The sequence below is a fragment of the Ornithinimicrobium avium genome (assembly GCF_003351765.1).
Classification (GTDB): Bacteria; Actinomycetota; Actinomycetes; order Actinomycetales; family Dermatophilaceae; genus Ornithinicoccus; species Ornithinicoccus avius.
In genome coordinates this window covers 3419766-3535108 of the sequence record NZ_CP031229.1, presented here as the reverse complement: position 1 = coordinate 3535108, position 115343 = coordinate 3419766, and the positions used below count along the sequence as shown (strand labels likewise).

Here is a 115343-nt window from a genome sequence, read left to right as displayed (position 1 = left end):
GGATCAGCTCGACCGCGGCTGGCGGCGGCTCATCAGCGAGGTGGGGGTGGAGTTCTCCTCCGAGCGCGCCCTGGAGATCTTTCGCAGGGCCGGCCAGCGGGTCGAGGGCGAGACGGTCTTCTTCGACCCGGAGTTCGTCCTGGAGCAGGTGGCGCTGGCACCCCGGGAGTTCGACGTGCAGGCGCGCAACCCGGAGCGCTCGGTGCACATCGGCGGCGACCACATGACCTTCGCCGCGGTCTACGGCCCGCCGTTCGTGCGCCAGGGGGACGTGCGCCGGGACGGGACGCTGGACGACTTCGTCAACTTCGCGCGGCTGTCCCAGTCCTTCGACGTCCTCGACTCCGCCGGCGGCGTCGTCCTGGAGCCCAACGACCGGCCGCTGGACAGCCGCCACCTCGACATGGTCTTCGCGCTGCTGACCGAGACCGACAAGTTCTTCATGGGCAACGTCATCTCCGGCCAGAACGCCCGCGACACGATCGCGATGAGCGAGATCGTCTTCGGCGGTCGCGAGTCGATCGAGAGGACCCCGTCCTCGATCTCGATCATCAGCGTCAACTCGCCGATGCGCTGGGACGAGCGGATGCTGGAGGCGATGTTCGAGTACTGCGAGGCCAACCAGGCCGTGGTGCTCACCCCCTTCCTGCTGATGGGGGCCATGTCTCCGGTCACCATCCCCGCCACGCTGGTCCAGCAGATCGCCGAGACCCTCTCCGGGGTGGCCCTGGCCCAGCTGATCCGGCCCGGCTGCCCCGTGATCTTCGGCTCCTTCCTGTCCACGATCGACATGCAGAGCGGCTCGCCCACCTTCGGCACGCCGGAGTCGGCGATCGGGCTGCTCGCGACCGGCCAGATCGCCCGGCACCTCGGCCTGCCCTTCCGCACCGGCGGCGGCCTGACCTCCTCCCAGGTGGCCGACGGCCAGGCCGGCTACGAGGCGATGATGACGATGATGCCGACCTTCCTGGCAGGCACCAACTTCGTCATGCACAGCGCCGGATGGCTCGAGGGCGGGCTGGTCGCCGGTTACGAGAAGTTCGTCATGGACGTGCAGATCCAGGAGATGCTCCAGGCCCAGTTCGCGCCGCTGGAGATCGACGAGGCCTCGCTGGCCTTCGACGCCCACGTCGAGGTCGGTCACGGCGGCCACTTCCTCGGCGCGGCCCACACCCTGGAGCGCTTCCGCACCTGCTTCTACCGCCCGTTCCTGTCGTCCTCGGACAACTTCGAGCGGTGGACGGGCAAGGGCGCGCCCGACACGTCCGCGCGCGCCTCGACGATCTGCGCCGAGCGGCTGGAGTCCTTCGAGGCGCCACCGATGGACGACGCGGTCCGGGCCGAGCTGCAGGACTTCGTGACCCGTCGGCGCCGCGAGCTCGGCGACTGACCTGCACCCCGGGCCCGGGACGGCCCCGCACCGCCCCCGGGTTATCGTTGCACCATGCGCAACGGTGTCGCTCGTAGTCATCCCCGCCCCCCGTCGCCGACCGGTGCGGTGCAGTCGGTGGACCGTGCGATGGCCGTCCTCGAACTGCTCGCCCGCCACGGGACGCTCGGGGTCACCGAGCTCGCGGCGGAGATCGGGGTGCACAAGAGCACCGTGAGCCGGTTGGTGTCGACGCTGGAGGGTCGCGACCTGGTCACGCCGGACCGGACCGGCAGGCTCCAGCTCGGCCCCGGGCTGATGCGCCTCGCCGGCGCCGCCGGCGCCCGGCTCGACGTCGTGCAGGAGGCCAGGCCCGCCGCCCGCCTCCTCGCCACCCGCACGCAGGAGACGGTCAACCTCGTCGTCCTGGGCCGCGACGCAGCGCTCTATGTCGACCAGGTGGTGGCGCCCGGTGCGGCCTCGCCCAACTACAACTGGGTCGGGCAGCACGCCCCGCTCCACGCCACCTCCAACGGCAAGATGCTGCTCTGCGAGCTCTCCGACGCCGAGCTGGTCGGCCTGGTGGGAGAGCCGGCGCGGTTCACGCCGCGGACCGTCACGGACCTGGACGCGCTGCGGGCGGACCTCGCGCTGGCCCGCAGCCGCGGCTACACGGTCGTCACCGACGAGCTCGACGTCGGCCTGACCGCCGTTGCCGCGCCCGTCCGCAACCTGCACGGGGTGATCTGCGCCTCGCTCAGCGTCTCCGGACCGACCTACCGGATGGGCGAGGAGCGCGTCGCCGAGATCCTGCCCCTGCTGCTGGAGGCCGCGGAGGACGTCTCGGCCCGGATGGGGTGGCGCCAGGTGGACACGGCCCCGGCCTGACCCACCGGCCCCGGCGCGTCCGACCGGCTGCACCCGCCCGGGCGCGGGTCCGCGCGTGCGCCCCACCACCACCACGGTGCCCTCCAGCACCTGTCTTCGGCCGACCCCTTGCGCTTTCCGGGAAACTCCGCCATCATCGTCAGTGTTGCGTCATGCGCACACAGGTTGCGTTTCACGCAACATCAGTCTTCACCGCAGAAGAGAAGGAGCGTTCAATGGCTGAGCTGCCCGAGCGTGCATCGGTCGTCGTGATCGGTGCCGGAATCGTGGGGAACTCCCTCGTCCACCACCTGGCGGAACTGGGCTGGACCGACATCGTCCAGCTCGACAAGGGCCCGCTGCCCAACCCGGGCGGCTCCACGGGCCACGCCTCCAACTTCATCTTCCCCGTCGACCACACCCGCGAGATCGCGGACATCACCCTGGACTCGGTGCGGCAGTACAAGGAGATGGGCGTCTTCACCGAGTCGGGCGGCATCGAGGTCGCCCGGACCGAGGAGCGGATGGAGGAGCTGCGGCGCCGCATGTCCTCCTCCCGGGCCCTGGGGGTCGAGTCCCGGCTCGTCACGCCGGAGGAGGTGGCCGAGCTCGTGCCCTTCCTCGACCCCTCGGTCATCATCGGCGGCTTCTACACACCCTCGGTCGGCGTGGTGGACTCCCTGCGTGCCGGCACGATCATGCGGGAGCGCGCCATGGAGAAGGACGCGCTCACCGTCGTCGCCGGCGTCGAGGTCACGGACCTGACCGTCGTGGACGGTCACGTCCGCGGGGTCGAGACCACCGCCGGCTCGATCGCGGCCGACACGGTCGTCATCGCCTGCGGCGTGTGGAGCCCCAAGCTGGCGCAGATGGCCGGCGCGAAGATCCCGCTCACCCCGGCCGTGCACCAGATGATCTCGGTCGGCCCCTGCGCCCCGCTGGCGGAGAAGCCCGGCGAGATCTCCTTCCCCATCGTCCGCGACATGGACACCTTCTGCTACGAGCGTCAGCACGGCTCGGACATGGAGGTCGGGTCCTACGGCCACCGCGCGATCCTGCACGACGTGGACGAGATCCCCTCCAACGAGCAGGCCAAGCTCTCCCCCACCGAGATGCCCTTCACCCAGGAGGACTTCGACCTCCAGCTCGAGCAGGCCCTGGAGCTGATGCCCGAGCTGCTGGGCGACGAGAAGGCCGAGATGCGCTACGCCATCAACGGGCTGCTCTCGCTCACCCCCGACGGCTTCCCGGTCGTCGGCGAGACCCCCGAGGTCAAGGGGCTGTGGTCCGCCGCCGCCGTCTGGATCAAGGAGGGCCCCGGCATGGGCCGCGCGGTCGCCGAGTGGATGACCCACGGCACGCCGGAGATCGACCTGCACCACTCCGACATCGCGCGCTTCTACCCCCACCAGCGCACGCGTGCCCACGTGAGGTCGCGCACCGGCGAGGGCTTCATCAAGACCTACGGCATCGTCCACCCCTCCGAGCAGTGGACCGGCTCCCGGCCCGCCCGGCTCGCCCCCATGCACGCCTCCCAGAAGGAGCTCGGTGCGGTCTTCTTCGAGGCGGCCGGCTGGGAGCGCCCGCAGTGGTACGAGTCCAACGCACCGCTGGTGGAGAAGTTCGGCGACGCGGTGATGCCGCGCGAGCACGAGTGGGACGCCCGCTGGTGGTCGCCGATCATCAACGCCGAGCACCTGCAGATGCGCGAGGCCGGCGCGATCATCGACCTCACGGCCTTCGCCATGTTCGACGTCATCGGCCCCCGCGCCCTGGAGGGCGTGGAGCGGGTCGTCGTCGCCAAGGTCGACGTGCCGGTCGGCAAGGTCGTCTACACCCCGGTGCTCGACGAGCGCGGCGTCTTCCGCTCCGACCTCACCGTCATGCGTCTGGCCCACGACCGCTTCCGCGTGGTCACCGGCGGCGCGCACGGCATGCTCGACCTGAAGTGGTTCGGGGACCGTATGCCGGAGGGCGCGGTCTGCGTCGACCTCACCTCCGCGGTGAGCACCATCGGCCTGTGGGGCCCGCAGGCCGCCGCCGTGCTGGGGTCCCTCACCCGGACCGACGTCTCCCCCGGGGCCTTCCGCTTCGGCACCTGCCAGGAGATCGAGGTCGGCAACCTCCCTGTCCTGGCCTCCCGGATCTCCTACGTCGGCGAGCACGGCTGGGAGCTGCACGTGCCGATGGAGCTGGGCGCCGCCCTGTGGGACACGCTGCTCGAGGCCGGCAGGCCGCTCGGGGTCGTCCCCGCCGGCATCGGCGTCTACACCGCCAGCGGCCGGGTCGAGAAGGGCTACCGGGCCTTCGGCACCGAGCTCGACACCGAGCGCACCCCCGCCGAGGCCGGCATGTCCCGCGCCCGGCTCAAGGACGCCGACTTCATCGGCAAGGAGGCGCTGCAGGCGCAGGCCGGGGAGGAGCCCAGGACCGTCCTGTGCACGCTCACCGTCGACGACCACACCTCGGCCAGCGGCGTCAAGCGCTACATGCTCGGTGGCGAGCCCATCCTGACCCTGGACGGCGGCACCCTGACCGACGGTCACGGGCGCCACCCCTACGTCACGACCGCCGCCTCGGCTCCCAGCCTGGGCAAGCACGTCCTGATGGCCTACCTCCCGCCGGACCAGGCGCAGGTGGGCAACCAGCTCGCCGTGTCCTACATGGAGGAGCTCTACCCGGTGACGGTGGGGTCCGTGGACGCGACCCCGCTGTTCGACCCCGAGAACGCACGCCTGAAGGGAATGTACTGAAGATGGCCAGCATCAACGTCCTGGTCTGCGTCAAGCGCGCGGCCGACGTGACCGGAGAGGTGGTGCTCAACGCCGACGGCACCGGCCTGGACGGCCGCTACTCCGGCTACGCGATGAGCCCCCACGAGACCGCCGCGGTCGAGATCGCGGTGAGCCTGGTGGAGGAGTCCGGCGGCTCGGTCACCGTCCTGACCCTCGGCGACGACGACGCCGTCGAGCAGCTGCGCGACGCCCTCGCCGTCGGCGCTGACGACGCCGTGCACGTCGAGGCCGACTCCTCGGCCTTCGGGCCCACCGACGTCGCGGCCGCCATCGCCGAGGTGGTCCGCGCACGGGCGGCCAGCGGCACCGCATACGACCTCGTCCTCGTCGGCAACGACGCGGCCGACACGGGCAGCTTCCAGGTCGGCATCCGGCTCGCCTACCTGCTGGACCGACCGGTGGTCGCCGGCGTCCAGCAGATCGCGGTGAGCGACGGCGTGGCCACCCTGCACGTCGGCTCGGCCGCGGGCACCGAGACCTACGAGGTCGGGCTGCCTGCGGTGGCGACGGTGCTGGAGGGCGGCGTCGACCCGCGCTACCCCAGCATCAGGGGGCGCATGCGCGCCAAGAAGGCCCCGGTCGAGGCGGTGACCCCGGAGGTCACGCCGCGGGGCAGCGGGACGCTGGGGCTGAGCCTGCCTCCCCCGACGCCCAACAAGGTCACCGTGCTCGGCGAGGGACCCGGTGCCGCACCGGCCGTCGTCGAGGTCCTGCGCAAGATCGGAGTGCTGTCATGAGCAACGTGGTGCTGGTGCTGATCGAGCCCGACGAGGGCCGGGTGCACCTGGTGTCCAGGGAGGCGCTGACCTTCGCCCGGCCGCTGGCCGGGCAGGTGCAGGCCCTGATGCTGGGCCGGGTCGACGAGGCCGTCCTCGCCGACTGTCGCGAGCAGGGTGTGGCGGTCGTCCACGAGGCGACCGACGCCGAGCTGGAGAGCTATGCCGCGGCCGCCTGGGCCACCGCCCTCGAGCGCAGCCTGGAGGCGTCCGGCGCGGGTATCGTGCTCGCCGGCGGAACCGAGCGGGGCACCGAGGTGCTCGCCCACCTCGCCGCGCGGCGCGACCTGCCGATGGCGGCGAACGTCCTCTCGGTCACCTCCACCGACCCGTTGGAGGTCGAGCGGCAGGTCGCCGGGGGCGCCGTCCGCGAGCAGATGCGCCTGGACGCCAGCCCCGCAGTGCTGACGATGGCCGGCCACGCGGTCGAGGCCTCGGCGGCCGCGGCCCCGGGCGCGGCCGAGCACCGCCCGTTCACGGCCGGGGTCTCGGCCGCCGACCTGCGGGCCCAGGTCAAGCAGGTCCAGGCGCGCGGGGGCGGCGACTCCTCCGCCGACCTGTCCGCGGCCCGGGTCGTCGTCGGCGCCGGCCGAGGCGCCGGCAGCGCGGACGGCTTCTCCGACGTGGACGCCCTGGCCCAGCGGCTCGGCGGTGCCGTGGGCGTCTCGCGGGCGGTCACCAGCCTGGGCTGGCGCCCGCACCACGAGCAGGTGGGCCAGACGGGCAGCCGGATCGCCCCGGACGTCTACATCGCGTGCGGGATCAGCGGCGCCATCCAGCACTGGGCGGGCTGCTCCTCGTCGAAGACGATCATCGCGATCAACACCGACGCCGAGGCCCCGATGATGACCAAGGCCGACTACGCGGTCGTGGGCGACATGCACGAGGTGCTGCCGGCGCTGCTCGAGGCGCTCGGCTAGAGCCCGCGGAGGAGACCCGCGAGAGACGCCTGCGCCCGGCACGACCATCTGGTCGTGCCGGGCGCAGGCTCGCCGCACGATCACCGCGCGGGACGAGGAAGCTAGAAGATCCGCACCCGCTCCTCGGGCGCCAGCCACAGGCCGTCGCCCTCGACGGTGCCGAACGCCTCGTGGAAGGCGTCGACGTTGCGCACGGTGTTGGCCCGCAGGTCGGCCGGGGCGTGCGGGTCGACCGAGAGCAGCCGGCGGGCCTCCTCCTCGCGGGAGACCGTGCGCCAGACCGCGCCCCAGCCCAGGAAGAAGCGCTGCTCGCCGGTCCAGCCCTCCAGCTCCGGGGCGGCGCCGTCGGTGGCGATCGCGTAGGCCAGGTGCGCCAGCTCCAGGCCGCACAGGTCGCCGATGTTCTCGCCGACGGTCAGGCCGCCGTTGACCCTGGCCTGCCCGCCGGGGATGTCCCGGGGCGAGAGGGTGCCGAACTGCTCGACCAGCCGGTTGCTGCGCTCGTCGAAGCGCGCGCGGTCCTCCTCCGTCCACCAGTCGGTCAGCGACCCGTCGCCGGCGTAGCGGCTGCCCTGGTCGTCGAAGCCGTGCCCGATCTCGTGCGCGATGACCGCCCCGATCCCGCCGTAGTTGACGGCGTCGTCGGCGTCCACCGTGAAGAACGGCGGCTGGAGGATCGCGGCCGGGAAGACGATCTCGTTGAGCATCGGGTGGTAGTAGGCGTTGACCGTCTGCGGCGTCATCAGCCACTCGTCGCGGTCGATCGGCGTGCCGACCTTGGCCAGCTGCCGGTCGGTCTCGAAGGCCGACCCGCGCCGCACGTTGCCGACCAGGTCCTGCGGGTCGAGCCGGTATGCCGTGTAGTCCCGGAAGGTGGGCGGGTGGCCGATCTTGGGCCGGAAGGCGGCCAGCTTCTCCAGCGCGCGCGCCCGGGTCTCCGGGCCCATCCACTCCAGCTCGCCGATCCGCCGCCGGAACGCCTCGGTGACGTTGGCGACGAGCTCGGCCATCCGCTCCTCCGCCTGCGGCGGGAAGTGCTCCTCGACGTACATCTGGCCGGCGGCCTCGCCGAGCAGCTGCTCGACCAGGGCCACGCCGCGCTTCCACCGTTCCTTGTTCGTCGGGGTGCCGCTGAGCGTGCGGCCGTGGAAGTCGAAGTGCGCCTCGACCAGGTCGTCGGTCAGGTAGGGCGCCAGCCCGTCGAGCAGGCGGACGGTCAGCCAGGTGCGCCAGTCCGCCACCGGCACCTCGGCCAGCGCGGCACCGACGGCGGTCAGGACGTCCGGCTGGCGGGCGACGACGGCGGCCCGGGCGGCATCGGGCACCTGCAGCCCCTCGGCCCAGGCGTCCCAGTCCCACCCTGGGGTGCGCGCGGCCAGCTCCTCGCGGGTCAGCCGGGTGTAGGAGGCGACGGCGTCGCGCGCGGCGACCCGGTCCCAGTGCGCGGCGGCGATCCGCTCCTCGAGGGCGTAGAGCCGCCCGACCGCGTCCTCGCCCAGGTCCAGGCCCGCCTCGGCCAGGGCCGGCTGCGCGAGCTCGAGCAGCCGGCCGAGGTAGGCGCGGTAGGCCTCGCGGACGCCGGCGTGCTCCTCGTCGGTGTAGTAGGCCTCGTCGGGCAGGCCGATGCCGCCCTGGTGCAGGTAGACGATGTAGTCCTCCGGGCTGCCCGCGTCCGCGGTGATCCAGGCGTGCACCAGCCCGTCGACGCCCTCGCGCTCCTGCTCCGCCGCGACCCGCACGACGTCGGAGCTGGTGCTTGCTCCCCCGACCCGCCGCAGCGGCTCGACGAGCGGCGTGAGGCCGGCCGCCGCGACGCGCTCGGTGTCCGTGAAGCTGGCGTAGAGCGCCCCGACCTTGCCGGCGGGGGTCTCGAGGGCCGGCTGCTGCTCGGCGGCCCGCTCGATCAGGGCACGCACGGCCGCCTCGGCGTTCTCGCGCAGCATGTCGAAGGACCCGTAGCGGGCCCGGTCCGGCGGGATCTGCGCGGTCGCCAGCCAGGTCCCGTTGACGTGGGCGAAGAGGTCGTCCTGGGGCCGCACGGACGTGTCGAGATGGGCTCGGTCGATACCGGTCTGCATGAGCGACAGCGTATGTCGCACCGCGCTCCTGCTCGTGACCGCCCTCGGGCGGCGCCGGGACGCGGTCAGGAGCCGGCGAGCGCGCGGACGACGCGGGAGGGTGCCGGCCGGCCGAGCTGCTCGGCCATCCAGCTGCTCGTCTGGACGAGAGCCGTCAGGTCGACGCCGTGCTCGACCCCCAGCCCGTCGAGGGCCCACACGAGGTCCTCGGTCGCCAGGTTGCCGGTGGCCGACCTGGCGAACGGGCAGCCGCCCAGGCCGCCGGTCGAGGCGTCGACGACCCGGACACCGTGCTGCAGCGCGGTGAGCGTGTTGGAGAGCGCCTGCCCGTAGGTGTCGTGGAAGTGCACGGCGCACTGGTCGGGTCCGATGCCGGCCTCGTCGAGCGCCTCGAGCAGCTGCACCACGTGCCCGGCGGTCGCGACCCCGATCGTGTCGCCGATGGAGAGCTGGTCGCAGCCCAGGTCCATCAGCCGCAGGGAGGTGTCGACGACCTGCCGCACCGGGACCGGCCCCTCCCAGGGGTCGCCGAAGCTCATCGACACGTAGGCGCGCACCCACGCTCCTGCGTCGAGGGCCCGCTTGACGACCGCCGAGAACATCTCGACCGTCTCGGCCACCGACCGGTTGAGGTTGGCGCGGGCGAAGCTCTCGGTCGCGCTGCCGAAGATCGCGACCGCCGAGACCCCCTTGTCCAGAGCCCGGTCCAGACCCCGTTCGTTGGGCACCAGGACCGGGCGGTTGCGACCGGTGCCCAGCGGCCCGAGCAGGTCGAGCAGGTCCTCCGCGTCCCCCAGCTGGGGCACCCAGTCGCGCGCCACGAAGCTGGTCAGCTCCACGGTGTCCAGGCCGGCGTCCAGCAGCCGCCGGACGAACTGCGCCTTGACCTCGACGGGGACGACGGTCTTCTCGTTCTGCAGACCGTCGCGCGGCCCGACCTCGTAGATCGTCACGCGCTCGGGCATCCCGGGCAGCGGGACGGTCATCGGCAGGGGCGGGGACGACGTCGTCATGACCCCATCCTCGCGCATGACCGACCTGCTTGACCAACGCGTCAGGCTGGCCGGGTCGGGGCACCGGTGCACCGGGAGGAATGCCCGCGACACCCCATACCGTTGACCCCACGATGAATGGCCCGCTGATCGTCCAGTCCGACAAGACCCTGCTGCTCGAGGTCGACCACCCCGACGCCGAGGCGGCGAGGCGCGACATCGCGCCCTTCGCCGAGCTCGAGCGTGCCCCCGAGCACATCCACACCTACCGCGTGACCCCGCTCGGGCTGTGGAACGCCCGCGCCGCCGGGCACGACGCCGAGCAGGTCGTGCACGCCCTGATCACGCACAGCCGCTACCCCGTGCCGCAGTCGTTGCTCGTGGACGTCGCCGAGACGATGGACCGCTACGGGCGGCTGACGCTGCTCAAGGAGCCCGTCGAGGATCAGAGCACCGGGAACGGCTCCGCAGATGGACAGCCGGTCACCCGGCTGGTGCTGCGCAGCACCGACCGGGCGGTCCTGGCCGAGGTGCTGCGGCACAAGAGGATCACGCCGCTGGTGGGCGACCGGCTCGACGAGGACACGGTGCTCGTGCACCCCTCCGAGCGCGGGCACCTCAAGCAGGAGCTGCTCAAGGTCGGCTGGCCCGCGGAGGACCTCGCCGGCTACGTCGACGGGGAGAAGCACCCGATCGCGCTGCAGACCGCGGGGTTCCCCGCCGCGGGGGTCGCACCGTGGGAGCTGCGGCCCTACCAGCAGCAGGCGGTCGACGGCTTCTGGGACGGCGGCTCCGGGGTCGTCGTGCTCCCCTGCGGGGCCGGCAAGACCCTCGTCGGTGCCGGTGCGATGGCCCGCTCGGGCACCACGACGCTGATCCTGGTGACCAACACGGTCAGCGCGCGCCAGTGGCGAGACGAGCTGCTGCACCGCACGAGCCTGACCGAGGACGAGATCGGTGAGTACTCCGGCTCCCGCAAGGAGATCCGCCCGGTCACGATCGCGACCTACCAGGTGCTCACCACCAGGCGCAAGGGCGTCTACCCGCACCTGGACCTGCTCGACGCGCGAGACTGGGGCCTGGTCCTCTACGACGAGGTGCACCTGCTGCCCGCCCCGATCTTCCGGATGACCGCCGACCTGCAGGCCCGCCGCCGGCTCGGCCTGACGGCGACGCTGGTGCGCGAGGACGGCCGCGAGTCCGACGTCTTCTCCCTCATCGGTCCCAAGCGCTACGACGCCCCGTGGAAGGACATCGAGGCGCAGGGCTGGATCGCCCCCGCGGACTGCGTCGAGGTCCGGGTCACGCTGCCGGAGTCGATGCGGATGGCGTATGCCGTGGCCGAGCCTGAGGAGCGCTACCGCTTCGCCGCGTGCGCTCCGGCCAAGGACGAGGTCGTGCGCCAGCTCGTCGAGCGCCACCGCGGCGAGCCCACCCTGGTGATCGGGCAGTACCTCGACCAGCTCGAGCAGCTGTCGGACTCGCTGGAGGCCCCGCTCATCACCGGAGAGACGACGGTGAAGCAGCGCCAGGAGCTGTTCCGGCAGTTCCGCGAGGGCGAGATCGACCTGCTCGTGGTGAGCAAGGTCGCCAACTTCTCCATCGACCTGCCCGAGGCCTCGGTGGCGATCCAGGTCTCGGGCACCTTCGGCTCCCGGCAGGAGGAGGCCCAGCGCCTGGGCCGGGTGCTGCGGCCCAAGGGCGACGGGCGCACCGCGCACTTCTTCACCGTGGTCGCGCGGGACACGGTCGACGCGGACTTCGCCGCGCACCGCCAGCGCTTCCTGGCCGAGCAGGGCTACGCCTACCGGATCGTGGACGCCGAGGAGCTCGGCACGCTGGACGCGACACCGCCGGTGCACTGAGGTGGGATGGTGCCCATGAGCAACCAGGACACCGTGATCCTCGACGTCGACGGCACCCTCGCGGACAGCGCCTACCACCACACCGTGGCCTGGACCCGGGCGTTCGACCGGGTGGGTCTGCGTCCGCCCGCGTGGCGGATCCAACGGGCGATCGGGCTGGGCGGCGACAAGCTGGTGGCCGCGGTCTCCGGCGACCGTGCCGAGCACGAGCACGGCGACGCGGTCCGGAAGGGGTGGGAGGAGGCGTACGCCGACCTCCTGCCCGAGGTCCACCTGCTCCCTGGGGCTCGAGAGCTCATCCTCGCCCTGGCCGACCGCGGGCTCACCGTGGTCCTGGCCACCTCGGGCAAGGAGGAGTTCACCCGTCACGTGCTCGACCTGCTGGACCTCCCGGCGGGCACCCTGGGCGGTCGCGCCAGCAGCGAGGAGGCGCAGGAGTCCAAGCCCGCGCCGGATGTCCTCGAGGTTGCGCTGGGCAAGGTCGGCGGCGGCTCGGCGCTCGTCGTCGGCGACACGCCCTACGACGTGGCCGCCGCCGCCCGGGTCGGCTCGCCGTGCGTGACGGTGCGCACCGGCGGCTTCGGGGTGGCCGAGCTGCGCACAGCCGGTTCCGTCCTGGTCGTCGACGGTCTTCCCGACCTGCTCGAGGCCGACTGGGACCGTCTGCTCGAGGCGGAGCCGCCAGGGGGCTCCGTGGACCCCGACTCCCCGCTCCCGCCGGCATGACCGGCGACCCGGGTCGCAGCGTACGGCCCAGCGGATACCCAGCAGCCTCCCAGCCGCAGGGGTGAGGATAGGTCCATGGCTACCCCCGCCGCCGACCCGGAGGCCACCCTGCTGGTGGTCGAGGACGAGACCAACATCCGTGAGCTGCTCACCACGAGCCTGCGCTTCGCCGGCTTCGAGGTGCACGCGGCCCCCGACGGCCGCACCGCCCTGGAGCTGGCGGCCCGGCACGACATCGACCTGGCCGTGCTGGACGTCATGCTGCCCGACATCGACGGCTTCCAGATCACCCGCACGCTGCGCGACAGCGGGCAGGACATGCCGATCCTGTTCCTCACCGCCCGCGACTCCCTCGACGACAAGATCAAGGGGCTGACCGTCGGCGGCGACGACTACGTCACCAAGCCGTTCAGCCTCGAGGAGGTCGTGGCCCGCATCCGCGCGGTGCTGCGGCGCACCCGCGCGCTGGACGAGGAGGACGACCACGTGCTGCGGGTCGCCGACCTGGAGCTGGACGACGACAGTCACGAGGTGCGCCGGGCGGGCAAGGTCATCGAGGTCTCCCCCACCGAGTTCAAGCTGCTGCGCTACCTGATGCTCAACCCCGGCCGCGTGCTGTCCAAGAGCCAGATCCTGGACCACGTGTGGGACTACGACTTCCGCGGCGAGATGAACATCGTGGAGTCCTACATCTCCTACCTGCGCCGCAAGATCGACGTCGTCGGCGAGCCGCTGATCCACACCAAGCGCGGGGTCGGCTACGTGCTGCGGGCCCCGCGCGACTGAGCACCGGCGCCCCGTGAGCTCCGGCGGCGGTCTGCGGGCACGGGCCTACCGGTGGCTGCACAACCTGTCGCTGACCCGACGGCTGGTCGCCGTGGTCGTGCTGCTCGTGCTCGCCGCCTACGTGCTCACCACCTCGGTGACGATCACGATGCTGCGCGGCTACCTGATCGAGCGGGCCGACGCCGACCTGTCCGCCTACATCGCGCCGCTGGCCGAACGCTCCTACAGCCAGATCATCCAGGGCCGCGACGAGCTGCAGCAGCAGGTCTTCGTGCCGCCCAACCCCTACTACGTGATCATCACGCCGGCCAACCGCGCGCTGCCGCCGCAGGACCTGGTCTTCCAGCGGCTCGAGGTCAGCCGTCCCGACCTGACCCGGATCGAGATGGACGACCCCCGGCTGGGACGGCACTTCACCGTGGAGGGCGTGGGCCACGACGGCTCCTGGCGGGTGCTGGCGGCCGCGGTCACGGGGGCCGACGGACGGGTCGACTGGACGGTCGCGGTGGCGATGCCGCTGACGACCGTCGACAACACCGTGCGCCAGCTCGTCGTGCTGACCGTCGTCATCGGGCTGACCACGCTGGTCGTCGTCGGCGTGCTCGGCTGGTTCGCGGTGCGCCGTGCCTTCCGTCCGTTGACCCGGATCGAGGACACCGCGGCAGCCATCGCCGCGGGCGACCTCACCCGCCGCGTCCCCCCGCGCGCCGCCCGGGACGAGGTCGGGTCGCTGGCCCACTCGATCAACCGGATGCTCGCCCAGGTCGAGCAGTCCTTCGCCGCCAGGGAGGCCTCCGAGCAGCGGGTGCGCGACTTCGTCGCCGACGCCTCGCACGAGCTGCGCACCCCGCTCGCCACGGTCAAGGGGTATGCCGAGCTCTACCGTGTCGGCGCGGTCGACCCGGAGGACGTGCCCGGCGCCATGCGCCGGATCGAGGACGAGGCCAGCCGGATGGCCAAGCTGGTCGAGGACCTGCTGACCCTGACCCGGCTGGACTCCCACGTGCCGATGTCGCCGACCCGCGTCGACCTCACCGTGCTGGCCAGCGACGTCGTGCAGGACGCACAGGTGCGCGCCCCGCAGCGTCAGGTCCGGCTGGTGAGCCTGGGCGGGGCGGAGCACGGGACCGTGCCGGAGGTCCTCGGCGAGGACGGCGCGCTGCGGCAGGTCCTGACCAACCTGATCGCCAACGCACTGACCCACACCCCCGAGGACACCCCCGTCGAGGTGGCCCTGGGCCGGGTGGACGGCAGGGCGATCGTCGAGGTCCGCGACCACGGCCCCGGGCTGGAGGGCGAGGCGGCCGACCGCGTCTTCGAGCGCTTCTACCGCGCGGACAAGTCGCGCAGCCGCGCCTCCGGCGGCACCGGGCTCGGGCTGGCGATCGTGGCCGGCATCGTGGCCAGGCACGGCGGCACGGTGGAGCACCGCCCGACGCGCGGGGGCGGCGCCACCTTCCGGGTCGAGCTGCCGGCCGCACCACCGAAGGGACAGCGCGCCGGCGGCTGACGCCTCTGCACGCACCGGGGCGGGCTGGCCCTCCGGCCGGTGCCCGGCGGCCGCGCGGGCCGCGGGCCCGCGTCAGACGACGGCCTCCAGGAACTTCTGCGTCCGCTCGTGGTGCGGGTCGGAGAAGATCTGCGCCGGCGGACCCTCCTCGAGGATCTTGCCGCCGTCGAACATCATCACCCGCTGGGAGACGTCCTTGGCGAACTGCATCTCGTGGGTGACGATCAGCATCGTGATGTCCGTGCTCGCCGCGACCTCCTCCAGGACCCGCAGCACGTCGCCGACGAGCTCGGGGTCCAGCGCGGAGGTGACCTCGTCCAGGAGCAGGATCTCCGGGTCCATCGCCAGCGCCCGGGCGATCGCGACGCGCTGCTGCTGACCGCCGGAGAGCTCGGTGGGGTGCGCGTCGGCGCGGTGCCGCAGCCCGACCCGGTCCAGCAGGGACAGCGCGTTCTCGCTCGCCTCGTCCTGGCTCTGACCGAGGACGTGGACCGGTGCCTCGACGATGTTCTGCAGCACCGACATGTTGGGGAAGAGGTTGAACTGCTGGAACACCATGCCGATCCGCTTGCGCACCTGCACGACCTGCCGGGGCTTGAGCTCGACCCGCCTGCCGTCCCGCCGGTCGTGGGTGAGCGGGTCGCCGTCCACCCAGATGTAGCCGCCGGTCAGCCGTTCCAGGGTCATGAGCAGGCGCAGGATGGTCGTCTTGCCGGACCCCGAGGGTCCGATGAGGGTGACGCGCTCGCCGCGGCCGACCGAGAAGTTGAGGTCCTGCAGGACCGTGGTGCGCCCGAACTTCTTCTTCACGTCCTCGAACCGGATGCGCGGCGTCCCGTCCTCCGGGGTATGCGGTGTGGTCTGGTCAGTAGGCAAGTTTCTTCTCCAGCTTTCGCATCAGCACGGCGGTCGGGTAGCTGGCCAGCAGGAAGAGCAGGCCGGCGACGGTCATCGCCTCGACGTAGGAGAAGTGGCGGCCACCGAACTCCCGGGCGGCGGTGACCATCTCCGGCACCGAGATGAAGATGAGGAACGGGGTGTCCTTGAACATGGCGATCGCCCAGTTGCCCAGCGACGGCAGCGTGTTGCGCACCGCCTGGGGCAGGATCACCGCGCGCCACGTGCGGCTCGCGGGCAGCGAGAGCGCCTTGGCCGCCTCCCACTGCCCCCTGCGGATCGAGTCGATCCCGGCCCGGTAGGACTCGGACATGTAGGTGGAGTAGTGGATCCCGAAGACGATGATCCCGACGGTCAGCCCGCTGAGCTGGGTGAAGGCGTAGTAGACGACCAGCAGGTGCACCGGCAGCGGGGTCATCCGGATGAAGTCCAGGACGAAGCCCAGCGGGCGGGCCGCCACGGCCGGCAGCTCCCGCAGGGCTATCGCCCAGACCAGGCCCAGGGCCGCGGCCAGGGCGGCACCCGCGATCGTCACCACGAGGGTGATCTGCACGAACGCCTTGATCAGGACCGGCAGGGTGTCGAGGAACAGCTGGTTGTCCCACATCAGCCATCACCTCCGGCCGTCGCCCCGGCCAGCACCTGGTCGGCGTCCGCGCGGGCCTTGCGGACCTCGAAGTCGCCCAGGCCGAGCCGGCGCTGGGCGCGCCGCTCCATCCACCGCATCACGATCGAGACGACCAGCGCGATGACGTAGTAGACGAGCAGCGCGGCGATGAACGCCGGCCAGGTGCCGACCTGCCGCCGCAGCTGGTCGGCCTCGAAGGTGAGGTCGGCCATGAGCACCAGGCTGATGACCGCCGTCCCCTTGACGAGCATGACCATGAGGTTGTTGAAGCCGGGCAGCATCAGCGCCCAGGCCTGCGGCCAGATCACCCGGCGCATCTTCGTCGGCCACGGCATGGACAACGCGGTGGCCGTCTCCCACTGACCCTTCGGGACGGCGTTGAGGGAGCCGCGGACCACCTCCGCGCCGTACGCCCCGTAGTTGAGGCCGAGCGCGACGATCGCGGTCCAGGTCGACCCGAGGTCGACGCCGGTCAGCGTCGGGATCACGTAGAAGAGGAAGAACAGCTGGACGACCAGCGAGGTGCCGCGGAAGAACTCCACGACGAACCGTGCGACGCCGCGCGCCCAGGGCGGTCCCTGGTGCTCGGCGACACCGAGCACGACGGCGACGACGACCATCAGCACGGCCCCGCCGACGAAGCTGATCAGGGTGGCCGACAGGCCGTCCTGGACCAGTCGGGGCAGGGCCGTGGCGAGGCCCTCGAGAAAATCGCTCACCGACCGGGGCTCAGCCGTCGGTCGAGTCCGCAGAGCCGGCCGCGGCCGCGTCGGCGGCCTCGTTGGCCGCCTCCAGGTCGCCGTCGCAGAGCATCTGCGCGGTCAGGCCCTCCGGCGGACGCTCGGCGTCGGTGAAGCCGAACGGGCCGACGATCTCCTCGAAGCGCTCCGGGTCGCCGACGATCTTGGCCAGCTCCTCGTTGTAGGCCTCGAGCAGCTTGGTGTCCTCGGGCCGGAAGACGGCCGAGCCGGCGCTGATCTGCTTCAGCCCGTCGACCTCGGCCACGAATCCGCCGGTGGTCTCCACCCCCGCGTCCGGGTTCTCCTCGGCCAGCTTGGACAGGGTGATGTTGGTCAGCGCGAAGGCGTCGGCCCGGCCGTTGCTCACCGCGTCCATGCCGTCCAGCGAGGAGTTGACCGTCATCGTGTTCGTCAGGCCGATGTCCTCGGCGAAGCCCTGCTCGATGGCGCCGGACTGCACCGCGAGCGTGAGGTCGGTGCCCTCGAAGCTGGTGAAGTCCGTCAGGCCCTCGGGGTTGCCCTCGGGCACCATCAGGGTCGAGGTGTACATGATCGTGGGCTCGGCGAAGGCGCCCTTGGCGCAGCGGTCCGGCAGGATCGACATCCCGGCGGAGACCGAGTCGTACTCTCCCTTGTTCAGGCCCGGGATGAGGGCGTCCCACTCCACGAGCTGGCCCTCGACGTCGTCGATGCCGAGCTCGCCGTAGATCTCCCTGGCGAGGGCGATCGTGGCGCCGGTCAGCTCGCCGCTGTCGTCCTCGTAGCTGTAGGGGATCTCGCCGGCGAAGGCGACCTTGATGGTGCCCTCGTCCTGGATCCGCTCCAGGGTGGAGCCGGCGTCGCCGGAGCCGCCGGAGGCGGTGTCACCGCCGTCGCTGCCGCAGGCGGACAGGCCGAGGGCGGCCGCGCAGGCGACCGCCAGGAGAGAGAAACGGGTGCTGGTCATGGGACCACAGTCCTTTCGGTTGGACGAGGCACATGCCTCCCGGTACGCACGCGAGAACGCGGCGGGCAACACGTCGCCCCGATTGGACAGGAATTCACGGAAGATGACCATCGACCATAACGAGAGGCGCCGGAGCCCTCAACCTCCTTGGGACACATGCGGGAATCGAGCACTCATCGTTACCACGTCGTGATCCCACCGATACCAATATGTGATCTTCCTGTCGTCATCGGCGGCCCAGGTCTTCGCCCGCACGAGGTCCGGCGACATACCCAGCAAGTCCACAGTCGGTTCCCAGCCAGACTTCACCCGCCGGTGCTTCAGTGGAGTCATGACGACGACCCCAGACCAGCCAGGACCAGCGCAGCCAGACCCGACCCGACCGGTGCCGCAGGGTCCAGGAGCGGCAGGTCCCGCGCCGGCTCCGCAGCCCCGAACGCAGCACGGTGCAGGCCGCCGGTGGGGCGACATCGGCATCGCCGCTCTGCTCGCGGCGGTGCTCGCCAGCGGCGGCACCTGGGCGGTCACCCAGGGCTCCGGCGGGGGCGGCGTGGACGCGGTGGGCACCACGCAGAGCCCGACCGCGGACACCGCCCCCTCCGGGCCCGCCACCACCGGCTCGCCCGCCTCGCTGGGCGTCCCGCAGGACTGGAGCACCGTCGCCGCCGAGGTGAGCCCGAGCGTGGTCTCGATCGAGGTCGCCAACCAGCAGGGCGTCGCCGCCGGCTCCGGGGTGGTCTGGGACACCAAGGGCCACGTCGTGACCAACGCCCACGTCGTCGAGGGGGCCCAGCAGGTGCGGGTCGTCTTCGCCGACGGCCGCACCTACGCCGCGACCGTCGCCGGCACCGACCCGTCCAGCGACCTCGCGGTCCTGACCGTGACCGACGGTCCCTCCGACCTCACGCCGATCCGGGTGGGCGACGACAGCGCGCTGAAGGTCGGCGACCCGGTCATGGCGATCGGCAACCCCCTCGGCCTCTCCGGGACGGTGACCACCGGCATCGTCAGCGCCCTGGACCGCCCGGTCACCACCCGCAACCCCCAGAGCGGCAGCCCGTTCGGACAGGGCTCCAGCACACCGCAGGAGGTCGTCACCAACGCGATCCAGACCTCGGCGGCGATCAACCCCGGCAACTCCGGCGGCGCGCTGGTCAACGCCTCGGGCGAGCTGGTCGGGATCAACTCCTCCATCGCCTCCCTCCCCTCGGGCGGGCAGTCCCAGCCCGGGTCGATCGGCATCGGGTTCGCGATCCCGGCCCGCGAGGTGCAGCTCATCGCCGACCAGCTCATCAGGAGCGGCAAGGCCGAGCACGCCTTCCTGGGCATCTATCTCGACAACGGGTCGACGCAGGTGGACGGGGCCACGATGACCGGCGCACTCGTCAAGCAGGTCGAGCCGGACAGCCCGGCCAGCTCGGCCGGCCTCAAGGAGGGCGACCTGATCATCGGCATGGACGGCGAGGACGTCCCCTCGGCCACCGCCCTGGTGGGCCAGGTCCGCGAGCGCGGGGCCGGCGACCAGGTCCAGATCAGCTACGTGCGCGACGGCCAGCAGCAGCAGACCACCGTCACCCTCGCCACCCGCCCCGACGAGGGCTGAGCCGGCGCCGGGGTGCCGGGCGGGCTCGCCGCGCACCCCGGCGTTGTAGGTTGGTCGGGACAAGCGACGCCGTGCCGCGGGGCACGGCGTCACCGGTGCGCGTGCAAGGAGCGTCCTTCGTGAAGATCGCCGTCCTCGGCGGAGACGGTTTCTGCGGCTGGCCCGCGACCCTCCACCTGTCCGACCTCGATCACGACGTCCTCGTCGTCGACAACCTCTCCCGGCGCCGGATCGACGAGGAGCTCGGCGCCAGCTCGCTCACCCCGATCGCGAGCGTCGAGGAGCGGCTGGCGGCGTGGGAGGAGGTCTCCGGACGTCAGGTCCGCTTCGCCCGGCTCGACGTCGCCCAGGACTACGACGGCCTCGTCGCGCTCCTGCTGGCCGAGCGTCCCGACGCAGTCATCCACTTCGCCGAGCAGCGGGCCGCCCCCTACTCGATGAAGTCGCCGGCCCACAAGCGCTACACGGTCGACAACAACACCAACGCCACCCACAACGTGCTCTGCGCGCTGGTGGAGACCGGCCTCGACGCCCACCTGGTCCACCTGGGCACGATGGGCGTCTACGGCTACGGCACCGCCGGGATGAAGATCCCCGAGGGCTACCTCGACGTGGAGGTCAGCACCGACGAGGGAGACCGAGTCCAGCAGCAGATCCTCTACCCCACCAACCCGGGGTCGATCTACCACATGACCAAGTGTCTGGACCAGCAGCTGTTCGCGTACTACGCCAAGAACGACGCGCTGCGGATCACCGACCTGCACCAGGGCATCATCTGGGGCACCCACACCGATCAGACGCTGCGGGACGAGCGGCTGATCAACCGTTTCGACTACGACGGCGACTACGGCACGGTCCTCAACCGCTTCCTCATGCAGGCCGCCGTCGGCTACCCGCTCACCGTGCACGGCACCGGCGGGCAGACGCGGGCCTTCATCCACATCCGCGACATGGTGCGCTGCGTGCAGATCGCGCTGGAGAACCCGCCCGCCCGCGGCGACCGGGTCAAGATCTTCAACCAGATGACCCAGACCCACCGGGTGCGCGACCTGGCCGAGCTGATCGCCCGGATCAGCGACGCGAGCGTCGAGCTGGTGCCCAACCCGCGCCACGAGGCCGCCGAGAACGAGCTCTTCGTCCGCAACGACACCTTCCTCGACCTCGGACTGGAGCCGACGCTCCTTCAGGAGGGCCTCCTCATGGAGGTCGAGGACGTCGCCCGTCGCTACGCCGACCGGGCGGACCTGGACAAGATCCCCGCCACCTCGGTCTGGACCAAGGAGCAGCAGCCCGGCGTGCCCCCCTCGCGCACGCCCGTCGAGCAGACCGCCTGAGACGAACGGCATACCTGCGTGCGCGTCGCACTGTTCACCGAGGTCTTCCTGCCCAAGGTCGACGGGGTGGTCACCCGGATCACCCGCAGCCTGGACCAGCTGACCGAGCTGGGGCACACCGCCCTGGTCTTCGCGCCCGGCAACCCGCCGGCCAGCTACGGGCCGCACCGGGTGGTGCGCGTCCGGTCGGTCTCCTTCCGGCCGTGGTACCCCGAGCTGCGGATCGGGCTGCCCACGCCCCGGATCGCCCAGGAGATGATCGACTTCCGCCCCGACGTGGTGCACGCGGTCAACCCGGTGTGGCTGGCGGCCTACGGCGTGGTCTCGGCGCGCCGCCGCAACCTGCCTCTGCTGGCCTCCTTCCATACCGACGTGCCCTCCTACGCCACCCGGCTCGGCCTGCCCTTCCTGCGGGCGCCGTCGGAGGGCTGGATCACCTGGATGCACAACCGGGCCGAGGTCAACCTGTGCACCTCGGGGCAGATGGTCCAGCGCGCCCGCGACGTGGGCATCCGCGAGGTCGACCTGTGGCCCAAGGCGGTCGACACCGACGCCTACCGCCCCGGCGCCGCCACGGCCGCGATGCGCGAGCGGCTCACCGACGGTCACCCGCAGGCACCGCTGGTGCTCTACGTCGGGCGGCTGTCGAAGGAGAAGGACCTCGACCAGCTGGTGGAGCCGCTGCGGCGGCTCCAGAGGTATGGCGTGCGCCTCGCCCTCGTGGGTTCCGGCCCGGGCCGCGATGAGCTGGAGCGACGGTTCGCGGGGACGCCGACCGTCTTCACCGGCTACCTGGGCGGTGCGGACCTGGCGGCGGCCTACGCCAGCGCGGACGTCTTCGCCTTCCCCTCCACGACCGAGACGCTCGGGCTGGTCGCCCTGGAGTCGATGGCCAGCGGGGTGCCGGTCGTCGGCGCCGACGCCGGCGGCATCCCGTTCGTCATCGACGACGCCCGCACCGGCTTCCTCGTCCGGCCCGGCGACGCCGACACGCTGACCGACCGGCTGGGTCGGCTGGTCACCGACCCCGACCTGCGGGCCACGATGGGCCGGGCCGCACGCGCGGACGCCGAGCAGCACTCGTGGCGCGCGGCCACCGAGGCCCTCGTGGGCTACTACGAGCTCGCGGTCGAGCGGCACGCCGGCCGCTCGCCGATGCACCCGGTGCTGCGGGCGCGCCGGCCCTGAGCACCGGCCCGCGGCCGGCGAGCCGGACGCGCCCGCGCGGCCAGCCCAGCGCCGAGCGCCAGCTGGCGCCCCCACGGTCCACCCGCACGGTGAAGCTGAGCATCCCCAGCGTGAGCACGAGGGTCACCTACACCACCAGCCACAGCCAGGGGTCGCCGACGGCGGCGGTCACCACGGACAGCAGCCCGAGCGTGCCCAGGACGAGCAGGAGCACCTCGTGCGACAGGTGGGCCCGGCCGAACCAGGAGACCGCGTCGGTCGGCCCGATCTCCATCGCCTCCGGCGTGAGCGGCTCGGGCTGCGGCAGCGCGCGCGGCAGCACGAGGGCGAGGCCCGCCCCGACCACCAGCGCGGCGCCGAGGGCCCAGAGCAGGGCCATCGGGTCCAGACGCGCGGACGTGGGGTCGGGCAGCCCGCGCTGGCTCGCGAAGAGCTGGGCGAAGAGCGCGAGCAGCCACACCCCCAGGGCGCCGACGAACGCCGTCACGGCGCGCGCCGACCTCCCCCGCCACCACTGCCCCACGGCTGCGACGACCAGCAGGACAAGGGGGACCCCCACGCAGACGAGTCCTCCGACGATCAGCGCGGCACCGCGCGACATCCAGCCGTCGGCGACGCCGTCCGCCCCGAAGTGCGTCGCGACCCGCTCGGGCAGGTCGCCGGCCAGGACGGCCGCGAGCACCACGTACGCGACGGCGCACAGCACGAGCACCCCCGTGGCGACGAGCAGGTGCGAGCGGCGCACCCTGACCTCCTGCGTCGTGGCCCTGCTGCTGGCAGCGGTCATCGGTCGGCTCCTTCGTGGTCGAGTGCGTGGTGCAGATGGGTCAGGGGTATGCGGTGCCGCCGGGCCAGTGCCACGAGGTCACGGACGGCGGCGCCCACCTGGGCCGGCATGCTCGGCACCGCCACGACGACTGCTCCCCGGCCGCGCCGCAGGTCGATGACCCCCTCGTCGCGCAGGTGCGCGTAGGCGCGCAGCACGGTGCGCATGTTGACGTCCAGCGAGCGCGCCAGCCGCTCCGGGCCCGCGGGTGTAGATTCGTCCCTCCCCTTTCCGCCCGCGCCGCCAGGCTCCGGAGGTCCCGTGCCCGCCAGCACACCCCATACCCCTCACGACCCGGCCGACGAGCTGCGCGCCGAGCGCGCCCACCTGGCCCTCGCCCGCGCCGAGCTGGCGCGGATGCGCGAGCACACCCTGTCGCTGCAGGCCGACGGGGGCGACGCGATCGCGGGCGAGTCGCTCGCGCGCACGCTGTGGTTGCGGGCGCGGGCGCTGCAGGACGACCCGCGCACCACGCTGTTCTTCGGGCGGATCGACACCGACGCGCCGGAGCGGCTCTACGTCGGGCGGCGGCACGTCAGCGACGAGGCCGGTGACCCGGTCGTGGTCGACTGGCGGGCGGGGGTGTCCACCGCGTTCTACCGCGCCAGCCCGACCGAGCCGATGGGCGTGGTGCGCCGGCGTCGGTTCGGGGTCGAGGGCGGGGAGCTGACCGCCTACGAGGACGAGCTGCTCGGGGGCGACCGCGGCGGCCGCAGCGCCGCGGGCGCCGGTAGCGCCGGTGAGGGGGCCGGGAGCGAGATCCTGGCCCGGGAGATCGAACGCCCCCGCATCGGCCCGATGCGCGACATCGTGGCCACCATCCAGCCCGAGCAGGACGAGATCGTGCGCGCCGACGTCGCGACGACGATCTGCGTCCAGGGCGCGCCCGGCACCGGCAAGACCGCGGTCGGGCTGCACCGGGCGGCCTGGCTGCTCTACTCCTTCCGCGACCGGCTGCGCCGCAGCGGCGTCCTCGTCGTGGGCCCCAACCGGGCCTTCCTCGAGCACGTCGGCGCGGTGCTCCCCTCGCTCGGCGAGGTCTCCGTGCGGCACACGACGGTCGAGGAGCTCGTCGAGCACGGCGCGGTCCGCGCCACGGACACCGCCGAGACGGCCCGGCTCAAGGGCGAGGGGCGGATGGCCGAGGTGCTCCGCGCAGCGCTCTGGGCGCAGGTGCGACCTGCCACGGAGCCGCTCGTCGTGCCGCGCGGGTCCCGGAAGTGGCGCGTCCCCGCCCACGAGGTGCAGGACGTCCTGGACGAGCTGCGCACCCGCGGGGTCCGCTACGACGCCGCCCGCGCGATGCTGCCCCAGCGCCTGGCGCACGCCGTCCTCGTGGCGATGGAGCGGTCCGGGGACTCCCCCGACGACAAGGTCCAGGACAGCGTCGCCCGCTCGGCGCCGATGAAGGCCTACGTCAGGGCGGTGTGGCCCCAGGTCACCCCGCAGGCGGTGCTGCACCAGGTGCTCTCGACCGGTGAGGGGCTGGCCGAGGACCAGCGTGCCATGGTGTGGGACCGGCCCTCGCGCACGCCGGTTGCCGCCCGCTGGAGCGCTGCGGACCTGGTGCTGCTCGACGAGCTCGCCGACCTCCTCGAGCGCACCCCGAGCCTGGGGCACGTCGTCCTCGACGAGGCGCAGGACCTTTCTGCGATGCAGCTGCGCGCGGTGGGCCGGCGCGCCTCGACCGGGTCGTTGACGGTGCTCGGGGACATCGCGCAGGGCACCACCCCGTGGGCGACCGGATCGTGGCGGGAGTCGCTGAGGCACCTGGGCAAGGACCTCGGGTCCGACGGCGTGCACCTGGAGGTGCTCGACCGCGGCTTCCGCGTCCCGGCCGCCGTGATCGGGTACGCCGCGCGCCTCCTGCCCCTCATGGCACCCGGTCTGGGGGCACCTGTGTCGGTGCGGTCGGACCCGGGCCGGCTCGACCTGGCGGCGGTGGCCGATCCGGTGCTGGGCGCCGTCGCGGCCGCCAGGGAGGCGTCCGCGCACGAGGGGTCGGTCGGCGTCATCGTCCCCGACGCCTGGGTGGAGCGGGTCGCGGCCGCGCTGGCCGCCGCCGGGCTCGAGCACGAGGTGCTCGACGGCTCGCACGCGGAGGAGCGGATCCTGCCCCTGCACGTGGTGCCCGCCACGGTCGCCAAGGGTCTGGAGTTCGACCAGGTCGTCGTGGTCGAGCCCGCGGCGATCGCGGCCGCCGAGCCCGACGGGCGCAGCGGGCTGCGGCGGCTCTACGTGGTGCTGACCCGGGCGGTCAGCGGGCTCACGGTCGTGCACGCCGAGCCGCTGCCGCAGGCGCTCGCGGGATGAGCCTCAGGGGTACGGCGGGCCAAGGATGGTCAGGTCGCCGGCACGACCACCCCGCGGTGACCGTCGACCGTCACGACCTGCCCGGTCCGCAGCGTCGTCGTCGCGGTCCCGGTCGCCAGGACGACCGGGACGCCGTACTCGCGCGCCACGATCGCCGCGTGCGACGCCGGCCCGCCGTGGTCCACGACGACCGCGGCGGCCCGGGCGAAGAGCGGCGTCCAGGGCGGGCTGGTCGCCGAGCACACCAGCACCTCGCCGGGCCGGAGCGTCCCGAACGCCGCGGGCCCCGGCACCACCCGGACCGGCCCCGTCGCCCGGCCGCCTCCGCCGGGCACCCCCTGGACGAGCGCGTCGGGGTCGTCCGGCCGGGCCGGGTAGAGGCTGGCCGGTGAGATCAGCGGCGATCCCGCCAGCACCGCGGCCGCCGCCCGCCGCCGCTCCACCACCACGCGCAGGTCGGGGTACGGCGGCGCTCCGCGCCCCGTCGTGGCCGCCGGGTCGGGCAGGCCTGCGAGCTCGTCGCGCACCAGCCACCAGATGTCGTCGGCGCGGTCCACCCGGCCGGCCCCGGCGAGCCGTCGACCCATCTCCAGGAACGTCCTGCGCAGGGCCGGCATGGCGCGCGTGAGCTCGAAGTGGGTGTCCTCGCGCATCGCCACCCCGTCCACCGCCGCCGCCACGAGAGGTGCCAGGGACGCAGGTATGACGCGTGCCGGGGCCGGGCGCGGACGTGCCGGGCGGTCGTCGGCCGGGTCGACCGGCTCCGCGGCGAGCGCCTGCACCAGCCCCAGGACGCTGGCCGGAGCGTCGACCCAGGGCGGGTCGCTCAGGAGCAGGATCGTGCTGCCCTCCCGGTGGCCGTAGCGGCTCAGGAACTCCTCCAGCCGTCCGCGCAGCCGCCCGGCCTCCGGCCTGGCCGCCACCGCCGCGGCCAGCTCCTCCCCGGTCAGCGTCCCGAAGAGCTCGCGCAGCGCCGGGTCGTCGCGGACCACGACCGCCAGCCCGTCGAGCGCGGCGTTGGCCCGCATCGTCTCGGTGTCGGCACCGACGAGGAGCTCGCCGATGCCGACCGGCCGTCCCCGCAGGAGCAGGGCGAGCGCGAGGAGCAGGAGGGATCGCGCGGCGGCGGGCAGGTAGCGGGCGCGCAGGTCGCCCTGCTCGGCGAGGACCCGGGCCGCCTCCGGCTGCACCGCCTGCAGCTGCGCCCACGAGGCGGAGCCGAGGTCGAGACGGTCGAGGACGTCGGTCCGCGAGCGCAGCCGGTCCGTCAGCGGGTCGTCGCGCCAGCCGTCGGCCCGGTGCCGCACCGCACGGACCGCCGAGCGCGCGAGCCGCAGCGGGGTGCGCAGCGTGGGCCGCGGCACCGGCGGGACGACCGCCTGGAGGACGCCGTCGACGCGCGGCAGGACCTGCCGCAGGTCCAGACGCACGCCGCCGACGCCGCCCAGCATCCGGGCCAGGTGACGCTCGATCATCTCGTCGGTCCAGGCGGTCAGCTCCAGCGGCAGCGGTCGGCGCGGCAGGAGCTCCAGGAGCACCGGGCCGTAGGTGCGCCGCACGGCGTCGAGGTGCACCGGCGGCGGAGGCAGCGCGGTCATCGGGCGGGCCTGCGTCAGCACCACCCTCCCCTCCTCCACGACCCACTCGACGTCCTGGGGGACGCCGAAGTGGTCGGCCACGCTGCGTCCCACCCGAGCGAGCTCGGCGAGCACCCCGTCGGGCAGCTCCTGGCCCGCCCGCTCCCCCGCGCGCCGCTCCACCACGACGCCGTCGGGGTCCACGACCGCGTGGTCCGGCGTCACGTGGCCGCCGACCACGGCCTCGCCGAGACCCGGGAAGGAGTCGACGACCACCCGGTCGAGCTCGCCGGTCACCGGGTCGGCGGTGAACAGCACCCCGGCCCGGTCCGGACGGGCCATCTCCTGCACGACGACGGCCATCGCCACCCCCTCCTCGCCGATGCCCAGCCGCTGCCGGTAGGCCACCGCCCGCTCCGCGCGCAACGAGGCCCAGCAGTCGCGCACGGCCTCCACCACCGCCTCGGCCCCCCGGACGTTCAGGTAGGTGTCCTGCTGCCCCGCGAACGCCGCCCCCGGCAGGTCCTCGGCGGTCGCGCTGGAGCGCACCGCGACCGGCGGGGAGCCGAGCGCGGCGTAGGCCTCCCGCACCGCGGCCGCCACCTCCGGCGGGACGGTCCGCCAGGCGGCCCCCTCGGCGGCGCGGTAGGCGCCGGTGGTGACGACGAACCCGGGCGGAACGGCATACCCCGCCCCGACGAGCTCGCCGAGGTTGGCGCCCTTGCCGCCCGCGACCGCGCGGTCCGCGCGCGAGAGCCGCCCGAGGGGTATGCAGTGCTCCACCGCGACGACGCTACTCGCCTTCCTGAGCCGCCGGTGCGGGGCGCGGTGGCCGTGCGGGGGCGGACGGCATACCGTGGGACCAGGCGGAACGCCCTCCCACGGAACAGGAGTGACACCCATGCACCCCACGCACGTCCCGATCCGCGTCGCGACCGGCGCCTACATCCTCAACTCCGGCCTGACCAAGCTCAAGGCGGACGAGGAGGCCCAGGAGCAGATGCACGGCTGGGCCTCCAGCGTCTACCCGATGTTCAAGGACATGAAGTCCGGCGACTTCACCAAGCTGCTCGGCTACGGCGAGATCGGCCTGGGGGCGATGCTGCTCCTGCCGACGGTGCCCTCGGCCGTGGCCGGCGGCGCGCTGGCCGCGTTCGGGGCCGGGCTGGTGGGGATGTACCTCAAGACCCCCGGCATGACTGAGTCCGACGGCATCCGGCCCTCGCCCGAGGGCGTGGCCACGGCCAAGGACGTGTGGCTGGTCGGCGCCGGGCTGACGCTGGCGACGCAGTCCTTCCTCTCCGGCACCAAGCACGCCGCCCGCTCCGTCGCCGACGGCGTCACCGGTGCGGCCAGCTCGGTCGCGCAGGGTGTCAGCGGCGCGGTGACCGGCGCGGTCGGCTCCGCCTCCTCCTCCGCCACCGGAGGCGTGAAGGGGCTGCTGAGCAGCGCCCAGCACGCCCGTGAGGACCTCGCCGACGCGCTGTCCGACCTCGCGGACGCGATGGTCAAGCGCTGACGACATGACCTACCTCCCCGACCCCGCCCGCTACGACTCGATGGACTACCGGCGGGTGGGCCGTTCGGGCCTGCGCCTGCCGGCGGTGAGCCTGGGCCTGTGGCACAACTTCGGCGACGACGTCAGCTTCGAGCGCCAGGAGGCGGTGCTGCGGCGCGCCTTCGACCTGGGCGTGACCCACCTGGACCTGGCGAACAACTACGGCCCGCCCTACGGCTCGGCGGAGGAGAACATGGGCCGGCACCTGCGCCGGACGTTCGCCGGGCTGCGCGACGAGCTGGTCATCTCCAGCAAGGCCGGGTGGGACATGTGGCCGGGCCCCTACGGGGACGTCGGCGGGTCGCGCAAGTACCTCATGGCCAGCCTCGACCAGTCGTTGCGGCGGATGGGCCTGGACTACGTCGACATCTTCTACCACCACCGGCCCGACCCGGACACGCCGCTGGAGGAGACGATGGGCGCGCTGGACGCCATCGTGCGCTCGGGCAGGGCGCTCTACGTGGGCATCTCCTCCTACTCCGCTCAGGACGCCCGTCGTGCGGCCCAGCTCCTGGCCGACCTGGGCACGCCGCTGCTCATCCACCAGCCGTCCTACTCGATGCTCAACCGGTGGATCGAGCAGGACGGGCTGCTGGACGTCCTGGAGGAGGTCGGCGCGGGCTGCATCGCCTTCTCCCCCCTCGCCCAGGGCATGCTGACCGACAAGTACCTGCACGGCATACCCGAGGGGTCGCGGGCGACCCAGGGCAAGAGCCTGTCCACCGACCTGCTCACCGAGGAGACCCTGCAGCACCTGCGGGCGCTGGACGAGATCGCCTCCGGGCGCGGGCAGACGCTGGCCCAGCTGGCCCTGGCCTGGGCGCTGCGCGACGGACGGGTGAGCTCGGTCCTGGTCGGCGCGAGCAGCCCCGGACAGCTGGAGCAGAACGTCGGTGCCCTCGGCCGCACCGACTTCACCGACGACGAGCTGGCCACGATCGACCAGCACGCCCGCGACTCCGGCATCGACCTGTGGCGGGGAGCCCGGCTGGGATGAGCGGGCCAGGATGACCCAGCCGGCCGAGCCCCTGCTCGACCGCTGGCTGGCCGACGCCGAGCTGCTCGCCACGAGGGCGGGTCGTGACCTCTGGCTCGCGGAAGGCTCGATGCTGCTCGGTCACTGGTCCCAGGAGCACCGCCGCTACCACACCCCGCAGCACCTGGCCGAGGTGCTGCGGGCGCTCGACGAGCTCACCGGCGCGGGCCATCTGGACGCGCGCCAGGCGCTGCTCGCGCGTGCCGTCGGCTGGTACCACGACGTGCACTACGACCCCGCCGCGCGGCCGGGCAGCAACGAGCAGCGCAGCGCGATGATGGCGCGGGACCACCTGCACCGGATGGGCGTGGAGGACTGGGCTGTGGACGCGGTGGAGGCGGGCGTGCTGATGACCGCGGACCACGACGCCGACGGCCCGGGCCGGGTGGCCGAGCAGCAGGTCCTCGACGCCGCGCACGACGCGGACCTGTGGATCCTCTCGGCCCCGGCGGACAGGTATGCGGCCTACCGCACCCAGGTGCGCGAGGAGTACGCGCACGTGCCGGACGACGCCTTCCGGGCCGGCCGGGCGCAGATCATCGGCGCCTTCGCGGAGCGCGAGCGGATCTACCGCACCGCGCACGCGCACGAGGGCTGGACCGCGCGGGCGCGCGCCAACCTCGCCGCCGAGCTCGCCGACCTCTGAGCGGCCACGGCGTGCGCACGGCACTCAGGTGAGTGAGTTGCGCACAGCAAGGACGTTGCCCGCGTGCGCGCGGCACTCAGGTGAGTGAGTTGCGCACAGCAAGGACGTTGCCCGCGTGCGCGCGGCACTCGGGCTCAGTGCCGCTCCCACCACCACTCCACCAGCGGCCACCACGGCTCCGTGCCCGCGACGCTGTGCGCCCGCGCACGGGTGAACCAGCCCGCCTCGAGCACGTCGTCGAGGTCGGGCCGCAGCGGCACCGCGACGTCCACCGCGGCCGCGAAGGCCTGCAGGTAGTTGACCCCCGCGCCGAACGGTGCCGGGTCGGCGCCCGGCTGCACGGTGATCCGCTCGTAGCCGACCGGGCGCAGGGTCTCGGTGCCGAGCACCAGCCCGGTCTCCTCGACCAGCTCGCGGACGGCACCCTGCCGCACCGTCTCCCCCGGCTCGCGCTTGCCCCCTGGCGGCGCCCAGCCCGGCCGGGCCGCGTTGCGCACCAGGGCCATGAGCGCGTCGTCCCCGCGGGCGGCCCGGGTGCGCACGAAGACCACGGCCGCCCCCGAGGTATGCCGTTCGTGCGGGGAGGCCACGACGTCCAGCACGTGCGGCGCGCCGGTGGCGGCGGCCAGACCGTCCTGCACCCGGGCGAGCGGCCGCTCACCCTTGCGCTTGCGGAAGCGCAGGCCGCTGTCGCGCAGGGCGCGGGCGAGCTCGCTGCCGGTGACCGGCACGGCACCCGCCGCCAGGGCCTCGCCGTAGCGTTCCTCGGGCAGGTCGTAGTGGTCTCCCTCGAAGGAGCGGGCCGGGATGTCCACCCGACGGGCGAAGGCGTGCAGCTCCTCCAGGGTGCTGTCGCTGATGACGTGCGACCACAGCCGGCCGTGCGCCGGCCACATCGGCGGGTCGACGAGGATGGTCACGCGCCGGCCCTCGGGGCGTCCATGATGACGGCCACGCCGGCCAGGCAGACCAGGGCGAAGAGCAGGATCGAGCGACCGGTCATGGCCAGGGACACTACCGCCGCCCGCCGTGGACCGCCGAGGGGTGTGGACGAGGGTGTTCGACGGCCCTGCACGCACCACTGTGGACAACTTCTGCGCGACCTGAGGCTCAGCGTCTAGCGTCGAGGCACGAGGTGGCCGACAGGCGCCACCCACCGACCAGGGAGGGACTGTGATGAGCACCCACTTCGCCGTCGACACCGCACGGATCGCCGCCGCCTCCGGCGACATCGAGCGGATCGCCGGATCGATCGAGTCCGACGTCCGGGCGATGATGGCCCAGCTGACCGCGCTGCAGGACTGCTGGCAGGGCACGGCCTCGGCGCGCTTCCAGACGGTGATGCAGGACTGGCAGGCGACCCAGGAGCGGGTGCGCAGCTCGCTGCAGCAGGTGTCCTCGACGCTGCGCGTCACCGGCCAGGACTACGAGCAGGTCGAGGAGGTCAACCGGATGCGCTTCACCGCAGGCTGACAGACCGGCCCTGCAGGGAGGATGATCGGACGGTCCCGTGACATGCCGACGGGCGGCCCCTCCCGCGTGAGGAGGGACCGCCCGTCGGTGCGTTGGTCGCCCGCGAGAAACGCGGGCGCGCCGTGCTCTGACCCGGGTCCGGTCAGAAGTCCATGCCACCCATGCCGCCGTCGCCGCCCGGCATGGCCGGGGTCTTCTCCGGCTTGTCGGCGATGACCGCCTCGGTGGTGAGGAACAGGGCCGCGATGGAGGCGGCGTTCTGCAGCGCAGAACGGGTCACCTTCACCGGGTCGGCGACGCCGAAGCCCAGCATGTCGCCGTACTCGCCCGTGGCCGCGTTGAGGCCCTCACCGGGGGTGAGGTGCTTCACCTTCTCCGCCACGACGCCGCCCTCGAGACCCGCGTTGATCGCGATCTGCTTCAGGGGCGCCTCGATGGCCACCTTGACGATGTTGGCGCCGGTGGCCTCGTCCCCGGTGAGCGACAGGCCCTCGAACGCCTTGTTGGAGGCCTGGATGAGGGCGACGCCACCGCCGGCGACGATGCCCTCCTCGACCGCGGCCTTGGCGTTGCGGACGGCGTCCTCGATGCGGTGCTTGCGCTCCTTGAGCTCGACCTCGGTCGCCGCACCGGCCTTGATGACGGCCACGCCGCCGGCCAGCTTGGCCAGCCGCTCCTGCAGCTTCTCGCGGTCGTAGTCGGAGTCGCTGTTCTCGATCTCGGCGCGGATCTGGGCGACCCGTCCGGCGATCTGGTCGGCGTCCCCGCCACCCTCGACGATGGTGGTCTCGTCCTTGGTGACGACGACCTTGCGGGCGGTGCCCAGCAGGTCGATCTCGGCGGTCTCCAGCTTCAGGCCGACCTCCTCGGAGATGACCTGGCCACCGGTGAGGATGGCGATGTCGCCCAGCATGGCCTTGCGGCGGTCGCCGAACCCCGGGGCCTTGAGGGCCACCGAGCGGAAGTTGCCCTTGATCTTGTTGACGACCAGGGTCGCCAGGGCCTCGCCCTCGACGTCCTCGGCGATGATCGCCAGCGGCTTGCCGGACTGCATGACCTTCTCCAGCAGCGGGAGCAGGTCCTTGACCGAGGAGATCTTGGAGTTGACGACCAGCACGTAGGCGTCCTCCAGGACGGCCTCCATGCGCTCGGTGTCGGTGACGAAGTAGGGCGAGATGTAGCCCTTGTCGAAGCGCATGCCCTCGGTGAGCTCGAGCTCCAGGCCGAAGGTGTTGGACTCCTCGACGGTGATGACACCCTCGTTGCCGACCTTGTCCATGGCCTCGGCGATCATCTCGCCGATCTCGGTGTCGGCCGCGGAGATGGACGCGGACTGCGCGATCTGCTCCTTGGTCTCGACCTCCTTGGCCATGCTCAGCAGCTCGTCGTTGACGGCGCTGACGGCGACCTCGATGCCGCGCTTGAGCGCCATCGGGTTGGCGCCGGCCGCGACGTTGCGCAGACCCTCGCGCACCATCGCCTGGGCGATGACGGTGGCGGTGGTCGTGCCGTCACCGGCGACGTCGTCGGTCTTCTTGGCGACCTCCTTGACCAGCTCGGCGCCGATCTTCTCGTAGGGGTCCTCGAGCTCGATCTCCTTGGCGATGCTCACGCCGTCGTTGGTGATCGTGGGTGCGCCCCACTTCTTCTCGAGGACGACGTTGCGGCCCTTGGGGCCGAGGGTCACCTTGACGGCGTCGGCGAGGGTGTTCATACCCCTCTCGAGCCCGCGGCGAGCCTCCTCGTCGAATGCAATGGTCTTGGCCATCGTGGTCTGTTCCTCCACACGCTGATGGGCGGATGACCGGGCTGTCGCCCGCGACGGACGAGACGGGCTCGGGGGCTCAGGTCGCCCCTCCGCACGACCCTCGACAGGTCCGGTCAGGTGTTATCACTCTCATGGTGAGAGTGCTAAGTCCATGATTAGCACTCGACCCCCTCGAGTGCAAATGCTGGGGGTGCCGTGCGCGGGTCGGGCGGTCGTGACACCGTCCGCCGGGCGACCGGAAGAGCGCCGTGGCAGCCCCCGGACGAGCTCGGTCAGCGGCGCAGCTCCAGCGCCCGGACCGCGGCGTCGCGCAGGGTCTGGTCCTGCAGCCCCAGGCCGCGGCACGCGCTGACCAGGGCGTCCACGCCGGCGAGGCCGCCGTCGACGACCTCGGTGAAGCGCTCGGCCAGCTGGGCCAGCTGGGCGGTCTGCTGCTCGACGAAGGCCCGGTCCACCACGGCGCCGTGCCCGGGGACCCACACGTCGGCCAGCTCGGCGGCCGGCTTGGCCATCAGCGCGTGCAGGGTCGCGGCCCACTCCTGGGGGAAGGCGTCCTCCATCATCGGGTCGGCGCCCTCCTCGACCAGGTCCGCGGCGAAGACCACCCCGGCGTCCGGCACCGCCACGGCCAGGTCGTGGTCGGTGTGGCCGCGCCCGGAGTAGAGCAGCTCCACGGTGCGCCCACCCAGGTCGAGCTCGGTGTCCTGCTCGATCAGGTAGTGCGGGAGCACGATCTGGGTGCGGCCGATCTGCTCGGCCAGCTCCGGGCGGTCGGTGGCCAGCAGGTGCTCGAGGACCTGCTGACGCTGGTGCTCGCCGGTGCGCACCAGCTCGGCGACGCACCCGGTGTGGGCGTAGATCTGGGAGTCGCGGAAGGCGGAGTTGCCGAAGCAGTGGTCGTAGTGGGCGTGGCTGTTGACCACGACCAGCTCCAGGTCGGTGACCTCGCGCACCGCCGCCAGCAGCTCGGTGCCCAGCTCGTGGTAGCTGCGGGTGTCGACGACGAGCGCGCGCTCGTCGCCGACCACCAGCCCGCAGTTGAGGTTGAGCTCCTCGTGACGACGGACGAACACTCCGGGCGCGACGGTGCGCCAGGTCAGTTCCACCATGGCCTCAGTCTACGTGGCGGTGCCTGCCCGCCCCGGCCGGTGCTCAGGACAGCCCGGTGATCGTCCCGTCGTCGGAGATGTCCATGCCCACCGCAGCCGGGACCCTGGGCAGGCCCGGCATCCGCATGATGTCGCCGGTCAGCGCCACCACGAAGCCGGCGCCGGCGTTGACGACGAGCTCGCGCACGGTGATCCTGAACCCGCGGGGCGCGCCCAGCCGGGTCGGGTCGTCGGAGAAGGAGTACTGCGTCTTCGCCATGCAGATCGGCAGGCTCCCGTAGCCGTCGGCCTTGATCTGGCCGAGCTGGGTGGCTGCGGTCGGGGCGAGGTCCACACCGTCCGCGCGGTAGATCTCCCGCGCGATGGTCTCGATCTTGGCGTGCATCTCGTCCTCGACGTCGTAGAGCGGGGCGTAGTTGCTCTCCTGCTCGCAGAGCTCGACGACCGCGTGCGCCATGTCCTCCCCGCCGGCGCCGCCCTTGGCGAACACCTCGGAGAGCACCACCTTGACGCCGAGCGCCTCGCAGCGCTGCCGGACCAGGTCCAGCTCGGCGTCGGTGTCGCTCGGGAAGCGGTTGAGCGCCACGAGGGCAGGCACCCCGAACTTGGCGAGGTTCTCCAGGTGCTGCTCGAGGTTGACCACGCCCGCGCCGAGGGCGAAGAGGTCCTCGTTGGTGAGCTCCTTCTTGTCCTTGCCGCCGTTGAGCTTGAGCGCGCGGACCGTGGCCACGACCACCACCGCGTCCGGCGTGAGCCCGCCGGCCGGGCAGACGATATCGAAGAACTTCTCCGCGCCCAGGTCGGCGCCGAAGCCCGCCTCGGTGATGACGTAGTCGGACAGCTTGAGCGCGGTCTGCGTGGCCACCACCGAGTTGTTGCCGTGCGCGATGTTGGCGAACGGTCCGCCGTGGATGATCGCGGGGGTGTTCTCCAGGGTCTGCACGAGGTTGGGCCGGACCGCGTCCTTCATCAGCAGGGCCATGGCACCGGGGGCCCCCAGGTCGCCGGCGGTCACCGGCTTCTTGTCGTAGGTGTAGCCCACGATCATCCGGCCGAAGCGCTCCTTGAGGTCCTCGATGCCGGTGGCCAGGCACAGCGCGGCCATGATCTCGCTGGCCACGGTGATCTCGAAGCCGGACTCGCGCACGACGCCGTCGCCGACCTTGCCCAGGCCGATGACGATGTTGCGCAGGGCACGGTCGTTCATGTCCAGGACGCGGGGCCAGGTGATCCGCTTGGGGTTGATGTTCAGCGGGTTGCCCTGGTGGATGCTGTTGTCCAGCAGCGCCGCCAGCAGGTTGTGCGCCGAGGTGATCGCGTGGAAGTCACCGGTGAAGTGCAGGTTGATGTCCTCCATCGGCACCACCTGCGCGTAGCCGCCGCCGGCCGCACCGCCCTTCATCCCGAAGGAGGGGCCCAGGGAGGGCTCACGGATCGTCGTCATCGCGCGCTTGCCGATCCGGTTGAGCGCCATGGACAGGCCCACGTTCGTGGTGGTCTTGCCCTCTCCCGCCGCGGTCGGGTTGATGCCGGTGCACAGGATGAGCTTGCCGTCCGGCTTGTCCTTGAGCCGCTCGAGCACGGCGAGGGAGATCTTCGCCTTGGTGTGACCGTAGGGTTCGTACTCGTCGGTGCTGAGCCCCAGCTCCTCGGCGAGCTCGCCGATGGGACGGAGTGTGGCCTGCTGGGCGATCTCGACGTCGGACTTCACGGTGACGAGCCTCCTGGTGCGCGCGGATTGCGGGACCGTCGTCGGTCCCCTTCCGGAGAACGTTACCCAACTTCCGCGCGCAGCGACGCCCGGCGTCCTCGTGGAATCACCGGGCGTCGGCGCGGATGCGTGGGCTACTCGTCGGTCACTGCTCGACGGTCACAGCTCGATCCCGAGCCGGCGCGCCGACCGGCTGCGCTGGCGGCGGGCCCGCTGGCGGCGCAGCCGCTTGATCAGCATCGGGTCGTGGGCGAGGGCGTCCTCGCTGTCGATGAGCTGGTTGAGGATCTGGTAGTAGCGGGTGGGGCTCAGGTCGAACAGGTCCTTGACCGCCTGCTCCTTGGAGCCGGCGTACTTCCACCACTGGTGCTCGAAGTCGAGGATCTCCCGGTCGCGCGCCGACAACGACGTCGTCTCGGCGGTGTGCTGCGCACGGGGGGCCGCGCCCATAGGTCGTCCTCTCGTCGGCTCCGGACCAGGTCGGTGCGACCAGTCTAGGGCACCCGAACTACAGGCGTGTCATTTCCTCCTGCGCGTCGCCCCGCCCGAGGTGCCCAGGACCGCCCGCGCGACCGGGTGTCCGGACGACGGCGAGGCGCACGGCATACCCTCGTGCCGTGCCTGCGCCGCTGACCAGCCTCGTCCACCCCTCCTGGGCGGAGGCGCTGGCGCCTGCGGAGGCGACCGTGGCGCGGCTGGGTGCCTTCCTGCGCGACGAGGCGGCCAGCGGACGCGGCTACCTCCCGGCCGGCCAGCAGGTGCTGCGCGTGTTCGAGCGGCCGCTGGGCGAGGTCCGCGTCCTCGTCGTCGGGCAGGACCCCTACCCCACGCCCGGTCATGCGGTGGGGCTGAGCTTCTCGGTCGCGCCGGACGTGCGCCCGGTGCCGCGCAGCCTGCGGAACATCTACGCCGAGCTCGAGAGCGACCTGGGTCACCCGCCTCCCCCGACCGGCGACCTGACGCCGTGGGCCGAGCAGGGCGTGATGCTGCTCAACCGCGTGCTCACCGTCCGCCCCAACGCCCCGGCGAGCCACCGCGGACGGGGCTGGGAGGAGGTGACCGAGCTGGCCATCGACGCCCTCGTGCGCCGCGGTGGCCCTCTCGTGGCGCTCCTGTGGGGCCGCGACGCGCGCGGCCTGGCCGGGCGGCTCGGCGACGTCCCGCGGATCGAGAGCGCGCACCCCTCGCCGCTGTCGGCGCGCAACGGCTTCTTCGGCTCGCGCCCGTTCAGCCGCGCCGACGAGCTGCTCGTGCGCCAGGGCGCGCGCCCGGTCGACTGGCGGCTCGCGTGAGCGGCGTCGGCGAGGGACCGGGTATGCCGGGGCGCGCTCGACACCTGCGCGGCGCCCAGGTGCACGGCGGCTCGGGCAGCGTACGACCCCGGCCGCGGCCGTGGGCCACCTACGTCGCGCTCGGCGACTCCTTCACCGAGGGCATGAGCGACCCGGACCCGGTGGTCCCTGACCGCTACCGCGGCTGGGCCGACCGGCTGGCGGCGCTGCTCGCGCCGCACGCCGACGGCCTGACCTACGCCAACCTCGCGGTGCGCGGGCGCACGCTGGACGACGTGGCGGGCCCCCAGGTGGAGGCGGCGCTGGCCCTGCGGCCCGACCTGGTCAGCATCGTCGGCGGAGGCAACGACATCCTGCGGCCCCGGGCCGACGTCGACGCGCTGGCGGCACAGCTCGAGTCCGCGGTCGCGAGCCTGCGGGCCAGCGGGGCCGACGTGCTCATGGCCACGCCGACCGACCCCGCCGGGGCGCCGGTCGTGGGCCTGACGCGGGGCCGGGCCGCGACCTACTCGGCGCACATCTGGTCGATCGCCCAGCGGCACGGGTGCTACGTGCTCAACCAGTGGGCGTGCGACTTCCTGCAGGACTGGCGGATGTGGGCCCAGGACCGCATCCACATGACGCCGGAGGGGCACCGGCGGGTGGCGCTGGCGGCCTACGCCGCCCTGGGCCACGACCCCGGCGCCGCGGACTGGAGCGTGCCGCTGCCGCCCGCCGAGGCGGCGGGCCGGCTGGAGCAGGCCCGTGGCCACGCCGCCTGGGCCCGCGAGCACCTCGCGCCGTGGGTGCGCCGCCGGCTCACCGGCCGTTCCTCCGGCGACGGTCTGGGGGCCAAGATCCCGGTGCCCGGTCCGCCCGCCGCACCACCGCAGCCCGGCCCACCCGGAGGATCCGCATGACCAGCTTCGCCGACCCGCGCGGCCTGTGGCTGTGCCTGATCGGCCCGGACGCCCTCGAGGCGCTGCCGACCGACCACCTCGGCTGGCTCGGCGTCGACCTCCAGCACGGTCGCTACGAGGTCTCCGACCTCGCCGGGCTGCTGCGGGTGGCGCGGGTGCCGGTGCTGGCCCGGGCCGCCTCTGGCGACGCGGCGCACCTGGCCCGGGTGCTCGACACGGGCGTGGCCGGCGTCATCGTGCCGGGCGTGTCCTCGCTGGCCGAGGCGCAAGGCCTGGTCGGGGCCGTGCGCTTCCCGCCGGAGGGCCGGCGCAGCACCGGGCTGACCCGGTCGGTGCTGGTCGGCGGACCGGGACGGCCGCTGCTGCTGGCCATGGTCGAGACCGCCGGTGCGCTGGACGACGTCGGGGCGATCGCCGCCCTGGACGGCGTCGACGGGCTCTTCGTGGGCCCCTACGACCTGTCGCTCTCGCTGGGGCGGCCCGGTCCGACGGACGCTGCGGTGGTGGCGGCGGCCGCCCGGGTGCGGGAGGCCGCCCGGGCGCACGGCGTGCTGGCCGGAGCCTTCTCCGGGGACCGCGCGCTGGACGCGCTGCTCCCGGCCGACCTCGACCTGCTGGCCGTCGACACCGACGTCACCCTGCTGCGGGTCGGCATGGACGCGGTCCTCGGCTGAGCACTGCCGCCCAGCGCGGCATGTCGCACCTGCGTGTCTATGATGGGCCTCATGACGCAGATGCGAGTCAGTGAGGCAGCCGTCCTGCTCGGGGTGTCGACCGACACCGTCCGGCGTGCCGTCGAGGCCGGCCGGCTGTCCGCCGGCAGGGACGCCGCGGGACGCACCGTCGTCGAGGCGGTCGACGTCGCCCGGATGGCGCAGGCGCACGGCGCCCACGCGGAGGGCACCGCCACCTCCTCCCAGCGCAACCAGCTGCGCGGCATCGTGACCCGCGTGGTCAGCGACGCCGTCATGTCGCAGGTCGACGTGCAGGCCGGCCCCTTCCGGCTCGTCTCGCTCATCTCCACCGAGGCCGTCGAGGAGCTCGGCCTGGGGCCCGGCTCGGTCGTCGTCGCCTCGGTCAAGTCCACCAACGTCACGCTCGGACTGGCCCCGTGACCACCTCCGGGGCACGTGCTCTTCGCGCCACCGCCGCGCTCGGCCTCGCCGCCCTCACCACCTCCCTGGCCGCCTGCGGGGCGCCCGCCACGTCCGCCGGGGGTGGCGGGCGGACCCTCACGGTGCTCGCTGCCGCCTCGCTGACCGACGTCTTCGAGCAGGTTGCGGCGGACTTCGAGGCGGACCACCCCGGCGTCACGGTCGAGCAGTCCTTCTCGGCCTCCTCCACGATCGTCCAGCAGGTCAACGAGGGCGCTCCTGCCGACGTCATCGCCCTCGCCGGGCAGAGCTCGCTCGACCCGCTCGCCCCGGAGCTGCGCCTGGGCCCGCCCGTCGTCTTCACCACCAACACCCTCGAGCTCGCGGTGCCCGCCGACAACCCGGCCGGCATCGGCGGCACGCAGGACCTGACCAAGGACGGCATACGCCTCGTGGTCTGCCAGCCGGAGGTGCCCTGCGGCACCGCCGCCCGGACGCTCTTCGAGCACCTCGGCATCAGCCCCGACGTCGCCTCCTTCGAGCCCGACGTGCGCGCCACGCTGAGCAAGGTGGAGCTGGGCGAGGCGGACGTGGGGGTCGTCTACCGCACGGACGTGGCCGCCGCAGGCGACGGGGTGGCCGGGGTGGAGATCCCGGCGGCGGACAACGTCGTCAGCTCCTACCCCGTCCTGGCGGTGTCCGGCTCCCCGCTCGCGCAGGCCTTCATCGACGAGGTCATGTCCGGACGTGGCCAGCAGCGGCTCGCCGACGCGGGCTTCGTGGCGCCGTGACCGCCCGGGCAGCCCCCACGCGGGGAAGGCCCGCGCACGGCGTGACCGGGCGCAGCCTCACCTCCCGCCTGGCCCTGCTGGCGCCGGCCTGGATCGGCGTGGCGTTCGTCGTCCTGCCTCTGCTGGCCCTGCTCGTCCGGGCCGACTGGCCCCACATCGGCACCCACCTGGCCGCACCCGTCGTCGGGGAGTCGCTGCGGCTCTCGGCCCTGACCACCTCGCTCACGATGGTGGTCGTCTGGACGCTCGGGACCCCGCTGGCCTGGATCCTCGCCCGCTCCGACCACCCGCTGACCGCGTGGGGACGGGCCCTGATCACCGTCCCCCTCGTGCTGCCGCCGGTCGTCGGCGGCGTCGCGCTGCTCATGACCTGGGGCCGACGCGGCGTGCTCGGCGGGTGGCTCGAGACGACCTTCGGGATCACGCTGCCGTTCACGACCGCGGCCGTGGTCATGGCCGAGATCTTCGTGGCGATGCCCTTCTACGTCATCTCGGTCGAGGGGGCGATGCGCGGCCTGGACCGGCGCTTCGACGAGATCGCCGCCACCCTGGGCGCCGGCCCGGTCCGCACCTTCCGCACGGTCGTGGTCCCGATGGTGCTACCGGGCATCGCGGCGGGGTCGGCGCTGGCCTGGGCGCGCGCCCTCGGCGAGTTCGGCGCGACGATCACCTTCGCCGGCAGCTTCCCCGGCCGCACCCAGACCGCGCCGCTGGGCGTCTACGCCTCGCTCGAGCGCGACCCGCAGGCCGCCATCGCGCTCTCCCTCGTCATGCTGCTGGTCAGCGTCGTCGTGCTCGGCGCGCTCCGCTCGAGGTGGCTGCGGTGAGCGCCGCACCCGCCGACCCGCCCTTCCTGGACGCCCACGTCGTCGTCGAGCTCGGTACCTTCCGCACCGACGTCCACCTCGCCTGCGGACGCGGGGTCACCGCGGTCCTCGGCCCCAACGGGTCGGGAAAGACGACCGTGCTCAAGGCGCTCGCGGGACTGCATACTCTCGCCTCCGGGCACGTGCGGGCGGGCGGGCGCGTGTGGTCCGGCGACGGCGTCCACCTGCCGCCCGAGGAGCGCGGGGTGGGGATGGTGCTGGCGGACCCGCTCCTCTTCCCCCACCTGTCGCTGCTGGACAACGTGGCCTTCGGCCCCCGTTCCAGGGGTATGCCGCGCGCCGCCGCCCGCGCCCGCGCCGCCGAGGAGCTGGGCCGCGTCGGGCTCACCGACCTCGAGGGCCGCCGACCCGCGCAGGTCTCCCAGGGGCAGGCGCAGCGGGCGGCCCTCGCCCGGGCGCTGGCGACCGACCCGGAGATCCTGCTGCTGGACGAGCCGCTCTCGGCGCTGGACCCGCAGACCCGCTCGGCGACCCGCGCGGACCTGGTCCACCGGCTCCGCGAGTTCGCCGGCGCGACGGTCCTGGTCACCCACGACCCGCTCGACGCGCTGACGCTCGGCGACCAGCTGCTCTTCGTCGACGACGGCAGGGTGGTGCAGTCCGGTGCCCCGGCCGAGGTCGTCGCCCGGCCGCGCTCGCCCTACGTCGCAGGCGTGGTGGGGCTCAACCTGCTGCGCGGCACGCTGACGCAGGCGGGCCAGGACGCTGCCCTCGCACGGTCCCTCGACCTCGGTCGCGGCGAGCACCTCGTGGTCGCCGAGGTGCCGGGAGGCGCCGGGCCGGGCGAGGAGCTCCTGGCGACGATCAACCCGGCGGCGATCACGCTCTACACCGAGCACCCGGCCGCCTCGGCCCGCAACCTGTGGCAGCTCGAGGTCGTCGCGGTGACCGTCACCGGGCAGCGGGCGCGCGTCCGTCTGGACGGGCCCGGCGCCAACCAGCTCAGCGCGGAGGTGACGCTCGGCGCGGTCGCCGAGCTCGGCGTCGTCCGCGGGGCCAGGCTGTGGGCGAGCGTCAAGGCGACCGAGGTGTCCGTCTACCCCGCGTGACGGTGCTGGGGTGACGCCACGTCCAGCGATATCCTCCTGGACATGGTGCACCGCGTGCTTCCCACCGACGAGGCAGAGGACCTGCTGGCCCTCGTCCGGCAGATCGCCGACGAGCAGCTCCTCCCCCAGGTGGACGAGGCGGAGGCCGCCAAGCGCTTCCCCCGCGAGGTGTTCGCCATGCTGGGGCAGGCCGGGCTGCTGTCGCTGCCCTACCCAGAGGAGCTCGGCGGCGGCGGACAGCCCTACGAGGTCTACCTGCAGGTCATCGAGGAGCTCGCCCGTGGCTGGATGTCGGTCGCGGTGGGCGTCTCGGTCCACTCCCTGACCGCCTTCCCGATGGCCACCTTCGGCACCGCCGAGCAGCAGGAGCGGTGGCTGACCGGGATGCTCTCCGGCGACCAGCTCGGGGCCTACTGCCTCTCCGAGCCGCAGGCCGGCTCCGACGTCGCAGCCATCCGCACGCGCGCCGAGAAGGTGGGCACAGGGTCGGCGGCCGACTACCTGATCACCGGCGGCAAGGCCTGGATCAGCCACGCCGGCCACGCCGACTACTACACGCTCTTCGCCAGGACCTCCGACGAGGGCGGCCGCGGCCTGGCCTGCTTCCACGTGCCGGCCGGCACGCAGGGCCTGTCCTTCCCCGAGCCCGAGCGCAAGATGGGCCTGCACAGCGACACCGTCGGGGAGGTCCTGCTCGACGGTGTCCGGCTGCCCGCCGAGCACCGCATCGGCGAGGAGGGCAAGGGTATGCCGATCGCGCTCGCCGCCCTCGACTCCGGCCGCCTGGGCATCGCGGCCGCCGCGACCGGCCTGGCGCAGCGTGCCCTGGAGGTGGCCAGCGCCTACGCGACCGAGCGCGAGCAGTTCGGCCGGCCGATCGCCGACAACCAGGGACTGGCCTTCCTCCTCGCCGACATGGCCGCGGCCGTCGGGGCCGCCCGCGCCACCTACCTGCACGCGGCCCGGCTCAAGGACGCCGGCCTGCCGAACACCCAGGAGACGGCGGTCGCCAAGCTGGTCGCCACCGACGCGGCGATGAAGGTCACCACCGACGCCGTCCAGGTGCTCGGCGGCTACGGCTACACCACCGACTTCCCGGTCGAGCGCTTCATGCGCGAGGCCAAGGTCACCCAGATCTTCGAGGGCACCAACCAGATCCAGCGCCTGGTCATCGCGCGCGAGGTGCTGGCCGCCCACCGCTGACCGGCACCCGCCCGCAGCGTCCGGCACACGACACACCCGGAGGAACCCATGCAGATCACCGAGTCGACCGTCGCCCTCGTCACCGGGGGCGCCTCCGGCCTGGGCGAGGCGACCGCCCGCCGCCTGCTGGCCGAGGGCGCGCAGGTCGTCCTCGTCGACCTGCCCGGCGGACGTGGCGAGGAGGTCGCCGCCCAGCTGGGCGAGCGGGCCAGCTTCGCCGGCGCCGACGTGCGCGACGCCGACCAGGTCGCCGCGGCGGTGGGCACCGCCGCGGGGCTGGGCGAGCTGCGCGTCGCCGTCTGCTGCGCCGGCGTCGCCACCCCGGGCCGGATCCTGTCCCGCCGCGGCGTCCTCGACCTGGAGGTCTACCGCACCGTGGTCGAGATCAACCTCGTGGGCACCTTCAACGTCCTGCGCCTGGCCGCCGAGCAGATGGCCGCCAACGAGCCGGTCCCCGACGAGCGCGGCATGGGCGACCGCGGCCTGGTGGTGATGACGGCCTCGGTGGCGGCCTTCGAGGGTCAGGTCGGGCAGGCGGCCTACGCCTCCTCCAAGGCCGGCGTCGCCGGGCTCACCCTGCCCGCCGCCCGCGACCTGGCCGACAAGGGGATCCGCGTGATGACGATCGCCCCCGGGGTCTTCGAGACGCCGATGATGTCCGGGCTGGGCGAGGAGGTCCGCAGCTCCCTCGAGGCGCTCGTCCCCCACCCCCCGCGCCTGGGCCGCCCCGAGGAGTACGCCGCCCTCGTCGCCCACATCGTGGACAACCCCCTGCTCAACGGCGAGGTCGTGCGCCTCGACGGCGCGCTGCGGATGCCCCCGCGCTGACCACGGAACGGTCGGGTGCCTCGGGCAGCTGCGTCAGGCACCCCCGGTGCTCCGACCCTGACGATGCCTGACACAGGAGCCTGACGCAGTCCGCGCGGGGAGGTAGTTTCGAGGACGTGGGTCGACGACGTCTCCTGCCGGCGGTGGGCGGCGAGGCGTGCCCGACGGTGCAGAGCGCGATGGGCTGCCCTGTTCACGGTCTCCGACAACGCCTGCGCCCGAGCCCTGGCCCCCTCCTCGGCTGGACCGTGCTCAAGCATGCTCAGGCCGGCTCGGGCACCGACGCGGGCCGGCGCAGCCGCAGCGCGACGGCCACGGCGACCAGCCCGGCGAGGAGGGGCAGCGCCATACCGGCACGCAGTCCCCAACGGTCCGCGACCACGCCCAGCACGGGAGAGGTGAGCACGAACCCGCCGCGCATCAGCCAGCCGACGAGCGCGACGCCGGTGCCGTAGGCGAGCCCCGGCAGCTCGTGGGCGGCCGCGAACGCGGCCGGCACCAGGGTCGCGCAGCCCAGGCCGAGCAGGGCGAAGCCGCCGAGCACGACGAGCACCGTCGGCGCGACCATGACGACCAGGCCACCGGCGGCGATGAGCACACCGCCCGCCACCGCCACCTCGCCCCGGCCGAAGCGGTCGGTGAGGCGGTCGCCGGTGATCCGGCCGACGAACTGGGCGGCGTAGGCGGTGACGTAGGCCAGTCCGGCGACCCCGGGTGCCGCGCCGGTCACGTCCCGGGCGTAGAGCGTGGCCCAGGAGTTGCCGACCTCCTCCACGAGCGTGCCTGCGACCGCCAGCACCGCGACCGGGGCCACGAGCAGCAGGGCCCTGACCCGGGTCGGTCGGGGGTGCTGCCGTCCCGCCGCCGGACGCTCCTCGACCTCCGGCAGCCGGGCCAGCCACCAGGCCAGCACCGCCACACCGGACCAGACGAGCCCGCTGACGACCATGACCGGACCCACGTGCAGGCCGAGCCCGACGGTCCACGCGCCCACCAGGCCGCCGGTGACGGCACCGAGGCTCCAGGTGGCGTGCAGGGAGTTGATGACCGAGCGGCCGAGCACCTGCTCCACGCGCAGCCCGTGGACGTTCTGGCCGGCGTCCAGGACCGGGTCGCAGCAGCCGGCGAGGAAGAGGCCGAGGAAGAGCAGCCAGAGCCAGGGGCTGGACGCCGCGACCGCGAGCGCGGCCGCCAGGACGAGGGTCAGGACGGTCGCGGTGGACATCGCGCCGAAGCGCCGGACGACCTTTCCCGCGAAGGCCGCGGTGAGCAGCGACCCCACCGCGAAGGCCACGACGAGCAGGCCGAAGACCGCGTTGGACAGCTCGAAGGCGTCCTTGATCTGCGGGTAGTGCGGCAGCAGCGTGCCGAGCAGCGAGCCGTTGGTGAAGAACTGCAGCGAGATGCCCAGGCGCGCGCGGGAGGGGGTGGCGACCATTGGGCCAAGGGTATGTGGTTGACGTGTCATCGGCGAAGCCGCGGCAGCGCCGGCGTCAGGTCTGCGAGTGCCAGCGACGTAGCCGGTCCAGCTCGCCCGGCGGGACGCCCAGGAGGGGAAGGGTCCGCCCGTCGCGCAGCACCGCCACGATCCGCCACGGGTGCTCCGCGGGGCCCTCGGTGCGCAGGTCGAGGACGCCCGCCCGGGTCAGTCGCTGCGGGTGTCGGCCCTCGACCACGGTGATCGCGCCCTCGTCCAAGGTCGTGCCGGTGCGCTCGTACCGGCTGGCCCAGACCAGGAAGACGCCCAGCGCCAGCCAGAGCACCATGAGCGCGACCACGATCGTCCCCCAGGCCAGCACGATGCCGACGGCTGCGCTGAGGATCACCACGAGGCCGATGCCGGCGCGCAGGGTGGGCAGCCAGGCCGGCTGCATCAGCCACCTGGCGCGGTCCGGTCCGCTCGGTCTCGCGTGCACAGGGTCAGGGTAGGCGAGACGGGGGCCTGCGGTCCCCGGCTCAGCCGGCCCGCAGGACGAGGCCGTCCCTGCCCGTGGTGAGCGTGAGCCGATCGGCGGTGATCGTCAGCTGCAGCTCGCCGGCGTCCAGCACCCGGAGGACGGCGGCCTCGAGCTCGCCGCGCCCGCCCTCGCAGGCCATCCTGGTCATGGCGACCGGGCCGAGGCTCACCGTCCTGTCGACGGCGGTGTAGGAGGCCGACCCGGTGTTGCACCCGCCACGCACCTGCACCGTGCCGTCCTCCCCGAAGGTGAGGGACGCCTCGGCGCCGACGGGGACGCTCGACACGGCCTCGCCGCAGGTCAGCGCGTCCACCCGCCATACCGTCCCGACGAGCGGGCGGTCCGGGTCGGCGACGACGCGGTCCAGCAGCGTGACCGTGTCGGTCGTAGTGACCAGCACCAGTTGCTCACCGTGCAGCTCGAGCCGCGGGCGGCTGGACAGCAGCCCGGACAACCAGTCGTCCTGGGCGGCCAGCCCGTCGGGACAGCCCATCTCTGTCGTGCCGAGCGCGTCGATCACGAGCACCTCGCCCTCGACGCGGTAGTCGCCGAACATCGTGTTGCACCCAGCCTGGGCGGTGAGCCGCCCGTCGGCGAAGGTCAGGCTGATGCGTGACCGCTCGACGAGCTCGCGCGGGGCGCCGTCCCGGGTGACGGCCGTGCTGAGGAAGGTGCGCCCGGAGAGGCCCGTGCCGCTGCCCTCCGGGGTGACGGAGCCGCAGGAGGTCAGGGCGAGCACCGCGAGCGCGAGCCCGACGACGGTTCTCACGCTCGTCCGCCCAGCCACGTCGCACGCTGCACCGCTCCCATCCGGCCATCGTGGCACGAAAGGCCTGGCCGGTGGCCGTGCTCAGGCGCACCGCGGCAGCGCGGCCCGCGCGTTCCACCAGGAGCGGACGGGATCCCAACCGTACTCTGGCCAGATGAGCGACCAGCAGCAGGAGCCCTCCGAGCGCCCCGAGGACCAGGACGGCACAGCCGTCTCCGAGGGCGGCTCCGGCGCCCTCGACCCCGGCACGGCCCTCGGGGGCGCGGACAGCGTGCCCGACACCCCGGACGTCAACACCGAGATCAGTGACGCGGTGGACATCAACGAGTCCTCCGAGCACGGGGAGGCTCCGAGCTCGGTCGACCCGGACGAGCCCGACTGACCTGACTGCGCACGCCCACCACCGCGGCCCGAGGCGAGGCCGATACCTCCCCTCAGACCCGGTGCAGGGCCCGCCACTGCCCGGTGTCCGGGTCCTGGTCAGCCAGGCCGAGCGCTGCGAACCGTGCCAGCCAGCCCTCCATCGGGAACCAGCCCCAGCGACGGTGGAACCGGTTGGCGTTGGCCACGATCGAGTCGAGGTGGTGCACGGGTGGGTCGGAGGACGGGTGGTGCTGGTGGTAGGCGGCTGCCCCGCCGACCCAGAGCAACCGACCCCCCGCAGCCCCCAGCCGCTGCCCGAAGTCGGTGTCCTCGGCCCCGTAGCCGACGTAGCCCTCGTCGAAACCGCCGAGCCGCTGCCAGTCGGCGGCGCCGATGCCGAAGGAGAGCGACCAGAACAGTCGCAGGTCGTCGGCCGAACGCACCTCACCGGCACGCAGGGCGGGGCGCGCCGGGTGCGGCCGGGCCAGGGCGGCCAGGTCGGCTGCGCGGTAGTCACGCGGGTGGTTCACGGCCGGCAGGTACGCCACCTCGCCGGCGGCCACGACCGGCCCGGCGACCGCAGGCCGGGGGGACGGGCACGCGGGTGCCAGCACCTCGTCATACCGCTGCACCAGCCCGGGCGAGGGGATGCAGTCCACGTCCAGGAAGATCAGCGTGTCCGCTCCCGCCGCGACCGCTGCCCGGGCACCAGCGTTGCGCGCGGCGGCCAGGGGCAGGCCCTCCGCGCAGCTGGGCACGCTCGGCACCGCGACCTGCGGGGCCGGCGGGGCGCCTCCCTCGACCACGGCCAGCACGCCAGGGTCGTCCATCGCGACCGCGACGAACACGTCGGGGCTGCGGACCTGCCGCCGCAGACCCCACATGAGTCCGGCAAGGTGCTCGTGACGACCGTGCGCGATCGTCACCACCGCGGTCCGGCCGGTCATGCCGACAGGTCTTGCGGTATGCGGTCCAGCCTGCTCAGGTGCTCGGCAGCCCGGCGGGCCCCCTCGCCGCTCGACCAGCGCCCCCACCCGTCCCCACCCAGTCCGGCGGCACGTTCCAGCACGGCCGGCCACCGCTCGGGCGCGGGCCACTGCTGCAGCCCGACCGCGATGCCGAGCCGGTCCAGCGCGCCCACTGTCGCCTCCTGCTCCCCGAACGGTCGAGGCTGGGCGACGACGACCGCCGGGCGTCGCGCGGCGGCGACCTCGGCGACGGCGTTCTGCCCGCCGTGGGTGACGACGACGTCGGCCGCGGCCAGGTCGGCCCACAGGTCGACGGCCGGTGCGCGCACCGGGTCCCGCTCCGACCAGTCCCACCCGGGGGTGGACGCCGCGGCGCCGGCGACCGCCGCGGCGTCCACCGATCGGCCGCCGCTGCCCCACAGCACGAGGACCCTGCGACGTGACCCGGACGACCCGGGCCGTGGGGCCGGCGCCCGGCCGTCGAAGCGCGAGATCCCGCCGACGTGCCAGGTCTTCTCCGTCCAGGCCGTCGGCCAGTCCTGCCCGTGGGCGCCCTCGGGCCACGGGGCGAGCAGCGCCGCGGCCGAGTCGTAGGCGAGGCGGTGCGGCGGGTCCAGCCGTCGGCCCGGAAGGGCGACGACCACGGTCGGGATCCCCATCAACCGGATGAACAGGGCGACCTCGACCGACACGTCGACCACGACGAGCCGGGGCCGGTGCCCGGCGACCCACGCGGCCAGCTGGGTCATCCGTCGGCTCAGGCCCGCGTGACCCACCGGCGCCCAGTGCAGGACGCCGCCGGCCGTGACGTCCTGCGGCGCGCCCTCGGCCGTGCCGTCGTCGCGCTCCAGCACGGTCCACGGGCCGGACCACGCGGCAGGCCGCGGCAGCGAGCTCAGCCCCCACACCGGCTCCTGCAGGCAGGCCGCGACCGACTGCAGCCGGGTGACGTGGCCGGCACCCTGGTGGTGGGCGTAGTAGCCGATCACGCGGCGCGCCCCGGCGCGAGCACCTGGGCGTAGACCTCCAGGTAGTCCTCGATCATCCGCTCCACCGAGCAGTGCTGCACGGCCTGGCGGCGGCAGGTGGCCCGGTCCAGGCCCGCAGCCTCCTCGACCCGGCGGGTCGCCTCCTGGAGGTCGCCTCCGGGCACGAGCACCCCGCAGTCGGGAGGTACGAACTCCCGCAGCCCGCCCCGGTCGTAGCCCAGCACCGGGGTGCCGCAGGCGAGCGACTCCGCGGCGACCAGTCCGTAGGGCTCGTCCCACACCGGTGTCACCAGCGTCGCCGCGCTCTGCCCGACCAGGGCCGCGAGATCGTCGGTGCCGAGGTGACCGAGGTAGTCGGCACGCGGCCCGAGCAACGGCCGGACGGCGGCGTCGAAGTAGTCCGCGTCCGACACCGGTCCGGCGAGCCGGATGCGCTGACCTGCGCCCAGGGCGATGCGGACGGCCTCGTGCGGTGCCTTCTCCGGGACGAGCCTGCCGAACCACACGAGGTCCTCCCCGCCAGGACCGGGCCGCCACTGCTCCACGTCCACCCCGTTGAGCACGACCTGCGCGCTCGTGACGTGCCGCCAGGAGCGGGCGGTGTGCGCGCTGACGGCCACGAACCGGGCCCGGCGCTGGTCCATCAGCCGGATCGCCGGCTCCAACCAGGGCGTCGGCGGGGTGTGCAGCGTCGTGAGCATGGGCGCGGGCAGCGTCGCGGCCAGTGCGATCGGCAGGTAGTGCAGGCTGTTGTTGTGGATCAGGTCGACGTCCGTGCGCCCCAGCAGGTCGAGCATCGCCTGCAGGTAGGAGTGGTGCTCCCGCAGCCACCGCTCCGGTGGCATGGCGACGTCGCGACGGGCGGTCTGACTGAGCTCCAGCGGCTCGACCAGGATCTCGTGGGCGCCCAGGGCCGGGTCGCTGCCCGGCCCGGAGAACAGGGTGACCTCCACCCCGCGCCGACGCAGCCCCCGCACCAGGTGCCAGGTCAGCGACTCCAGCCCACCGGCGAACGGCTCGCGCAGCGCGTGGTTCGCGGCCGCGATGATCACGACGTGCACGACACGCTCCCCGCCAGGGCCTGGGCGTAGACCTCGTGGTGGGCCCGGGCCAGGTGGGCCCGCTCGGCCGCGCGCTCGTCGGGGTCGGCCCGCCACCGGGGACGGTCCTGGTATGCCGTGCGCACCGCCTGCGCCAGACCGTCCCGTCGGGCGGTGTCCGGCCCGGTGGGGAAGCTGAGGCAGGGGCGCTGCTCGGCATAGAAGCCGCAGTCCGGGGCGGCGACGACCGTCCCCAGGTCGTAGCAGGCCTCGAGCCAGCCGGAGTGGGTGCCGAACCGGTAGGGCAGGACCGACAGGTCCAGCCCCTGCAGGTAGTCCCACAGCTGCGCGTCGGAGAAGTAGTCGTGCACGTGCAGGTCGATGAGGCCCTCGCCCGCGAGACCGTGCAGCCGCCCGGCCAGGACGGCGTCGTGCTGCCGGTTCCCCGGCGTCATCACGTCGTTGTGCACGTTCACCCTCAGGCTGGCCCCCGGCAGGGACGGCAGCACACCGACGATCGACTCGATGTCGAAGGCCGGGTCCATGCTGGCGCGCAGGCTCTTGGCGTGCACTCCGACGACGAACCCGGTCCGCGTGGGACGGGGGCGGCGCAGCGTCGGCTCCTCCACCACGTGAGGGTGCGGCAGCACGCGCGCCTCCCGCCCCCACCGCCGCCGGATCTGCGCGGCAGCTCCCTCGGTCAGGGTGATCAGTGCGTCCGCACCGGCGACCAGGACCGACAACTGCTCGTCGTGCAGGCCGGGCTCGCGATGGTGCGGGTTGCGCAGGTCGTGGACCGTGAGGACCAGCGGCTTGCCGGCTGCACGCAACGCGGCCACGAGCTCGGTGAGGTCGGCCGGGGAGACGGCGTCGAACCCGAAGTGGATGTGCATCAGGTCGAACTCGGTGGAGTGCTCGGCGACCCAGCCGGCCTCCAGCATGCGCGGCGGCCACCACTGGCCGGCCGGCACGCCCGCCCCCGGCGAGGGGTCCGGCAGGCGCTGCACCTGCTCACCGGGCCCTCCGGCGAGGTGACGGACGTAGACGTGCCCAGAGGGGACCGACGCGACACGGAGCGTCATGCGAGCCTCCAAGGAGCAGGGACCCGAGCGCAGGGCTGTACTCAGGTCCGGTGAGGTGGACGCGGCGCTCGGGTGCGACCGCATGTTCACGGTAACCACGGCCCCGGTCTTCCGCGCGCCGAACGGCACCGTCCTGCACCGCGACCTCACCGCATACCCGGACGCACGGACTCAGCCAGGGGCCTCCCGGCGCATGGCCCAGACGGGGGGACCGCCACCGGGCACGTGCAGGTGACCGCTGACGCCGAAGCCGGACCGCTGGTACAGCGCCACGTTGGCCGTCGAGGAGGTCTCCAGATACGCCGGTACCCCCAGCTGGTCCGCCAGGGCCAGGGCCTGCTCGAGCAGAGCTCTTGCCACACCGCGGCGCCGGTGGTCGGGCCGGACCCCCATCGTCGCCACGATCAGGTGCGGCTCCGAGGGCCGCAGACCGGCGCACGCGGCGTCCGCCTGCTCGCTGACCCTCCGGCGCTCACCCAGCACCTCCGCCTCCGCGGCGGCCACCCTCTGCCACACGTGAGCGGGCACCGGCCGGTCGGGGCGCAGGACGACGACCCCACCAGCGACGCTGCCGCCGGGTTCGGGAGCACGAGCCACCCATGCCTGACCGAAGGGCAGCCCCACCTCACCGACGGTCAGCGCGAACAACGCACTGAGCCGCTCGGCACGACGGTCCTGGGGCACGATCCACGACGTCCATGCATAACCGGCGAAAGCCTCGGGTCCTCGCTCGTGGGTCCATGCGGCTCACTCCCCCGGGCGCACGAGACCGTGCTCGTAGGCGAACACCACCACCTGCACCCTGTCCCGCAGGCCCAGCTTCTGCAGCAGCCTGGCGACATGGGTCTTCACCGTCGTCTCGGCGATGAACAGCTCACGGGCGATGTCGGAGTTCGAACGGCCGTGCGCCACCAGCCCCATCACCTCACGCTCCCGCTCGCTCAGCTGCGCCGTCGCCCGGGCTGCGTCTTCGGGTGGCGGCGTCGCGACGAACGAGGAGATCAGCAGCCGGGTGATCCGTGGGGACAGGATCTGGTCCCCCGCGATGGCAGCGCGCACCGAGGCCACCAGCTCCTCGGGCGAGGTGTCCTTGAGCAGGAAGCCGGCGGCCCCCTCGCGCAGCGCCCGGTAGACGAACTCGTCGGCGTCGAAGGTGGTCAGCACGATGATGACCGGGGGCCGCGGGCGGGAGAGGATGTGCCGCGTGGCGGTCAGCCCGTCCATGACCGGCATCCGGATGTCCATGAGCACCACGTCCGGGGAGAGCTCCTCGGCCATCCGCACCGCCTCGGCACCGTTGCTCGCCTCGCCGACCACCTCCAGGTCGGGCTCGTGCTTGAGGATCGACCTGAACCCGGCGCGCACGAGCTGCTGGTCGTCGGCGAGCAGGACCCGCACGACCTCGGTATGCCGTTCGCTCACGGTTGCTCCTCCCACGGGATCACGGCGACCACCTCGAAACCCTCACCGCACCGGCCGGCGCGCAGGGTGCCACCGTAGAGCGCGACCCGTTCGCGCAGACCCGTCAGGCCGTAACCAGCCCCTTCCACCCGCTGCGCCGGTCGGCCGCCCGCGTCGCGCACGGTGACCTGCAGCGCCTCGCCCCCCGTCACGGTCACTCTGGTCGTGGTGCGACCGGCGTGCCGCAGGCTGTTCGTCAGCGCCTCCCGCACGACGTGGTAGACGACCAGCTCGCGGGCGACGTCGTGCCGCTCGACGTCCCGGATGTCCAGCTCGACGTCCAGACCGGCGTCCCGCATCGAGTCCACCAGCCCCGGCAGATCACGCAGCCGCGCCGACGGGGTGATGGCGTCGCCGGTGTCGGGTGCCCGCAGGAGGCCGACGGTGCGACGCAGCTCGTCCAGCACCCGCCGGCCTGTCTGCTCGACCGACAGCAGCGCCTCACGCACGTGCGAGTCCTGCGGCAGGTCCAGACGCGCCGCCCCGGTCTGCACCACCATGACGCTCACCCCGTGTGCCAGGACGTCATGCATCTCGCGAGCGATCCGGGCCCGCTCGGTGAGCAGTGCTGCCTCCCGGCGCTGCTCCTCGAGGACGGAGACGTGGTGCAGTGCGGACTCGAGCTCTGACCGCTGCAGGTCCAGTCGCCGGATCACCCGCCCCGCCACCCACGGGGCGGTGAGCAGGAAGGTCACGTAGAGGATGCTGGCGGCGTTCTGGGCCCCGGGAAGATGCACCCAGACGGTGCCGGCGAAGGCGAGCGGGCCGAGCCACCCCCACCGTGCCCAGGCGTGCGGGGCGTACCGGCCGAAGGTGTAGGCGAGCACGCCCAGCGTGAGCAGCGCGCCGAAGAACGGGAGGTGGTGCACCGTGGTCACGTTGGCGATGACGTGCACCCCGAGCACGGCGAGCGGCACGGCCACGGGCCAGAGCCGACGCCACGCCGCCGGCAGGGTGACGAGGGCGGCGAAGCTCAGGTCCAGCCACAACGGACCTACCGGCGCCTCCGGGTCGGCCACGACGCCCCCGACGAGCCCGTGCGCGGACAACACCTCCATGACGCCGAGGACGGCGAGAGCCAGCGCCAGGGCTCCGTCGACCAACCGCTCGCGCCGCGCCATGGGCCGAATGTAGCGCCCAAGGGTCCGCGACGCTGTGGCCCTGCGGACACCGCAGATCCTCCGTGCGGAGGACCGGCCGACCGTCCCGGGAGGATGTGGCCGGGCCCGACCTCTCCCTACGGTCAGCGCATGAACACTTCCAAGGGCACCTGGCTCGTCCTGACCGGCCTCATCCTCTATCTGTGCGAGTTCGTCGCCATGGCGCTCGCCGGAGGCTACCCGTCCAACACCCCCCTGACCCCGCTCACCGAGATCCCCGCGACGTACGAAGGCTTCGAGAACGGGGCCGGCTACCTCGTGGGCTGGATGGCCCTGGCGCTCAGCGGCCGCATCCTGATCGTCCTGGGGTTTCGGAAGGCATTCGGCCCCTCGCCGCTGCTCGACTGGGCCGTCGCGCTCATGAGCGTCTCCGTCGCGCTCGAGGTCGCGGCGGTCGGGCTGCTGGCCGGTACCGCCGGCCTGGTCGCCGACGGCGTGGACGCCGACGCGGTGCTGGCGCTCGACCGGGCTGCCTGGTTCGTCGGCAGCGGCGTCACCGCCCCGGTGGGCCTGGCCGTGCTGCTGTGCGCGGCTGCGATGTGGCGCCACGGCGACCTCTCCCGTCTGCTCGCGGGCATCGGCGTCCTCACGGGCGCGACCACGCTTCTCTCCGGCCTGCTCACGGCGCCCTCGACCTACCCTCTGGCCAGCGCGCTGTCCACGGCGGTCATCGTCTGGTGGGCCTGGACGCTGTGGGTGGGCATCGTCCTGGCCCGTCGCGCCGGGCTCCCCGCGGCCGAGAGGCGTCGTCCCGTCGAGCGCGACGCTCACGACCGCGGGACGGTCGTAGACGGAGCGGGCCAGCCTGACCGGCTCGGATGACCTCGCTCTTCCACGTCGGGCGCGGCCCGGCGCGTCCTCGTGGACGCAGCACGTCCCGGAGCTGGCGAAGGGACTCGAACCCTCAACCACCTGTTTACAAGACATCCGGGCAGAACCCGTTGACCTGCGAAGATTGCATGAGACAGGGACTTTTCGCGGGATTCGTGCAACATACGTGCATTAGTGATGGCCACCCGAGTCCGACTCTGACCGTATGGCGCCCGCACGGGGCCAGTCGCGTTACTAGGACGGATCGCGCAGTTTGCCGCTCCTGGCAAGGGCGGGGTCAGTGCACGATGACAGGTCGAAGCAGCACGGCCGCCGCTTCCCGTCGTCCATCTTCGAGACGCTGGCCTCCACCCGGCGTTGCCGTGTCGCGGGGTTTCTCGTCGCCTGGACCCAGCGGACCCACTCCCACCGGGCCATCGGCGTGAGGTCCTGCCACAACTCTCGGATCCGTGCGGGGGCCTCGTCCAGGGCAGCCTTCAAGTCCGCAGGCACGTCAGGCTCTGGCCAGTCGGGCACGACCTCCAGCGTTAGGTCGGCGGTGTCGCCGGGACCGACCCCTGCGTCTTGGTGCAGCACCTGGTCGAGACGTATCCAGTGACCCCGGCGTCCGTCCGGCTCGACGACGGTCGCGAACGGATGCCCTTCAAGGGTTCCCCGCACCGCGACCTGCCCGCGCGACGGCAGTTCCTCGCTCGCAGAGGTTGGCAAGGTCACCAACGTGATCCCGTCGATGGCAGACAGCTCGGCCGTGAACCGGATGGGCGCCTGCTCTGCGTCTTGAGTGGCCCGCGACATGCCTTGAGCGACCTCCATCGGTTCGAAGCGCAGGACCAGGTGCGTCCACGCCCAGCACGGGCCCTTCCGAGGCGTCAAGCATACTGAGGGACCGCTCATGGACGCCACGACGCCATTGCTCACCGCCGACGCAGATGCTGTCCGCCGCAGCACCCACCACGTCCGTGACAGCGCCCTCGCGCCGAGGTGCGTGAGATCGCGACTCCGCCTCTGCGCGTGACATCACGACTCCGCCGAGTTGCGGACGATCGGCCTCTGGTCACGGACCATGCATCGTATCGAGAACGGGACAAACCCTCAGCAGTCCCCACAGCCGACACGGACGGAAGGTGGTGTGTCGTTGTCGTCTCGTACCTTGTTGGCGTGACTACAGGGAGCGACATAGCGCGACCACACATCCCCGCGCGGATGCGCGTCCTCCTCTACGATGCCCACATCATGCAGCAGAAGCCCACGTCGAGTCCCACTGGCCAGCAGAAGGAGTGGTTCAGTCGCACCTTTCTTGTCGGCGTGGCCGCTGCCGCAGGGTACCCGGTCGAGATCCGTCTCAATGATGTCAATGGTGTGGACGCGACCGTTCATGATGGTGGAATTCAAACTGATTGGCAACTTAAGGGCACTTCCGCACCGGAGTTCAGCGAAGATGGAGAGACGCTCTATTTTGACCTTGACGTGCGCACGTATAACTTGTTCATCGGTGACCGTAACGCCAGCGCCTTCCTCGGTGTCGTCCTTATGCCGCCGGATCCCAGGCACTGGACAGCGACGAGCAGGAGGAGCCTGAACCTGCGGCACGGCGGGTACTGGCAGAAGATCACGGGGATGCCGGCCACGACGAATACGTCGAGCATCCGAATACATTTGCCAATGAACCAGCGACTGTCCCCAGATGAGATTCGCGCGATCATGACAGATGAGCGGAAGCGGATATGCGCGTGAACGACGCTTACCTCCTGGCCTACGACCCAATCCCCGAAGAGGTCGCCAGTTGGCTTGCCGCCAACGATTGGACGAAGCTGACCAACACTCCCGGTAGCGCCGCGCTGTGGACTAGAGGCGGGGAGGAGATTCTACAGCCGCTCTTGCGCAACGCATCCGATTACGAGTTGCGAATGCGCGACATGTTCCGCATTATTTCCGACACAAGACAAGATTCTGCGGAGGCTATTGCGCAGGAAATGGTGGCGGAAGGCTCGGACGTGGTTGAATGGCGCGCCTCGCTAGAGAATTCGCGGGACTACTCTCTGCCCTTAGACGACGGTCTGGCTCTCATTCAAGGTGTTCGCAACGCTTTTGTCGCAGCGGCCAACGCAACCGTGCAGCGGCGCGGGTACTTTGGACACAGCACCCTCAAAGTAGCAAGGGAGCATGCTCGCGTGGTCCAGATGGGGCAGACGCGAAGAGGAAGTTACGTAGTCCCGATAATCAGCCGGATTCCAGGCGTGATGGAATCACATGACTCACACCAGTCGGACTTGGGTCTTGAGTTTGTTGCTCAACCTTTTGAGCGCCGAGTCATCGCCCGGCTCGCAAGCGCGCTTACGGTCATCACGGAGATGGCCGTCCAGTCTGGCCGGGAACCTACACAGAGTCAACTTAACGAGAGTGTTGCCGAGGGCGTATCGCACGAGCTTTGCTCAGCCGTGGCTGGCGCCCTAAAGGCCGAGTCTTTCGACGCTGTCGACATCTCGTTCCGATGGGCGTCCCGTCTGTCTGGTCACCCTAACGTCAAGAACCTCGACCTCCCTAGAAACGCTGCTCCCATCATTCATCGAATGGCGGAGAGACTTCGGGGAAGCGAGGTAGTGGGTGAGCAACTTCTCGTGGGCTTCGTGCGCTCGCATCGTCGTGAACCGGGGGAAGAGGATGGTATAGTCTACATTAGAACCGCTCTCGGGGACCAGATGAGAACTGTCGCCCTGGACGTGTCTCCTGCGCAGTTGCATGACGCCCTCGTAGCAGCGGACCAGAATCGACCAGTCAGCGTGCGGGGGCGATTGGCGCGCGCCCCAGGTCGCACTTGGCGCTTTGAGTCCGTATCGGAGTTCCGTATCGCTGATGCCGGCGTCATGGACTGGGGTTGATGTGAGTACAAAACGTGTCATTTCTGAAACGAAACGGAAGGGTGTGCGCCTCGGTGCCGAAGCCTGAAACCCCCCGAAAGGCGCCCAGCCTATTGGAGGCGCTTCGCGCGCGGCGTGATGAAGATTTGATCGTGCGGTGGCGTGACCGCGAGACCGACGGAACTCTCGCGGAAGCATACGCCGAGGCCGCTCGGCGACTCGCCTCGTCGTTCGCCAGTCAGCCGTACGACGATCAGATCCTCCTACCTTTCCTTTTCGTGTATCGGCACGCCATCGAGTTGGATCTCAAGCATGCGATCCGGGAAGCCGTTGCCCTCAGGCGCATGGCCGCCCACCGGGAGTTGCCATCCGCCGTGGAGCTAGAGACGAAGTTGCGGCGCTATGGTCATCGCTTGCTTGTCCTTGGCGACAAGCTTGATGAGCATTTGCAAGCACTCGATCTCGAACGAACACCGGCAGCCACCCGGAGAGTGCTGCGCGGGTTGAATGATCTGGATCTGAACGGCACAGGCTTCAGATACGCCAATGCGTTCGAGGATGGCGCCACGCATATCGACTTCCCTAGGCTGGCCGCGTTGTTGGACGAGACTCACCGCATGCTCGCCGCCACAGATGACATGTTGGACTACGCCGCTGAGGGTTACCGTATCGCCATGGATGAGGCAGCCCAGTATGAGTCTGAATTGCGAGCGGAGTTTGAGGCCTACGAGTCCTATTGAGGGAATTTACCTCGCCTCGGGCAAGGCCCGTGAAGGAAACTTCGGAGCCAGGGATCGCCGAGCGGACATCCGCCTCTGCCGCTGTGAACGCGTAGCGTCCGACCATGCCGCTGTGAACGCGTAGCGTCCGACCATGCCGCGAGGCGCACCAAGTTGACGAACTTCGGTTCCTGCAGAAGAACTTTGATGGTGCACGGTTTGCCTGGACGGCGCCGTGCCGTCTCCTCTGCATCTCGTCACCAGGCGGGCCGCCAGCACCGTCAGGAAATGTAGACCGGCTTGTCAGACACGGATACGGTGAATGAGGGGCCAGGTTCTTGCTCCCCTCCCCAGGACTCTCCCTCAGTGTCAGGGTCGAAGTACCAGTAGTCGACCACGAGCCATCGCTGCTCGCCTGCCGGCAGGTCGAAGGCCTGCTCGACTACAGTTCCGCTGTCGGAGACCACGGTAAGCGTGTGCGACCCCGGTTCCACGTCGACGCCGAACAAGGTGACCGCGTGCTGACCCTCGACCGCGAATACCTCATCGAACAGGGCCACACCGTCAAGAGTCGCGCTCAGATTCACGTCCGGGTCGTCGAAAGACTGATTGCTGACCCTCACGATCAGCGGTTGCACTGCCTTGTCCCAGGACTCGCCAGGAGAGACTTTCTGGACTGTGAAGTCACCCGCAGGGCTACCGGTGGCCGTCGGGACGTTCTCGTCCGCGACGGTCTGCACTACCGGGTCGGAGATGTTCGCGGACTGCGGGGCGTCGCACCCGACCACGAAGATGAGGATGCCAGCAACACCCAGGACGCAAGGAACGCGCACGTTCGTCGTCACGCAGCTCCCCTCCTATCGCTGTGGGGGTTCGCGAACTCAGACGCCCATCCGGCTGCAATGGTTCCCCAGGAAGCTGAAGGACGCACGTAGCCTGCGCCACGATCAAGAGAACGCCCGCGGGCGACGTGCGCATCAGTTGTGCGCGCTCATGCCGCATGCCGCGCAATCTGTCTGGGCTCCAAGCGGCTGGTCAACGGGCTTACCCACTCCGCGAAGGTGCCGGGCAAGAACCGTTACACGCGCAGGTTCCACCTCGGGGGAACCTTGACGTCACCGACGAGGGTCGGAGGGCACCCGAGTCATGCCGCTTTAGTTGTGTTGGCCAGTCGACGTCGGTGGCGGTGAGGATGTTGCGGGCGGCATCGGTGAGTGGGTCGGTGGCGGTGTGTTCGTGGCCGGCGATGTTCACGGTGATCTGCTGTATCGGCCGTAGGGCCCGGACGATCTTCTTGATGCTCAGCCCGGTGGCGTCCTGCAGGGACCGGGCAACGGCCAGGGCGGTCATGACGACGGTCAGGTGAGCCTCGATCGCCTCGCGCTGGTGATGGAACACCGGGCGCGCACGCAGGTCGCTCTTGGTCATCCGGAATGAGGCCTCGACCTGCCACAACGAGTGGTAGGAGCTGATCACCTCGGCCGCGGGCATGATCGTGGCGGGCAGGTTGGTGACGTAGCCCTTCAGGCCGGCCAGCCGTCGGGCGCGGGCCAGCGCCGCCTCGTCCAAGGCCTTGGCGCCGTTGGTGTGCTTGACGAACCGGGGCGTGCGTGCCGCCTTCTCACCGGCGATGACGGCCTTGGCCTTGTTCTCCTGCAGGGTCAGGGTGAAGCGCCCCAGGTTCTCTGCCGCTCTCATACGGGCTGCGGCTCGGGGTTGAGGGCAGCATAGTGGGCTTGCTCGTACTCGATCGGTGGGACGTTGCCCAGCGACCCGTGGAGCCGACGGGTGTTGTACCAGTCGACCCAGCCGGCGGTGGCGTACTCCACGTCGGCGAGGGTCTTGTAGGGCCCCGCGTGGAAGACCGTGGTGCGGATGCACTCGGCCTTGTAGAGCCCGTTGACCGTCTCCATGAGCGCGTTGTCGTACGCGTCGCCCACGGACCCGATCGAGGGCCGGATCTCCTCCAGCGCGAGATGCTCGGTGAGGCGGATCGAGGTGTACTGGCTGCCCGCATCACTGTGATGTATCAGCTGCCCGGGCACCCTGGGGTGGCCGTCCCGTTCTCGTTGCCAGATCGCCATCCGCAGCGGGATCATGACCAGGTCGGTGTGCTTGGTGCTGGCGGCGTGCCAGGCCACGATCCGCTGGGAGAACACGTCCAGGATGAACGCGACGTAGACGAACCCGGCCCACGTCCTGGCGTAGGTGAAGTCCGTGACCCACACGAGGTTCGGTGCGTTGGCGGTGAAGTCACGATTCAGCAGGTCACCGGCCCGGATGCCGTCCTTGGCCGGGATCGTCCGGGTGCCCTTGTCGCGGCGCACCCCGACCAGCCCGAGGGTCCTCATGGCCCGGTCCACGGCCCCGGCAGACGCCGCGGGCATCGTCGTGCGGCGCACGTACGCGGTCATCTTCCGGCGCCCGTACAGGCCCTCCGGGGCCAACTTGCGGCGCCCGTGCGGCGTGGTGGTCCAGGCGATGTCACGCACCGCGTCCACAACCTGGGCGTCGGTCACCGTACGTGCCGCGATCGTTCGACCGGTCTGCTTCCAGGATCGGTAGGTCCGCGCGGCAACCTGGCAGCCCTGCTCACGCAGCACCACACAGACCGACTCGACCGCGTGGCCCTGGGCTCTCATGGTGTGGATGAATCCCATGATCATCGGTTGCGGGGGTCGAGCTCCCCGACGAAGAAAACCGTCGCGGCCTTCAGGATCGCGTTGTCCTCCTCCAACCGGCGGACCCTGGACTTCAAGGACTTGATCTGCTCCAGCTCCTCACTGGTCACACCGTCGCGGCCACCGGCATCGACCTGGGCCTGGATGACCCAGCGACGCACGGACTCCCTCCCGACACCCAGCTGCTTGGCCACCGCGGCCGAAGCGGCCGTCAACGACGGGTACTCGGACAGGTGCTCGGTGACCAGACGCACAGCGCGGGCCTTCAACTCTGGATCGATCTTCTTGGGCATGGTGCTCATCCTCCTGGACTCAAACAGGAGCGGCATCGAACCTGGGGCGCTTCACGATGCAGGTCATAGACCTCGCCGAAGGCTAGGCCCTCCCCTCCCTGCACCGCCTGCCACAGCAGCAACTCCTCATCGCTCATACCCCGTACTGTCCAGCAACCCATCAAAAGGATGCACCCACGACACTCCCTGCCCCTCTGAAGAGGGATCCTCACAGTGGAACAGAGAACGGACGGCCCCCTCCGGTGCAGCGATGGCCCATCCTGTATTGCCGCCGTGCGCTCAGGCGGTGGCGGGCGGCGCGCCAGCTTGACCGGGTTGAGACGAGCAAGCTGACGGGGCTGCCGGGCTGATGACACACCCTCGCGTAGGTCACTACCCAGAGTGCGAGATGACAGGCTGGCCCCATGGACGAGCTCGACCTCGACGGCAACGCCATCAGCCCTGAGTCGGTACTCACCTTCACCGTCGAGGCGGACGACCCAAGGATGACGCCCACGACGGTGGTGCAGGTCCGGACGTCAGCAGATGGATGGTCGCTTGCGTCACTGGAAGCACTTACCCGTCAATTGCAGAGGGACGCGGAATGGTGGTCTGGGGTCCAAGAGGATTATCACAAGGCGCAAGGGGGGATCGGCGCAGGAGGCCTTGAGGTCCTAAACGTCACATTAGGTGTCGTCGGTGCCGTGCCGGCCGTCGGCTGGTTGCTGCAAAGATTGAACCGCCAGGTTCCGCCGCGACCGTCACATGACAGTGCGTTGGACGCTGCAAAGTGGTCCATCGTCTCGAGGTACGAACGCGTATCCCGAGACGACTTGACCCTCACCAGCGAGACGCGGGAGGTAGATCATTGGGCGTTCACGTTTGTGTCCGGCCCAAATCGCGACGTGTTCGACCTCGATGATTCACGGCGGTGATGTGGGGTCCTGAGTTCGTGTCGCGGTCCGCGCCGGGTGGCCGCGGTGGCGGTGGGCAGGGTCGGGGCCCGATCCGCTCGGGTGGGCGCCGGGTTCCACTGCTCGGGTGTGCTGGGGTGGTGGGTGGACAAGGACACTGTCGTCAGGCCGGGTGCAGTGCGCGGAGGCGGTCGAACGCGTCGGCGAGGTGGGTGGCCCAGGCCCATCCGGTGGGGATCTTCAGCACCCGTTTCCTGGCGTGGCGCACGTATCGGGCTGGTGCGGACAGCAGCCGGAACCGCAGGGCCTTGGGCTCGGCGACGGCGAGGTCATCCTCCAGGGCGAGCAGCCGCAGCCAGGCCAGCACGGTGACGGCGTGGGCGGCCAGGTGCAGCCAGGCACTGTTGCGGTCGTAGGAGGTCGAGGGAAGCCGGGTGGCCCCGCAGGCCTTGAGCTCCTTGATTCGGTCCTCCACGTGCGCCTGGGTGCGGTGCCGGACGTCCAGGTGCTGGACCTGACCGGTGGGCGTGTTCGTGGCGAACGCGCCGTAGCGCCAGTTCGGGTCCTGCCCCAGCTGCGCCTGCTCCCCGGGTGAGCGCGGAGTGCGGCGGGCGAAGATCCGCATGTCGCCCGGCCACCCCGACAGCAGGTCACCGGTGTGACTGTGTCGTAGGAGCCCGGTCAGCTCCACGACCTGCGCGTGCTCCTCGGCCCCACCGGTCGCGGTCAGCCCCGCTGACCAGTCACCCTCGCCGGTAGCCTCGATCGCGGACCGGGTGCGGGCATCGACGGGCCACCCGATGGAGTACTCCACCCCTCGCCCGCGTCGCCCGTGCTGACCAGCGGTGTTCAGGGCGTCCAGGTGCTCGACGAGGCCGTGGGAGGCACCGGCCCCGTCCACGCTCACCAGCACCTCGCGGCGGTGCGCCGCGGGCACCTGGGCCAGCGCCGCGTCCAGCACCTTCACGTGGTCGGCGGCGGTGAACGAGCCGGCCGACCCGACCCGGTTCATCATCGCCAGGTTCTCGCCCGTGTTCGAGCACCACGCGGTGAGGGGGTGGAAGCCGAACCCCTTGTAGTTCGCCTCCGCGCCCTCCTTGGCCGAGGCGGCCGCGATCACCGTCGCGTCCAGACGGATCACCAGCACCGGCACGTCCTCACCCCGGCCCGGGCGGGTCAGGTCCTTGCCGGCGACCCGAACCGCGGGCAGCCTCCCGTGCCGGGCCACGATCTGCTCCCAGGCGCGGGAGCGGACCTTGGCGGTGGCCCGCGCCAACGCCCGCCCGGCCAGCCCGTCCTCACCGAGTCGGTCGGCGTACTCACCCAGCACCCGCAGCACCGTGGTGTCGCTGGCCCCACCGGCCGGGCCGAACAGCTCGACCTGGGCGGTCATCGCCTCCACGTCGCTCAGGCACCGCGCCCCGGACGCCAACGCGGCGACCGTGTCCGTGACCGCCCGGCCACGGTCCCGGCCCGGGCGGAAGCCACGCCGGGCGAGCACGTCCCGGAACGCGCCCGTGAGCCCGACCCGGTCGGCCAGCAGCCGGGGCAGCACCACCCCCGCGTGCGCCACCGTCCCAGCGCCTTCCGCCTTCACCAGCAGGCTCTTCGACCAGGCTGCCTCAGCAGCAGCCGTCCCGCTTGTACGCTTCACCTTGAGGGTGTCCCTTCCCGGGTATGAATCCAGATCTAGACAATCCGTATTCTCCCAGGTCAGGGACACCCTCACCCCCGCGACACGCTACTTACCGGCCCTGCCCGACTCCCCTAGTGAATACTCCAGGTCTACGCGCCACGTCGATCTCCCTGGACCGAAGCCAGGTTCCAGGAAAAGGGCCTCACCCACCGGACGATGCCCAGAGCGACACAGGAGCCCCGGCAGCGGACACCTGGGAGCGGCGCCAAACACCCAGGAAAATGATTGGCTAGATGACAACAAATCGTTGGCAAGCATCCTCGACTCCAGCACACGACCGGCCGCGTTGAACTCGCCACCTCCACCTTCAGATCGTCGCAGGTCAAACGGTGTTTCACCCCGCTTGGGGACGTCTAACAACTGCCGAGCCGGGTTCCGTTGGCCATCACAGCCGGCCGTCCAGGTAGCCGTCCCCACGACCGGGCCACTGCCCTCGGACAGCCGCCGTCAAGTTCCATGGCGAGAGTGGACGCCCAGCCCGTAGGGGGGTATCTTCGGTTGGGATGCTGCGCTCGACAAGGGCGCGGGACACCGAAAAAAAACAGGGGAGAATGATGAAGAAGCTCAGCAAGGGGATCGTTACCGGGGCGGCGGCGCTGCTGATCGTGGGGTCAACCGCTGCGCCGGCGTTGGCCGTGGTCCGTGATTCGGGGTGGTTCTACGACAGCTCCTGCAATTCATGGACTGACCCATGGACCCACGCTCGCTGGTACGGCAAGGGTGAGATCATGGGGCCAGGAAGTAGCCAGTACATCATCGTCTCCTACGATGCCAGTTGGCGGCAACACAATGTCAAGGGCATGGCCGCGGGAGGGTACTGGGCCGCCACGGGGAGCGTGAACCTGGATAAGCCCGGAACATACGCGTTCTGTGGTGATGGCACCCCCTGATGCCCCAAGCGTTGCGTAGGTCTCCCCTCGCAATACGACCCATCGGCGCGACCCGCCTTTGTGCGGTTATCTGCGGAGCGGTGATTCTCTGCTCCTGCGGTGACGGGGCAGGGCAGGGCGACAGCACCCAACGCACCACGTCAAGTGGGAATCTTTCAGGCCTGTCGATCGATGAGTCTCGCAAGCTGCGGGGGGCGGCAGCGAGGGAAGCACAACTGCAGTTGCAGGCGTGCCTGGAGGAGCGTGGCTTCCCGTCGCAAATGATCGACGACGGCATGCTGCAGGTGGACGTCGGCGGGCAGCACGAAGCCTACGAGCGGGCGTCGGCGGAGTGCGACGAGGTGGTCGACTATGGGGCGGCCGCTGCCCCACTGTCTGAGACAGAGATCAGATGGTTGTACGACGAGAACGTCCAAGCCTTTGACTGTTTGGTGGCCGAGGGGTTCACGCCAGAAGAGCCGGTGAGCTTCGCAGTATTCCTAGCGGACTATCAAGAGGGGCGTCCCCCCTGGACACCGTTTCTCACCGCGGAGAGCAACGCGCCAATCATGACGCAAAAGTGCCAAGAGCCGTCGATCAATCTGGAAGAGTAGTTCATTGGTGCGAGACTGTGGTGGGCGCCAGGGTGACGAGGAGCAGCGAAGGGGGACACTCCTACTCCGCAGCCTCTTGCCTCGATGATTCACGGCGGTGATGTGGGGTCCTGAGTTCGTGTCGCGGTCCGCGCCGGGTGGCCGCGGTGGCGGTGGGCAGGGTCGGGGCCCGATCCGCTCGGGTGGGCGCCGGGTTCCACTGCTCGGGTGTGCTGGGGTGGTGGGTGGACAAGGACACTGTCGTCAGGCCGGGTGCAGTGCGCGGAGGCGGTCGAACGCGTCGGCGAGGTGGGTGGCCCAGGCCCATCCGGTGGGGATCTTCAGCACCCGTTTCCTGGCGTGGCGCACGTATCGGGCTGGTGCGGACAGCAGCCGGAACCGCAGGGCCTTGGGCTCGGCGACGGCGAGGTCATCCTCCAGGGCGAGCAGCCGCAGCCAGGCCAGCACGGTGACGGCGTGGGCGGCCAGGTGCAGCCAGGCACTGTTGCGGTCGTAGGAGGTCGAGGGAAGCCGGGTGGCCCCGCAGGCCTTGAGCTCCTTGATCCGGTCCTCCACGTGCGCCTGGGTGCGGTGCCGGACGTCCAGGTGCTGGACCTGACCGGTGGGCGTGTTCGTGGCGAACGCGCCGTAGCGCCAGTTCGGGTCCTGCCCCAGCTGCGCCTGCTCCCCGGGTGAGCGCGGAGTGCGGCGGGCGAAGATCCGCATGTCGCCCGGCCACCCCGACAGCAGGTCACCGGTGTGACTGTGTCGTAGGAGCCCGGTCAGCTCCACGACCTGCGCGTGCTCCTCGGCCCCACCGGTCGCGGTCAGCCCCGCTGACCAGTCACCCTCGCCGGTAGCCTCGATCGCGGACCGGGTGCGGGCATCGACGGGCCACCCGATGGAGTACTCCACCCCTCGCCCGCGTCGCCCGTGCTGACCAGCGGTGTTCAGGGCGTCCAGGTGCTCGACGAGGCCGTGGGAGGCACCGGCCCCGTCCACGCTCACCAGCACCTCGCGGCGGTGCGCCGCGGGCACCTGGGCCAGCGCCGCGTCCAGCACCTTCACGTGGTCGGCGGCGGTGAACGAGCCGGCCGACCCGACCCGGTTCATCATCGCCAGGTTCTCGCCCGTGTTCGAGCACCACGCGGTGAGGGGGTGGAAGCCGAACCCCTTGTAGTTCGCCTCCGCGCCCTCCTTGGCCGAGGCGGCCGCGATCACCGTCGCGTCCAGACGGATCACCAGCACCGGCACGTCCTCACCCCGGCCCGGGCGGGTCAGGTCCTTGCCGGCGACCCGAACCGCGGGCAGCCTCCCGTGCCGGGCCACGATCTGCTCCCAGGCGCGGGAGCGGACCTTGGCGGTGGCCCGCGCCAACGCCCGCCCGGCCAGCCCGTCCTCACCGAGTCGGTCGGCGTACTCACCCAGCACCCGCAGCACCGTGGTGTCGCTGGCCCCACCGGCCGGGCCGAACAGCTCGACCTGGGCGGTCATCGCCTCCACGTCGCTCAGGCACCGCGCCCCGGACGCCAACGCGGCGACCGTGTCCGTGACCGCCCGGCCACGGTCCCGGCCCGGGCGGAAGCCACGCCGGGCGAGCACGTCCCGGAACGCGCCCGTGAGCCCGACCCGGTCGGCCAGCAGCCGGGGCAGCACCACCCCCGCGTGCGCCACCGTCCCAGCGCCTTCCGCCTTCACCAGCAGGCTCTTCGACCAGGCTGCCTCAGCAGCAGCCGTCCCGCTTGTACGCTTCACCTTGAGGGTGTCCCTTCCCGGGTATGAATCCAGATCTAGACAATCCGTATTCTCCCAGGTCAGGGACACCCTCACCCCCGCGACACGCTACTTACCGGCCCTGCCCGACTCCCCTAGTGAATACTCCAGGTAGGACGCCGGAAGTCTCCTCCACGCTGCTGAGCAGAAGGTCGCGACGAGGCGAAGGAGAACGGTGCGATGTTGTTCGTGGGTGATGACTGGGCCGAGGACCACCACGACGTCGAGATCGTCGACGAGCACGGGAAGGTGCTGGCGCGAAGGCGACTACCCGAGGGGCTGGCCGGGGTGACGCGGCTGCACACGGTGCTCGGCGAGCACGCACCACCGGAGTGGGCCGACCTTGACCCGGCCAGCGCGGCCGCCCAGGTGGTGGTCGGCATCGAGACCGACCGTGGCCCGTGGGTCGGGGCGCTGGTCGCGGCCGGGTACACCGTGTACGGGTTGTACCCGATGTCGGTGGCTCGGTACCGGGAGCGGCACTCGACCTCAGGGGCGAAGTCGGACACCGCGGATGCGCACCTGCTGGCCGAGATCGTCCGCCTGGACCGGGCCCACCACCGCCCGGTCGCCGGCGACAGCGCCACCGGGGAGGCGGTCAAGGTGAGCGCACGCGCCCACCAGTCGCTGATCTGGGACCGGACCCGGCACGTGCTGCGCCTGCGCTCGGCGCTGCGGGAGTTCTTCCCGGCCGCGATGAGGGCGTTCGAGGAGCTGGACGCCCCGGAGGCACTGCAGCTGCTCGCCCTGGCACCAGACCCGGACACCGCCGCCAGGCTGTCCCGGGCAAAGATCGTCCGCGCCCTGACCGCCGCGAACCGTCGCGACGTGACCACCCGCGCCGAGACGATCCGGGAAGTGCTGACCGCACCCGAGCTGCGACGACCTGACCCGGTGCAGGACGCCTACGCCGCGGTCGTGGCCTCCGAGGTCGCGCTCATCACCGTGCTGAACACCCAGATCGAGCGGCTCGGGCAGGTGGTGGACGAGCATTTTGGCCGGCACCGGGACGCTGACATCTACACCAGCCTGCCCGGTCTCGGTGTGATCCTCAGCGCCCGGATCCTCGGCGAGTTCGGCGACGACCCCCACCGCTACGCCGACGCCAAGTGTCGCAAGGCCTACGCCGGCACCGCGCCCATCACCCGCGCCTCCGGCACCCGGAAAGTGGTCCTGGCCAGGTACGCCCGCAACCGCCGCCTCGGCGACGCCGTCCAGCAGTGGGCCTTCTGCTCCATGCGCGGCTCGCCCGGTGCCCGCGCCTACTACCAGTCACTGCGCGCCCGCGGCATCGGTCACCAAGCCGCGCTCCGCCAGCTCGCCAACCGCTGGGTCGGCATCCTCCACGGCTGCCTCCGGCACCGCACCTTCTACGACGAGAACACCGCCTGGGCCCACCACCTCAGCACCGCGGCTCGACACCGCCAGAACCTGGGATGTCTGCCGCACCGTGTCGGACACGGATTTGGTCTCTGGCGGGTGGTTCCTGCGTGCCCGGCTTCAGGGGAGGGGCCCGTAGGCGGTGGTGAGGGCTGCGTCGAGGTCGGCGATGAGGTCGCCTGTGGCTTCCAGGCCGATGGCGAGTCGGATGAGCCCGTGCTGTTGGAAGACCGGGTCGAACGCGGCTGCCGGGCCCTGGGGGTACTGCTCGTAGGCGACCAGGGTCTCGTCGTGGCCGAGGGAGACTGCGGAGGTGATGACCCGCAGGTCGTTGACGAAACGCAGGCGGTCCTCGTGCCGGCCATTTAGGGCGAACGAGACGATGCCGCCGTACCCGCCGCGCAGCTGGGCGGCCGCGAGCTGGGGATGGTTGGGCAGGCCGGGGTAGGTGACGTGCGCGACACGGGGGTCGTCGAGCAGGAACTCGGCCACCGCCTGGGCGTTCTCGCAGTGCCGTTGCAGCCGAAGGGGCAGGGTGGTGGAGCCGCGCATGATGAGCCAGGCGTTGAACGGCGAGATCGCCCCGCCCACGTGGTGCAGCGCACCGGTGCGGATCTGCTCGACCAGGGCGGACGACCCGATGACGACGCCGCCCATCGCGTCGCCGTGTCCGTTGTAGTACTTCGTCAGTGAGTGGACGACCAGGTCTGCCCCGTGCTCGAGCGGGCGCGCCAGGGTTGGCGGGGTGAGGGTGGAGTCCACGGTCAGCACCGCCCCGTTGGCGTGGGCGATCTGCGCCAGGGTGGCGATGTCGGCGACCCGCAGGTCAGGGTTGGCGATGACTTCGGTGTGGATCAGCCGGGTGTTCGGTCGCACCAGGTCACGGACGGCGTTCAGGTCGGTGATGTCGACGAAGTCGACGTCGATGCCGAGCTTGGCCGGGAGCAGTGAGTCGAAGAGCCCGGCGACGCGCATGTAGACGACGTTGGAGACGATCGCGTGGTCGCCGGGGTTGAGGACGGTGAAGAACGCGGCGTGCAGGGCGGCCATGCCGGTGCCGAACAGGACCGCAGCTTCGCCGTGGTCGAGTGCTGCCAGCTTTTCCTCCAGTCCGCGCTGGTTGGCGCCGTGCTCGCGGGTGTAGACGAGGCCGTCGAAGCCGGGGGCATCGATCGTCGTCGGGTCCTGGGGCAGGAGGTAGGAGTTGGCCATGATGATCGGGGTGCGGATCGCGCCGGTGGTCGCGTCGGCGTGGTTGCCTCCGTGCACGGCCCAGGTGTCACCGGTAAGGCTGGCGTAGTGGTGTTTGTCCGGGCGGGTGCGCTGCTGTTCGGTAGTCACGCTGTTGCCTCCAGTCGTCCGTCGCCGTAGGTGGCGCTGATCTCGCTGACGACGATGCGGTACCCCTCATACCAGCGCTGCACCTGGTCCTTGGCCTCGCGGTGGCGGGGGAAGCGGGCCAGCTGCGCGACCGACTCCCGGTCGGCGAAGTAGTAGATGGCGTTGACGACGTCACCGTCGGGGGACACCCACTTCTCGACCCGGTCGAACCCGGGAAGGGCGCGGGCGTAGTCGTCGATCTGCCCGTCCAGGCGGTGGAAGTCGTCGTCGTAGGTGCCGGGCTTGAAGATGAACTGGCAGCAGATCACGCGTGCTCCTGGGTGGTGGTTGTACTGGCGATGAGGCGGGTGGCCGCCCGGACCTCGGGCCCGAGCTGTCGTAGGTGGGACACCAGCTCGTCGCCGGCGCGGGTCAGAGCGAGGTCGCTCATGGGCGCGAGTGCATCGAGGATGAACAACGCGCGCGTGGTCGCCTGGGTGAGCTGGGTGCGGCGGGCCTGGCGCCAGTTCCAGCGGCGGCACGTCACACCGGTGTCGTCGCACCAGACGACCTCCCCTGGCTCCGGGTGCTCGACGACCTCCTCGCCCTCATCAACGGTGTCGAACGGCTCGTCGCCGACGGCGCGCAGCAGCCGGGGAGGTCCGGCATACCGGTCCAGGTCCTCCCCACCGACGGGGACCTGGTGCAGCACCGAGATCGCGTTGTAGATGTTGGTGAGCCGGTTGACGCGAGGCAGACCCACCGAAGCCCGACGGGTCAGCGACTCCAGGCTGTTGCGGGTGCGCTGCGGCTTGGCGCCGAAGGCGCGGTAGGCCTCGCGCCACGCCGCAACGTGCGCCAGCTCCGCCACCGACGTCGTGACCAACGCCTGCAATGCGGCCGACTCGGCGGCGACCAGGAGCGCCTCGCTGTGCTCGTCGCTGGGACCAGGCACGATCCCCTCGACGGCGATCAGCAGCGCACGGTAGTCGGGACGCAGCGCGAACACGGAGTCGTCGATGAGCACGCCGTCCAGGAAGTGCTCAGCCATGGCGTGCCTCCGGATGCCTTCCAGATCCGACCCCGGGCTCGAACACCGCAAGGCAGAACCGCGCCGGCTCGGAGCGGGTGTTGGCATAGGAGTGCAGGACGTCACCGGGGAAACTGAGCGCGTCCCCCTGTCCCAGCGTCAGGACCTCATCACCGGCCTCGAGCACGACGGTGCCCGACTGCACCTGCAGCAGCTCCTTCGTTCCGGCCGCGTGCGCCTCGCTGCGGTGACGGTCGCCCGGTCCAAGGGTCCAGTCCCACAGCTCGACCACGTCCGGCGGCCCCGTCCCGGCGACAAGAACACCGCGCCCGCCGTGCTCCCCGGTCCACAACACCGCCCCCTGGCCACCGCGGGTGACAGTGACCCGCTTCGGCTCCGGCGGTTCCACCAGACCCGGCAGCCCAACCCCAAGCGCGTCACTGAGTCGAAGCAGCGTGCCCACGCTGGGGTTGGCCGAGCCCTGCTCCACGTTGACCACGGCCCGCCTACTGACCCCGGCAATCTCACCCAGCTGGTCCAACGTCCAGCCACGACCCCGACGCTCTCGACGCACCCGGTCCCCGATCACCGCAGCCAGAGCGGCCGTTACCTCATCCATGAGTGCAGCATAGTGCACCCATAGTGCAAGTACGCTATTGCCGCGCTGAGGACGGCTACGCTCGTCCGATCATGCCGCGAGCCGAGTACCCGTATGGGGTGTCTACGGCCCGTCATGCTTCAGTCGGCTGTGTTCTCCACAGGGGCCACGACCACGTTCAGTGTCGCAGCGAACTCGGCGTTCAGCTCTAGCTCGTTGTCGAAGTCGCCGTTCAGGTTCTTCACCAACGTGTCGGCCAAGCGATGCCCCATGGGCCGGAAGGTCACGTACGTCAGCCCGCCGGACAGCACTCCACCGACAACGGGTACAGCCTTGGTGATGGTCTTCTCGACGGTCTTCTTGGTGACCTGTTTCCCGATCACCGCGCCAACCTTCTTCACAAGTGGGTACCAGGCTGTCTTGGTGAGTGCTTGAGCGGCGACCTTCTTGCCGAGATTGGCGCCCGCGACCTTCGAAGTCTGGGATACGAGCGCTGCCGCGCCTGCCGCACCGAACATGGCGCCGAGGTAGGCGATGACTCTCATCTGTGCGGCCTCAGACAGCTGTCCGCCGCCGTCGAAGAGGTTGTCCTCCCCGAACAGGTAGGCGATCTGCTGAGCCAGATTGACCGCAAACCCGAAGTACTGCACGACATCCGCGCCACCGGCCGCGACCATCACTGCGGGGTTGCCTGGCAGCCCTGCAGCGAAGGAGGACAGCGACGTCTTCGCGGTGCTGCTCTTGATGATGCCATTGGCCTTCTGCCGCAAGGACTCGGTCGTGAACACCGCCTGCGGACCGCGCTCGAGGATCACGTCCAGGTGCGGTGAGCCCGCAAACTGCTTACGCAGGTAGGCCTCGCGGTCTACTCGCACAACGGGCAGTTTCGAGACAGCGCCGATCGTCTGAAGCGTCGTCGAGTACAACTTGTCCTGAGACTTGTCCGCCATGCGACGGAACACTATCTGTGGCTGCGTCGGGGCGCTCGATCGCCCGCTGACGGGAGCGCGAGCAACAGACCAAGGGCAGCCCCCTGTATGGCGGAAAACCGCGGCGACGGACTTGAGCCCCCGTCGGAGCGGTTCGATAGTCTTACGCCACCATGGGGCGGTAGGCGAGAGGAGGGGCGCGTGCGAGAGCGTTCGGCGCCGCCATCTGCGCGCCGTCGTCGTCTTCGAGGTGCGGAACCAGCAGAGGTCCGGCACAGGTTCAAGTCTCTGCGCGGCACGCCACGAAATGTGGCCGCCAGGGTGGCTGATTGGGAATCCAGGGGTTGGGAGGTCGCGACCTGGGGGAAGGGTCGCTTCCTTGAAAGGGTGATTCTCCGCAAGGCGATCCTGGACCGACGTCGGGGCTTCTTGACGCCGACGGGCTGGCTCGTCATGGCGCTGGTTGCAGTCCTGCTCGTCACCCTTACTGGGGTATTGACCAGAGACTACTTCTCAGAGGTCCGCTCCGATGCGCGAGCCGCAGTCCGAGCCCTCAAGAGCGGCGACCTCGCCGGATCCGGCCAGCACCTAGCCGTTCACCGGGGAGAGCAGGACTTCGCGTTTTACTTCGCGTCGAACGTGACACCACGCGACATCGGAGACGCCCTGGGAACGGTCGCTGGCTCCAGCGAGGATGCCCCCTTCAGAGCGGGGGTTGACGTCAACGCTTACGAGATCGTCCTGACCGACCTTGCGGGCACACTGGCCCTGGCTACCCACGGCCGCGGGAAGCGGAACTTGCCACCCTCGTGGACCGAAGACTTCGTGGCCGCCACGACCACCCCACTCGCGCTGTACGGCCAGCACGACGGCTTCTTCGACAGGGAGGGAAAGCTGCGCGAGAAGCAGGACCTGGCCAACAAGGCCAACCTCCTGCTCGTCCTTTCGCGGGGCTACTGGTCGACCGAGTTCCTCCAAGCGGTGACGCGCGATTTCCACGCGTATGACGTTCGTGAAGGCAAGGGCGCCTGGCCGAAGGCCAACCCAGGCAGAGACGTCAAGTTCGCCCCAGCTCCCAGCGGCGTCTACCTGACCGACGGCATACTCGCCCTCACGGCCGCCCTGACCGCGAACCCAGCCGCCAGCGAGTGGGCATTCACGTCATTCTTGCCCGGCTCCCAGAAGATTGCCGAGTCCGACTACGCCATCGGCAAGTTCACCCACTACCTACTCTTCGAGCACAGGTTCGCGGAAACACCTGATGGTGACAGCGTCGGAGTAACGGCAGTGCTCACCGCTCTCGCAGTGGCCATAGAGTCCACCACCTGGGCATCGGGGCCCGTGGATGCACAAGCGGTGCAAGTCGCGTTCAACGACGTCGGCCCTCTCCACGACGCAGCAGTCCTCCAAGCCTTGGCCCAGCAGGTAATTGAGGTGAGCGGATGCTCCTGGGCTCCCCGTGACTACTGGAACTGCACCAGGGCCGGAGCCGGAGTCGTCTGGCGATGGGCACAGCGGTGGGGCCACGTCGTCCTTGAGATCCTGAGCGAGGCCCCGGCGCTCGTTGGCCCACTGGCAAGCGCGACAAATACCACGTGGTACGCAATCGAGGGCGACTTCGAAGCGGCTGGGCTCTCACTAGCAACCGCGCTCCCCGGCATCGGCGTGGGCAAGATTGCCAAGAGCGTGAAGGGCGGGCTCCAGGCCCAACGGGCCGCCAGCGAGGCAGCCCATGTCGCACAAGTCACCAGACAGATCCAAGCAGGCGCCGACCCCGCGATGACCCGCGTCCTGCTCAAGTCGCACACGCGAGCCGAGATCGAGGCTCTAGCACCACGGGATGCGCAAGGACGCTACATCGACCCCAACACCGGACAATCGATCGTCGGGAAGCCGGACATCGGACACAAACCCGGCTATGAATGGAGATGCACACAGGCGAAGGCTCGTCACGAAGGATGGAGCAGGCAGCAGCTGATCGACTACGAAAACGACCCCAGTCACTACCAGCTCGAGGCTCCCAGCTCCAACAGAAGTCGCGCCTTCGAAGCGGTGGCATGCGCGCCCTGACCCCGATCACCAGCTGAGCGTTCCCTCTCGGACGCCTCGCGCGTCAGCTGCGCCGCGTCGGCCTGGCACTGGAACCACCCACCTCGAGCCGGCGCGCGTCAAAACACCCTGTACTGCCGCGTGGAGCACGGCTACGTTGGGCCGGATGCGCCCTGCGTTTGGCGCATCTGTGGGGGCTTCGCCAGGTGGTGGACGGAGGCAATGGACAGCATTCGGGGAAGCTGGCCATCTGTACCTTGCCGCAGCATCGTTCCCACGAGTCCAGCATCTCCGAGCATGTAGGAGCTGTCCTTCGGGTGGTCCTGGGTGGATGGGTAGCCGATGCCATCGGGTGTTGAGCGGCGGTAGGCGTGCAGGAGTCGTTGTAGGTCAGATGAATGCCTCAGCCATGCTGGGTCTCCTGTGAGCTGGTGCAGGTCGAGCAGGTACTCGATCGAACCGCCAAGGCCGTGGCAGAGTCCGGGGCCTGCGTACCTTCCCGCGAAGGCAGTGGTGTTCCCAGCTCGGCGGGCGATATCTTCATCGTTTGGGTCCGTGCGCACGCGCATGAGGTGCAGGTAGAGCAGTCCTACGCCGCTGGCGCCGTAGCACCACAGGCCACCGAACGCGCCGCCGTTTCCCCAGTCGGTCCCGGATCCGTCATGGAGGCTGGGGACTGCGGCGCTGCTGACCCAGCGGACGGCACGGTCTACGAGGTCAAGGTGTCGGGCGTCCCGCGTGATCTCGTAGAGGTCAAGCAGAGCGTCGGCAACACCTGCAGTGCCGTGTGCGTAGCTCGCCAGGGCCACGCCTGCCGTGTTCTCATCCCCCTGCCAGCAAGCTAGGCCGTCCGAAGGGGCCACAGCCGTGGCGTGGAGGTGCTCAGCGCAGCGCAAGGCGTGCTCGAGGACGTCACGGTCCTGCTCGAGGGACCAGAGCATCGCCAGGAACCGTAGACGTCCTGCCGTGCCGTGATAGAGGTCGACGGAGTCGAATGGGTACTGGCGAAGTCGGCGCTCCACCTCGTACGCGCCGTCCAGGAAGGAGCGGTCGCCGCATGCCAGGCCGGCGACCAGCAACGACGCACCTACTCCTGCCTCGCCCGCGTAGAGTCCGCTGATCTTGGCTCCCGGCAGTTCTTCCGACTCCATGAGCCAGCGCGCGCCCCGTGTGAGCGTGTCGCGGTGCCTTTCCCGGCCGAGGATCCACCAGCCTGAGGCAAGCCCCAGCAGGACGCCGGGGACGCCGTTGTTGATTTGTCGGTAGGGCACGGGCAGAGTCCCGGGGGACGTACTGATCCAGGTCAAGGTTCCGTCGGGCCCCGGCGCGGCGCGGTTGCACAGCGCGTCGCACAACTCCTGCGCCGTGCCGAGAGGGTCAGGAATCGCAGCAGTCGCCGGACAGTTGCTAGCCCTGGTGTCACCGGCCACCCGGGATGGGCTTGCGGTTAGGTCATCCTTTCGGAAGTCCGTCAGCAGCGAGATGAACTCCGTGGCGTCGCGTGGTCTGCAGCCGGGCTCGGTGCTGAGGCAGGACCGGATCAGGCGTGCCAGGCTCGGTGGGAGGTCCGGTCTGAGCAGCTCCAGCGGGCGCGTGGTCAGGTCCGCGGCGTCCGGCGCCTGGGATGGCTCGCATGACGTGGCGAGCAGCATGAGAAGAGCGCCGAGTGCGTAGACGTCATCCGACTCGCTGGTCGGTTGACCGGCCCGCTGCTGGGGCGACATGTAACCCCGCGTCCCTCCCGAGCCCACACGTTCTTGCTTGCGGCCCGCGTGCTCGAAGTCGATCAGCGCGACCCCACCTGTCGGACGAACGAGGACGTTGGAGGATTTCAGGTCCCGGTGGATGACGCCCTCCCGGTGAAGGGCCTCGACGGCTCGGCCTATCTCGAGAGCGAGATCGACGACCTCGCTAGGCGACAGCTGACTTCCTCCTGCCGTGGAATCTGCGATCCGCTCACCCAGGGACACACCTTCGACGTCCTCCGTGACGATCATCAGCTGCTCGTCGGTCTCGATGAGGTCATATACCGCCGGCCAGGCTCCGTGCGCAGGGAGTGACCCCAGCAGCGCCGCCTCCCGGCGCAACGCCAACTCTCCGTCCGACGGGCGATCGGTCATCCCCTTGGCGGAAGACTTGAAGACGCACCGGCGGCGGCGTTCAACATCCAGCCCGATGAACACCGGACCCCGGCCGCTGTTCGACAGAAGCCCGAGCACTCGGTAGGAAGCATTTCCCCCCTGCTCCAGCGGCTGAAGGCTTTGCAGTGACTCCTCCGGGGAGTCGAACGGGTCCACGGCCCACGACGGAGGAGAGTAGACCGACAGGCGCTGGTCCGGCTCGAGCGTGCCGCTAGGAGTGAGCAGCGCCGAAGCCACGGTCCCGTCCGGCAGTTGCATGAGTGCGCTACCGGTGAAGCTGCCGAACCTATAGTGCACAAGACTTCCTGGGCGCAGTGGGCGGTCCGAGGGTATGCGGGGCCCCGCCATCCCTTCCGTGGCAGCATCCAGGTCGAGCGCGAGCTGCCGAGCATCCTCGTCCGTCTGCGGGTATACGGTGACGAACTTGCCGATCTGGCTCGGTCCGCCCGCCCCAGCATTGAGGACCATGAGGGTCTGGGGGGATTCGGCGACCTTGAAAGGAGCCCGGTGAGCTCGTAGAACGGGAAGGACGCGCTCAAGGACGGCAGGCGATGAGCCGGGATGGGCGGCCACATGCAGCTTCCAACCCTGGGACCGCAACGGCACCGACATCTCGAAGGTGGTGACCAACCACTGATGTTGCCGAGACGTCGTGAAGCGGCAGCCTGTCAGACCTTTGACAATGGATCGCTCGAAGTCGCCTGTGTCCTGCGCGGGTCCGTCCGTGGAATCCGAGACGGACCCACGCAGGGCACGTTCAGACACGCCTCAGTTGTTGGTGTAGAAGGTGCCCCAGTGGTCGCACCAGCTGATCCAACAGGTCGTGTAGTCACACATGCGCGCCGGCTGCTTGCCCATGGCCGCCTCGAAGTCCTTGCTCGACCCCTTGCCCGCCGAGAACTCCTTGATCTCTCGGCTGATCTCATGGACGGCGCGAGAGTCCAACCCTGCCTCACGCAGGGTCTTCTCCGGCTGCGTGTTCAGCTGTTCTCCGAACGACTCGTCTGACTGAGCACGTTCCAGGATTGTGTCCAGTTGCGCGCGCATCTCCCTGACTGAGGTTGTTGCCTTGGCCATGACGACCCCCTTCTTTGTGCCGGTTGGAGACTTCAGACTAGCGCCGGCCCGAACGGTGCGTCTAGACCTTGTCGCGCCCTTTCGAGGCTCTTCGCAGATCAGGGTGTAGGGGGCGCTGGCGCGTCGTGCCGGGGTAGGCGTCGAGGTCTTCCGATGATGGGAGTTCTCACGCAGCCCATCAGGAAGACCTCGACGTGCCCGACGCTACCTTCACGCGCCCTGACCTGACCACCTTCGCCCGCCTGGACGACCTCGGTCTGGAGGTCACCGGCCAGCTGCTCGAGCCGGACCGGGCGGTCCTCGCCTGCCGGGTGGTGGAGCGGGACGACTGGTGCAGGCGGTGCGGCTGCCAGGGCGTCCCCCGCGACACCGTGATCCGGGAGCTGGCGCACGAACCGTTGCCGGTGGCGCCCCACCACGCTGATGGTCACGGTCCGCCGTTACCGGTGCGCGGAGTGCTCACACGTGTGGCGCCAGGACACCAGCAAGGCCGCGGAACCGCGGGCCAAGCTCTCCCGCGCCGGCCTGCGGTGGGCACTGGTCGGGATCGTCTGCCAGCACCTATCGATGGCCCGCGTCGCCGAAGGCCTGGCAGTCTCCTGGAACACCGCCAACGACGCGGTCCTGGCCGAGGGACGACGGGTGCTCATCGACGACCCGACCCGCCTGGAGGGCGTCCGCGTCCTGGGCGTGACGAGCACGCGTGGCGGCACACCCGCAAGGGCGACAAGTTCGTCACCGTGATCATCGACCTCACCCCGGTGCGCGAGGGGACCGGGCCGGCACGGTTGCTGGACATGGTCGAGGGCCGGTCGAAGAAGGCGTTCAAGGACTGGCTGGCCGACCGGGACCAGGCGTGGCGCGATCGGGTAGAGGTCGTGGCCATGGATGGATTCTCCGGGTTCAAGACGGCCACTACCGAGGAGCTGCCGGACGCGGTCTCTGTCATGGACCCGTTCCACGTGGTCAGGTTGGGCGGGGAGGCCCTGGACGAGTGCCGGCGCCGGGTGCAGCAGGAGCTGCACGGGCACCGTGGCCGCAAGGGCGACCCGCTGTACTCGGCACGTCGGACCCTGCATACCGGCGCCGACCTGCTCACCGAGCGTCAGCACGAGCGGGTCGAGAGCCTCTTCGCCCGACCCGAGCACGTCGAGGTGCAGTGCACCTGGGGCATCTACCAGCGCATGATCGCTGCCTACCGCGACCCGGACCGGGGCGCCGGCCGAACCGAGATGACCTCCGTCATCGAAGCCCTCGTTGCGGGTGTCCCCCAGCGGCTCGTCGAGCTGCGCAAGCTCGGCCGCACCCTGGCCAGACGCGTCTGCGACGTCCTGGCCTACGTCGACCGGCCCCGCACCAGCAACGGTCCCAGCGAGGCGATCAATGGTCGACTCGAGCACCTACGCGGCCTGGCCCTCGGCTTCCGCAACCTCACCCATTACATCGCCCGAGCACTCCTGGAGGCCGGAGGCTTCAGACCGCGACTACACCGTCATCTGTGAAGAGCCCCTAATCTAACCCTCTGGTATCCGCCCTGCATTCAACGGTCAGATACGCCTCGGGTGCGCTTGGGCAGGACCGAGATTCTCGGACAAGGAACCCATGGCCGAGACCAGCAGCCTTGTGGACGCCTGCAGACGTCTCTGTACTGCCGCTGGCCGCGTGCTCATTCGATGCTCATTCGAGGAGGTGTAGGTACTGTCGCCGAGCCTTCATGGCGTGGATGACGAGCTGGTGCCCGCTGTCGAAATTCAGGATCGCCATCTCGAGGAGACGGCCGCTCCGGTCGAAGCCCAACACGAACTGCTTGGCCGGCATGTCATCGTCCGGTTCGCTAGCGTAGGCCCAGTTTTCAGCCGCATGGAGGATGTCGGGCTCGGTGAGTCCATGCTTCAGTGCTGAGGGGTTGACCTTCACGCCACGTAGGCACGAAGGGCCGCACGGATCAACTCGGAGCGGGTGGTGTGATCGCGCTCCGCGCGCTCGTCCAGCGCGCTGAGCAGAGTGTCGTCGAGACGGACGGGGACCACCCGAGCCGGTCCGTCGCCCATCGGCTTGCGGCCCCGCTTGCGCAGTTGCTCGACGTCGTAGCCCTTCTCAGCCTCGTCGGCCCACTCCTGGATCATCTCGTCGGTGACCGGCGCTCCCTTGATCTTCTCCACCCCCAAATCGTAATACGGTTTCGGCGCTGTGTCACCAGGCATCCGCTCCTGCCGCTGGTCGGGAGCCCTGTCTCAAGGATCAGGCCGTGTAGTCCTCGAACTCCCAGAAGCCGAGACGACTCAGCTTCTCGCCGATGCCGGACCAGGTTTGTGCCTCAACTTCTTGGACTCTCGCAGAGAGCCAGGCATGAAGTGCGCGTTGGTCAAAAGACTCAAGGTCAACGACGAGGTGATGCCGCGCGTTGTAGATGCCGCCCGCGTCGCTGCACGCGCGGGCTAGCCACTCTGGCGTGCAGACTGTGACGTCGAACGACTCTTCACCAGCCGCGTCGGCAGGGCCGATCATCATGCGGGCGAGCATCGCGAACTCCACGGCATCGGCAGGGAGCGTTGCGGGGTCGGGCTCGAGGACAAGGCTCTTCAACACGGCGCGCATACGACGACATCCTGCCGCACGCGACGCACTCATTTGCCGCGAGTCGTGGGGTGAGGACGTGCGTCATACCGCCGCGACTGACACACCCCCCGCGCGGCAATCCGTTTGATGGGGGTTGTGCCTTGGCCCCGCGGCGAGCAACGTGGTGGTTGCACGTCGTGGCGTCTGTAATGACGACGTCGGGAGGCTGTGCTTGGAGGAGTTACCCACGACCCCGACGCAGGTGCAGCTTGTCGCTGCGAGCGCGGTAGGCGGCGATGACTCGAGCCAGAGCCGGCTCTATCTCGGCCAGGTCGTCAAGCTCCATGCGGTTGCTCTGCAGCGCCCAGTCGAGACGGTTCAGCACGTCAATCCACTCCCGCGTCGACCGAGGGGACCGGGACACTGGCACTTGCACCCGACGCTCCTCGACGACCTTCTCGACTCTCACCACCTCGACCACGCGGTCGACGACTTCGACTGCGGCGAGGCCGGCGTCAGCGGCGCGCCGTTGCTCCCACGCGCGGTGGCGGCAGGAACTGGAGCACCACTTCGGGACGCGCCCGCGGGGAGGAACGGGCACCTCTGCCCGGCACCATCCGCAGACGACCTTCTGCCCTGGTCTACGAGGCGTTGTTGGTGCGTCCCCTACGCTGGGCACGTTGCTGGCCGTGGTGTCCATGGGCGTCTCCGGTGAGTCGCTACTACGCGAGTGTTTATCGTGCCAACGATATACCATACTGGTGGAGGGGGCGTATCCCGGTTGGGGCGAGTGGCTGCTGGTGACGTCGTGCCACGCGGGGGCTCTTGCTCCGGTCTTGTGGCTCCTGTGCGCGGGGCCTCTGGGGAGGAGGCGTGACCTCACGACGGGCCCCCCGTGGACGTAAGGCTGTGCTCACCCCCGGGTGTGCTCAGGTCGTTGGGGAAAGGGCGCGCTCTGCGATGTAGGAGGTCCAGTCCCGGCCTGCGAGCTTGGCCCAGCTCGCGGCGTTGCTCTCGGTGATGCCGATGAGTTCGGCGAGGACTGGGGCTGGCACGTCGCCAGCGAGCTGGAAGAGCGCGGCCTTGCGGTTCTGGTAGGGCTTGATGCCGCGGGCCACCAGCTGGGAGCGGACGTTCTCGGTCGCCAGGTGCTGCCCGGGGTTGCCGCCGGGGAAGAGCCAGCCGGTGTCGCGGGAGACGTACAGGCTCTTGCCGCGCTGAAGCAGCTGCTCACGGAGCAGGTCGTCGAGGACGGCGGGCATCTGGACGGGCACGGTGTGGAACGTGACCTGCACGGCCCGCTCGGTGAGGGTCACCTGGTCGGTGCGCATCCTGACGACCTGGGAGAGGGGTTGGGCGAACAGCAGGACGAACAGCCCGGCGATGCGGGTGTACAGGCGCAGGGTCGGGTCGTGCAGGAGGAGCTCGACGGCGTCCCACCGCTGGTCGTCGGGCACGGTCACGGTCGGTGTCGTGGCCGGGGACGTAGGGCATCTTCAGGGTGGTGTTGACCCCCGTGCGGTGCAGCCAGGCGACGAAGGCGTGCTCGGCATCGAGGCGTCGTCCTCGGTGGTGCTGGTGGCGCTCGAGCAGGTCCTGGGTGGCGGTGGTCGGGGTGGCGCCGTGGGCACGGAAGAAGGCGAGCAGGTCGACCGCGACCCGGATGCGTCGGCGGGCACCGTCGGCCAGGCCTTGGGTGAGGCGACCCTGCTGGGATGCCTGGCGCATGCGGCGCAGCACCTGCCAGTGCGCGAACCGGCGGACCAGCGCCGCGTCATCAGCGTCCAGGTCCTGGATGACGATTTCGATCCAGGAGGGCATCCGTTCCAGGTGGACGTCGAACGTGGGCAGTACCCCGACGGCGGCGAGCAGGGTGCGCAGGTAGTCGTGGGCACGATCGCAGGGCAGGGCCCGGAAGGTGTCATGGTCGATGGCGACCTCTCCGCGGGCCATCCGTGCGAGCAGCGCTGGACCGGTGCCGGGCTTCTTGGCCAGCCACCAGATCCCGGTCTGTGGACGCTGCGAGCCGGCCAGTTCCTCGAAGAGGGGCACCAGGCGGGTGTGGACCTGGCCGGTGGCGGGGTCGGTGAGCAGGTCGGTGAGACGCTCCCGCAGCACGCACCGGGCGCAGCGGCGGTTGGCGTACGGGTGGTCCTCGCGGCCGCACTGTTGGCAGGCGAAGATCGAGTGCGCCCCGGCGCACGACGCACACACGAGGACGCCGTCCTGCTGCCAGGCCAGCGGCCGCACCTGGGAGCAGCCGGGGCAGGGACGGGGGTGGTAGTGCCGACGGCGCCGGCAGCCCACGCACAACGCTCCGTGAGGCAGCCGGGTCAGGCTCCTGCTGTACTCCCCGCAGTCCGAGCACGCACGCGAGCTCACTGCCCGGCGTGAGGGCGGCGGACGTTGGCGCGGACCGGGCGCAGGTCCCCGATGGCGGGCCCGTGGTCGTTGACCGCCGGGGCCTGGGCGGGCACGGCCTCCACGACCAGCTCGAGCAGGTCGTCCGGGGTGCACGCCAGGATGTCGCACAGAGCGGCCAGCAGGTCCACGTTGATCCGCCGGGGCGGGTGGGTCACGACCCGGTGGATCATCTGCCGGGACATCTCGACACCTCGCTCGCGCAGCGGCTCCAGGAGGTCGGTCGTGGCGAACATGCCGTTCTCGGCCATCACCTGGCGCAGGTTCCAGCGGATCACGGTGCGCGTGCTCATCGTCCCTCCCGGACGTCGTCGGGTGCCTGGCCGTACACGCGCCGCAGCGCGGACTGCAGCGTCTTGGTCTTGAAGTCGTCGGAGACCGAGGTATAGATCGCGGTCGTCGAGGCGTAGGAGTGACCGACCTGCTCGGTGACGAAGCGCTCGGGGTAGCCGAACTCCACCAGGTGCGTCACGTAGGAGTGCCGCAGACAGTGCAGCGTCAGCTCGGCCGGCAGCCCGGCCGCAGCGCGCAGAAACGCGAACCGGCGGTCCATCGACTTCACCGCTATCCGGACCCTGCGCTCGGTCAACCACAGCTCCTGACGTGCCCCGGGGTCCAGCAGCGGCCGCACCTGCTCGACCCACTGGGCCAGGCCCTGGACCACCCAGTCGAACTCGGGTACCGCCAGGACCGTGCGACGGCGCGGGGCACTGCCCCGGCTGGACTTGCCGTACCGGACGTGGACCGCGCCGTAGGTACCCCACGCCGGCATCCGCGGGTTGGGCCGCAGGTCAGCCAGGTCCAGGAAGCACAGCTCGCGCCGGCGCAGCCCGAAGGCGTAGGCAGTCTTGACCATCTGCGCGTCCCGCATCGCCGCCAACGCACCCTTGCGACCCGAGCGCGCGACGACGTCGACCCGGTCGTCGAGGAAGTCGAACAAGACCTGAACCTCGTCGTAGGTGAACGGGCGTCGCGCCGGCCTGCCCTCGTACTCGACCAGATGCGCCGCGGTGTTGAAATCGTGGCACACCTGGGAAGGCACCGCCCCGAACCGCCGGTCGCACTGCCCCACCCACCCGTACCTCCCGTCCAACAGGTAGTCGCAGAACAACCGAAGCGTCACGTGATACCCGCGGATCGTCGAGGCCGCCAAACGCCCCTTCCCGCTCATCAGACTGGCCGTGAAGTCCTCCACGTCGGCGGCCGTCCACTCCCACGGGCGAGAGCCCGTGAACTCGGCAAAGCGACGCACCAGCGCCAACCGCGGCTCGACCGTGCCGTCCGCGAGCAGCCGCGACTTCTGTTGGCGGCCCCACCCGGCCAGCATCGCCTCGTACACCGCGGCTGGTTCGTCCAGGTGCACGACACCGGGCGCGAGGACGAGCTCCGCAGCCCCCGGCACCTTCACCCCGACCGCCTCCAGTCTGTCAACTTAGATTAGACAATGACAAACGAAAGTTACCACGGAAGCCGTAGTGACGGCTGACCAGGGACGACAACATCCGACCTCAGCGTCAGCGAAACCTCCCGCCCCCAGCAGCGCCCCGGGCAGGTCAACCTGGAGTTGATTCGCGGCCTTTGGGCCGCGAATGCAAGAGGTGTGTGGGACATGAGCGGGGCGGTTTCGATCAGACTCAGGGTCGCTCTCGGTCAGCCTCAGGGATGGTTTGGTCATGCTCAGGCCGGTCGGTCTGCGTGAGGCGTGTTCGGCACGGCTGGTCGGGAGGGGTGAGTCGATGTGGTGCGTCTTTGAGGTCGGGTTCTGCATCTAGGTGTGGCGTGGCGGGTGCTGGCGTCGGTTTCGGCACTGGCTCACACAGGATCATCTTCAAGCCAGTGGATGGTCGCCCCCGGAGTCGCTGCGCCTGGGACAACGCTTCGTGGTGGACACTCGGCGTGCTGGGCGACGGAGGTCAGTCGCGCTCCGCGTCCGTTGCGAAGCCCTCGAGCTGCGGCAGCTGCTCTTCTGCCATCGTCTCCTGGAACAGCGTGATCTGGAGGTCGCCGGGCGCGTTGAGCCGCGAGTTCAGCGACTGCCACGGTGTCAGCACCGGCTCGGCGACGACGCGTGCTCCCGCGGACTCCAGTCGCGGGTCATCCCCTCGGAGTCGGTGACCTCGAAGGCCAGGCGGATGCGCTGGCTCTCTTGACCGCCGGCTTCGATCTCGTCGATGACCTTCTTGTGGTCGGGGGAGGCGATCTCCAGCGTGGCCCGGCCTGCCTCGAGGATCGACACCCGGTCGTCGCCGCCCTGGGCGTAGGCGATCCGCTCGGGCGGGCCGAGCGCGTCGCGGTAGAACCGCACCGCGGCGTCGAAGTCCTCGGCCTCGACAACGACGCGGAGCTGCAGCACAGGCTTGTTCTCGTCCATGGCAGCACCCTTCACCGGCCGGCGAGCCGACAGCAGTCGCCCCGTCACCGGACGTTGTCCCGCTGCGTCTCGAAAAGCCCCCGCGCCCAACTTGGGCCTGGAACCTACGCAGCAAGCATCCAGAACCGGCCGGGAGACTGAATATCCGACTTGCTGTGATCTTTCCTCTCGGCCACCAGGACCAGTTCGTGGGGCGATGGGGAGCAGGGCCCGTGCCTCGCGACCAGCGGCAGATGCGCGCCTCTGGCGGCCTTTCACAGTGGCCTCAATCTGCGCTCGACCCCGTGGGGGGACACACCCGTGTGGTGGCCTGCCAGTCGCAGGGACGCGTCGCCCCACTACCCGGACGCGCAGCCGGGCGGTGTTGCTTGCTGGCGCTGCATACGCTTGCACCCGTGTCATCGATTTCTCTGCTGTCGCTCCACGGTGTTCGGGTACTCGGTCACGCCACAGCCCGGCAGGTCGGGGAACTGTACGGGCTTGACCCGGGGGAGGTCCAGGAGAACCTTCTGGATGCCGAGGCGCGCGGTTTGGCCCGTCGCCCCGCCTATACCGACGGCAGCGGCTGGTCGATGACGGATCTGGGGCGGCGGCAGGGCGAGCAGATGTTGAGCGATGACCTCGATGCTCACGGCACACGGCAGAACGTGGTGGATGGGCACGGGCGCTTTCTGCCACTGAATGAACGTCTTGGCCCCCTCCTGACGCGCTGGCAGCTCAGGCCTACAGACGATGATCCGCTCGTGTTCAACGACCACTTGGATGCCGGATACGACCGGGCGATTCTTCGCGAGCTGGACCGTCTCGTGGCCGAGCTGCGGAACGTTATGGCGGTGCTTGCCGCCGAGGTGCCCCGGTTCGGGGTTCACCAACCGCGCATGGACGCAGCCCTGGCACAAGCCTGGGATGGAGACCACCGATGGGTCGACTCACCAGAGGTGGCTGCGGTGAATCTTGTCTGGATACAGCTGCACGAGGACTTCCTGGCCACCCTAGGCATCACGAGGGGGACAGAGTTCTAAGGGCACGAGCGAGCCGTCAAGACGAAGCAATCAGAACTCGTCAGGTCGCGGCATGATCGGACGAGCGTAGCCGTCCTCAGCGCGGCATGGTCGGACGCTCCGCGTTCACAGCGGCATGATCGGACGAGCGTAGCCGTCCTCAGCGCGGCAGATGCGCCCGTCCTCCGGCACGCAGCCAGATCAGGTTGTCTCCTCGTAGTTGGTGAGCGCGTCCATGTAGGTGTCTCGGGTGAACTGCAGCTCGAGCCAGTCGTACTCCTCGCCAGGTCCGCGTCCGAAGTGCGACCACGTCACAGTTTCGGATCCGACCTCGATGCGGGCAAGGAGCGGCCCGCAGCCGATGACGGTGCACGTACATCCAAGAAGCGCTGTGCGTCCGGACTCATCTTCAGGGCCTTGGCCAAGGAGAAGCTCGCTCATGTTGGTCCCGGTGGGATGACCGAGGTACTCCGGCGGATCAATCCCGGGTGGTGCGTGAGGGCGGAGCCACTCCACCAAGTCCTTGCCGTCCAGGATGAGGTCGACGGTGTCGTAGCGGACCGAGTCATCCCACGGGAGGGTGCCCTCCCTGATCCTGAGCTCCAGGTCCCGCACCGTGATGAACGGCCTCATGGGACCACCCTATGAGTTGGGTCGCCGACGCCGATCGCAGTCCGGCCGTCTGGCCCCGACCTCCGCTTTCCTCCCAGCGCGCGACCGGCGGCATGTGCGGATCGGCCTTGAGAACCGGGATGTGGTGCACACTCTGCGCATGGGCCTCTTTGATCGCTTTGGCTCTAAGCACCATGAAGGCGCCGGTCTCGGCGCTGACCGCGGCAACTTCCGCTTTGCCGACGAGTCCGATGGGAAGGCCTCATTGACGCTCGACCTGGGGGACCTTCCCACGGACGCAGTCGTGCAGGTCGCTGGGGATGAGCCGAACGGCGCGTTCTGGGAGGGAGTGGCCTCCTACGTGGCTCCTGCCTTGGCCGCGCGGCTGGACATGGACTCCGAAGGCAGCATGTTCGCCGTCTGTGGGGACCGGACGGACCTCGAGCAGCTGCGTGAGCGGCTGCAGCCTTTGGTCGATCAACCCGCGGCGATGACCGGCTTGTTGCAGCGGGCCCAAGCGGACGGTGTGCTGCTCGAGGGGTACGGGCGGTAATCGCGGGGCATTCGCTGAGAGCTCCAAGCGGCAGAGAGCGCGTTTGGCGCCGATCGCGGGGGCCCTCGGGAAGTGCGTTTCGCCGAGTCTGGAGGGGGCTTGTTCGGGCCTGCCACTGATCGGTCGGCGTTTTCTGGTGACCGGGTGACACCCTGGTCGGTTGCACGTGGTCCCTACCTAGTCCTGCGGCGCCTGGCGCATCAGTGCGAGGGCGAAGCCGAGCAGCACGACCCCACCGCCGGCTCCGGCGACGGTCGGTGCGGGCGCCCAGCCGGTGAGGCCGGCCCAGAGCGCCAGGGCCGCGACCAGGACGCAGCCCAACGCCGTGTGCCGCAGGAGCGGGGTGTTGAACGCGCGGACGAACGGGAGGAAGTGGATGCCGACCACGAGGAGCACCCACGTGGACAGGAACATCGACTGCCCGGTCTTGGCGAGCACCACTGCACCCGCGACGATCAGGGCCACCTCGGCGATGACCGCGGCCCAGTAGACCTTGCGGGCCTGCGGGTCGGTCGCCAGGGTGGGCGGCGCAGGCACGCGCCGCACGAGCACGATGGCCACCAGCAGGACGATGGCGGCGGCCACCATCCCACCGCGCAGCGAGGACTCGAGCCTCAGACCCTGGTGCCCCCATCCGAACCAGGCGATGCTCGCCGCCGACAGGACCACAGCCATGCTGAGACGGTCCTTGGCCCGCACGTGCGCCGGCGACGGCAGCTGGTCTGCCGTCGCCGGCCTCGGCTCTGGTGAGCTGTGCTCGTCCACGGTCCCCGCCCTCTCGATGATGTCCATATATTGACTGTAGTCGACTACAGCGAATATGGTCAAGGCAGGCTCGAGGAGGAGGCAGCAGGTGACCGACACAGAGAGACGCCAGGCCCGGCGCAGTTACCGCTCCGAGGTGCGCGCGCAGCAGGCGGCCCGCACGCGGGAGGTCATCACCCGGGCGGCGAGACGCCTCTTCGAGAAGGACGGCTTCGCGGCCTCGACGATCGCCGCGATCGCCGCGGAGGCGGGCGTGTCGCAACAGACCGTGTATACCGCGTTCGGCAGCAAGGCGGCGCTGGTGCGCGCGATCGTGGAGCAGATGGAGGAGTCCGCCGACGCCGCGGCGTGGCGCCGACGGATTGCGTCGGAGGAGGACCCGGCGCGCATCCTCACGGCCTTTGCGCAGTGGACGCGGGCGTTCTTCGAGGCGAGCAGCCCCTCGTTCGCGATCGCGCAGGAGGCGATGCCCGAGCTCGCCGAGCTCACCGCGGAGGGTGACGCGCAGCGACGGCGAGCACTCGAGGCGTTGATCGGCCGCATCGGGCGAGCGGGCGGCCTGCGCGACGGACTCCCCGAGCGGGAGGCCGTGGACCGGGCCTGGCTGCTCACAGGGATCCATCCCTACCTGGACGCCACCCAGGCCTGCGGGTGGACACCCGCCGCGTATGCGGACTGGCTCGCGGAGTCGCTGGCCCAGCAGCTGCTCGCCGCCCCCACGTGTGACGCCCGTTCATAGTGAGGGGTGTCGCCGCCAGGAGGCCGAAGGGTGAACCGCCTCGCCCCATCAGGATCGTGGCCCGCGGTCTCCCTCGGAGTCTGAGTGGTCGGCCGCCGCACGGGTGACAAGTGCACTTGACAAACCAACGTGGTGACAAGTAAACATGACACATGAAGACGTCGCACGTCTGGCTGGTAGCGGGGGCCCTCGCGATCGGGGGCCTGGTCCTGCAGGGCTGGGGGAATGCCGAGGCCGACCACCCGTTCGAGGATCCGCTGGGCTTCCTTGGGATGCTGCTGGTCAGCCTGCCGCTGGCCCTGGCGCTGAACATCACGGTGCGCCGGCGCCGCGACGCCTCGGGTGAGAGCTCACCGGACAGCGTGGAGTTCCGGGCCGCCCAGCAGGCCCGCAGCCAGGCCTACGGAGATGCCGTCATCCTGGGCGCAGTACTCTTCCTCGTCCTGGCGATCGTGGCGGACACGCTCGCGGCCCTGACGGCGATGGCCTTCATGACGCTCGCGGTCGCAGCCTTCTGGGTCCGCTACCGCCTGGCCCTGCGAGCATTTGGTGCCTGAGACGGTCAACGGCCTCCGAGCGCTGAGGGAGTCCCGCGGCTGGAGCCAGGGTCGCCTGGCCCAGGAGCTGGGCGTCTCCCGCCAGACCATCAATTCCATCGAGACCGGACGCTTCGACCCCAGCCTCCCCGTCGCCCTCCGACTGGCACACACCTTCGGGCGCACGGTCGAGGACATCTTCATCCTCAAGCCGTAGAGGCCGCTACCCGCCTGGCGTACGGACAGGCTAGGACGTGACTGGAGCCCGACAACCCCTAACGACCAGCGGCATGATCGGACGAGCGTAGCCGTCCTCAGCGCGGCATGATCGGACGAGCGTAGCCGTCCTCAGCGCGGCAAAGTCGGACGAGCGTAGCCGTCCTCCACGCGGCATGATCGGACGAGCGTAGCCGTCCTCAGCGCGGCATGATCGGACGAGCGTAGCCGTCCTCAGCGCGGCATGATCGGACGAGCGTAGCCGTCCTCAGCGCGGCATGATCGGACGAGCGTAGCCGTCCTCAGCGCGGCATGATCGGACGAGCGTAGCCGTCCTCAGCGCGGCATGAGCGGATGCCCGGACGACGACTCGCGCCGCTAGAGCGCACGGACAGATGTGCAGAGCGCGCAGGAAGCCCTTGCCCGCTGAGCCTGGATCCGCCGATCGGGTTTCTTGAGAGGCGTTGAGAGGGGCTGAGTGCGATTGATCGAGGGGGCCGGGGTTCTGGGCAGGGCGAGTGCGCCGGTCTGACCGGCTTTTCCACTTGGGTCGTTCCTCGTCGGGGCAGGGGGTGGGTGGTCAGGCGGGGGCGTAGGCGTGGGTGAACATGCCCTGCCAGGCGTTCTGCCAGGGCCAGTTGGTGGGTAGGTGTAGGTGGAGGCGTCGGGCCCGGTTGGCGATCCGGGCCGGGATCTTGATCAGCTCATCGCGGATCGTGGCCGGTCGGGCCCGGGCGTGGAAGGTGGAGGCCAGGACGCCGACGGCGCGGGTCAGGTTGAACGTGACCGCGGCCAGCACCGTCCACGCACCATTGGCCGAGAACGATCCTGAAGGAGCGTGAGCGAGCGGGCCTGACTTCAGGTCGGCGATGACCTGCTCGACGATCGCGTGGTCACGGTGGGAGGCCTCAGCCTGCAGCATCGACAGGGGTGAGTCGGTGAACACGCCGTGGTAACGGTAGGCGGCGAACAACTCCTCCTGGCCGGCCCTGGCCGCCTTCGGGTTCAGCCGCTTGACGCGGCGCACGATCAGCCGGGCGGTGACGTGCTCAGCCTTCTTGCGGGAGGTGAACGCGGTGTAAGAGATCTGCGCGACCTGGGCGTCGGAGACCCATCGGCCCTCTTGCTCGTCCCAGATCGCGTTCGGGTACCTGATGTCCACCCACGCGTCCTCGTCGATGCGGGTGATCGCCGCGGTCACGGCAGGGTCCATGCGGGCGGTCAGGGAGAACCTTGCCCCGGCCCGGCGGGCGGCGGCGACGACGTCGTGGTTGTAGTAGGCGGAGTCCGCCCGCACGGTCAGGGTGCCGGTGGCGCTGGCCCGGCGCGCGGTGGCCACGGCGTCGGCGATCAGCCGGGGCGCGCCGTGCGCCGAGGAGCTGTTGCCCTTACGCAGCCTCGTGGCGGCGAGCACCGGTGCCGCGGTCGGTGTGGACAGCGTCGCGACCTGCACGTTCAGGCCCTTGGCCTGGAGTATTCACAGGGGGGCTCGCGCGGGGTTGGGATCTAGCGTGTCGTGAGGGTGAGGGTGTCCCTGACCTGGGAGAATACGGATTGTCAAGATCAGTGTTCATGCCTGGGAAGGGACACCCTCAAGGTGAAGCGTACAAGCGGGGTCAAGATCGTCGAGACGGCCTGGTCCTCGGGCCTGCTGGTGCGGGCCGAGGGCGCCGGGACGGTCGCGCACGCGGGGGTGGTGCTGCCCAGGCTGCTGGCCGACCGGGTCGGGCTCACGGGCGCGTACCGGGACGTGCTCGCCCGGCGTGGGTTCGTCCCGGGCCGGGACCGGGGCCGGGCGGTCACCGACACCGTCGCCGCCCTGGCCGCGGGCGCCTCGTGCCTCTCGGACGTGGAGGCCATGACTGCCCAGGTCGAGCTGTTCGGCGCGGCCGGCGGCGCCAGCGACACCACCGTGCTGCGGGTGCTGGGCGAGTACGCCGACCGGCTGCGCGACGACGGGCTGCCCGGCCGGACGCTGGCACGGGCCACCGCGAAGGTCCGAGCCCGCGCCTGGACCAAGATCGTGGCCCGCCACGGAGCCCTGCCTGCGGTCAGGGCCGCCGGCAAGGACCTGACCGGTCCCGGTGGTGACCCGGTCACGGTGGTCCGGCTGGACGCGACGGTGATCGCGTCGGCCTCGGACAAGGAGGGCGCGGAGCCGAACTACAAGGGGTACGGCTTCCACCCGTTGACCGCGTGGTGCTCCAACACCGGGGAGAACCTGGCGATGATGAACCGGGTCGGGTCGGCCGGCTCGTTCACCGCGGCCGACCACGTCGCCGTGCTCGACGCCGCCCTGGCCCAGGTCCCCGCACCCTACCGCCGCGACGTTCTCGTCACCGTCGACGGTGCCGGCGCCTCCCACGGCCTGGTCGAGCACCTGCACGCCTTGAACACCGCGACCGTGCACGGTGCCCGCGGCCGGCGCCTGGAGTACTCCATCGGGTGGCCGGTCGATGTCCGCACCCGGACCGCGATCGAAGCAGCACGCGAGGGTGACTGGTCGCCCGGGCTGACCGCCGCCGGGACGGCCGAGACCGACGCGCAGGTGATCGAGCTGACCGGGCTGCTGCGCACCGGCCCCGGCGGGGACCAGCTGACCGGGTGGCCGACCGACATGCGCACCTTCGCCCGCCGCACACCACGGGCGCCCGGCGAGCAGGCGCAGCTGGGGCAGGACCCGAACTGGCGCTACGGCGCGTTCGCCACCAACACTCCTACCGGGCAGGTCCAGTACCTGGACGTCCGGCACCGCACCCAGGCGCACGTGGAGGACCGGATCAAGGAGCTCAAGGCGTGCGGTGGCACCCGGCTGCCCTCGACCTCTTACGCCCGGAACAGCGCGTGGCTGCACCTGGCCGCCCACGCCGTCACCGTGCTGGCCTGGCTGCGGCTGCTCGCCCTGACCGGCGACCTGGCCCTCGCCGAGCCCAAGACCCTGCGGTTCCGGCTCCTCTCCGCCCCGGGCAAGCTCGTCCGGCACGCCCGTAGCCGGGTGCTGAAGATCCCCACCGGCTGGGCCTGGGCCACCCACCTCGCCGACGCCTTCGCCCGCCTCCGCGCTCTGCACCCCGCCTGAGCGACCTGCCCCCCGTCCACCCACACCTCAGCAGTGAAGCGCCCCAGGTTCGATGCCGCTCCTGTTTGAGTCCAGGAGGATGAGCACCATGCCCAAGAAGATCGATCCAGAGTTGAAGGCCCGCGCTGTGCGTCTGGTCACCGAGCACCTGTCCGAGTACCCGTCGTTGACGGCCGCTTCGGCCGCGGTGGCCAAGCAGCTGGGTGTCGGGAGGGAGTCCGTGCGTCGCTGGGTCATCCAGGCCCAGGTCGATGCCGGTGGCCGCGACGGTGTGACCAGTGAGGAGCTGGAGCAGATCAAGTCCTTGAAGTCCAGGGTCCGCCGGTTGGAGGAGGACAACGCGATCCTGAAGGCCGCGACGGTTTTCTTCGTCGGGGAGCTCGACCCCCGCAACCGATGATCATGGGATTCATCGACACCATGAGAGCCCAGGGCCACGCGGTCGAGTCGGTCTGTGTGGTGCTGCGTGAGCAGGGCTGCCAGGTTGCCGCGCGGACCTACCGATCCTGGAAGCAGACCGGTCGAACGATCGCGGCACGTACGGTGACCGACGCCCAGGTTGTGGACGCGGTGCGTGACATCGCCTGGACCACCACGCCGCACGGGCGCCGCAAGTTGGCCCCGGAGGGCCTGTACGGGCGCCGGAAGATGACCGCGTACGTGCGCCGCACGACGATGCCCGCGGCGTCTGCCGGGGCCGTGGACCGGGCCATGAGGACCCTCGGGCTGGTCGGGGTGCGCCGCGACAAGGGCACCCGGACCACGATCCCGGCCAAGGACGGCATCCGGGCCGGTGACCTGCTGAATCGTGACTTCACCGCCAACGCACCGAACCTCGTGTGGGTCACGGACTTCACCTACGCCAGGACGTGGGCCGGGTTCGTCTACGTCGCGTTCATCCTGGACGTGTTCTCCCAGCGGATCGTGGCCTGGCACGCCGCCAGCACCAAGCACACCGACCTGGTCATGATCCCGCTGCGGATGGCGATCTGGCAACGAGAACGGGACGGCCACCCCAGGGTGCCCTGGCAGCTGATACATCACAGTGATGCGGGCAGCCAGTACACCTCGATCCGCCTCACCGAGCATCTCGCGCTGGAGGAGATCCGGCCCTCGATCGGGTCCGTGGGCGACGCGTACGACAACGCGCTCATGGAGACGGTCAACGGGCTCTACAAGGCCGAGTGCATCCGCACCACGGTCTTCCACGCGGGGCCCTACAAGACCCTCGCCGACGTGGAGTACGCCACCGCCGGCTGGGTCGACTGGTACAACACCCGTCGGCTCCACGGGTCGCTGGGCAACGTCCCACCGATCGAGTACGAGCAAGCCCACTATGCTGCCCTCAACCCCGAGCCGCAGCCCGTATGAGAGCGGCAGAGAACCTGGGGCGCTTCAGAGTACGTGTCCGGGGCTACCGGAGCACAACTCGCTCGCAACTACGGCGTCTCGCGTCAGACCGTTATAGACCTGGTCAGGCAGGCTGGTCATGAGCCGCGACCACGCGGGCCCGTCCCGAAGGACAAATCACGACAGCCCGGCTCCTCGTGCTCGGGCTGAGAACTGCAGTGTGCACGGATACCTCCGACAGGGCGAGCGAAGCGCGGTTAAAGTACAAGGATCGACCTCGGCACTTCGCCGCTACCGTCAAGCACTTCATTAAGCCCTTCGATTGGGGTCACCTGCCCGATTTCTCCAGACTCGTCAAGGCGGATCAGATCGGTCGTGCCAGCGGACTGACGAATCACGAGGAACGCAACCCCGGCCTCGCTCATCGTGGGCAGCACGAGTGAGTCCTCATCCAGCTCAACCTGGTCGACAGTTTCGACTGTCGCCGATGCGGGATCGACCCGCCTTATGCCGCCGTCCGTCCCGAGGTACACCATGTGATTATCGGCAACTCCGGCCCAGCCTAGAACGGGCCAGTCCCCTGCAGGCAGATCGTCATTGACGAGGAGTTGGCGATCCACGGATTGCGCAGAATCATTCCACGACGCCAGGACCCTGCGCCCCTGAGTATCCAACTCTAGCCATGTCGGGACGTCGTTAATGCATACAATAGAGGTTTCGCCGAGTTCTCGACCATCAAGATCCTCCTCCTGGGCGACTTTGAATGTAGTATCCCAAGAAATCTCAACGACCGCGGAGCTCAAGTGGTCTGCCGATTCACCGATAACCCAGATAGACTCGTCACACACTCCCGACTGCGTGACGAAATATGGAATCTCCGCCTGCTTCATCGAGCTCCCCCCGTGCCCCACGACGAGAACATCAGTAATGTACTGCCCAGCGCCTGGGGCCATTCCTGTATTGTAGAGCACCACAGCGTCACCAGCAGGATTGGCGTATCCACCAGCCCAACCTTCGCTTCCCATCGAGTGGGTCTCTTGAGTGACTGCCTCCGCCGATATCGTGTAGACGTTACGACTATCGCTAACCAGGAGGTCGCTTCCTAGCTGCACTGGACTGATTTGACCTGGATCACCGATCTTCAAGCGCTCTACAGTTCTCTCGGAATCGGCATATAGCACAGTCCCGCGACCCGGCAGGTCACCCTCCTCAACGCCACTCCCGGTGAGAACGACGACCCCACCTGGCCGCATGCCATTCCCTTCCGCTTGGGTCGCTCCAAGGTCCTGTCCCTCCGTACACGCGCCAACACTGATTGCAAGCAGCGTGCCCCAAGCCCAACCCCGCGCTACTTTCATATTCAGTAGCTCTTGTAGCTAACGGTGTCATTATCGTCCCTGATGTTGCGGGGATAGACGCCCTTGCCGCCGTTATTGTCAACGTCTATGCCTTGCTTCTTATACGCGGCCCACACGAGTTGTGAGCAATTCATCTTACCCGTGTAGTACTTGTTGTCCCAGAACACTTTGCGGTACGCGGCCCCCTCGCGGGCTTTCGCCCAAGCTGCGGCGTCGTCGGTTTGGCTCCAGTGGCCGATGACGAACATCTTCCTGGATCCAGAACTCATGGTGTACTTTCGCGAGTCACCCCACGTTACGACTTTCCCTAGGCCAGGAGCGTGCTCGAAGTAGCGCAACGAGTAGAATATTCCGTTGTGCCCCGGGGCGGAGTGACGATAGAAGATATCTCCCACGGTGTCGGCATCATTAAGGTACTTGACGACGTCCGGCCCCGGCGGAGCGGCCACGTATGTCTCGGCATGTGCTTGCTCCTCTGCTAGTGCCAAGCTCAAAGCGACAGCCTGCGTGGTTGCGAATCCTTGGGACGTCGCATTGAGCTCAGCCTCAACCTCGGCGCGCGAAAGCTCAGGGTAATATTGCAGAAGTTCATCTATGCTGTCTTGTGCCTGAGCTGTCGCACCTCCCGAAAGAAGCAGGCTAGCAGAAACAGCGAAAAGTGGAGAGAAACCGGGTGGCCTTACGCATACTGCACCTCCACGACAGGCACCGCCCCTACGGTGATGCTCTGGGCGGACAGTAGCAGCAAGTCGGCCCGCGTGGGGAAGAATTGACGTTCGCCGTCGCGCTACCCTCCTGCCGCCATCAGGGCGTGGCTGTCTTCGTCGGTGCGAGTCAGAACAAAGGCGGTGACAGGCGGGTCACCCGCCTCGGGCACTCGGAGAAGCACCCGCGCGAAGGATACGCGTGCTGAGCGAGGGTCAGCCTGCCCGCGGCCTTGAGCAGTGCGACCCCGCATACGTGACGGCCGACAGGCTGAAGGCCTCGAAGTGGCTAAGCCGCCAGCGGATGACTACCCGCTAGCTTCGCTAGCTTCGCTAGGTCCGGCGAAGTCGGAATCTTGAGTCAAAGTCAGGCGGCGAAACCGGTTTTCGTGAGGAGGGCCTGCACGGCGGTGTCGTAGGCGGCGCTGGCTGAGGCGAGAGGGTTGGGGTGGGCGCTGGTGGTCTGGTCCATACCGGGGTGCCCAGCGTGGTCGGGGCCCGGTGACCGGTGAAGACCCGAACCATCCCGCCGTGGGCGGACCAGGTCCCATCTTCTCGATGCTGTCCGCGCCGGCGAGCATGCCGCGACCAACGAGACGATCTTGAGGTCGGCGTTGGCGCCGGCCGAGCCGGTCACGGCGACGTGCTCGCTCACCAGGTCCGGCAGGCCCGCCTTCTCGGCCAGCGCCATGACCGGGACAAGGCCGGCTGTACCGATCAGGTTCGGGTCGTCGAAAACGGCGGAGATGTTGTGGCAGACTCGCACTATCGGGTGCTCCTGGATCTGGTCGCTGAGTTGCTGTGGTAAGCCTCATCGTCCCAGGTCGCAGGGGCATTCGTGTGTCACGACCCGGGCACATCACCAATCACCTCGGCGGATCCAGGCTGAGGTAAAGGAAGAGCACACTGTCTGGAGCGGTTTCGGGCCAGCCGGAAGCGTATTTGGCTAAGGCCGGTACCGCACCACAGGGGAGGCATTCAGATGCAGCATGAGAACGGCGTACCAGCGGCGGCGCAGAAGAGTCCGATAGACCTAGAAGTCCAACGGCTGGCTGTGCTCGACCGAGACATCGCCGAGACCGCGCGCGCGAGGGAAGCGAGGAGGCAACGTTGGAAGTGGGCCAACTACGGCATCCTGGGAGGCACACTCGCGCTCTCCGCAGCAACGGGGCTCACCGTCTTCATGGAGGCGTTGCCCCCTGAGGGGAGCGGGTTCTTGGCCTTCGCTTCAACGGCAGCGGCTGGCTTGGGGGCGAAACTGGCACCACAGCAGAGGGCAGCCGTAGCCCGCCGGTTTCGAGGTGATTGGAAGGTGCTCGCTGACGACAGCGCTGCCCTGGTTGGCGATGCCCGGGGGCACACGCCCAAGCAGCTGGCGGCCAAGCGGGAGGAACTGCGCAGCCGACGCAATGCCTTGATCAAAGAGGAAGACGCTTCCGGCTAACGTCAGCCTGAGGTCGCTCGGCTTGTCGGTAAGCCGATCATCCGTGCCATGGCGGTTAGCCACAGTTTCAGGGACGTTCGGCCCGTGCGAGCCCAGCCTCACCACCCGTTCCGTTCGGCCGGGCGTGCCTGACGGCAAAGTCGGACGAGCGTAGTCGTCCTCCATGCGGCATGAGCGCGCATCGATAGGGTCGGGTCGTGACCAACACTCGTCTGGAGATCGTCTGAATCTGTGGTCGGCGAGGTTCATGACCGAAATGCGCGCGCGCACTCTTCATCTGCCAGGTCCGCACCAGCACCGAGGTCATGGTCGATGCGAGCTGTTCTCCAGCCGGCCCATGGAGCGTCACGACCAGCTCGTAGGCGCCCGGCACGAGGTCGTCGCCGTCAACAGGGATGTCAACGGTTCCGGTGCCATGTGCCGGCGGGGTTGAGATGGCCGCGTTGCGCGCGATCCCAGGCGTCCTCGCGGTCTCGATCACGTAGTCCGCAGCGGTCGGGCCAGCGTTCCGGACGGCGACACGGAGGGACTGATCCGGGGTACCAAGCAACAGGACGTAGGGCCGACAATCTCGAGCGACCCGTCGCCGGCTGCGCCCAGAAGCCCTTGCTCACGCAGTTCCGCGTAGGAGGCCTCCTGCAGTGGGGAGAACTGGAGCGGCGGCTTCTGGTCGTTGACGTCGTGGACCCGAAGGCGCCGACCGCCCCTCCGTCCCGACGCGTCGCCTCAGCCGTAGTCCGAGTCCGCTACGTAGCAGTCACCGGCCCGGTAGATAGTTGCGGAGACGCCCTGGTCGGAGTCGTCGTTGGACAACCGCACGCGTGTCAGATAGCTCCGCTGACCGGCGACATATGTGTCGGTCTCGATCAGCCGGACGCCGCTGTGGCCCAGGTCGACGACGGTGGTGACCAGCCACGGGTCCGCGGCCGTGCCGGACCCGACCGGCCCCTCCTGGGACACGGGGGTGAACGCTGTCCGCGGTGAGGCTGCGCCCCCGGCCGGAACCGACTCTGGCCCATACAAGCAACGTCCCACCCTGGACAACGAAGGTGCCGCAGGCGATCGCGGCGTGTGCGGGCAAGTCTGACAGAATCGTCAACATGCTCATGATCAAAGTGAGCGCCAGAAAGAGCGGGATGAGCTTGTTCCGTCTGCTCGGAGCCCCCCATCGGGCTGTGCCGGTCCTTGTCGCAGTCATGGTAGCGGTCCCGCTCCTCGGCTGTGGCGAAGGCGCGGTCGAGTCCGAGGCACCGGTAGCGACCTCCGCGGCCTCAGACACCGACGAGGGTCCCGCGGCGGCGTCCACCACGAGCGAGCCGTTCACCCGGTTCACCGTGGAGCGCTCGACCTGGGGAGGCATGTGCGCGGAGGGGCCCTGCCGGTCTGAGCTCGTGGTGGAGGGCGACGGCAGGTGGCGATACGAAGAGCACGACGGTGAGGACGAGGGGCAGCTCACCGTCGACGAGCTTGATCGGCTGCTTGAGGCCGTCACGAGGACGCGGCTCTCTCAGACCAGATCGCCCTCGACCCGGTGCGCCGCGGACAGCGACGGCACGTCCGTCGCCTACTCCTGGACGATCGAAGACGAGAAGCATCGCGTGGACTCATGCGAGGTGTCAATCGACACCGAGGACCCGCTCGTCCAGGAACTCGAGTCCCTTGCTCACCGCATCACGGGGTGACGATCACGGGCCGAGGGCGGTCCGCGGGGACGGACGGCAGCGGCCCTTCACCGCGCCTGAGCGGTGAAGCCAGAGAGCTCCACACCTCTGATCGCGCGTCAGCCTCACGAAGTGGTGTGACGCGCCGCCCTGATCGCGGAGGTATGACGAACCCGGAACGACCAACCCGGGTTGGGGGTCGCTGCGATAGGGGCCACCGTGATGAGACGTGCAAGGAGCCGACCCAATTGGGCGGCCCTCAGGCACATGGGTCCAGCCGTTATCCTTCAGGTCCTCGGGCAAGACCCGACCTACGCGTGCCAAGTACTCGGCGAGGTGGCCCCTTCCTCCCGCGTCGATCCAGCGGTTGCCGTCGGCGTCCTTGGTTCACCCCGTCCACTGGTTCCAGGCCCGTCCGCCCTGGTATCCGGCTGACTTTGCGATGTCGGCTTTCGTTGGGTGAGGCGCCACACTCCTGGCGGACGTGAGGGCGAGGAGCTGGCTCCACAGCATGATGCAGCACCAGTCGCGTTGCGTTCGGTCGCCGTCAACCTTCGGGGTGACGAGCAACACGGACGACATCGTCACGGAACTCCTGGGGATAGGGCTTGGGCATGGTGCACATCCTTCCCTGCGGCGCTTCACAGCACCACAGACTCGGTGTCACCTACCCGTGCAGCAGTCCCCGATGCTCCCTCAACCTCGAAGGGGTCCTACTCCTCGACCCACAGGACCGTCTCAATGGCGGCGGGGTCTAGTCCGCAGGTCGCGCCCGTCTGGTTGACCGCGTCGGTGATGATGTCGACCCACGAGGCAATGAGTTCGCTGCGGCCGGCAGTGCCGATGATGGATCCGTCGACGGGCCGATATCCGTAGACGCGTTGCTCGTCCCAGGGAGCGAAGTGGCCATGCAGGCTGGAGTCTGAGCGGCGGAAGATCTCTGTTGGAGGATGCACGGTCAGTCGGGCGGTGTAGTCACCGCTCATGCCAAGGCCATGACGTACGGCCAGCAGGGCGGCCAGAAAATCTTGCGCCGTTGCTTCGATGTCGACGACCGGCACCTGGGTGCGTTGCTGTCCCTCTCCGGGCAGTGCGCCGTCACGGGTGAATGCGACCGCTATCGCGCCGTCTGCGTCAATCTCAACGCGTGCTCGTGCTTTGGCGGAGCCGGCTGCGCTGATGGGCCGGGTGTCCGCGCGGGTGAAGCGCCTCAGCCCCCGACGAGTCTGAGCCTGACCGGGTGATGTCCGCAGCGGCGAAACCGCGAGTGATGGGCGAGGCCCACGCCTGTTCGATAATGGCGTGAGCCTTGGCCCGGCTGAGTGCCATTGGTCGTGTGCTGGGCTGGTCCGGGACGGCGTAAGCCACCACCCACCGAAGGTCGGTGCCCTGGGCGAGTGTGTCGGTGAACTCGGCGAAGCGGGTGTCGAACTCCTCGATCTGGCGTCGTCGCCCGCTCTGACGTTCGGTGTAGGCGGCGGCGATCTGCCGTTCCACCATCCACTCGGTGTCCGGACCGTGCCGGTACGGCGCTCCGAACCAGTCCTGACCGTTGGAAGGGTGGACCAGGTGGGGCCGGTCGGCGCTGTCGGGAACCAGGAGGACCAGCACTCCGCCTGCGGCGTCGTCCTGGGGCGCGAGGGGAATCAGGTCGAGCCCGACGACGGGCGGGTACACGAGGTTGCCGGCAACGCGGCGGACGTCGCGGGTGATTGTTTCGTCGACGATCCCGACAGGCACGATGGTTTCAGCGGCCGAGGTCCCGGCCCGGGTGGTCTCCGAGATGCCGTACACGATCATGCCGCCGCCGCTGTTCGCCATCGCGGCGATGTCCTTTGCCAGCTCGATCTGCTGAGCCTGCTTCGCCTTGTGTTCGCTCTTCGGCGCCGTCAAGGGAAGCTGTCTCTTCCAGTCCAGGTCGGTGCGCTCCGGTAGCGACTCGGCGCACGCGCGTTCGATGAGGGCGAAGTCCAGCACGCCACTCGGCTCGCCAAGACTCGCGTGAAGGGGTGTCCAAGGCACAGTCCAACCCTATCGACTTGCCGATACCCGTCGCGATCTGCTGCGCCAGAGTCGCCCTACGCGGTCGAGGGTGGCGTCGGCGGAGCAGCAGTCCCGTAGTCAGAAGGGCGACCTGCTGTAGGGGCCCTGTCAACGCCCGCCGCCAGCACGGCGAGGCACTGACCCCCACCACGCTACGCCGACCAGTGAGTCGCGTCCGCTCGTGGCGTTATGACGCACTCATCGCGGGTCGGAAGACTACCCGCATGCGGCAGTTCCGGACGTTTGCTTATACCTCACCTGGGGTGTCGTAGAGGAGGCGGCGCACGGCTGCCCGCGAGGCCAGGAGTGCGATGACGAGCAGCGTCACCGCGATGAAGCGCCCCAGGTTCGATGCCGCTCCTGTTTGAGTCCAGGAGGATGAGCACCATGCCCAAGAAGATCGATCCAGAGTTGAAGGCCCGCGCTGTGCGTCTGGTCACCGAGCACCTGTCCGAGTACCCGTCGTTGACGGCCGCTTCGGCCGCGGTGGCCAAGCAGCTGGGTGTCGGGAGGGAGTCCGTGCGTCGCTGGGTCATCCAGGCCCAGGTCGATGCCGGTGGCCGCGACGGTGTGACCAGTGAGGAACTGGAGCAGATCAAGTCCTTGAAGTCCAGGGTCCGCCGGTTGGAGGAGGACAACGCGATCCTGAAGGCCGCGGCTTGATATGTAGGTGTTCTCCGCGTGCCTCCCGACCCCTGCCCCTGACCGGGCTGACGATGGTCTCAGCCTCACCAGGAGGGAGGCCGGGATGTCCCCGAGGGCCTCGTTCATGCCGTGCCTGATCGACCCGCGCGGACCGGTGCCCTCGCTGGGCGAACCGCTGGTCGATGAGTATCTGCGATTCACCGCGGCCCGGGTCCGGCCCAACACGCTGAGCGCGCAGGCGTACGACCTGAAGGTGTTCTTCACCGTGGTGCCCAAGCCACCGCTGGCCATCACGACGAGCGACGTGCTGACCTTCATCGAGGCCCAACGCGCTCCGCGCCGGGGCGGCAACGTGGTGCGCCTGGCCGACGGCGAGGCCGGGCTGGCGGCCTCGACCATCAAGCGGCGCCTGGCCACGCTGACCTCGCTGTTCGACTACCTGCTCATCCGCGGCCTCGTCGAGCGGCAGGTGGTCCCGCGCAGCATGACGCCCCGCTCGAGGTCGCTGCGCGGCTCGCCCCTGGTCCGCGCCCCGAAGCGGTTGCCGCGGATCCTGGAACCGGGCGAGGCGGTCGCGCTGGTCGGCGCGCTGCGGACCGAGCGGGACCGGGCGATGGTCACCCTGATGCTGCACGCCGGGCTGCGCCGCTGCGAGGTGCTGGGCCTGCGGTTCGTCGACGTCCAGCCCGGCGACGGCCGTGTGTTCGTCGCCGAGGGCAAGGGCGGGCACCAGCGGATCGTGCCGGTCGTGCCAGCCTTCTTCACCCACCTCAGCGCCTACCTCGCCCGCGAGCGACCTGCCGGCGCGGATCCCGAGTCGGTCTTCGTCGTGCTCAAGGGCCCCACCCGCGGACGTCGCCTGTCTGCGGCGGGACTGGACGAGGTGCTCGCCGGTGCCCGGTCCCGGGCGGGGCTGTCGCACGCCTCGTGCCACGAGCTGCGGCACACGTGTTTCACCCGTCTGCGGGAGGCCGGGATGGCGCTGGAGGCGATCCAGGCTCAGGCCGGGCACGCGAACCTGGACACCACCCGGATCTACCTGCACCTGTCCAACGACTGGCTCGCCGGCGAGTACCAGCAGGCCATGGCCGTCCTCGACCGCCTCTACGAGCAGGAGCACCCGTGAACCCCTCACCCGTGAGCAGCCCCGACATCGCCGATGCCACCCTGGCACGGGTCGCCGAGGCCTACATCGCTGCCGGGGACACCGAGGCGGCGCGTAAGTGCCGCCGGCTCGGGGTGGCCGGTTTCCAGCGCACCTTCGGTGACCTCGACGGGTGGAACCAGACCGCCGTGGCGGTGCGTCGCGGCGTCCGCACCGGCGTGATGTCCTTCGCCGCGCACGCCGCCGTGGCCACCGGCCTGGCCGTCGATCCCGCGTTCGTGGTCACCGGCGGCTGCCGGTGGGGCAGCTACGTGCGCACCACCCACCGGCACCAGTACGAGGACTTCCTCGCTCAGGCCACTGGCCTGGGCTTCTGCGCCAGGGAGACCGGGCGGATGTGGGCCCACCTGTCTCGCATCGCCGTCATCGCAGGGACCTCGCCGGCGGCCTTGACACCCGAGCAGTACACCGCCGCCCGGGCCGCCTTCTTCGAGCACATGGTCGCCCGTCACGGCGGGGACGTGCCCCACAGGTCGCTGTCCACGCCGCTGTTCGGGCTGGACGCCGTGATGTTCCACCGCGGTCAGGCGCCCGTCCCGGACAAGCGCCGCCGCTGGCTGCACACCCGCGCGGCGCAGGTCGACTGGGACCACATCAGCGCCGACGCACCCGTCCTCGCATCCACGATGCGCCGTTACCTGGCTCAGTGCGCCCTGTCGCTGCGCCCCTCCTCGGTGGCGCTGTTCGACACCACGCTGCGCCAGTTCGCCGGGTACCTGCTCGACCACCATCCCGATATGGACGCCGTCGCCCACATCAGGCGTGAGCATGTCGAGGGCTACAAGACCTGGCTGGCCGGCCGGCCCGGGTACCGCGGCAGGCCCGGCCTGTCCAAGACCACCCTGGGCATGCGGATGGGCCATCTGCGCTCCTTCTTCACCCGCATCATCGAGTGGGACTACGACGACGTCCCCGCCCGCGTCCCGGTCTACGCCACCGACCGACCCCGCCTGGACCGGCCCCTGCCGAAGTTCCTCGACGACGCCCAGGCCGCCGCGTTCATGAACGCCGCGCGCGACCTGCCCGACCCCCTGGACCGCCTCATCGTCCAGACCCTGGCCCGCACCGGCATGCGCCGCGGCGAGCTCCTCGGTCTGACCATCGACGCTGTCGTGCAGATCGGCACCAGCTACTGGCTGCGCACCCCCGTCGGCAAGCTGCACACCGACCGGTACATCCCGCTGCACCCACAGGTCAAGGACCTCATCGATGACTGGCTGGCGCACCGAGCCTCCTGGCAGGCCTCTGACCTGCTCCTGCTCGACCGCGGCCGACCGATCCCACCCACCCGCGTCGACGCCGCCGTCCGCAAGACCGCCGCCCTGGCCGGCCTCGGGCACGTCCACCCTCACCAGCTGCGCCACACCCTGGCCACCCAGGCGATCAACCGTGGCATGTCCCTGGAGGCGATCGCCGCGCTCCTGGGCCACCACGACCTGTCGATGACGATGGTCTACGCCCGCATCGGCGACCGCACAGTGGCCGACCAGTACTTCAAGGTCACCGCCAAGATCGAGTCCCTCTACGCCGACGCCCGCCCCACGACCTCACCGGTGACTCTGCCGGCCGAGGCGGCCGGGCAGGCGATGCGAGCCGTACATGCCGAGGCCAGCAAAAGACTGCTCGGCAACGGCTACTGCGCCCGACCCCTCGAGCTCGACTGTCGCTACGAGACGATCTGCGAATCCTGCACCATGTTCTTCACCACCATCGAGCACCGACCGACCATCCAGACCCAACGCGACGACGCCACCGCCAAGGGTCAGACCCGACGCGCCGAGGTCTACGACACCCTCCTCAGACGCCTCGACGACACCCCCGCTTGACACCGATCACCCGCATAAGACGGTTTTCTTCGTCGGGGAGCTCGACCCCCGCAACCGATGATCATGGGATTCATCGACACCATGAGAGCCCAGGGCCACGCGGTCGAGTCGGTCTGTGTGGTGCTGCGTGAGCAGGGCTGCCAGGTTGCCGCGCGGACCTACCGATCCTGGAAGCAGACCGGTCGAACGATCGCGGCACGTACGGTGACCGACGCCCAGGTTGTGGACGCGGTGCGTGACATCGCCTGGACCACCACGCCGCACGGGCGCCGCAAGTTGGCCCCGGAGGGCCTGTACGGGCGCCGGAAGATGACCGCGTACGTGCGCCGCACGACGATGCCCGCGGCGTCTGCCGGGGCCGTGGACCGGGCCATGAGGACCCTCGGGCTGGTCGGGGTGCGCCGCGACAAGGGCACCCGGACGATCCCGGCCAAGGACGGCATCCGGGCCGGTGACCTGCTGAATCGTGACTTCACCGCCAACGCACCGAACCTCGTGTGGGTCACGGACTTCACCTACGCCAGGACGTGGGCCGGGTTCGTCTACGTCGCGTTCATCCTGGACGTGTTCTCCCAGCGGATCGTGGCCTGGCACGCCGCCAGCACCAAGCACACCGACCTGGTCATGATCCCGCTGCGGATGGCGATCTGGCAACGAGAACGGGACGGCCACCCCAGGGTGCCCGGGCAGCTGATACATCACAGTGATGCGGGCAGCCAGTACACCTCGATCCGCCTCACCGAGCATCTCGCGCTGGAGGAGATCCGGCCCTCGATCGGGTCCGTGGGGCGACGCGTACGACAACGCGCTCATGGAGACGGTCAACGGGCTCTACAAGGCCGAGTGCATCCGCACCACGGTCTTCCACGCGGGGCCCTACAAGACCCTCGCCGACGTGGAGTACGCCACCGCCGGCTGGGTCGACTGGTACAACACCCGTCGGCTCCACGGGTCGCTGGGCAACGTCCCACCGATCGAGTACGAGCAAGCCCACTATGCTGCCCTCAACCCCGAGCCGCAGCCCGTATGAGAGCGGCAGAGAACCTGGGGCGCTTCACCGTTACGAAGCCTCCGAGTGAGCACCACCCTCGTCCCCGCCCTCACCGCCTAACCCCTCATCGAGGGATCACCCTCGTACACCACTCCACCGGACTTGACCTGAGCGCGGCAGGTCCCGGTTGTTCGTTGCGCCAGCGCTGCGGGCTGATTCAGGCATAGGGTCCGTGTATGGACATGCTGATGGGCGAACAGATCGCCGAGGCCAACCTGACGGACTGGCGCAAGTTGGCCCAGGGACTGCACGCCCGCTACCTGGTCGACGACTTCGGCAACAGCGCACGGTTCATCGCCGCGGTGGGCGAGGCGGGCGACGAGCTCGGACACCACCCGAGCGTGTCGATCGGCAATGGATACGTCGACCTCAAACTGGTCAGCGACGACGCCATCTACCGAGATGACGAGGGCACCGACCACGTCCTCCAATGGGTAGCCCAGCAGGACGTCGACCTCGCGCGACGGATCACCGAGATCGCCGCCACCCACAAGATCGACGCCGACCCGGCCTCGGTCAGCCACATCGAGCTCGGACTCGACACGGCACGCTCCGCGACCATTGCCCCAGTGTGGGCCGCCCTGCTGACCGGGAACGCCGAGGCCCAGGGCCACGGGTCACCCAGCGACGAGATCCGGGACGCGACGGGACGGGTACCGAACCTGTGGTTCGGGGACGCCGACGAGCACGAGACCCCGCGTCAGCGGGTCCACATCGAGGTTTACGTGGCGCCCGAAGTGGCCGAGGAACGGATCGCCGCCGCCGTCGCTGCGGGCGGGACTGTCGTCGATGACAGCAACGCGCCCTCGCTCACCGTGATCGCCGACCAGGACGGCAACATGGGAATCCTCTGCGTCGACGTGTCCGCTGCGAAGAAGGATTGAACCGCCAGCTCCAGTATCCCGCGGTGGCGTGCGGGCCCAACGGGATAGGGTGCGACGTGGCTACCGAGTCGTCATACACCATCGCGCCCCTCAGCCCCGAAACGTGGCCCGCCTTTGATGCGCTGGTGCAGCGGCACAACGGCATCTTCGGGGGCTGCTGGTGCATCTACTTTCACCCCGACTGTGCCGAGCGGGGGCAGTCGTACGAGGGCAACCGCGCGCTGAAGAAGCGGCTGGTCGAGACCGGACAGGCTCATGCGGCACTGGTGATGGACGGCGACGAGGCCATCGCCTGGGCTGAATACGGCACCCCGGCCGGCTTGCCCAACATCCACCACCGCAAGCAGTACGACGCCACCAAGACTTCGGACCCCGACTACCGGATCACCTGCGTCTTCGTGGACAAGCGTCACCGGCGACAGGGTGTGACGGAGTTGGCGATCACCGGCGCACTCGACCAGATTGCGCAGGCCGGCGGCGGGCGGGTGGAGAGCTACCCCCACGACCTGACCAATCAGACCAAGAAGATGTCGTCGTCGTTCCTCTACAACGGCACCCGTCGACTCTACGAGCGGCTCGGCTTCACCTACGACCGGCCCAAAGGGCTGAAGAACTGCGTCATGGTGAAGACAGTCGATATTGCATAAGACCGGGTCACTACCAGCCGTGGCCTCCCGTGAAGCCCCACTCGGCGCGCGACGCCGTGGCGGCATACGTCCGTGTAGAGATGCGGAGCAGACTGCACACCGGGAAGGTGAAACTCTGCACGATCAGAGGCCCGGCTGCGGGGGTGCGCAAGGTAGGGCCGCATGACTTCGATGCAACGACCGGGCAGCGCCGACCAGCTACTCAGCACGCGACTGGCGATCGCGGAGTCTGTCGTCCGTGATCTGCTGCAGGAGGGGCGCACACCCTCGTTCGCGGCGAGTGGATCGGTCCTGATCACGCACGCGAACCGGTGGCGGACACAGACGCGGCCCTGCGTGACTGGCTACGTGGGTGCCGCAGCCGGATAAGCCGGTTGTCTGGATGGCCGACTCCTAACGTCCGACCATCGGTAGAGGCGCAATGTCACGACCAGCGGCATCGCGGGTCGATCTGGGTGCATGAGCCAACACCCGACTCTCGGCGGATCCGGTATGTCACGACCTTCAGCAGACTCCCCCTCCAGTTCAATGAAGGCTCTTGAGTCCGGGTAGCCCATAGTGGGCGGAAGGACGCGTCCCATAGTGGGCGAAGTGACGCACCGGCGAGGGCTGATGCGCCAATCGCCCCTGCTTCGCCTCCGATTGCGCGGTAACTCTCGCTCAGGACCTGTCGGCGGCGGAGCGGGATGTGGCGCCTCCCAAGTCGGTGACCGCTCCGAATCTCACTCCCCCTGGGGAGGGCGGGCGAGATCGGAGAGCTTCGCGGCGATCTCTGCGTCGCGACCCTGGGCTGCATGCTGGTAGCGCAGCGCGGCAGCGACAGTGGAGTGCCCAAGGCGGGCCTGTAGCTCGGCGAGGGTCGCGCCGGTCATGGCGGCCATCGTGGCGCCGGTGTGCCTGAGGTCGTGGATCCTGAGGTCCTCGCGGCCGGCAGCGGCTCGGGCTTTGCGCCACGCCGTGTGCAGGACCGTCGGCTGTAGATGACGTTGGTGATCACGCATGGAAGGGAACAGCAGGGCGTCCGCTCCGGGCCGCACGTGCTTCTCCATGTGCTGCTCCAGGACGGGGACGATGTGCGGCGGCACGCTCACTTCGCGGGTCCCAGCGGCCGACTTCGGCGTGCCGACGATCGGTTGGCCGCGGACCCATGAGACGGCCCGGGTCACCTTGACGACGCCGCGGTTCAGATCGAGGTCGCGCCGGCGCAGCTCGAGCACCTCCCCCACGCGCAGCGCGCACCAGGCGCACAGCAGGACGAGGGCACCGAGCTGGTCCGGCATCTCCTTCACGAGCACGTCCAGCTCGGCGAGCGTCGCCGGACGGATCTCCTTCTTGGTCGGCGGGTTTGAGGCGGCACGGACGCGGCACGGGTTGCTGGCGAGGAGCTCGTCGGTGACCGCGGTGGTGAGGATGGCTCGCAGCAGCGCGTAGGCGCGGGCGTTGACCGTCGGGTGCTCCGGGAACAGGCCGGCCCACCACCGGCGCACGAGCGCCGGCGTGAGGTCGGAGACGAGCAGGTCGCCGAACTCCGGCGCGAGGTAGCGCCGCAGCAGGTGCTCGTATCCCTCGCGGGTCCGCGGCTTGAGGGACCGGTCGGCGAGCCACTGGCGCGCGTACTCGCCGAACGTCGGCGGTGCCATCCGCCTGGCCAGCTCCGCCCGCCGCTTCGGGGCGACCCAGCCGTCCCCGTTCACCAGGGCCCACTCCTTCGCCAGCCAGGCCTCGGCGTCAACCTTCGCGGCGAAGGTGTGCGGAGCGGTGTGCCGCCCCAGATCCGGCCCGGTGTAGCTCGCCTGCCACCGCTTCGACGGCAGTCGCCGCAGTGCCCCGAAGCCTCGTCTCGTCGCCATCCCGCACCCCATTTCGTGCAATATACGTGCAACAAGGGTGCCACTTCGCGACCACTTCTGACAACGGGTGACCGCATGGAGGTAGGCCGTGCCAGCGATGTTTCCGCAGGTCAGAGGGGTGAAATCGCTGGTCAGGAGGAGAGCTGGCGAAGGGACTCGAACCCTCAACCACCTGTTTACAAGACAGGTGCGCTACCAATTGCGCCACGCCAGCGCACGCCGCGGCAGGGCCGCGGCGGCGGCGCCCAGTCTAGGCGGTCCGGGGCTGTGCACCTGCCCCATGCGGGGAGGGACGATCAGCCGATGACGTTGGCGTTGAGCCACCGCTGGAGGGCCACGACCGTGCGGTGGTTCATATAGGTCGACCCGTCCCGGGACAGCCCGATCCAGTCCTGCAGGGCGGCCTGTGACATCGGTCCCCAGGCGCCGTCCACCCGCGTGCCGACCTCGGCCTGCAGCGCCCTCACCGTCCCGCCGTCCCAACGGCCTGTCTCGCTGACGCCGACCCAGCGCTGGACCGCCTTGACCGTCAGCGGGCCGCGGCTGCCGTCGAGGGCCAGCGGCGCCATGTCGCCCGAGCCCCCGCCCTCCCCGACCGGCGCGACGATCGCCCCGCTGATCCAGCCGCGCCCGTCGGAGAGCTTCAACCAGCCGTTGGTGCTGATCTGCCCGCTCACCCGCGTCCCGTGCGCGGCTGCACCGACGACCCCGTAGGACGTCGACGGCCCGGAACGGATGTTGGCGCCGGCGGTGGCGGTCACGACGAACGTCCCGGAGGTCGCCGGTGGGTCCGGCGCCGGCTGCGGCGCGGGCGCCGGGTCCTGGGCGGTCAGGGTCGCCGCGCTGATCCAGCCGCGCCCGTCGGACAGCCTGACCCAGCCGCCGCTCAGCGTGCCGGTCACCTTGGTCCCGTGCCCGGCCGCCCCGACGACCGGGTAGGTGGTGGAGGGGCCCGAGCGGATGTTCGCACCGACGGAGGCGCTCACCCACCACGTCCCGGCCGTGCCGGGGTCCGGCGCCGGGGTGTCCTGGCCCGGGTACGGGGCCATCCCGTTCGCCATGGTCAGCCCCGCGCGCACCGAGCAGACCGGCCAGGCCCCCGGGCCCTGCACCTGCAGCACCCGCTGGGCCACGGTGATCTGCTGGAGCTTGGTGGCCTGGTGCGCGTAGGGAGCGAAGTCGGGACCCCCGAAGCCCTGCCAGGTGGGGTGCCAGAACTGCAGCCCCCCGTAGAAGCCGTTGCCGGTGTTGATGCTCCAGTTGCCGCTGGACTCGCAGTCCGCGACCCGGTCCCAGACGTTGCCCTCGGCGGCCTGGGCCGCAGGGGCGGGCAGCGCGACGGCGGTGACGGAGGCGACGGCGCCGGCCAGCGTGAGTCCGCCGGCACGCCGGCCGACGGCGGCGGCACGGGAGCGGCGAGGGATCGTGACAGATGCCATGGGAGGGGCGTCCTTCCGGCGGGCGGTCCGTCATACCGGGACAGATGTGACGGGTGAGACGAGAGCGACGACCACCGTAGGGCACTCCATGGCGTGTTGGGAAGGGTTGTGTGACCAGCGTCACCTGCGCGTGTCCACCCGTGCGGTCCTCAGAGCTGGAACGGCAGCAGCGAGCGAGGGTCGAAGTCAGGCCCCAGCGGCCACCACGAGACCGGCCCCCCGACCAGCACCGACCAGACCGCCAGCGCGCCGCCGCCCACGACGCACAGCGTCACCAGCACCAGGGTCAGGGGCCCGCGGGGCAGGATGCCGCGCAGCACCGTGCGGGAGCCGCGTCGCAACGAGACCGAACCCAGGCCCCACCAGGCGAGCGCCGCCCCGACCAGGGAGCCCAGCCCGACCGCCAGCGGGTGGTCCAGCCCGATGCCGACCATCGTGCCGGTCGAGGACACGAACCCGGCGAAGACCAGGGCGACCAGAGCACCGACGCCCAGCGGCAGGACGAGCGCGAAGAGCGTGACGAGCACGCCACTGACGAGGTGCCACGGCGAGGTGAGCACGAGCACCGGCACGTCGCTGCGGCGCCGCCCTGCGTGGTGACGGCGCAGGACCATGCCGGTGAGCGAGCCGTCCACCGTGCGCACCGCGACGCTCCACAGCCCGAAGAGCCCCCACGCCAGCAGGGGCGCGACCGTCGCACCTCCGACCAGCGCGACGAGGAGCGCCACCAGCGTCCCGGTCCGCGAGCTGCGGCCGATGCGCGGGTCGGCGCCGCCCCGTTCCCCCGGCGCAGGCGGCGCGACCGGGTCCGGGTATGCCGGGCCGCGGTACGCCGGGTCCGCGTAGGCCGGGTCGTGGACGGCGCCGCCCTGGACGGCGGGCCAGGCACCTGCGCCGTGGGCCACCTGGCCGGGCGCCCCGCCCGGCGGCACGGCCCCCCTGCTCCTGGCATCCCGGACCGGCACCACCCGCCCTGGTCGCGACGGCGCGACCCGCGTGCGCGGCCCCTCGCGCTGCACGCTGGTGGGATCCGCCACGCTGGCCGCGCGCTGCTCCTCGCGCACCCAGGCCGGCAGGGCGCGGGTGACGTCCTGCCCGCGCGCGTAGCGCTCCAGCCCGTCGAGCACCTGCCGCTCGTCGGGCCGCCGGGCGGGGTCGGGGTCCAGCGCTGCGGCCAGCAGCGGCCGCAGCCGTGGGTCCACGCCCTCCAGCCGCAGCCTCCCGCGCACCACCCGGTCGAGCACCACGGTCAGCGGGCCGCGCCCGAAGGGCGGCTCCCCGCTCGCCGCGAACGCCAGCGTCGCCGCCCACCCCCACCAGTCGGTCGCCTCGCTCACCTCGCCGCTCTCGACCAGCTCCGGCGAGAGGTAGCCCGGCGTCCCCATGACCATCCCGGTCGCCGTCAGCCGCACGTCGTCAGCCACCTGGGCGATGCCGAAGTCGATGACCACGGGGTCGAGCGCACCGTCGCCGCTCTGCACCATCAGCACGTTGCCCGGCTTGAGGTCGCGGTGCACGATCCCGGCGGCGTGGATGGCGTGCAGCGCCTCCCCCAGTCCCCGGCCCAGGCGCAGCAGGGCGTCGCCGCGCAGCGGTCCCTGCTCGGCGACGACGCGGTCCAGGGGGTCACCCGGCACGAACTCGGTGACGACGTGGGGCGCCGGCCCGTCCACGTCGGCGTCGATCACGGCGGCGACCCGCGGGTGGTGCACGCGGGCCAGGGTGTGCACCTCCCGGCGCAGCCGGGCGCGCGCGTGCTCGTCGTGGGCGATGTGCTCCCGCAGCACCTTGACCGCGACCTCGCGGCCGTCCTGCGAGCGGGCACGCCACACCACCCCCATGCCGCCCTCACCCACCCGCCGGTCGAGCTCGTAGTCGCCCAGCACGCGCGGCACCACCACCGGGCGCGTCGGTTCCGCGCCGGGCGTGCGGGGCAGCTCGGTCGTCACAGGGTCCACGGTATGCGGTCTCCTCGCGGATGCGTCAGGTCGCCCCTGCGACCTCGGCCCGCGGGGCGGACGGCGTCGAACTAGGGTGGTCAGGAAGGCCAACGACCGAGGAGGCCACATGGTTTCGCCAGCCCCGCACCGCACCTACGACTTCGTCATCGCCGCCAACCGGCTCCCCGTCGACCGGCAGGTCAAGCCGGACGGGACGACCACCTGGCGGACCAGCCCCGGCGGGCTGGTCACCGCGATGGAGTCGGTGATGCGCGACCGTGAGGCGGCCTGGGTGGGCTGGGCCGGCTTCCCCGGCGAGGCTCCGCAACCGTTCGACGACGGGCACCTGCGGCTGGTGCCGGTGGGGCTGTCGGCGGAGGAGCTCACCGACTACTACGAGGGCTTCTCCAACGGGACGCTGTGGCCGCTGTACCACGACGTCATCGTCCCGCCGACCTTCCACCGCTCGTGGTGGAACGTCTACCGCACGGTCAACCAGCGCTTCGCCGACCACGTCGCGCGGGTCGCCGCCGAGGGCGCGACCGTGTGGGTGCACGACTACCAGCTGCAGCTGGTGCCGGCGATGCTGCGCGACCAGCGACCGGACCTGCGGATCGGCTGGTTCAACCACATTCCCTTCCCACCCGTGGAGCTCTTCGCCCAGCTGCCGTGGCGGGCGCGGATCCTGCGCGGACTGCTGGGCGCCGACTTCGTCGGCTTCCAGCGTCCCGACGACGCGCGCAACTTCATCCGTTCCTGCCGCGCGGTGCTCGGCGCGACCCACAAGGGCGACGTCGTGACCTGGGGCGGCTCCGACGACGGCCGCTCCGGCGCCGCGCCACGGTCGGTCCGCGCGGCAGCCGTGCCGATCTCGATCGACGCCCAGGGCTTCCGCGACCTCGCCGACAGCCCCTCGGTGAAGGCCCGCGCTCAGGAGATCCGCGAGTCGCTCGGCGAGCCCGAGGTGGTGCTGCTCGGCGTCGACCGGCTCGACTACACCAAGGGCATCCGGCACCGGCTGCGCGCGATCGGTGAGCTGCTCGCCGACGGGGAGATCTCCCCACCGGAGGTGACCTTCGTCCAGGTCGCCACGCCCAGCCGCGAGCGCGTGGAGGCCTACCGGACGCTGCGCGAACAGATCGAGGGCACGGTCGGGCGGATCAACGGCGACTTCTCCCACCTGGGCGACACCGCGGTGCACTACCTGCACCAGTCCTACCCGCGCGAGGAGATGGCCGCGCTCTTCCAGGTCGCCGACGTCATGCTCGTCACCCCGCTGCGCGACGGGATGAACCTGGTCGCCAAGGAGTACGTCACCGCACGCCACGACGGCGGCGGCGCGCTGGTGCTCTCGGAGTTCACCGGCGCGGCCGAGGAGCTGAAGACCGCCTACCTGTGCAACCCGCACGACATCGCCGGCCTGAAGGAGACGATCCTGCGGGCGATCCGCGACGACCACGAGGAGAAGCGCCGTCGCATGCGGTCGCTGCGCCGGCAGGTCCGGACCTACGACGTCCAGGTCTGGGCCCAGGACTTCCTCAGGGCGCTCGAGGTGGCGCCGCACCGGCCGCCGAGATCGCGCCGCAGCATCTCACCCATGGTCTGAGAAAGAAGGAAAACCGTGCCCGACCCCGCCCTGCTCGACGCCGTCGAGGTCTTCGCCGCCCACCCGAGCGTGCTGGTCGCGACCGACTTCGACGGCGCCCTCGCCCCCCTCGTCCTCGATCCCGCGGACTCCCGCCCCCTCGAGGGAGGTATGGAGGCGCTCACCGCGCTCGCCGACCTGCCCCGGACGACGGTCGCCCTGGTCAGTGGCCGCGACCTCGCCGCGCTGCGCGAGCTCTCCGGGGCGGCCGAACCGCTCGTGCTCGTCGGCAGCCACGGGGCGGAGGACTCCCGCCGCCCCGACGGCCTGGTGCTCTCCCAGGAGCAGCGCGACCTGCTCGCGACCCTCGAGACCGACCTCCGGGAGGTCACCGAGGCCCACCCTGGGTCCCGGATCGAGGACAAGCCGGCCGGCCGGGTCCTGCACACGCGCGGGATCGACCCGCAGGTGGGCGCCGCCGCCCTGGACGCGGCCGCCGCCCTCGGCGAGCGGCATACCGCACTGGTGGTGACGCCTGGCAAGGAGGTGGTGGAGCTCGCGGTCGCCCATGTCGGCAAGGGCACCGCGCTCGTGGCGCTGGCCGAGGAGCTCGGCGTCGACGCGGTGTTCTACGCCGGCGACGACGTCACCGACGAGCAGGGGTTCGAGGCGCTGGCGCAGGATCCTGACGCCGCCCGCGCCGCACGGCGGCTGACCGTCCGCGTCGGCGACGGCGAGACCGCGGCGCAGTTCCGGGTGGCCGACGAGCCGGGGCTCGTCGGGGTGCTCAGGGCCGTGCTGCAGGCACGGGCGCGGTCGAGCGCCGGAGGATGAGCTCGGGAGCGAAGAGGTACTCCCGGTGCTCGACCCGCTCGCCCGCGACCTCCTCGAGGACGGCGGTGACGGCGGCCTCGGCCATGGCTGCCACGTCCATCCGCACCGTGGTCAGGGGCGGGTCGATGAACGACATGAAAGGCACGTCGTCGCCGCCGACGACCGAGAGGTCCGCCGGCACGCGCAGACCGAGGTGATGGGCGGCGCGCAGCACACCGAGCGCCATCACGTCCGACCCGGCCACGACCGCGGTCGCGCCGGCCTCGACGAGCTGCCGGGTGGCCGCCGCGCCGCCCTCGACAGAGAACATCGTGGTGCTGACCAGCTCGTCGGGATCGACACCCGGCACGTCGGCCATCGCCTCGCGGAAGCCGGCGATGCGCCGCTGCACGGGCACGTAGCGTCGCGGGCCGGTGGCGAAGCCGATCCGGCTGTGCCCCAGGTCGCGCAGGTGCCGCACCGCGA

Annotated in this window: 108 protein-coding genes, 1 tRNA gene and 5 pseudogenes (2 of these 114 cut by a window edge); 55 read left to right on the top strand and 59 right to left on the bottom strand. The window is 70.5% G+C overall.

What is annotated here, in order from left to right; all coding sequences use genetic code 11:
- The 5 genes from DV701_RS16255 to DV701_RS16235 all read left to right on the top strand — a co-directional run.
- On the top strand, positions 1–1390 hold the 3' portion of the coding sequence (locus DV701_RS16255; protein WP_114929847.1) for a trimethylamine methyltransferase family protein. 95 nt of this gene lie to the left of the window's left edge; the window shows 1390 of its 1485 coding nt (coding positions 96–1485); its start codon lies beyond the left edge, outside the window; its stop codon occupies positions 1388–1390.
- A gap of 54 nt (positions 1391–1444) precedes the next feature.
- A complete protein-coding gene (locus DV701_RS16250; protein WP_114929845.1) occupies positions 1445–2257 on the top strand; it encodes an IclR family transcriptional regulator in 813 nt (270 codons plus the stop codon).
- Between the two features lie 215 nt (positions 2258–2472).
- Positions 2473–4989 (top strand): GcvT family protein, encoded by a 2517-nt coding sequence (locus DV701_RS16245; RefSeq protein WP_114929843.1) that lies wholly within the window; start codon positions 2473–2475, stop codon positions 4987–4989.
- Positions 4990–4991: 2 nt separating this feature from the next.
- Positions 4992–5768, top strand: a complete 777-nt coding sequence (locus DV701_RS16240; protein ID WP_114929841.1) for an electron transfer flavoprotein subunit beta/FixA family protein — start codon at positions 4992–4994, stop codon at positions 5766–5768.
- Positions 5765–6727, top strand: a complete 963-nt coding sequence (locus DV701_RS16235) for an electron transfer flavoprotein subunit alpha/FixB family protein (protein WP_114929839.1) — start codon at positions 5765–5767, stop codon at positions 6725–6727. Before DV701_RS16240 ends, DV701_RS16235 begins: the two co-directional genes overlap by 4 nt.
- A gap of 101 nt (positions 6728–6828) precedes the next feature.
- Here DV701_RS16235 and DV701_RS16230 read toward each other — a convergent pair whose 3' ends face one another.
- Together DV701_RS16230 and DV701_RS16225 are read right to left on the bottom strand one after the other, a co-directional pair.
- Positions 6829–8805 carry a M13 family metallopeptidase gene (locus tag DV701_RS16230; RefSeq protein WP_114929837.1) on the bottom strand — a complete coding sequence of 659 codons (1977 nt, stop codon included), beginning with the start codon at positions 8803–8805 and terminating at the stop codon, positions 6829–6831.
- 65 nt (positions 8806–8870) lie between these two features.
- Positions 8871–9818: a hydroxymethylglutaryl-CoA lyase gene (locus tag DV701_RS16225; protein ID WP_228255088.1), complete on the bottom strand. Its 948-nt coding sequence runs from the start codon at positions 9816–9818 to the stop codon at positions 8871–8873.
- A gap of 113 nt (positions 9819–9931) precedes the next feature.
- Here DV701_RS16225 and DV701_RS16220 point away from each other — a divergent pair, with 113 nt between their 5' ends.
- From DV701_RS16220 to DV701_RS16205, 4 genes are all read left to right on the top strand, one after another.
- Entirely contained in the window at positions 9932–11662 is a 1731-nt protein-coding gene (locus tag DV701_RS16220; protein WP_114929833.1) for a DNA repair helicase XPB, read from the top strand.
- Positions 11663–11677: 15 nt separating this feature from the next.
- Positions 11678–12388: an HAD family hydrolase gene (locus DV701_RS16215; protein WP_202863566.1), complete on the top strand. Its 711-nt coding sequence runs from the start codon at positions 11678–11680 to the stop codon at positions 12386–12388.
- 75 nt (positions 12389–12463) lie between these two features.
- On the top strand, positions 12464–13174 hold the full coding sequence (locus tag DV701_RS16210; RefSeq protein WP_114929829.1) for a response regulator transcription factor: 711 nt from the start codon (positions 12464–12466) through the stop codon (positions 13172–13174).
- Positions 13175–13187: 13 nt separating this feature from the next.
- Positions 13188–14684 carry a sensor histidine kinase gene (locus DV701_RS16205; protein WP_114929827.1) on the top strand — a complete coding sequence of 499 codons (1497 nt, stop codon included), beginning with the start codon at positions 13188–13190 and terminating at the stop codon, positions 14682–14684.
- A gap of 72 nt (positions 14685–14756) precedes the next feature.
- Here DV701_RS16205 and ehuA read toward each other — a convergent pair whose 3' ends face one another.
- The 4 genes from ehuA to DV701_RS16185 are packed head-to-tail and all read right to left on the bottom strand — an operon-like array spanning position 14757 to position 17895.
- Entirely contained in the window at positions 14757–15560 is an 804-nt protein-coding gene (gene ehuA, locus DV701_RS16200; protein ID WP_228255087.1) for an ectoine/hydroxyectoine ABC transporter ATP-binding protein EhuA, read from the bottom strand.
- Complete coding sequence (locus DV701_RS16195; RefSeq protein WP_114929824.1) at positions 15550–16188, bottom strand: amino acid ABC transporter permease; 639 nt, start codon at positions 16186–16188, stop codon at positions 15550–15552. The genes ehuA and DV701_RS16195 overlap by 11 nt, the downstream gene beginning before the upstream one ends.
- Positions 16188–16928: an amino acid ABC transporter permease gene (locus DV701_RS16190; RefSeq protein WP_114929822.1), complete on the bottom strand. Its 741-nt coding sequence runs from the start codon at positions 16926–16928 to the stop codon at positions 16188–16190. The genes DV701_RS16195 and DV701_RS16190 overlap by 1 nt, the downstream gene beginning before the upstream one ends.
- Before the next feature lie 10 nt (positions 16929–16938).
- Positions 16939–17895, bottom strand: coding sequence for a transporter substrate-binding domain-containing protein (locus tag DV701_RS16185; protein WP_114929820.1), 957 nt, complete (start codon positions 17893–17895; stop codon positions 16939–16941).
- A 331-nt stretch (positions 17896–18226) separates the two neighbouring features.
- On the opposite strand from DV701_RS16185, the gene DV701_RS16180 reads away from it, so the two are divergent.
- The 3 genes from DV701_RS16180 to DV701_RS16170 all read left to right on the top strand — a co-directional run bounded on the left by DV701_RS16180 (position 18227) and on the right by DV701_RS16170 (position 22020).
- Positions 18227–19498 (top strand): S1C family serine protease, encoded by a 1272-nt coding sequence (locus tag DV701_RS16180; RefSeq protein ID WP_114929818.1) that lies wholly within the window; start codon positions 18227–18229, stop codon positions 19496–19498.
- Positions 19499–19617: 119 nt separating this feature from the next.
- Positions 19618–20832: an NAD-dependent epimerase/dehydratase family protein gene (locus tag DV701_RS16175; RefSeq protein ID WP_114929816.1), complete on the top strand. Its 1215-nt coding sequence runs from the start codon at positions 19618–19620 to the stop codon at positions 20830–20832.
- An 18-nt stretch (positions 20833–20850) separates the two neighbouring features.
- A complete protein-coding gene (locus DV701_RS16170) occupies positions 20851–22020 on the top strand; it encodes a glycosyltransferase family 4 protein (RefSeq protein ID WP_114929814.1) in 1170 nt (389 codons plus the stop codon).
- Positions 22021–22147: 127 nt separating this feature from the next.
- Here DV701_RS16170 and DV701_RS16165 read toward each other — a convergent pair whose 3' ends face one another.
- Positions 22148–22807 carry a DUF1648 domain-containing protein gene (locus DV701_RS16165; protein ID WP_114929812.1) on the bottom strand — a complete coding sequence of 220 codons (660 nt, stop codon included), beginning with the start codon at positions 22805–22807 and terminating at the stop codon, positions 22148–22150.
- A complete protein-coding gene (locus DV701_RS18955) occupies positions 22804–23013 on the bottom strand; it encodes a GntR family transcriptional regulator (RefSeq protein ID WP_114929810.1) in 210 nt (69 codons plus the stop codon). Before DV701_RS18955 ends, DV701_RS16165 begins: the two co-directional genes overlap by 4 nt.
- On the opposite strand from DV701_RS18955, the gene DV701_RS16155 reads away from it, so the two are divergent.
- Positions 23012–25159: a HelD family protein gene (locus DV701_RS16155; protein ID WP_114929808.1), complete on the top strand. Its 2148-nt coding sequence runs from the start codon at positions 23012–23014 to the stop codon at positions 25157–25159. The genes DV701_RS18955 and DV701_RS16155 overlap by 2 nt on opposite strands.
- Positions 25160–25188: 29 nt before the next feature.
- Here the strand turns inward: DV701_RS16155 and DV701_RS16150 are convergent, their stop codons facing one another.
- Entirely contained in the window at positions 25189–27519 is a 2331-nt protein-coding gene (locus DV701_RS16150; RefSeq protein ID WP_114929806.1) for a PEP/pyruvate-binding domain-containing protein, read from the bottom strand.
- 118 nt (positions 27520–27637) lie between these two features.
- Here DV701_RS16150 and DV701_RS18550 point away from each other — a divergent pair, with 118 nt between their 5' ends.
- Genes DV701_RS18550 through DV701_RS16135 form a run of 3 tightly spaced genes read left to right on the top strand, consistent with a single transcriptional unit; the run spans position 27638 to position 29976 of the window.
- Positions 27638–28255, top strand: coding sequence for a hypothetical protein (locus DV701_RS18550; RefSeq protein WP_202863565.1), 618 nt, complete (start codon positions 27638–27640; stop codon positions 28253–28255).
- A 4-nt stretch (positions 28256–28259) separates the two neighbouring features.
- Complete coding sequence (mgrA, locus tag DV701_RS16140; RefSeq protein WP_114929804.1) at positions 28260–29291, top strand: L-glyceraldehyde 3-phosphate reductase; 1032 nt, start codon at positions 28260–28262, stop codon at positions 29289–29291.
- A gap of 10 nt (positions 29292–29301) precedes the next feature.
- A complete protein-coding gene (locus DV701_RS16135; RefSeq protein WP_114929802.1) occupies positions 29302–29976 on the top strand; it encodes an HD domain-containing protein in 675 nt (224 codons plus the stop codon).
- 134 nt (positions 29977–30110) lie between these two features.
- Here DV701_RS16135 and DV701_RS16130 read toward each other — a convergent pair whose 3' ends face one another.
- A complete protein-coding gene (locus DV701_RS16130; RefSeq protein ID WP_114929800.1) occupies positions 30111–30896 on the bottom strand; it encodes a DUF4031 domain-containing protein in 786 nt (261 codons plus the stop codon).
- Between the two features lie 256 nt (positions 30897–31152).
- On the opposite strand from DV701_RS16130, the gene DV701_RS16125 reads away from it, so the two are divergent.
- The gene (locus DV701_RS16125; RefSeq protein ID WP_114929798.1) at positions 31153–31449 is read left to right on the top strand and encodes a WXG100 family type VII secretion target; all 297 of its coding nucleotides are present in this window, start codon (positions 31153–31155) and stop codon (positions 31447–31449) included.
- Positions 31450–31591: 142 nt separating this feature from the next.
- On the opposite strand, the gene groL is transcribed toward DV701_RS16125, so the two are convergent.
- From groL to DV701_RS16105, 4 genes are all read right to left on the bottom strand, one after another.
- Complete coding sequence (gene groL / locus DV701_RS16120) at positions 31592–33217, bottom strand: chaperonin GroEL (protein ID WP_114929796.1); 1626 nt, start codon at positions 33215–33217, stop codon at positions 31592–31594.
- A gap of 272 nt (positions 33218–33489) precedes the next feature.
- Positions 33490–34326 carry an MBL fold metallo-hydrolase gene (locus DV701_RS16115; protein ID WP_114929794.1) on the bottom strand — a complete coding sequence of 279 codons (837 nt, stop codon included), beginning with the start codon at positions 34324–34326 and terminating at the stop codon, positions 33490–33492.
- A 43-nt stretch (positions 34327–34369) separates the two neighbouring features.
- Positions 34370–36037, bottom strand: coding sequence for a formate--tetrahydrofolate ligase (locus DV701_RS16110; RefSeq protein WP_114929792.1), 1668 nt, complete (start codon positions 36035–36037; stop codon positions 34370–34372).
- Positions 36038–36196: 159 nt separating this feature from the next.
- Positions 36197–36487 (bottom strand): DUF3263 domain-containing protein, encoded by a 291-nt coding sequence (locus DV701_RS16105; RefSeq protein ID WP_114929790.1) that lies wholly within the window; start codon positions 36485–36487, stop codon positions 36197–36199.
- Positions 36488–36654: 167 nt separating this feature from the next.
- On the opposite strand from DV701_RS16105, the gene DV701_RS16100 reads away from it, so the two are divergent.
- Genes DV701_RS16100 through DV701_RS16060 form a run of 9 tightly spaced genes read left to right on the top strand, consistent with a single transcriptional unit; the run spans position 36655 to position 44080 of the window.
- Positions 36655–37329: a uracil-DNA glycosylase gene (locus tag DV701_RS16100; protein WP_114929788.1), complete on the top strand. Its 675-nt coding sequence runs from the start codon at positions 36655–36657 to the stop codon at positions 37327–37329.
- On the top strand, positions 37326–38228 hold the full coding sequence (locus DV701_RS16095) for an SGNH/GDSL hydrolase family protein (RefSeq protein ID WP_228255085.1): 903 nt from the start codon (positions 37326–37328) through the stop codon (positions 38226–38228). The genes DV701_RS16100 and DV701_RS16095 overlap by 4 nt, the downstream gene beginning before the upstream one ends.
- Positions 38225–38902 (top strand): HpcH/HpaI aldolase family protein, encoded by a 678-nt coding sequence (locus DV701_RS16090; protein WP_114929783.1) that lies wholly within the window; start codon positions 38225–38227, stop codon positions 38900–38902. Before DV701_RS16095 ends, DV701_RS16090 begins: the two co-directional genes overlap by 4 nt.
- A 51-nt stretch (positions 38903–38953) precedes the next feature.
- On the top strand, positions 38954–39343 hold the full coding sequence (locus tag DV701_RS16085) for a TOBE domain-containing protein (protein WP_114931281.1): 390 nt from the start codon (positions 38954–38956) through the stop codon (positions 39341–39343).
- Complete coding sequence (gene modA, locus DV701_RS16080; RefSeq protein ID WP_114929781.1) at positions 39340–40113, top strand: molybdate ABC transporter substrate-binding protein; 774 nt, start codon at positions 39340–39342, stop codon at positions 40111–40113. The genes DV701_RS16085 and modA overlap by 4 nt, the downstream gene beginning before the upstream one ends.
- 41 nt (positions 40114–40154) lie before the next feature.
- A complete protein-coding gene (locus DV701_RS16075; RefSeq protein ID WP_228255084.1) occupies positions 40155–40940 on the top strand; it encodes an ABC transporter permease in 786 nt (261 codons plus the stop codon).
- Positions 40937–42049, top strand: a complete 1113-nt coding sequence (locus DV701_RS16070; RefSeq protein WP_114929778.1) for an ABC transporter ATP-binding protein — start codon at positions 40937–40939, stop codon at positions 42047–42049. The genes DV701_RS16075 and DV701_RS16070 overlap by 4 nt, the downstream gene beginning before the upstream one ends.
- A 42-nt stretch (positions 42050–42091) precedes the next feature.
- Positions 42092–43252, top strand: a complete 1161-nt coding sequence (locus DV701_RS16065) for an acyl-CoA dehydrogenase family protein (protein WP_114929776.1) — start codon at positions 42092–42094, stop codon at positions 43250–43252.
- Between the two features lie 48 nt (positions 43253–43300).
- Positions 43301–44080: an SDR family NAD(P)-dependent oxidoreductase gene (locus tag DV701_RS16060; protein WP_114929774.1), complete on the top strand. Its 780-nt coding sequence runs from the start codon at positions 43301–43303 to the stop codon at positions 44078–44080.
- A 262-nt stretch (positions 44081–44342) separates the two neighbouring features.
- On the opposite strand, the gene DV701_RS16055 is transcribed toward DV701_RS16060, so the two are convergent.
- Genes DV701_RS16055 through DV701_RS16045 form a run of 3 tightly spaced genes read right to left on the bottom strand, consistent with a single transcriptional unit; the run spans position 44343 to position 46807 of the window.
- Positions 44343–45518 carry an MFS transporter gene (locus tag DV701_RS16055; RefSeq protein WP_162803099.1) on the bottom strand — a complete coding sequence of 392 codons (1176 nt, stop codon included), beginning with the start codon at positions 45516–45518 and terminating at the stop codon, positions 44343–44345.
- Between the two features lie 55 nt (positions 45519–45573).
- The gene (locus DV701_RS16050; protein WP_162803098.1) at positions 45574–45996 is read right to left on the bottom strand and encodes a hypothetical protein; all 423 of its coding nucleotides are present in this window, start codon (positions 45994–45996) and stop codon (positions 45574–45576) included.
- 40 nt (positions 45997–46036) lie between these two features.
- Entirely contained in the window at positions 46037–46807 is a 771-nt protein-coding gene (locus DV701_RS16045; protein ID WP_162803097.1) for an META domain-containing protein, read from the bottom strand.
- A gap of 154 nt (positions 46808–46961) precedes the next feature.
- Between DV701_RS16045 and DV701_RS16040 the strand changes: the two genes are divergently transcribed.
- Positions 46962–47189, top strand: a complete 228-nt coding sequence (locus DV701_RS16040; RefSeq protein WP_114929765.1) for a hypothetical protein — start codon at positions 46962–46964, stop codon at positions 47187–47189.
- Positions 47190–47241: 52 nt separating this feature from the next.
- On the opposite strand, the gene DV701_RS16035 is transcribed toward DV701_RS16040, so the two are convergent.
- The 7 genes from DV701_RS16035 to DV701_RS16005 all read right to left on the bottom strand — a co-directional run bounded on the left by DV701_RS16035 (position 47242) and on the right by DV701_RS16005 (position 53831).
- Positions 47242–48117 (bottom strand): glycosyltransferase family 2 protein, encoded by an 876-nt coding sequence (locus DV701_RS16035; RefSeq protein WP_114929763.1) that lies wholly within the window; start codon positions 48115–48117, stop codon positions 47242–47244.
- Positions 48114–49127, bottom strand: coding sequence for a glycosyltransferase (locus tag DV701_RS16030; protein ID WP_114929761.1), 1014 nt, complete (start codon positions 49125–49127; stop codon positions 48114–48116). The genes DV701_RS16035 and DV701_RS16030 overlap by 4 nt, the downstream gene beginning before the upstream one ends.
- Positions 49124–50188, bottom strand: a complete 1065-nt coding sequence (locus DV701_RS16025; protein ID WP_114929759.1) for a glycosyltransferase — start codon at positions 50186–50188, stop codon at positions 49124–49126. Before DV701_RS16025 ends, DV701_RS16030 begins: the two co-directional genes overlap by 4 nt.
- Complete coding sequence (locus tag DV701_RS16020) at positions 50176–51249, bottom strand: glycosyltransferase (RefSeq protein WP_114929758.1); 1074 nt, start codon at positions 51247–51249, stop codon at positions 50176–50178. Before DV701_RS16020 ends, DV701_RS16025 begins: the two co-directional genes overlap by 13 nt.
- 171 nt (positions 51250–51420) lie before the next feature.
- Entirely contained in the window at positions 51421–51933 is a 513-nt protein-coding gene (locus tag DV701_RS16015) for a GNAT family N-acetyltransferase (protein ID WP_202863564.1), read from the bottom strand.
- A gap of 63 nt (positions 51934–51996) precedes the next feature.
- Complete coding sequence (locus DV701_RS16010) at positions 51997–52671, bottom strand: response regulator (protein ID WP_202863563.1); 675 nt, start codon at positions 52669–52671, stop codon at positions 51997–51999.
- A complete protein-coding gene (locus DV701_RS16005; RefSeq protein ID WP_114929754.1) occupies positions 52668–53831 on the bottom strand; it encodes a sensor histidine kinase in 1164 nt (387 codons plus the stop codon). The genes DV701_RS16010 and DV701_RS16005 overlap by 4 nt, the downstream gene beginning before the upstream one ends.
- A gap of 129 nt (positions 53832–53960) precedes the next feature.
- Between DV701_RS16005 and DV701_RS16000 the strand changes: the two genes are divergently transcribed.
- Entirely contained in the window at positions 53961–54692 is a 732-nt protein-coding gene (locus DV701_RS16000; protein WP_114929752.1) for a hypothetical protein, read from the top strand.
- Between the two features lie 243 nt (positions 54693–54935).
- Here the strand turns inward: DV701_RS16000 and DV701_RS15995 are convergent, their stop codons facing one another.
- Complete coding sequence (locus tag DV701_RS15995; RefSeq protein ID WP_228255083.1) at positions 54936–55514, bottom strand: YdeI/OmpD-associated family protein; 579 nt, start codon at positions 55512–55514, stop codon at positions 54936–54938.
- A 390-nt stretch (positions 55515–55904) separates the two neighbouring features.
- Between DV701_RS15995 and DV701_RS15990 the strand changes: the two genes are divergently transcribed.
- Genes DV701_RS15990 through DV701_RS15985 form a run of 3 tightly spaced genes read left to right on the top strand, consistent with a single transcriptional unit; the run spans position 55905 to position 58299 of the window.
- Entirely contained in the window at positions 55905–56435 is a 531-nt protein-coding gene (locus tag DV701_RS15990; protein ID WP_114929750.1) for a DUF4365 domain-containing protein, read from the top strand.
- The gene (locus DV701_RS18365) at positions 56432–57580 is read left to right on the top strand and encodes a hypothetical protein (RefSeq protein ID WP_162803096.1); all 1149 of its coding nucleotides are present in this window, start codon (positions 56432–56434) and stop codon (positions 57578–57580) included. The genes DV701_RS15990 and DV701_RS18365 overlap by 4 nt, the downstream gene beginning before the upstream one ends.
- Positions 57581–57633: 53 nt before the next feature.
- Positions 57634–58299, top strand: coding sequence for a hypothetical protein (locus tag DV701_RS15985; protein ID WP_162803095.1), 666 nt, complete (start codon positions 57634–57636; stop codon positions 58297–58299).
- A gap of 260 nt (positions 58300–58559) precedes the next feature.
- Here the strand turns inward: DV701_RS15985 and DV701_RS15980 are convergent, their stop codons facing one another.
- The 3 genes and pseudogenes from DV701_RS15980 to DV701_RS15970 form a co-directional block, all read right to left on the bottom strand.
- Complete coding sequence (locus tag DV701_RS15980) at positions 58560–59123, bottom strand: hypothetical protein (protein WP_114929746.1); 564 nt, start codon at positions 59121–59123, stop codon at positions 58560–58562.
- A gap of 316 nt (positions 59124–59439) precedes the next feature.
- Positions 59440–59952, bottom strand: a pseudogene (locus tag DV701_RS15975) (IS1634 family transposase); the annotation flags it as partial.
- Positions 59953–59972: 20 nt separating this feature from the next.
- Positions 59973–61252, bottom strand: a protein-coding gene (locus DV701_RS15970; protein WP_114931275.1) for an IS3 family transposase whose coding sequence is annotated in 2 segments (ribosomal slippage) — positions 59973–60979 and positions 60979–61252 — 1281 coding nt in all. Because the reading frame shifts where the segments join, the coding sequence is not laid out codon by codon here.
- A gap of 404 nt (positions 61253–61656) precedes the next feature.
- Here DV701_RS15970 and DV701_RS15965 point away from each other — a divergent pair.
- Positions 61657–62166 (top strand): hypothetical protein, encoded by a 510-nt coding sequence (locus DV701_RS15965; protein ID WP_114929744.1) that lies wholly within the window; start codon positions 61657–61659, stop codon positions 62164–62166.
- A 142-nt stretch (positions 62167–62308) separates the two neighbouring features.
- On the opposite strand, the gene DV701_RS15960 is transcribed toward DV701_RS15965, so the two are convergent.
- Entirely contained in the window at positions 62309–63874 is a 1566-nt protein-coding gene (locus DV701_RS15960; protein WP_114926649.1) for an IS1380 family transposase, read from the bottom strand.
- 470 nt (positions 63875–64344) lie between these two features.
- On the opposite strand from DV701_RS15960, the gene DV701_RS15955 reads away from it, so the two are divergent.
- Positions 64345–64731: a hypothetical protein gene (locus tag DV701_RS15955; RefSeq protein WP_162803094.1), complete on the top strand. Its 387-nt coding sequence runs from the start codon at positions 64345–64347 to the stop codon at positions 64729–64731.
- Between the two features lie 80 nt (positions 64732–64811).
- Positions 64812–65324, top strand: a complete 513-nt coding sequence (locus DV701_RS18360; RefSeq protein WP_162803093.1) for a hypothetical protein — start codon at positions 64812–64814, stop codon at positions 65322–65324.
- Between the two features lie 243 nt (positions 65325–65567).
- Here the strand turns inward: DV701_RS18360 and DV701_RS15945 are convergent, their stop codons facing one another.
- The gene (locus DV701_RS15945; protein WP_114926649.1) at positions 65568–67133 is read right to left on the bottom strand and encodes an IS1380 family transposase; all 1566 of its coding nucleotides are present in this window, start codon (positions 67131–67133) and stop codon (positions 65568–65570) included.
- A gap of 123 nt (positions 67134–67256) precedes the next feature.
- Between DV701_RS15945 and DV701_RS15940 the strand changes: the two are divergent.
- A pseudogene (locus tag DV701_RS15940) lies at positions 67257–68474 on the top strand (IS110 family RNA-guided transposase); the annotation flags it as partial.
- Between the two features lie 102 nt (positions 68475–68576).
- Here DV701_RS15940 and DV701_RS15935 read toward each other — a convergent pair.
- The 5 genes from DV701_RS15935 to DV701_RS15915 all read right to left on the bottom strand — a co-directional run bounded on the left by DV701_RS15935 (position 68577) and on the right by DV701_RS15915 (position 72354).
- A complete protein-coding gene (locus DV701_RS15935; RefSeq protein WP_114929738.1) occupies positions 68577–69797 on the bottom strand; it encodes a trans-sulfuration enzyme family protein in 1221 nt (406 codons plus the stop codon).
- The gene (locus DV701_RS15930) at positions 69794–70105 is read right to left on the bottom strand and encodes an antibiotic biosynthesis monooxygenase (protein ID WP_114929736.1); all 312 of its coding nucleotides are present in this window, start codon (positions 70103–70105) and stop codon (positions 69794–69796) included. Before DV701_RS15930 ends, DV701_RS15935 begins: the two co-directional genes overlap by 4 nt.
- Entirely contained in the window at positions 70102–70827 is a 726-nt protein-coding gene (locus tag DV701_RS15925; RefSeq protein ID WP_114929734.1) for a B3/B4 domain-containing protein, read from the bottom strand. The genes DV701_RS15930 and DV701_RS15925 overlap by 4 nt, the downstream gene beginning before the upstream one ends.
- Complete coding sequence (locus tag DV701_RS15920; RefSeq protein WP_114929732.1) at positions 70820–71425, bottom strand: helix-turn-helix domain-containing protein; 606 nt, start codon at positions 71423–71425, stop codon at positions 70820–70822. The genes DV701_RS15925 and DV701_RS15920 overlap by 8 nt, the downstream gene beginning before the upstream one ends.
- Before the next feature lie 119 nt (positions 71426–71544).
- Positions 71545–72354, bottom strand: coding sequence for a hypothetical protein (locus tag DV701_RS15915; RefSeq protein WP_114929730.1), 810 nt, complete (start codon positions 72352–72354; stop codon positions 71545–71547).
- 300 nt (positions 72355–72654) lie between these two features.
- Between DV701_RS15915 and DV701_RS15910 the strand changes: the two genes are divergently transcribed.
- Positions 72655–74403: a GH-E family nuclease gene (locus DV701_RS15910; RefSeq protein ID WP_162803092.1), complete on the top strand. Its 1749-nt coding sequence runs from the start codon at positions 72655–72657 to the stop codon at positions 74401–74403.
- Between the two features lie 131 nt (positions 74404–74534).
- Here DV701_RS15910 and DV701_RS15905 read toward each other — a convergent pair whose 3' ends face one another.
- Both DV701_RS15905 and DV701_RS15900 read right to left on the bottom strand, forming a co-directional pair.
- Complete coding sequence (locus tag DV701_RS15905; protein WP_456093832.1) at positions 74535–77288, bottom strand: class III lanthionine synthetase LanKC N-terminal domain-containing protein; 2754 nt, start codon at positions 77286–77288, stop codon at positions 74535–74537.
- Between the two features lie 3 nt (positions 77289–77291).
- The gene (locus tag DV701_RS15900) at positions 77292–77600 is read right to left on the bottom strand and encodes a hypothetical protein (protein WP_162803091.1); all 309 of its coding nucleotides are present in this window, start codon (positions 77598–77600) and stop codon (positions 77292–77294) included.
- Positions 77601–77794: 194 nt separating this feature from the next.
- Here DV701_RS15900 and DV701_RS15895 point away from each other — a divergent pair.
- A pseudogene (locus tag DV701_RS15895) lies at positions 77795–79102 on the top strand (ISL3 family transposase).
- A gap of 175 nt (positions 79103–79277) precedes the next feature.
- On the opposite strand, the gene DV701_RS15890 reads toward DV701_RS15895, so the two are convergent.
- The 4 genes from DV701_RS15890 to DV701_RS18545 all read right to left on the bottom strand — a co-directional run bounded on the left by DV701_RS15890 (position 79278) and on the right by DV701_RS18545 (position 81622).
- Positions 79278–79517 carry a toxin gene (locus DV701_RS15890; protein WP_114929722.1) on the bottom strand — a complete coding sequence of 80 codons (240 nt, stop codon included), beginning with the start codon at positions 79515–79517 and terminating at the stop codon, positions 79278–79280.
- Entirely contained in the window at positions 79514–79762 is a 249-nt protein-coding gene (locus DV701_RS15885) for a ribbon-helix-helix protein, CopG family (RefSeq protein ID WP_324616599.1), read from the bottom strand. Before DV701_RS15885 ends, DV701_RS15890 begins: the two co-directional genes overlap by 4 nt.
- A 79-nt stretch (positions 79763–79841) precedes the next feature.
- On the bottom strand, positions 79842–80198 hold the full coding sequence (locus DV701_RS15880) for an Imm8 family immunity protein (protein WP_161965302.1): 357 nt from the start codon (positions 80196–80198) through the stop codon (positions 79842–79844).
- Positions 80199–81088: 890 nt separating this feature from the next.
- Positions 81089–81622, bottom strand: coding sequence for a hypothetical protein (locus DV701_RS18545; RefSeq protein ID WP_202863561.1), 534 nt, complete (start codon positions 81620–81622; stop codon positions 81089–81091).
- A gap of 79 nt (positions 81623–81701) precedes the next feature.
- Between DV701_RS18545 and DV701_RS18540 the strand changes: the two genes are divergently transcribed.
- Positions 81702–82553: a hypothetical protein gene (locus DV701_RS18540; protein ID WP_202863560.1), complete on the top strand. Its 852-nt coding sequence runs from the start codon at positions 81702–81704 to the stop codon at positions 82551–82553.
- Here DV701_RS18540 and DV701_RS15865 read toward each other — a convergent pair.
- From DV701_RS15865 to DV701_RS15855, 4 genes are all read right to left on the bottom strand, one after another.
- Positions 82538–82873 carry a helix-turn-helix domain-containing protein gene (locus DV701_RS15865; protein ID WP_114929714.1) on the bottom strand — a complete coding sequence of 112 codons (336 nt, stop codon included), beginning with the start codon at positions 82871–82873 and terminating at the stop codon, positions 82538–82540. The two genes, DV701_RS18540 and DV701_RS15865, sit on opposite strands and share 16 nt — an antisense overlap.
- Positions 82870–83988, bottom strand: coding sequence for a tyrosine-type recombinase/integrase (locus DV701_RS15860; protein WP_228255081.1), 1119 nt, complete (start codon positions 83986–83988; stop codon positions 82870–82872). The genes DV701_RS15865 and DV701_RS15860 overlap by 4 nt, the downstream gene beginning before the upstream one ends.
- A 505-nt stretch (positions 83989–84493) precedes the next feature.
- Positions 84494–84631, bottom strand: a complete 138-nt coding sequence (locus DV701_RS18950) for a hypothetical protein (RefSeq protein WP_228255080.1) — start codon at positions 84629–84631, stop codon at positions 84494–84496.
- Positions 84625–84951, bottom strand: a complete 327-nt coding sequence (locus DV701_RS15855) for a VOC family protein (RefSeq protein ID WP_228255079.1) — start codon at positions 84949–84951, stop codon at positions 84625–84627. Before DV701_RS15855 ends, DV701_RS18950 begins: the two co-directional genes overlap by 7 nt.
- 395 nt (positions 84952–85346) lie before the next feature.
- On the opposite strand from DV701_RS15855, the gene DV701_RS15850 reads away from it, so the two are divergent.
- Complete coding sequence (locus DV701_RS15850; protein WP_114929712.1) at positions 85347–85973, top strand: transcriptional regulator; 627 nt, start codon at positions 85347–85349, stop codon at positions 85971–85973.
- Between the two features lie 180 nt (positions 85974–86153).
- Here DV701_RS15850 and DV701_RS15845 read toward each other — a convergent pair whose 3' ends face one another.
- On the bottom strand, positions 86154–86585 hold the full coding sequence (locus DV701_RS15845) for a hypothetical protein (protein ID WP_162803090.1): 432 nt from the start codon (positions 86583–86585) through the stop codon (positions 86154–86156).
- Positions 86586–86724: 139 nt separating this feature from the next.
- Between DV701_RS15845 and DV701_RS15840 the strand changes: the two genes are divergently transcribed.
- The gene (locus DV701_RS15840; RefSeq protein ID WP_162803089.1) at positions 86725–87117 is read left to right on the top strand and encodes an Imm51 family immunity protein; all 393 of its coding nucleotides are present in this window, start codon (positions 86725–86727) and stop codon (positions 87115–87117) included.
- A 177-nt stretch (positions 87118–87294) separates the two neighbouring features.
- On the opposite strand, the gene DV701_RS15835 is transcribed toward DV701_RS15840, so the two are convergent.
- Positions 87295–87909, bottom strand: a complete 615-nt coding sequence (locus DV701_RS15835) for a hypothetical protein (protein ID WP_114929706.1) — start codon at positions 87907–87909, stop codon at positions 87295–87297.
- 61 nt (positions 87910–87970) lie between these two features.
- Between DV701_RS15835 and DV701_RS15830 the strand changes: the two genes are divergently transcribed.
- From DV701_RS15830 to DV701_RS15820, 3 genes are all read left to right on the top strand, one after another.
- A complete protein-coding gene (locus tag DV701_RS15830) occupies positions 87971–88621 on the top strand; it encodes a TetR/AcrR family transcriptional regulator (protein ID WP_162803088.1) in 651 nt (216 codons plus the stop codon).
- Between the two features lie 152 nt (positions 88622–88773).
- On the top strand, positions 88774–89178 hold the full coding sequence (locus DV701_RS15825; protein WP_114929702.1) for a hypothetical protein: 405 nt from the start codon (positions 88774–88776) through the stop codon (positions 89176–89178).
- The gene (locus tag DV701_RS15820; RefSeq protein ID WP_114929700.1) at positions 89171–89374 is read left to right on the top strand and encodes a helix-turn-helix transcriptional regulator; all 204 of its coding nucleotides are present in this window, start codon (positions 89171–89173) and stop codon (positions 89372–89374) included. Before DV701_RS15825 ends, DV701_RS15820 begins: the two co-directional genes overlap by 8 nt.
- Positions 89375–89953: 579 nt before the next feature.
- On the opposite strand, the gene DV701_RS15815 is transcribed toward DV701_RS15820, so the two are convergent.
- The gene (locus DV701_RS15815) at positions 89954–90826 is read right to left on the bottom strand and encodes an IS1380 family transposase (protein WP_202863559.1); all 873 of its coding nucleotides are present in this window, start codon (positions 90824–90826) and stop codon (positions 89954–89956) included.
- Positions 90827–90970: 144 nt separating this feature from the next.
- On the opposite strand from DV701_RS15815, the gene DV701_RS15810 reads away from it, so the two are divergent.
- Entirely contained in the window at positions 90971–92452 is a 1482-nt protein-coding gene (locus tag DV701_RS15810) for an IS1380 family transposase (RefSeq protein WP_162803087.1), read from the top strand.
- 88 nt (positions 92453–92540) lie between these two features.
- Positions 92541–93823 (top strand): IS3 family transposase gene (locus tag DV701_RS15805; RefSeq protein WP_114931271.1). Its coding sequence is split into 2 segments (ribosomal slippage): positions 92541–92814 and positions 92814–93823, totalling 1284 coding nucleotides; the frame shifts between segments, so codons are not numbered across the junction.
- A 236-nt stretch (positions 93824–94059) separates the two neighbouring features.
- Here the strand turns inward: DV701_RS15805 and DV701_RS18355 are convergent.
- From DV701_RS18355 to DV701_RS15790, 3 genes are all read right to left on the bottom strand, one after another.
- Positions 94060–95055 (bottom strand): hypothetical protein, encoded by a 996-nt coding sequence (locus tag DV701_RS18355; protein WP_162803086.1) that lies wholly within the window; start codon positions 95053–95055, stop codon positions 94060–94062.
- 107 nt (positions 95056–95162) lie between these two features.
- Positions 95163–95648 (bottom strand): hypothetical protein, encoded by a 486-nt coding sequence (locus DV701_RS18350; RefSeq protein ID WP_162803085.1) that lies wholly within the window; start codon positions 95646–95648, stop codon positions 95163–95165.
- A gap of 583 nt (positions 95649–96231) precedes the next feature.
- Positions 96232–96630, bottom strand: a complete 399-nt coding sequence (locus tag DV701_RS15790; protein ID WP_114929692.1) for a hypothetical protein — start codon at positions 96628–96630, stop codon at positions 96232–96234.
- Positions 96631–96846: 216 nt separating this feature from the next.
- Between DV701_RS15790 and DV701_RS15785 the strand changes: the two genes are divergently transcribed.
- Complete coding sequence (locus DV701_RS15785; RefSeq protein ID WP_114929690.1) at positions 96847–97308, top strand: hypothetical protein; 462 nt, start codon at positions 96847–96849, stop codon at positions 97306–97308.
- Positions 97309–98034: 726 nt separating this feature from the next.
- On the opposite strand, the gene DV701_RS15780 is transcribed toward DV701_RS15785, so the two are convergent.
- Complete coding sequence (locus DV701_RS15780) at positions 98035–98268, bottom strand: hypothetical protein (protein WP_114929688.1); 234 nt, start codon at positions 98266–98268, stop codon at positions 98035–98037.
- Between the two features lie 89 nt (positions 98269–98357).
- Here DV701_RS15780 and DV701_RS15775 point away from each other — a divergent pair, with 89 nt between their 5' ends.
- Positions 98358–98990: a hypothetical protein gene (locus tag DV701_RS15775; protein ID WP_114929686.1), complete on the top strand. Its 633-nt coding sequence runs from the start codon at positions 98358–98360 to the stop codon at positions 98988–98990.
- Between the two features lie 692 nt (positions 98991–99682).
- On the opposite strand, the gene DV701_RS15770 is transcribed toward DV701_RS15775, so the two are convergent.
- On the bottom strand, positions 99683–100030 hold the full coding sequence (locus DV701_RS15770) for a hypothetical protein (protein ID WP_114929684.1): 348 nt from the start codon (positions 100028–100030) through the stop codon (positions 99683–99685).
- 79 nt (positions 100031–100109) lie between these two features.
- Positions 100110–100946 (bottom strand): AlbA family DNA-binding domain-containing protein, encoded by an 837-nt coding sequence (locus DV701_RS15765; RefSeq protein WP_162803084.1) that lies wholly within the window; start codon positions 100944–100946, stop codon positions 100110–100112.
- A gap of 453 nt (positions 100947–101399) precedes the next feature.
- Between DV701_RS15765 and DV701_RS15760 the strand changes: the two are divergent.
- The 6 genes and pseudogenes from DV701_RS15760 to DV701_RS15735 form a co-directional block, all read left to right on the top strand.
- Positions 101400–101669 (top strand): annotated as a pseudogene (locus tag DV701_RS15760) (transposase); the annotation flags it as partial.
- Positions 101670–101760: 91 nt separating this feature from the next.
- A complete protein-coding gene (locus DV701_RS15755; protein WP_114929677.1) occupies positions 101761–102783 on the top strand; it encodes a tyrosine-type recombinase/integrase in 1023 nt (340 codons plus the stop codon).
- On the top strand, positions 102780–104648 hold the full coding sequence (locus DV701_RS15750) for a tyrosine-type recombinase/integrase (protein ID WP_202863557.1): 1869 nt from the start codon (positions 102780–102782) through the stop codon (positions 104646–104648). Before DV701_RS15755 ends, DV701_RS15750 begins: the two co-directional genes overlap by 4 nt.
- Before the next feature lie 24 nt (positions 104649–104672).
- Positions 104673–105678 (top strand): annotated as a pseudogene (locus tag DV701_RS15745) (IS3 family transposase); the annotation flags it as partial.
- Between the two features lie 197 nt (positions 105679–105875).
- On the top strand, positions 105876–106583 hold the full coding sequence (locus DV701_RS15740) for a VOC family protein (protein ID WP_114929675.1): 708 nt from the start codon (positions 105876–105878) through the stop codon (positions 106581–106583).
- Between the two features lie 56 nt (positions 106584–106639).
- Positions 106640–107230: a GNAT family protein gene (locus DV701_RS15735; RefSeq protein WP_114931267.1), complete on the top strand. Its 591-nt coding sequence runs from the start codon at positions 106640–106642 to the stop codon at positions 107228–107230.
- A 722-nt stretch (positions 107231–107952) separates the two neighbouring features.
- Here DV701_RS15735 and DV701_RS15730 read toward each other — a convergent pair.
- From DV701_RS15730 to DV701_RS15715, 4 genes are all read right to left on the bottom strand, one after another.
- Positions 107953–109080 (bottom strand): tyrosine-type recombinase/integrase, encoded by a 1128-nt coding sequence (locus tag DV701_RS15730; protein WP_228255078.1) that lies wholly within the window; start codon positions 109078–109080, stop codon positions 107953–107955.
- Between the two features lie 141 nt (positions 109081–109221).
- Positions 109222–109294, bottom strand: a tRNA-Thr gene (locus DV701_RS15725).
- Positions 109295–109376: 82 nt separating this feature from the next.
- A complete protein-coding gene (locus tag DV701_RS15720; RefSeq protein WP_114929671.1) occupies positions 109377–110519 on the bottom strand; it encodes a transglycosylase family protein in 1143 nt (380 codons plus the stop codon).
- A gap of 149 nt (positions 110520–110668) precedes the next feature.
- Positions 110669–112468, bottom strand: a complete 1800-nt coding sequence (locus DV701_RS15715) for a serine/threonine-protein kinase (RefSeq protein WP_162803082.1) — start codon at positions 112466–112468, stop codon at positions 110669–110671.
- A gap of 118 nt (positions 112469–112586) precedes the next feature.
- Between DV701_RS15715 and DV701_RS15710 the strand changes: the two genes are divergently transcribed.
- Entirely contained in the window at positions 112587–114065 is a 1479-nt protein-coding gene (locus DV701_RS15710) for an alpha,alpha-trehalose-phosphate synthase (UDP-forming) (protein WP_114929667.1), read from the top strand.
- 15 nt (positions 114066–114080) lie between these two features.
- Positions 114081–114878 (top strand): trehalose-phosphatase, encoded by a 798-nt coding sequence (gene otsB, locus DV701_RS15705; RefSeq protein WP_114929665.1) that lies wholly within the window; start codon positions 114081–114083, stop codon positions 114876–114878.
- Here the strand turns inward: otsB and DV701_RS15700 are convergent.
- Positions 114832–115343, bottom strand: the 3' portion of a protein-coding gene (locus tag DV701_RS15700; RefSeq protein ID WP_228255077.1) for a LacI family DNA-binding transcriptional regulator. Its footprint extends 532 nt past the window's final position; 512 of the gene's 1044 nt are visible here — the last part of the coding sequence; the start codon falls outside the window, past its right edge; it ends in the stop codon at positions 114832–114834. The two genes, otsB and DV701_RS15700, sit on opposite strands and share 47 nt — an antisense overlap.

What these genes read in the sequence shown, in the direction of transcription:
- DV701_RS15880 (WP_161965302.1), bottom strand. Translation starts at nt 80,198, where the DNA reads ATGCGCGCCGTGTTGAAGAGCCTTGTCCTCGAGCCCGACCCCGCAACG.
- DV701_RS16180 (WP_114929818.1), top strand. Translation starts at nt 18,227, where the DNA reads ATGACGACGACCCCAGACCAGCCAGGACCAGCGCAGCCAGACCCGACC.
- DV701_RS18550 (WP_202863565.1), top strand. Translation starts at nt 27,638, where the DNA reads ATGCACCCCACGCACGTCCCGATCCGCGTCGCGACCGGCGCCTACATC.
- DV701_RS15990 (WP_114929750.1), top strand. Translation starts at nt 55,905, where the DNA reads ATGCGCGTCCTCCTCTACGATGCCCACATCATGCAGCAGAAGCCCACG.
- DV701_RS16215 (WP_202863566.1), top strand. Translation starts at nt 11,678, where the DNA reads ATGAGCAACCAGGACACCGTGATCCTCGACGTCGACGGCACCCTCGCG.
- DV701_RS15710 (WP_114929667.1), top strand. Translation starts at nt 112,587, where the DNA reads ATGGTTTCGCCAGCCCCGCACCGCACCTACGACTTCGTCATCGCCGCC.
- DV701_RS15920 (WP_114929732.1), bottom strand. Translation starts at nt 71,425, where the DNA reads ATGGATGAGGTAACGGCCGCTCTGGCTGCGGTGATCGGGGACCGGGTG.
- DV701_RS16185 (WP_114929820.1), bottom strand. Translation starts at nt 17,895, where the DNA reads ATGACCAGCACCCGTTTCTCTCTCCTGGCGGTCGCCTGCGCGGCCGCC.
- DV701_RS15835 (WP_114929706.1), bottom strand. Translation starts at nt 87,909, where the DNA reads ATGGACATCATCGAGAGGGCGGGGACCGTGGACGAGCACAGCTCACCA.
- DV701_RS16245 (WP_114929843.1), top strand. Translation starts at nt 2,473, where the DNA reads ATGGCTGAGCTGCCCGAGCGTGCATCGGTCGTCGTGATCGGTGCCGGA.
- DV701_RS15965 (WP_114929744.1), top strand. Translation starts at nt 61,657, where the DNA reads ATGGACGAGCTCGACCTCGACGGCAACGCCATCAGCCCTGAGTCGGTA.
- DV701_RS16055 (WP_162803099.1), bottom strand. Translation starts at nt 45,518, where the DNA reads ATGGTCGCCACCCCCTCCCGCGCGCGCCTGGGCATCTCGCTGCAGTTC.
- DV701_RS15730 (WP_228255078.1), bottom strand. Translation starts at nt 109,080, where the DNA reads ATGGCGACGAGACGAGGCTTCGGGGCACTGCGGCGACTGCCGTCGAAG.
- DV701_RS15840 (WP_162803089.1), top strand. Translation starts at nt 86,725, where the DNA reads ATGGGCCTCTTTGATCGCTTTGGCTCTAAGCACCATGAAGGCGCCGGT.
- DV701_RS16115 (WP_114929794.1), bottom strand. Translation starts at nt 34,326, where the DNA reads ATGGTGGAACTGACCTGGCGCACCGTCGCGCCCGGAGTGTTCGTCCGT.
- DV701_RS18355 (WP_162803086.1), bottom strand. Translation starts at nt 95,055, where the DNA reads ATGCGGCCAGGTGGGGTCGTCGTTCTCACCGGGAGTGGCGTTGAGGAG.
- DV701_RS16250 (WP_114929845.1), top strand. Translation starts at nt 1,445, where the DNA reads ATGCGCAACGGTGTCGCTCGTAGTCATCCCCGCCCCCCGTCGCCGACC.
- DV701_RS15915 (WP_114929730.1), bottom strand. Translation starts at nt 72,354, where the DNA reads ATGGCGGACAAGTCTCAGGACAAGTTGTACTCGACGACGCTTCAGACG.
- DV701_RS16000 (WP_114929752.1), top strand. Translation starts at nt 53,961, where the DNA reads ATGAACACTTCCAAGGGCACCTGGCTCGTCCTGACCGGCCTCATCCTC.
- DV701_RS16240 (WP_114929841.1), top strand. Translation starts at nt 4,992, where the DNA reads ATGGCCAGCATCAACGTCCTGGTCTGCGTCAAGCGCGCGGCCGACGTG.
- DV701_RS16020 (WP_114929758.1), bottom strand. Translation starts at nt 51,249, where the DNA reads ATGACGCTCCGTGTCGCGTCGGTCCCCTCTGGGCACGTCTACGTCCGT.
- DV701_RS15900 (WP_162803091.1), bottom strand. Translation starts at nt 77,600, where the DNA reads ATGGCCAAGGCAACAACCTCAGTCAGGGAGATGCGCGCGCAACTGGAC.
- DV701_RS16210 (WP_114929829.1), top strand. Translation starts at nt 12,464, where the DNA reads ATGGCTACCCCCGCCGCCGACCCGGAGGCCACCCTGCTGGTGGTCGAG.
- DV701_RS16235 (WP_114929839.1), top strand. Translation starts at nt 5,765, where the DNA reads ATGAGCAACGTGGTGCTGGTGCTGATCGAGCCCGACGAGGGCCGGGTG.
- DV701_RS16040 (WP_114929765.1), top strand. Translation starts at nt 46,962, where the DNA reads ATGAGCGACCAGCAGCAGGAGCCCTCCGAGCGCCCCGAGGACCAGGAC.
- DV701_RS15740 (WP_114929675.1), top strand. Translation starts at nt 105,876, where the DNA reads ATGGACATGCTGATGGGCGAACAGATCGCCGAGGCCAACCTGACGGAC.
- DV701_RS15925 (WP_114929734.1), bottom strand. Translation starts at nt 70,827, where the DNA reads ATGGCTGAGCACTTCCTGGACGGCGTGCTCATCGACGACTCCGTGTTC.
- DV701_RS15825 (WP_114929702.1), top strand. Translation starts at nt 88,774, where the DNA reads ATGAAGACGTCGCACGTCTGGCTGGTAGCGGGGGCCCTCGCGATCGGG.
- DV701_RS16005 (WP_114929754.1), bottom strand. Translation starts at nt 53,831, where the DNA reads ATGGCGCGGCGCGAGCGGTTGGTCGACGGAGCCCTGGCGCTGGCTCTC.
- DV701_RS16060 (WP_114929774.1), top strand. Translation starts at nt 43,301, where the DNA reads ATGCAGATCACCGAGTCGACCGTCGCCCTCGTCACCGGGGGCGCCTCC.
- DV701_RS16230 (WP_114929837.1), bottom strand. Translation starts at nt 8,805, where the DNA reads ATGCAGACCGGTATCGACCGAGCCCATCTCGACACGTCCGTGCGGCCC.
- DV701_RS16195 (WP_114929824.1), bottom strand. Translation starts at nt 16,188, where the DNA reads ATGTGGGACAACCAGCTGTTCCTCGACACCCTGCCGGTCCTGATCAAG.
- DV701_RS15865 (WP_114929714.1), bottom strand. Translation starts at nt 82,873, where the DNA reads ATGAGCACGCGCACCGTGATCCGCTGGAACCTGCGCCAGGTGATGGCC.
- DV701_RS16085 (WP_114931281.1), top strand. Translation starts at nt 38,954, where the DNA reads ATGACGCAGATGCGAGTCAGTGAGGCAGCCGTCCTGCTCGGGGTGTCG.
- DV701_RS16165 (WP_114929812.1), bottom strand. Translation starts at nt 22,807, where the DNA reads ATGACCGCTGCCAGCAGCAGGGCCACGACGCAGGAGGTCAGGGTGCGC.
- DV701_RS15955 (WP_162803094.1), top strand. Translation starts at nt 64,345, where the DNA reads ATGCTGCGCTCGACAAGGGCGCGGGACACCGAAAAAAAACAGGGGAGA.
- groL (WP_114929796.1), bottom strand. Translation starts at nt 33,217, where the DNA reads ATGGCCAAGACCATTGCATTCGACGAGGAGGCTCGCCGCGGGCTCGAG.
- DV701_RS18955 (WP_114929810.1), bottom strand. Translation starts at nt 23,013, where the DNA reads ATGCGCACCGTGCTGCGCGCCTACGCGCACCTGCGCGACGAGGGGGTC.
- DV701_RS15845 (WP_162803090.1), bottom strand. Translation starts at nt 86,585, where the DNA reads ATGAGGCCGTTCATCACGGTGCGGGACCTGGAGCTCAGGATCAGGGAG.
- DV701_RS15995 (WP_228255083.1), bottom strand. Translation starts at nt 55,514, where the DNA reads ATGGAGGTCGCTCAAGGCATGTCGCGGGCCACTCAAGACGCAGAGCAG.
- DV701_RS15720 (WP_114929671.1), bottom strand. Translation starts at nt 110,519, where the DNA reads ATGGCATCTGTCACGATCCCTCGCCGCTCCCGTGCCGCCGCCGTCGGC.
- DV701_RS16220 (WP_114929833.1), top strand. Translation starts at nt 9,932, where the DNA reads ATGAATGGCCCGCTGATCGTCCAGTCCGACAAGACCCTGCTGCTCGAG.
- DV701_RS16225 (WP_228255088.1), bottom strand. Translation starts at nt 9,818, where the DNA reads ATGACGACGTCGTCCCCGCCCCTGCCGATGACCGTCCCGCTGCCCGGG.
- DV701_RS16090 (WP_114929783.1), top strand. Translation starts at nt 38,225, where the DNA reads ATGACCAGCTTCGCCGACCCGCGCGGCCTGTGGCTGTGCCTGATCGGC.
- DV701_RS16155 (WP_114929808.1), top strand. Translation starts at nt 23,012, where the DNA reads ATGTTGACGTCCAGCGAGCGCGCCAGCCGCTCCGGGCCCGCGGGTGTA.
- DV701_RS16105 (WP_114929790.1), bottom strand. Translation starts at nt 36,487, where the DNA reads ATGGGCGCGGCCCCCCGTGCGCAGCACACCGCCGAGACGACGTCGTTG.
- mgrA (WP_114929804.1), top strand. Translation starts at nt 28,260, where the DNA reads ATGACCTACCTCCCCGACCCCGCCCGCTACGACTCGATGGACTACCGG.
- DV701_RS16125 (WP_114929798.1), top strand. Translation starts at nt 31,153, where the DNA reads ATGAGCACCCACTTCGCCGTCGACACCGCACGGATCGCCGCCGCCTCC.
- DV701_RS16135 (WP_114929802.1), top strand. Translation starts at nt 29,302, where the DNA reads ATGACCCAGCCGGCCGAGCCCCTGCTCGACCGCTGGCTGGCCGACGCC.
- DV701_RS15855 (WP_228255079.1), bottom strand. Translation starts at nt 84,951, where the DNA reads ATGGACGAGAACAAGCCTGTGCTGCAGCTCCGCGTCGTTGTCGAGGCC.
- DV701_RS16065 (WP_114929776.1), top strand. Translation starts at nt 42,092, where the DNA reads ATGGTGCACCGCGTGCTTCCCACCGACGAGGCAGAGGACCTGCTGGCC.
- DV701_RS16035 (WP_114929763.1), bottom strand. Translation starts at nt 48,117, where the DNA reads ATGACCGGCCGGACCGCGGTGGTGACGATCGCGCACGGTCGTCACGAG.
- DV701_RS15785 (WP_114929690.1), top strand. Translation starts at nt 96,847, where the DNA reads ATGCAGCATGAGAACGGCGTACCAGCGGCGGCGCAGAAGAGTCCGATA.
- DV701_RS15755 (WP_114929677.1), top strand. Translation starts at nt 101,761, where the DNA reads ATGTCCCCGAGGGCCTCGTTCATGCCGTGCCTGATCGACCCGCGCGGA.